This is a genomic window from Paraburkholderia sp. J41 (assembly GCF_905220235.1).
Lineage (GTDB): Bacteria > Pseudomonadota > Gammaproteobacteria > Burkholderiales > Burkholderiaceae > Paraburkholderia.
Map to the genome: position 1 here is coordinate 283,679 of NZ_CAJMZE010000001.1, position 114,712 is coordinate 398,390.

At 66.7% G+C, this 114,712-nt stretch carries 94 protein-coding genes and 1 pseudogene (1 of these 95 only partly in view); 40 read left to right on the forward strand and 55 right to left on the reverse strand.

Annotated elements, in window-relative coordinates:
• On the forward strand, positions 1-1,366 hold the 3' portion of the coding sequence (locus U5805_RS01270) for a sugar porter family MFS transporter (RefSeq protein WP_322101607.1). Its footprint begins 44 nt before the window's first position; the window shows 1,366 of its 1,410 coding nt (coding positions 45-1,410); the start codon falls outside the window, past its left edge; its stop codon occupies positions 1,364-1,366.
• Positions 1,367-1,513: 147 nt separating this feature from the next.
• On the opposite strand, the gene U5805_RS01275 is transcribed toward U5805_RS01270, so the two are convergent.
• The 4 genes from U5805_RS01275 to U5805_RS01290 all read right to left on the reverse strand — a co-directional run bounded on the left by U5805_RS01275 (position 1,514) and on the right by U5805_RS01290 (position 7,881).
• Positions 1,514-2,647, reverse strand: coding sequence for a hybrid sensor histidine kinase/response regulator (locus U5805_RS01275; protein ID WP_322101608.1), 1,134 nt, complete (start codon positions 2,645-2,647; stop codon positions 1,514-1,516).
• Between the two features lie 4 nt (positions 2,648-2,651).
• Positions 2,652-3,326 (reverse strand): chemotaxis protein CheB, encoded by a 675-nt coding sequence (locus tag U5805_RS01280; protein WP_322101609.1) that lies wholly within the window; start codon positions 3,324-3,326, stop codon positions 2,652-2,654.
• Positions 3,327-3,333: 7 nt separating this feature from the next.
• Entirely contained in the window at positions 3,334-4,146 is an 813-nt protein-coding gene (locus U5805_RS01285) for a CheR family methyltransferase (protein ID WP_322101736.1), read from the reverse strand.
• Between the two features lie 177 nt (positions 4,147-4,323).
• The gene (locus U5805_RS01290) at positions 4,324-7,881 is read right to left on the reverse strand and encodes a response regulator (RefSeq protein ID WP_322101610.1); all 3,558 of its coding nucleotides are present in this window, start codon (positions 7,879-7,881) and stop codon (positions 4,324-4,326) included.
• 313 nt (positions 7,882-8,194) lie between these two features.
• Here U5805_RS01290 and U5805_RS01295 point away from each other — a divergent pair, with 313 nt between their 5' ends.
• Entirely contained in the window at positions 8,195-8,461 is a 267-nt protein-coding gene (locus U5805_RS01295) for a hypothetical protein (RefSeq protein ID WP_322101611.1), read from the forward strand.
• A gap of 17 nt (positions 8,462-8,478) precedes the next feature.
• Here U5805_RS01295 and prpR read toward each other — a convergent pair whose 3' ends face one another.
• On the reverse strand, positions 8,479-10,641 hold the full coding sequence (gene prpR, locus U5805_RS01300) for a propionate catabolism operon regulatory protein PrpR (RefSeq protein WP_322101612.1): 2,163 nt from the start codon (positions 10,639-10,641) through the stop codon (positions 8,479-8,481).
• 178 nt (positions 10,642-10,819) lie between these two features.
• Here prpR and U5805_RS01305 point away from each other — a divergent pair, with 178 nt between their 5' ends.
• Together U5805_RS01305 and U5805_RS01310 are read left to right on the forward strand one after the other, a co-directional pair.
• Positions 10,820-11,704, forward strand: a complete 885-nt coding sequence (locus U5805_RS01305) for an oxaloacetate decarboxylase (RefSeq protein ID WP_322101613.1) — start codon at positions 10,820-10,822, stop codon at positions 11,702-11,704.
• A gap of 109 nt (positions 11,705-11,813) precedes the next feature.
• Positions 11,814-13,775: a potassium transporter Kup gene (locus U5805_RS01310; RefSeq protein WP_322101614.1), complete on the forward strand. Its 1,962-nt coding sequence runs from the start codon at positions 11,814-11,816 to the stop codon at positions 13,773-13,775.
• Positions 13,776-13,816: 41 nt separating this feature from the next.
• On the opposite strand, the gene U5805_RS01315 is transcribed toward U5805_RS01310, so the two are convergent.
• The 5 genes from U5805_RS01315 to U5805_RS01335 all read right to left on the reverse strand — a co-directional run bounded on the left by U5805_RS01315 (position 13,817) and on the right by U5805_RS01335 (position 19,499).
• Positions 13,817-14,689 (reverse strand): hypothetical protein, encoded by an 873-nt coding sequence (locus U5805_RS01315; protein WP_322101615.1) that lies wholly within the window; start codon positions 14,687-14,689, stop codon positions 13,817-13,819.
• Positions 14,682-15,464: a hypothetical protein gene (locus U5805_RS01320; protein WP_322101616.1), complete on the reverse strand. Its 783-nt coding sequence runs from the start codon at positions 15,462-15,464 to the stop codon at positions 14,682-14,684. The genes U5805_RS01315 and U5805_RS01320 overlap by 8 nt, the downstream gene beginning before the upstream one ends.
• Positions 15,465-15,530: 66 nt before the next feature.
• Positions 15,531-18,620 (reverse strand): type VI secretion system Vgr family protein, encoded by a 3,090-nt coding sequence (locus tag U5805_RS01325; RefSeq protein ID WP_322101617.1) that lies wholly within the window; start codon positions 18,618-18,620, stop codon positions 15,531-15,533.
• 10 nt (positions 18,621-18,630) lie between these two features.
• Complete coding sequence (locus U5805_RS01330; protein ID WP_322101618.1) at positions 18,631-18,885, reverse strand: PAAR domain-containing protein; 255 nt, start codon at positions 18,883-18,885, stop codon at positions 18,631-18,633.
• 347 nt (positions 18,886-19,232) lie between these two features.
• Positions 19,233-19,499, reverse strand: coding sequence for a hypothetical protein (locus U5805_RS01335; protein WP_322101619.1), 267 nt, complete (start codon positions 19,497-19,499; stop codon positions 19,233-19,235).
• Between the two features lie 289 nt (positions 19,500-19,788).
• Here U5805_RS01335 and U5805_RS01340 point away from each other — a divergent pair, with 289 nt between their 5' ends.
• The gene (locus U5805_RS01340) at positions 19,789-20,493 is read left to right on the forward strand and encodes a glycosyltransferase (protein WP_322101620.1); all 705 of its coding nucleotides are present in this window, start codon (positions 19,789-19,791) and stop codon (positions 20,491-20,493) included.
• 14 nt (positions 20,494-20,507) lie between these two features.
• On the opposite strand, the gene U5805_RS01345 is transcribed toward U5805_RS01340, so the two are convergent.
• Genes U5805_RS01345 through U5805_RS01355 form a run of 3 tightly spaced genes read right to left on the reverse strand, consistent with a single transcriptional unit; the run spans position 20,508 to position 24,531 of the window.
• On the reverse strand, positions 20,508-22,817 hold the full coding sequence (locus U5805_RS01345) for a xanthine dehydrogenase family protein molybdopterin-binding subunit (protein WP_322101621.1): 2,310 nt from the start codon (positions 22,815-22,817) through the stop codon (positions 20,508-20,510).
• Positions 22,814-23,851: a xanthine dehydrogenase family protein subunit M gene (locus U5805_RS01350; protein WP_322101622.1), complete on the reverse strand. Its 1,038-nt coding sequence runs from the start codon at positions 23,849-23,851 to the stop codon at positions 22,814-22,816. Before U5805_RS01350 ends, U5805_RS01345 begins: the two co-directional genes overlap by 4 nt.
• Complete coding sequence (locus tag U5805_RS01355) at positions 23,848-24,531, reverse strand: (2Fe-2S)-binding protein (protein ID WP_322101623.1); 684 nt, start codon at positions 24,529-24,531, stop codon at positions 23,848-23,850. The genes U5805_RS01350 and U5805_RS01355 overlap by 4 nt, the downstream gene beginning before the upstream one ends.
• Before the next feature lie 235 nt (positions 24,532-24,766).
• Between U5805_RS01355 and U5805_RS01360 the strand changes: the two genes are divergently transcribed.
• On the forward strand, positions 24,767-25,567 hold the full coding sequence (locus U5805_RS01360; protein ID WP_322101624.1) for a PIG-L deacetylase family protein: 801 nt from the start codon (positions 24,767-24,769) through the stop codon (positions 25,565-25,567).
• A gap of 137 nt (positions 25,568-25,704) precedes the next feature.
• Here the strand turns inward: U5805_RS01360 and U5805_RS01365 are convergent, their stop codons facing one another.
• The 4 genes from U5805_RS01365 to U5805_RS01380 are packed head-to-tail and all read right to left on the reverse strand — an operon-like array spanning position 25,705 to position 29,990.
• Positions 25,705-26,634, reverse strand: coding sequence for a cation diffusion facilitator family transporter (locus U5805_RS01365; RefSeq protein ID WP_322101625.1), 930 nt, complete (start codon positions 26,632-26,634; stop codon positions 25,705-25,707).
• Positions 26,635-26,653: 19 nt separating this feature from the next.
• Positions 26,654-27,271: an SAM-dependent methyltransferase gene (locus tag U5805_RS01370; RefSeq protein WP_322101626.1), complete on the reverse strand. Its 618-nt coding sequence runs from the start codon at positions 27,269-27,271 to the stop codon at positions 26,654-26,656.
• Positions 27,272-27,330: 59 nt separating this feature from the next.
• Complete coding sequence (locus tag U5805_RS01375; RefSeq protein WP_322101627.1) at positions 27,331-28,398, reverse strand: acyl-CoA dehydrogenase; 1,068 nt, start codon at positions 28,396-28,398, stop codon at positions 27,331-27,333.
• Positions 28,398-29,990 (reverse strand): FAD-dependent oxidoreductase, encoded by a 1,593-nt coding sequence (locus U5805_RS01380; RefSeq protein WP_322101628.1) that lies wholly within the window; start codon positions 29,988-29,990, stop codon positions 28,398-28,400. Before U5805_RS01380 ends, U5805_RS01375 begins: the two co-directional genes overlap by 1 nt.
• 112 nt (positions 29,991-30,102) lie before the next feature.
• Between U5805_RS01380 and katE the strand changes: the two genes are divergently transcribed.
• Both katE and U5805_RS01390 read left to right on the forward strand, forming a co-directional pair.
• Positions 30,103-32,292, forward strand: coding sequence for a catalase HPII (gene katE, locus U5805_RS01385; RefSeq protein ID WP_322101629.1), 2,190 nt, complete (start codon positions 30,103-30,105; stop codon positions 32,290-32,292).
• A 111-nt stretch (positions 32,293-32,403) separates the two neighbouring features.
• Complete coding sequence (locus U5805_RS01390; protein WP_322101630.1) at positions 32,404-33,240, forward strand: CHAD domain-containing protein; 837 nt, start codon at positions 32,404-32,406, stop codon at positions 33,238-33,240.
• Between the two features lie 158 nt (positions 33,241-33,398).
• Here the strand turns inward: U5805_RS01390 and U5805_RS01395 are convergent, their stop codons facing one another.
• The 3 genes from U5805_RS01395 to U5805_RS01405 form a co-directional block, all read right to left on the reverse strand.
• Positions 33,399-35,069, reverse strand: a complete 1,671-nt coding sequence (locus U5805_RS01395) for an efflux transporter outer membrane subunit (RefSeq protein ID WP_322101631.1) — start codon at positions 35,067-35,069, stop codon at positions 33,399-33,401.
• A 1-nt stretch (position 35,070) separates the two neighbouring features.
• The gene (locus U5805_RS01400) at positions 35,071-36,657 is read right to left on the reverse strand and encodes a DHA2 family efflux MFS transporter permease subunit (protein ID WP_322101632.1); all 1,587 of its coding nucleotides are present in this window, start codon (positions 36,655-36,657) and stop codon (positions 35,071-35,073) included.
• A 118-nt stretch (positions 36,658-36,775) separates the two neighbouring features.
• A complete protein-coding gene (locus U5805_RS01405; RefSeq protein ID WP_322101633.1) occupies positions 36,776-38,002 on the reverse strand; it encodes an HlyD family secretion protein in 1,227 nt (408 codons plus the stop codon).
• A 207-nt stretch (positions 38,003-38,209) separates the two neighbouring features.
• On the opposite strand from U5805_RS01405, the gene U5805_RS01410 reads away from it, so the two are divergent.
• Both U5805_RS01410 and U5805_RS01415 read left to right on the forward strand, forming a co-directional pair.
• Complete coding sequence (locus U5805_RS01410) at positions 38,210-38,449, forward strand: hypothetical protein (RefSeq protein ID WP_322101634.1); 240 nt, start codon at positions 38,210-38,212, stop codon at positions 38,447-38,449.
• A gap of 86 nt (positions 38,450-38,535) precedes the next feature.
• On the forward strand, positions 38,536-39,501 hold the full coding sequence (locus U5805_RS01415) for an NADP-dependent oxidoreductase (protein WP_322101635.1): 966 nt from the start codon (positions 38,536-38,538) through the stop codon (positions 39,499-39,501).
• A 237-nt stretch (positions 39,502-39,738) separates the two neighbouring features.
• On the opposite strand, the gene U5805_RS01420 is transcribed toward U5805_RS01415, so the two are convergent.
• Positions 39,739-40,458 carry an MgtC/SapB family protein gene (locus U5805_RS01420; protein ID WP_322101636.1) on the reverse strand — a complete coding sequence of 240 codons (720 nt, stop codon included), beginning with the start codon at positions 40,456-40,458 and terminating at the stop codon, positions 39,739-39,741.
• 22 nt (positions 40,459-40,480) lie between these two features.
• Positions 40,481-41,341, reverse strand: a complete 861-nt coding sequence (locus tag U5805_RS01425) for a glucose 1-dehydrogenase (RefSeq protein ID WP_322101637.1) — start codon at positions 41,339-41,341, stop codon at positions 40,481-40,483.
• Between the two features lie 196 nt (positions 41,342-41,537).
• On the opposite strand from U5805_RS01425, the gene U5805_RS01430 reads away from it, so the two are divergent.
• Positions 41,538-41,882, forward strand: coding sequence for a hypothetical protein (locus U5805_RS01430; RefSeq protein WP_322101638.1), 345 nt, complete (start codon positions 41,538-41,540; stop codon positions 41,880-41,882).
• Positions 41,883-41,977: 95 nt separating this feature from the next.
• Here U5805_RS01430 and U5805_RS01435 read toward each other — a convergent pair whose 3' ends face one another.
• Genes U5805_RS01435 through coxB form a run of 4 tightly spaced genes read right to left on the reverse strand, consistent with a single transcriptional unit; the run spans position 41,978 to position 47,454 of the window.
• Positions 41,978-43,279, reverse strand: coding sequence for a cytochrome c (locus U5805_RS01435; protein WP_322101639.1), 1,302 nt, complete (start codon positions 43,277-43,279; stop codon positions 41,978-41,980).
• A complete protein-coding gene (locus U5805_RS01440; protein WP_322101640.1) occupies positions 43,276-43,725 on the reverse strand; it encodes a hypothetical protein in 450 nt (149 codons plus the stop codon). The genes U5805_RS01435 and U5805_RS01440 overlap by 4 nt, the downstream gene beginning before the upstream one ends.
• A gap of 2 nt (positions 43,726-43,727) precedes the next feature.
• Positions 43,728-46,454: a cytochrome c oxidase subunit I gene (ctaD, locus tag U5805_RS01445; protein WP_322101641.1), complete on the reverse strand. Its 2,727-nt coding sequence runs from the start codon at positions 46,452-46,454 to the stop codon at positions 43,728-43,730.
• A 13-nt stretch (positions 46,455-46,467) separates the two neighbouring features.
• Positions 46,468-47,454: a cytochrome c oxidase subunit II gene (gene coxB / locus U5805_RS01450; RefSeq protein ID WP_415914521.1), complete on the reverse strand. Its 987-nt coding sequence runs from the start codon at positions 47,452-47,454 to the stop codon at positions 46,468-46,470.
• 414 nt (positions 47,455-47,868) lie between these two features.
• On the opposite strand from coxB, the gene U5805_RS01455 reads away from it, so the two are divergent.
• Both U5805_RS01455 and U5805_RS01460 read left to right on the forward strand, forming a co-directional pair.
• Complete coding sequence (locus U5805_RS01455; protein ID WP_322101643.1) at positions 47,869-48,414, forward strand: DUF4142 domain-containing protein; 546 nt, start codon at positions 47,869-47,871, stop codon at positions 48,412-48,414.
• A gap of 22 nt (positions 48,415-48,436) precedes the next feature.
• Positions 48,437-48,634, forward strand: a complete 198-nt coding sequence (locus U5805_RS01460) for a hypothetical protein (protein WP_322101644.1) — start codon at positions 48,437-48,439, stop codon at positions 48,632-48,634.
• A gap of 87 nt (positions 48,635-48,721) precedes the next feature.
• On the opposite strand, the gene U5805_RS01465 is transcribed toward U5805_RS01460, so the two are convergent.
• Positions 48,722-48,874, reverse strand: coding sequence for a DUF6496 domain-containing protein (locus tag U5805_RS01465; protein WP_322101645.1), 153 nt, complete (start codon positions 48,872-48,874; stop codon positions 48,722-48,724).
• Between the two features lie 174 nt (positions 48,875-49,048).
• A complete protein-coding gene (locus U5805_RS01470; protein WP_322101646.1) occupies positions 49,049-49,600 on the reverse strand; it encodes a type 1 glutamine amidotransferase domain-containing protein in 552 nt (183 codons plus the stop codon).
• 301 nt (positions 49,601-49,901) lie between these two features.
• On the opposite strand from U5805_RS01470, the gene U5805_RS01475 reads away from it, so the two are divergent.
• On the forward strand, positions 49,902-50,279 hold the full coding sequence (locus U5805_RS01475; protein WP_322101647.1) for a hypothetical protein: 378 nt from the start codon (positions 49,902-49,904) through the stop codon (positions 50,277-50,279).
• Positions 50,280-50,535: 256 nt separating this feature from the next.
• Positions 50,536-51,303: a hypothetical protein gene (locus U5805_RS01480; protein ID WP_322101648.1), complete on the forward strand. Its 768-nt coding sequence runs from the start codon at positions 50,536-50,538 to the stop codon at positions 51,301-51,303.
• 234 nt (positions 51,304-51,537) lie between these two features.
• On the opposite strand, the gene U5805_RS01485 is transcribed toward U5805_RS01480, so the two are convergent.
• Together U5805_RS01485 and U5805_RS01490 are read right to left on the reverse strand one after the other, a co-directional pair.
• Positions 51,538-52,944, reverse strand: coding sequence for a uracil-xanthine permease family protein (locus U5805_RS01485; RefSeq protein ID WP_322101649.1), 1,407 nt, complete (start codon positions 52,942-52,944; stop codon positions 51,538-51,540).
• Positions 52,945-53,199: 255 nt separating this feature from the next.
• On the reverse strand, positions 53,200-54,711 hold the full coding sequence (locus tag U5805_RS01490; RefSeq protein ID WP_322101650.1) for a CoA-acylating methylmalonate-semialdehyde dehydrogenase: 1,512 nt from the start codon (positions 54,709-54,711) through the stop codon (positions 53,200-53,202).
• 232 nt (positions 54,712-54,943) lie between these two features.
• On the opposite strand from U5805_RS01490, the gene U5805_RS01495 reads away from it, so the two are divergent.
• The gene (locus U5805_RS01495) at positions 54,944-55,885 is read left to right on the forward strand and encodes a LysR family transcriptional regulator (RefSeq protein WP_322101651.1); all 942 of its coding nucleotides are present in this window, start codon (positions 54,944-54,946) and stop codon (positions 55,883-55,885) included.
• Positions 55,886-55,972: 87 nt separating this feature from the next.
• Here the strand turns inward: U5805_RS01495 and U5805_RS01500 are convergent, their stop codons facing one another.
• The 3 genes from U5805_RS01500 to zapE form a co-directional block, all read right to left on the reverse strand.
• Positions 55,973-58,333, reverse strand: a complete 2,361-nt coding sequence (locus U5805_RS01500) for a bifunctional diguanylate cyclase/phosphodiesterase (protein WP_322101652.1) — start codon at positions 58,331-58,333, stop codon at positions 55,973-55,975.
• A gap of 233 nt (positions 58,334-58,566) precedes the next feature.
• Positions 58,567-59,979, reverse strand: coding sequence for a 3-deoxy-D-arabino-heptulosonate 7-phosphate synthase (locus U5805_RS01505; RefSeq protein WP_415914522.1), 1,413 nt, complete (start codon positions 59,977-59,979; stop codon positions 58,567-58,569).
• Positions 59,976-61,076, reverse strand: a complete 1,101-nt coding sequence (gene zapE, locus U5805_RS01510; RefSeq protein ID WP_322101653.1) for a cell division protein ZapE — start codon at positions 61,074-61,076, stop codon at positions 59,976-59,978. Before zapE ends, U5805_RS01505 begins: the two co-directional genes overlap by 4 nt.
• A 714-nt stretch (positions 61,077-61,790) precedes the next feature.
• Between zapE and U5805_RS01515 the strand changes: the two genes are divergently transcribed.
• From U5805_RS01515 to U5805_RS01530, 4 genes are all read left to right on the forward strand, one after another.
• Entirely contained in the window at positions 61,791-62,360 is a 570-nt protein-coding gene (locus U5805_RS01515; RefSeq protein WP_322101654.1) for a hypothetical protein, read from the forward strand.
• A 104-nt stretch (positions 62,361-62,464) separates the two neighbouring features.
• Positions 62,465-64,576 carry a phosphocholine-specific phospholipase C gene (locus U5805_RS01520; RefSeq protein WP_322101655.1) on the forward strand — a complete coding sequence of 704 codons (2,112 nt, stop codon included), beginning with the start codon at positions 62,465-62,467 and terminating at the stop codon, positions 64,574-64,576.
• A 61-nt stretch (positions 64,577-64,637) separates the two neighbouring features.
• Positions 64,638-64,832: a hypothetical protein gene (locus tag U5805_RS01525; protein WP_322101656.1), complete on the forward strand. Its 195-nt coding sequence runs from the start codon at positions 64,638-64,640 to the stop codon at positions 64,830-64,832.
• Positions 64,833-64,852: 20 nt separating this feature from the next.
• Positions 64,853-67,447 (forward strand): response regulator, encoded by a 2,595-nt coding sequence (locus U5805_RS01530; protein ID WP_322101657.1) that lies wholly within the window; start codon positions 64,853-64,855, stop codon positions 67,445-67,447.
• On the opposite strand, the gene U5805_RS01535 is transcribed toward U5805_RS01530, so the two are convergent.
• Both U5805_RS01535 and U5805_RS01540 read right to left on the reverse strand, forming a co-directional pair.
• A complete protein-coding gene (locus U5805_RS01535) occupies positions 67,444-68,568 on the reverse strand; it encodes a hybrid sensor histidine kinase/response regulator (protein WP_322101658.1) in 1,125 nt (374 codons plus the stop codon). The two genes, U5805_RS01530 and U5805_RS01535, sit on opposite strands and share 4 nt — an antisense overlap.
• A 78-nt stretch (positions 68,569-68,646) precedes the next feature.
• Positions 68,647-69,957, reverse strand: a complete 1,311-nt coding sequence (locus U5805_RS01540; protein WP_322101659.1) for a DUF2252 family protein — start codon at positions 69,955-69,957, stop codon at positions 68,647-68,649.
• A gap of 239 nt (positions 69,958-70,196) precedes the next feature.
• On the opposite strand from U5805_RS01540, the gene U5805_RS01545 reads away from it, so the two are divergent.
• Both U5805_RS01545 and U5805_RS01550 read left to right on the forward strand, forming a co-directional pair.
• On the forward strand, positions 70,197-71,156 hold the full coding sequence (locus tag U5805_RS01545) for a hypothetical protein (RefSeq protein ID WP_322101660.1): 960 nt from the start codon (positions 70,197-70,199) through the stop codon (positions 71,154-71,156).
• A 104-nt stretch (positions 71,157-71,260) separates the two neighbouring features.
• A complete protein-coding gene (locus U5805_RS01550) occupies positions 71,261-71,677 on the forward strand; it encodes a PPC domain-containing DNA-binding protein (protein ID WP_322101661.1) in 417 nt (138 codons plus the stop codon).
• Between the two features lie 59 nt (positions 71,678-71,736).
• Here the strand turns inward: U5805_RS01550 and pdeM are convergent, their stop codons facing one another.
• From pdeM to U5805_RS01570, 4 genes are read right to left on the reverse strand one after another with little or no spacing between them, the layout of a single operon-like run.
• Positions 71,737-72,399 (reverse strand): ligase-associated DNA damage response endonuclease PdeM, encoded by a 663-nt coding sequence (gene pdeM / locus U5805_RS01555; protein WP_322101662.1) that lies wholly within the window; start codon positions 72,397-72,399, stop codon positions 71,737-71,739.
• Positions 72,389-75,082 carry a ligase-associated DNA damage response DEXH box helicase gene (locus U5805_RS01560; RefSeq protein ID WP_322101663.1) on the reverse strand — a complete coding sequence of 898 codons (2,694 nt, stop codon included), beginning with the start codon at positions 75,080-75,082 and terminating at the stop codon, positions 72,389-72,391. The genes pdeM and U5805_RS01560 overlap by 11 nt, the downstream gene beginning before the upstream one ends.
• Entirely contained in the window at positions 75,079-76,746 is a 1,668-nt protein-coding gene (locus tag U5805_RS01565; RefSeq protein ID WP_322101664.1) for an ATP-dependent DNA ligase, read from the reverse strand. The genes U5805_RS01560 and U5805_RS01565 overlap by 4 nt, the downstream gene beginning before the upstream one ends.
• Entirely contained in the window at positions 76,743-77,936 is a 1,194-nt protein-coding gene (locus U5805_RS01570; protein ID WP_322101665.1) for a ligase-associated DNA damage response exonuclease, read from the reverse strand. Before U5805_RS01570 ends, U5805_RS01565 begins: the two co-directional genes overlap by 4 nt.
• A gap of 226 nt (positions 77,937-78,162) precedes the next feature.
• Between U5805_RS01570 and U5805_RS01575 the strand changes: the two genes are divergently transcribed.
• Both U5805_RS01575 and U5805_RS01580 read left to right on the forward strand, forming a co-directional pair.
• Positions 78,163-78,663 carry a MarR family winged helix-turn-helix transcriptional regulator gene (locus tag U5805_RS01575; protein WP_322101666.1) on the forward strand — a complete coding sequence of 167 codons (501 nt, stop codon included), beginning with the start codon at positions 78,163-78,165 and terminating at the stop codon, positions 78,661-78,663.
• A complete protein-coding gene (locus U5805_RS01580; protein ID WP_322101667.1) occupies positions 78,660-80,084 on the forward strand; it encodes a DHA2 family efflux MFS transporter permease subunit in 1,425 nt (474 codons plus the stop codon). The genes U5805_RS01575 and U5805_RS01580 overlap by 4 nt, the downstream gene beginning before the upstream one ends.
• A 78-nt stretch (positions 80,085-80,162) precedes the next feature.
• Here U5805_RS01580 and U5805_RS01585 read toward each other — a convergent pair whose 3' ends face one another.
• The gene (locus U5805_RS01585; RefSeq protein WP_322101668.1) at positions 80,163-80,414 is read right to left on the reverse strand and encodes a hypothetical protein; all 252 of its coding nucleotides are present in this window, start codon (positions 80,412-80,414) and stop codon (positions 80,163-80,165) included.
• 273 nt (positions 80,415-80,687) lie between these two features.
• Between U5805_RS01585 and U5805_RS01590 the strand changes: the two genes are divergently transcribed.
• Positions 80,688-82,625, forward strand: a complete 1,938-nt coding sequence (locus U5805_RS01590; RefSeq protein WP_322101669.1) for a putative bifunctional diguanylate cyclase/phosphodiesterase — start codon at positions 80,688-80,690, stop codon at positions 82,623-82,625.
• A gap of 82 nt (positions 82,626-82,707) precedes the next feature.
• Here the strand turns inward: U5805_RS01590 and U5805_RS01595 are convergent, their stop codons facing one another.
• From U5805_RS01595 to U5805_RS01610, 4 genes are all read right to left on the reverse strand, one after another.
• The gene (locus U5805_RS01595) at positions 82,708-83,637 is read right to left on the reverse strand and encodes a CoA ester lyase (RefSeq protein WP_322101670.1); all 930 of its coding nucleotides are present in this window, start codon (positions 83,635-83,637) and stop codon (positions 82,708-82,710) included.
• Positions 83,634-84,809 (reverse strand): CaiB/BaiF CoA-transferase family protein, encoded by a 1,176-nt coding sequence (locus U5805_RS01600; RefSeq protein ID WP_322101671.1) that lies wholly within the window; start codon positions 84,807-84,809, stop codon positions 83,634-83,636. The genes U5805_RS01595 and U5805_RS01600 overlap by 4 nt, the downstream gene beginning before the upstream one ends.
• Positions 84,810-84,896: 87 nt before the next feature.
• Complete coding sequence (locus U5805_RS01605; RefSeq protein WP_322101672.1) at positions 84,897-86,618, reverse strand: L-lactate permease; 1,722 nt, start codon at positions 86,616-86,618, stop codon at positions 84,897-84,899.
• 161 nt (positions 86,619-86,779) lie between these two features.
• A complete protein-coding gene (locus U5805_RS01610) occupies positions 86,780-87,799 on the reverse strand; it encodes a LysR substrate-binding domain-containing protein (protein WP_322101673.1) in 1,020 nt (339 codons plus the stop codon).
• Positions 87,800-88,194: 395 nt separating this feature from the next.
• On the opposite strand from U5805_RS01610, the gene U5805_RS01615 reads away from it, so the two are divergent.
• Positions 88,195-89,664 carry an alkaline phosphatase family protein gene (locus U5805_RS01615; RefSeq protein ID WP_322101674.1) on the forward strand — a complete coding sequence of 490 codons (1,470 nt, stop codon included), beginning with the start codon at positions 88,195-88,197 and terminating at the stop codon, positions 89,662-89,664.
• 370 nt (positions 89,665-90,034) lie between these two features.
• Positions 90,035-91,354: a leucine-rich repeat-containing protein kinase family protein gene (locus U5805_RS01620; RefSeq protein WP_322101675.1), complete on the forward strand. Its 1,320-nt coding sequence runs from the start codon at positions 90,035-90,037 to the stop codon at positions 91,352-91,354.
• A 180-nt stretch (positions 91,355-91,534) separates the two neighbouring features.
• On the opposite strand, the gene U5805_RS01625 is transcribed toward U5805_RS01620, so the two are convergent.
• The gene (locus U5805_RS01625; RefSeq protein WP_322101676.1) at positions 91,535-92,416 is read right to left on the reverse strand and encodes a LysR family transcriptional regulator; all 882 of its coding nucleotides are present in this window, start codon (positions 92,414-92,416) and stop codon (positions 91,535-91,537) included.
• 134 nt (positions 92,417-92,550) lie between these two features.
• On the opposite strand from U5805_RS01625, the gene U5805_RS01630 reads away from it, so the two are divergent.
• Entirely contained in the window at positions 92,551-94,140 is a 1,590-nt protein-coding gene (locus tag U5805_RS01630; RefSeq protein WP_322101677.1) for an MFS transporter, read from the forward strand.
• A gap of 591 nt (positions 94,141-94,731) precedes the next feature.
• Here U5805_RS01630 and U5805_RS01635 read toward each other — a convergent pair.
• Positions 94,732-95,709 (reverse strand): SDR family NAD(P)-dependent oxidoreductase, encoded by a 978-nt coding sequence (locus tag U5805_RS01635; protein WP_322101678.1) that lies wholly within the window; start codon positions 95,707-95,709, stop codon positions 94,732-94,734.
• A gap of 140 nt (positions 95,710-95,849) precedes the next feature.
• On the opposite strand from U5805_RS01635, the gene U5805_RS01640 reads away from it, so the two are divergent.
• Positions 95,850-96,434: a TetR/AcrR family transcriptional regulator gene (locus tag U5805_RS01640; RefSeq protein WP_322101679.1), complete on the forward strand. Its 585-nt coding sequence runs from the start codon at positions 95,850-95,852 to the stop codon at positions 96,432-96,434.
• Positions 96,435-96,466: 32 nt separating this feature from the next.
• Here the strand turns inward: U5805_RS01640 and U5805_RS01645 are convergent, their stop codons facing one another.
• The 6 genes from U5805_RS01645 to U5805_RS01670 form a co-directional block, all read right to left on the reverse strand.
• Positions 96,467-96,919 (reverse strand): ester cyclase, encoded by a 453-nt coding sequence (locus U5805_RS01645; RefSeq protein ID WP_322101680.1) that lies wholly within the window; start codon positions 96,917-96,919, stop codon positions 96,467-96,469.
• A gap of 384 nt (positions 96,920-97,303) precedes the next feature.
• The gene (locus U5805_RS01650; protein ID WP_322101681.1) at positions 97,304-98,932 is read right to left on the reverse strand and encodes a histidine ammonia-lyase; all 1,629 of its coding nucleotides are present in this window, start codon (positions 98,930-98,932) and stop codon (positions 97,304-97,306) included.
• Positions 98,933-98,983: 51 nt separating this feature from the next.
• Positions 98,984-99,775: an ABC transporter ATP-binding protein gene (locus U5805_RS01655; RefSeq protein ID WP_322101682.1), complete on the reverse strand. Its 792-nt coding sequence runs from the start codon at positions 99,773-99,775 to the stop codon at positions 98,984-98,986.
• A 25-nt stretch (positions 99,776-99,800) separates the two neighbouring features.
• Complete coding sequence (locus tag U5805_RS01660) at positions 99,801-100,547, reverse strand: ABC transporter permease subunit (protein ID WP_322101683.1); 747 nt, start codon at positions 100,545-100,547, stop codon at positions 99,801-99,803.
• A 28-nt stretch (positions 100,548-100,575) separates the two neighbouring features.
• Complete coding sequence (locus U5805_RS01665) at positions 100,576-101,298, reverse strand: ABC transporter permease subunit (protein WP_322101684.1); 723 nt, start codon at positions 101,296-101,298, stop codon at positions 100,576-100,578.
• A 99-nt stretch (positions 101,299-101,397) separates the two neighbouring features.
• The gene (locus U5805_RS01670; protein WP_322101685.1) at positions 101,398-102,252 is read right to left on the reverse strand and encodes a transporter substrate-binding domain-containing protein; all 855 of its coding nucleotides are present in this window, start codon (positions 102,250-102,252) and stop codon (positions 101,398-101,400) included.
• Positions 102,253-102,706: 454 nt separating this feature from the next.
• Between U5805_RS01670 and U5805_RS01675 the strand changes: the two genes are divergently transcribed.
• The 5 genes and pseudogenes from U5805_RS01675 to U5805_RS01695 all read left to right on the forward strand — a co-directional run.
• A complete protein-coding gene (locus tag U5805_RS01675; RefSeq protein WP_322101686.1) occupies positions 102,707-103,063 on the forward strand; it encodes a hypothetical protein in 357 nt (118 codons plus the stop codon).
• Between the two features lie 652 nt (positions 103,064-103,715).
• Positions 103,716-104,489 carry an alpha/beta hydrolase gene (locus tag U5805_RS01680; protein WP_322101687.1) on the forward strand — a complete coding sequence of 258 codons (774 nt, stop codon included), beginning with the start codon at positions 103,716-103,718 and terminating at the stop codon, positions 104,487-104,489.
• 116 nt (positions 104,490-104,605) lie between these two features.
• Positions 104,606-105,055: a hypothetical protein gene (locus tag U5805_RS01685; protein WP_322101688.1), complete on the forward strand. Its 450-nt coding sequence runs from the start codon at positions 104,606-104,608 to the stop codon at positions 105,053-105,055.
• Positions 105,056-105,257: 202 nt separating this feature from the next.
• A complete protein-coding gene (locus tag U5805_RS01690) occupies positions 105,258-105,899 on the forward strand; it encodes an H-NS family nucleoid-associated regulatory protein (RefSeq protein WP_415914516.1) in 642 nt (213 codons plus the stop codon).
• A gap of 433 nt (positions 105,900-106,332) precedes the next feature.
• Positions 106,333-106,569: pseudogene (locus U5805_RS01695) on the forward strand (GntR family transcriptional regulator); the annotation flags it as partial.
• A gap of 6 nt (positions 106,570-106,575) precedes the next feature.
• Here the strand turns inward: U5805_RS01695 and U5805_RS01700 are convergent.
• Positions 106,576-107,607, reverse strand: a complete 1,032-nt coding sequence (locus U5805_RS01700) for an AraC family transcriptional regulator (RefSeq protein WP_322101690.1) — start codon at positions 107,605-107,607, stop codon at positions 106,576-106,578.
• A gap of 142 nt (positions 107,608-107,749) precedes the next feature.
• Between U5805_RS01700 and U5805_RS01705 the strand changes: the two genes are divergently transcribed.
• From U5805_RS01705 to U5805_RS01730, 6 genes are all read left to right on the forward strand, one after another.
• On the forward strand, positions 107,750-108,703 hold the full coding sequence (locus tag U5805_RS01705; RefSeq protein WP_322101691.1) for a 3-keto-5-aminohexanoate cleavage protein: 954 nt from the start codon (positions 107,750-107,752) through the stop codon (positions 108,701-108,703).
• An 80-nt stretch (positions 108,704-108,783) separates the two neighbouring features.
• Complete coding sequence (locus U5805_RS01710) at positions 108,784-110,130, forward strand: MFS transporter (protein ID WP_322101692.1); 1,347 nt, start codon at positions 108,784-108,786, stop codon at positions 110,128-110,130.
• Positions 110,131-110,141: 11 nt separating this feature from the next.
• A complete protein-coding gene (locus U5805_RS01715; RefSeq protein WP_322101693.1) occupies positions 110,142-111,260 on the forward strand; it encodes an SMP-30/gluconolactonase/LRE family protein in 1,119 nt (372 codons plus the stop codon).
• Between the two features lie 33 nt (positions 111,261-111,293).
• A complete protein-coding gene (locus U5805_RS01720; RefSeq protein ID WP_322101694.1) occupies positions 111,294-112,085 on the forward strand; it encodes an SDR family oxidoreductase in 792 nt (263 codons plus the stop codon).
• A 16-nt stretch (positions 112,086-112,101) separates the two neighbouring features.
• Positions 112,102-112,842, forward strand: a complete 741-nt coding sequence (fabG, locus tag U5805_RS01725) for a 3-oxoacyl-[acyl-carrier-protein] reductase (RefSeq protein WP_322101695.1) — start codon at positions 112,102-112,104, stop codon at positions 112,840-112,842.
• Positions 112,843-112,914: 72 nt separating this feature from the next.
• Entirely contained in the window at positions 112,915-113,241 is a 327-nt protein-coding gene (locus U5805_RS01730) for a hypothetical protein (RefSeq protein ID WP_322101696.1), read from the forward strand.
• 51 nt (positions 113,242-113,292) lie between these two features.
• On the opposite strand, the gene U5805_RS01735 is transcribed toward U5805_RS01730, so the two are convergent.
• The gene (locus U5805_RS01735) at positions 113,293-113,598 is read right to left on the reverse strand and encodes an H-NS histone family protein (RefSeq protein ID WP_322101697.1); all 306 of its coding nucleotides are present in this window, start codon (positions 113,596-113,598) and stop codon (positions 113,293-113,295) included.
• Between the two features lie 95 nt (positions 113,599-113,693).
• Complete coding sequence (locus U5805_RS01740) at positions 113,694-114,692, reverse strand: LysR family transcriptional regulator (protein WP_322101698.1); 999 nt, start codon at positions 114,690-114,692, stop codon at positions 113,694-113,696.
• Between the last annotated feature and the right edge of the window lie 20 nt (positions 114,693-114,712).

The window sequence follows — 114,712 nt, forward strand, 5'->3', positions numbered from 1 at the left end:
CGGCAGCACGCGCGCGCGCGTATGGATGACGTGCGCGATGGGCGCGCTCGCGGGCTTGCTGTTCGGTCTCGACATCGGCGTGATCGCGGGCGCGCTGCCCTTCATCGCCAAGGACTTCCAGGTGAGCGACCGCATGCAGGAATGGATCGTCAGCTCGATGATGGTGGGCGCGGCCATCGGTGCGCTGGCCGCGGGCGGTCTGTCGTTCTGGCTCGGCCGCAAGTATTCGCTGCTGCTGGGCGCGGCGTTGTTCATCGTCGGGTCGCTGTTGTGCGCGAGCGCGCCGAACGCCGGATTCCTGATCGCCGCGCGGCTCGTGCTGGGCGTCGCCGTGGGCGTGGCCACTTTCACGGCGCCGCTTTATCTCTCCGAAATCGCGCCGGGACAGGTGCGCGGCGCGATGGTCTCCGCGTATCAGTTGATGATTACCGTGGGCATTCTCGTGGCGTTTCTCTCCGATACGGCGTTTTCCTCGGCGGGCGCGTGGCGCTGGATGCTGGGCGTGGTCGCGATTCCGGCCGGCATTTTCCTGCTCGGCGTGATCGCGCTGCCCAACAGCCCGCGCTGGCTCATGATGAAAGGCCGCAACGACGAAGCGCGCAAGGTGCTCAACAGCCTGCGCCCCGAAACCGCCGTGGTCGAGCAGGAAATGAAGGACATCTCGCGCCAGCTCGAAGTGAAGGAGCAAGGCTTTTCCCTGCTGCGCACCAACCGCGATTTCCGCCGCTCGCTCGCGCTCGGCATTGGCTTGCAGATCGTGCAGCAGCTTACCGGCATCAACGTGGTGATGTATTACGCGCCGCGCATTTTCGGGCTTGCCGGGTATAGCGGCCACGCGGCGCAGCTTTGGGGCACGGTGATCGTGGGCGTGGTGAACGTGGTGGCGACGTTTATCGCCATCGGTCTCGTCGATCGCTGGGGCCGCCGCCCGATCCTGCTCACGGGCTTCGGCGTGATGACGGTGGGCATGGGCGCGCTGGGCTGGCTGCTGCATCTGGGTATCGGCACGCATACGCAACAGATCGTGGCCGTGGCGATGCTGCTGATCTTTATCGCCGGCTTTGCGATGTCGGCGGGACCGATGATCTGGATTCTGTGCTCCGAAATCCAGCCGATCAAGGGACGCGACTTCGGCATTGCGGCATCGACGTTCACGAACTGGATCGCCAACACGGTCGTGGGCGCGACCTTCCTGACGATGCTCAACACGCTCGGCCACGCGCAGACGTTCTGGTTCTATGCGGTGCTCAACGCGCTGTTCATCGCGTTCACGTTCTTCCTCGTGCCGGAGACGCGCGGCGTGCCGCTGGAGAAGATCGAGGAAAATCTGCTGGCGGGCAAGCCGCTGCGCGAGATCGGGCGCTAGGCCGGCGCAATGAATGCGCGGAATGCGTGGGATGAGCGGGCGCAATGCCCGCTTTTCCCTCGCTTTATCCGCTTCGCTTAACGCTGTACTCAAACCCTGCGCTTCGCGCGGGCGCTCGCTGCCCGAACCTCGCGCCGCGTGCGAGGCTCACCGCCCGAGCGAACTCACCACCTCGTTTCTTCCCACGCCCGCGCGCGGCAACCGTATGGTGAACGCCGTGCCGTCGCGCTCGTTGGACGTCACGCTCACCTCGCCGCCGTGCGAACGCGCGATCAGCCGCACGATGTGCAGGCCCAGCCCCAGGCCCGAGCCTTGATGCCCCGCGCGCGTGGCGGCGCTGTAGGCGTCGAACAGAAGCGGCACGACCTCGGCGGCGATCGCGCCGCGATTCGACACGCTGATGAGCGCTTCCGAAGCCGACTCGCCGCGCACGCGCACATGCACGGGCGTGCCCGCCTCGCCGTGCGTGAGCGCGTTGCTCACGAGGTTCGAAATGGCCTGCGCGATCAGGTCGGCGTCCCAGTAGCCGGTCACGTCGCCGCTGCGCTCTAGCGTGACGCGCCCTTCCGCGTGCCGCGCCGCGAATTCGTCTATCACGCTCTGGCTCAGCGCGTCGAGCTGCACCGTCGTGCGGCGCAACGGCAGCCGCCCGCCTTGCAGGCGCGCGAGATTGAGCAACTGCTCCACCATGCGCGTCATGCGGCGCCCGCAATTCTCGATGCGGCGGCCCACGGTCACGATCTTTTCGTCGGTGGACGCGCGCATCAGATATTCCGCCGACACCATCACGGCCGAAAGCGGCGTGCGCAAGTCGTGGCTCAGCACCGCCATCAGCATTTCGTTCGCTTCGAGCATCTGGCGCGTGGCCGCGAGCTGTTCCGCGAGCTGGCGCTTCTGCATTTCGAGCTGCACGAAAATGCCGACTTTCGATTGCACGATGCGCGGCTCGATCGGCTTGTAGAGGAAGTCGACCGCGCCTGCTTCGTAGCCCTGGAAGGTGCGGATCGCGTCCTGCGAAGTGGCCGTGAGGAAGATGATGGGCACGTGCGAGGTGCGCGGGCTGCCGCGAATCAGCGAGGCCAGCTCGAAGCCGCTCATGCCCGGCATGTTGACGTCGAGCACGGCCACGGCGACTTCGTGTTCGAGCAGCAGTTCGAGCGCTTCCACGCCCGAGCGCGCGAGCAGCAGCCGCACTTCCGGCTTCGCGAGCAAGGCCGAGAGCGCCGTGAGGTTGTGTTCGATGTCGTCGACGATCAGAACATTGACGGTGGGCTGTGTCATGCGGTCAATCCCGGTCATACCTGTCATTCGTTGTCAGCCTCGGCCACGCGGCAAGGCGCGCGGCGAGGGAGGAGGGCGTCAGCGTTTCGTCCACGGCGCCCGCGGCGATGGCCGCTTCCGGCATTTGCGGCGCGACAGCGGTGCCGGGCGCCTGCGCCCACGTGGTGCCGCCCGCCGCGCGGATGGCGGCGAGGCCGCGCGTGCCGTCGTCGTTCGCGCCCGAGAGCAGCACGCCGAGCAGGCGCGGCCCGTAGACGGCGGCCGCCGATTCCATCAGCACGTCGATGGAGGGCCGCGAATAGCGCACCGGCGCCTCAATGGAAAGCGCCACGGTGGCGCCGGCGTCCACGAGCATGTGGTAGTCGGGCGGCGCGACATAGGCGCGCCCGCCCATGATGGGCTCGCCCGCGTCGGGCTCGCTCACGGGCAGCGCGCAGCGGCTGCCGAGCGCCTGCACGAGAAAGCTGGGCGAGGACGGCGGCAAATGCATGACGATGAGCAGCGCGGCGTCGAACGCGGCCGGCACCGCGGGCAGGATTTGCCCGAGCACTTCCACGCCGCCCGCCGATGCGCCGATCACCACGCAGTCGAACGGCCCGCGCGCGCGCCGTCCCGCGCCGCGCACGGCGCGCAGCGCGTCCGGCGAGACGGATGGGGGTCGAAGAGGCGTGTCGCGCATGGTCCCGTCAGCGTTTCTGATAGATGCGCTCGGCCGCGCAGAATTCGTCGAACGCTTCGTGGCGCTTCGAAAAGCGCAGGTTTTCCTTGCTGCCGAGGCCGAGAAAGCCGCGCCGCACGAGCGCGTGCTCGAACAGCCCGATCGCGCGGTCCTGCAACGGCCGGTCGAAATAGATCAGCACGTTGCGGCACGAGACCAGATGCGCTTCGAGAAACACTTCGTCGGTGGCGAGGCTGTGGTCGGCGAACACCACGCGCTCCTTCAGCGAGCTGGAGATGCGGCCGCTGCCGTAGGCCGCGTGATAGTAGTCGGAAAGCGTCCGCTTGCCGCCCGCGGCCAGGTAGTTCTGGCTGAAGCCCGCGAAGCGGTCGACCGGATAAATGCCCGACTCCGCGCGCTCCAGCGCTTCCGGGCTGATGTCGGTGGCGTAGAACAGCGTGCGCTCCGCGAGCCCTTCCTCTTCGAACAGGATCTTGAGCGACCACAGTTCCTCGCCCGTGCTGCATCCGGCCACCCACACCTTGAGCGACGGATAGGTTTGCAGCACGGGCAGCACGTTGCGGCGCAGCGCGAGGAAGTAGTCCGGGTCGCGGAACATGTCGCTCACCTGGATCGTCATGTAGCTGAACAGGCGCGAAAAGTCGTCGGTGCTGCGCAGCACGCGGTCCTGCAACTGGCTCAACGTCGCCACGCCGAAGTCCTGGCGCGCCTGTTCGAGGCGGCGGCGCAGCGAGGGCAGCGAGTAGTGCCGGAAGTCGTGCTGATACTTCAGGTAGATCGCTTCGAGCAGGAGCCGCAGCTCGATGTCGAAATCGCTCATCGTCCGGCGCGAGGCGAGCGCGGGCGTCGCGGGCGTCGCGGGCGAATCCGCCGCGAGGCCCGAAGCCGCGTTCGAGGCCGGATTTGAAGCGGGATTTGAAGCAGGATTCGGCGTATCGGTCATGAATCGCTTTCCGTTCTCAATGCCGTTCGCAATGACGCAGGCAGGCGGCGCGGCTCATTTGCGCAGCCAGACGCGGCACAGCGAGACGAGCTTGTCCACGTCGATGGGCTTGGACACGTAGTCGTCGGCGCCCGCTTCGAGGCAGCGCATGCGGTCGTCGGCCATCGCCTTCGCGGTGAGCGCGATCACGGGCAGGCGCTCGAAACGCGCGTCCTGGCGCAGCGCGCGCATCGCGGCGATGCCGTCCATCTCCGGCATCATCACGTCCATCAGCACGAGGTCGACCTTGGGCGTGACGTTGAGCAGATCGAGCGCCTCGCGGCCGTTGCGCGCGATCAGCAGCTTCGCGCCGAGCGGCTCGATCACATGCGAGAGCGCGAAGATGTTGCGCACGTCGTCCTCGGCGAGCAGCACGGTCTTGCCTTCGAACGTGTCGTCGCGCTGGCGCACGGCGCGCAGCATGCGCTGCTGCTCCGGCGCGAGCTGCGCTTCCACGCTGTGCAGGAACAGCGTCACTTCGTCGAGCAGGCGTTCGGGCGAGCGCGCGCCCTTGATGATGATCGACTTCGAATAGCGGCGCAGGCGTTGTTCGTCGTCGTCGGACAGCATGCGGCCCGTGTAGACGATCACGGGCAAGGGCGCCACGCCCGCTTCGCCCGCGAGCGTTTCGAGCAGATCGTAGCCCGTGCCGTCGGGCAGCGTGAGGTCGGTCACGATGCAGTCGAAGGCGCCTTGCGCGATTTGCGCGTGCGCGTCGGCGAGCGTGCCCACGGCAACGATCTCCACGCCGTCGCCCACCAGCAGCGCGCGAATGCTTTCGCGCATCGCCTGGTCGTCCTCGATCACGAGCACGCGCTTCACGCGCTGTTCGAGCCGCGATTCGAGGCGGCGAATCGCGGCTTCGAGCGTGCTGCGCGCCGTGGGCTTGAGCGTATAGCCGATCGCGCCGAGATGCAGCGCCTTGTCGGCGTGATCCGTGGCCGAGACGATGTGTACCGGAATATGGCGCGTGGCCGGGTCGTTCTTGAGCCATTCGAGCACGGAAAGGCCCGAGCGGTCGGGCAGGCCCACGTCGAGCAGCACGGCCACGGGCGCGGCCTCCTTCACGAGCGCGAAGCCGCTCGCGGCGTCGGTGGCGTGCAGGAAGTCGAAGTTCAGCTCGCGCACGAGGTCGCGCAGGATGGCGGCGAAGTGCAGGTCGTCCTCCACCACCAGAATCGCGCGATTGCCGTGCGTGCGGCTGTCGCGGTCGTCGTCGAGCGCCGGTTCGCGCAGCTCCTGCGCGAGCGCATTGGCGGGCGTGTTCGCGGGCGTATCGAGCAGCGCGGCGGCCGGCGTTTTTCCCGGCGGCGCGTCGCGTGTGGCCGGCGTGTCCGTGAACAGCCTGGGCTGTGCCGCCATGTGCGCGGCCACGCGCGCCGGCATCTGCGCGGCGGCGTTCTGCGCTTCGTTGCTGGCGGCCGCTTCGGTGCTGTCGAGCGGCAGCCAGAGCGTGAACACGCTGCCCGCGCCCACTTCGCTCGCCACGCCGATACGCCCGCCGAGCAGGCGCGAAAGCTCGCGCGAGATCGACAGGCCAAGACCGCTGCCGCCGTATTGACGGCTCGTCGAGCCGTCGGCTTGCTGGAACGCTTCGAAGATCATTTCCAGCTTGTCGGCCGCGATGCCGATGCCGGTGTCGCGCACGTCGAAGCGCAGCATGTTCGCGTCCACCGGCGAGATGGAGAGCGCGACTTCGCCTTCGGACGTGAACTTGAGCGCGTTCGACATGAGATTGCGCAGGATTTGCAGCACGCGCTGGCCGTCGGTCACGAGCGTGTCCGCCACGCCGGGCAGGCGGTCGATCGCGAGCGCGACGTGCTTTTCGCGCGCGAGCGGCGCGAAGGTGTCGCGCAGCGAATGCGTGATGTCGTCGAGCTTGACGGTTTCGAGCACCAGTTGCACCTGGCCCGCCTCGACCTTGGAAAGATCGAGAATGTCGTTGATGAGCGCGAGCAGATCCGTGTTCGACGCGTGGATCGTGGCCGCGTAGCGCACCTGTTCCTCGCTCAGGTTGCCCGTGCGGTTCTGTTGCAGCAGCTTCGCGAGGATCAGCGAACTGTTGAGCGGCGTGCGCAATTCGTGCGACATGTTCGCGAGGAACTCGGACTTGTAGCGGCTCGATTGCGCGAGACGCTCGGCGTTGCGCGTGAGTTCGTCCTGCGCGCGCATGAGTTCGCTCTTTTGCGTTTCCAGCCGGCGCGCGTATTCCTCGAGCTGCACGTTGGTCTGTTCGAGTTCGACCTGCTGCGCTTCGAGGCGCGCCTGCGAATCCATCAGCGCGCGGCCGCGTTCTTCCAGGCCTTCGTTCGCCACGCGCAGTTCTTCCTGCTGCACCTGCAATTCGTGGTTGAGCTGCTGCGATTCGCTGTACGACGCCTGGAGTTTCTCGCGCGCGACGGCGGCTTCGATGAGGTCGCCCATCGTCGTGGAAACGCGCGTGAGGAATTCGTTGTCGCGCGGCAGCAGTTCGCGCAGAAAGCCCAGCTCGACCACGCCGTTGACGCGGCCCGCGGTGTCGATGGGCGCGATCAGCAGCGAGGCGGGCGTGGCCGCGCCCAGCCCCGATTCGACCTTGAGGTAGCCCGCGGGCGCCTCGCGCAGTTCCATCACGCGGCGCGACGCGGCGGCCTGGCCGACCAGGGTTTCGCCGTCCTGCAACTCGGCAATGTCGTAGGCGCTTTGCGCGCCGAAGCCGAACGTGGCGATGCGGCGCAGCGCGCCCGCCTCGTGGTCGCGCACATAGAGCGTGGCCACGCTCGCGCTCAGATAGCCCGCGAGGCAGTCGAGCATGGAGCGGCCCACGTCGCCGAGCGCTTCGTGATTCATGCCGCTTTCGGCCACGAGGCGCTGGCCCGAGCGCAGCCACACCTGTTCGGCCAGCGCGTCCGATTTTTCGGCCTGGCCGCGCAGCGCTTCGTCGTAGGTGCGCGAGAGCGAGGTCATTTCGCGGCGGCCGAGCCACGCGAGCAGGCCGTTCACGATCACCGTGAGCGCGAGAAAAATGGCGACGGTGGCGATGGTGAGCTGGCGCGCGGCCGTGGTGCGTTCGAGGCGCAGGCGCGTTTCTTCGTCGAGGAAATCGGCGAATTCGGTGCGCACCGCGTTGGCGTTCGTCATGCTGCGGTCGACCTGCACCATGGCGAGCGTCATGTCGCGGTTGCGGCGGGCGACGATCGCCTCGTGCGCCAACGCGTCCCATTGGCCGACGATGGCGCGCACGCGCTTGAGCCGCTCCACTTGCGGCGGGTTGTCGGCCACGAGCGCGCTGAGGCTGTCGATCTGCGCGTCGAAGCGCGGCCGCCCGACTTCGTACTGCGCGAGCGTGCGTTCGTCGCCGTTCAGCAGAAAGCCGCGCAGGCTCGATTCGCGGTCGGCCTGCACGCGCATGAGTTCGTAGGCCTCGCCGATCACGCGCTCGGAATGCTCGGCCCAGTTCATCGTGGAGACGAGATAGGCGATCAGCGCGACGAAGGCCACGGCGGTAGCGAAGCCCGCCGCGAGCGGCAAGGCCACGTTGCGTTGAATGATGCGTTTGAAGCGTTCCTGGTCGATCGCGGTGAAAGCGGGCATTTTTTCCGAATTGGATCGTGTGATGGGCCGACAATCGGCAATGTCGACCGGTTTATCTGGGCGAAGCCGCGCTTTTAGTTGGCGATGGCGCGCTTTGCCGCTTATTTGCCGGTTTTTGCGGGCTAGATCGAAGCAAACGCAATCATACAAAAACGCGGCGCGTGCGCGAAGCGGTCATTGTGCGATGAAGCACGATCGGGCGCGGCCCGACCGCGCGCGGCGCACACCGCGTCGCGGGCGGCCGGGCACGGCGATTGCGGAAGGGCGTCGCAGCGATCCACGACGATCCGCCACACCATCAACCGGAACGACCATGTACACGACCAAGCCCTGCACCACGACGTGCGTCATCGACGGCGCGCCCGTGACCTTCACCTACTATCCCGACACCTGCGTGCTGCGCGTGTGCAATGCCGCCGGGCAATGCCTGCGCGAAGACCGTTGGGAAGCAAGCTGGGCGCAACTGCTCGCGACGATTCGCGAGATTGCCGTTGCCAGCGCCGAGGAAAACGCGGCGCAACCGGGCGCGCGCGAGCCGCAGGGCGCCAGCGCGAACGACCGCCAGGCGGTCGCGGCCTGACGCCGCGCCGCGCGCCTTCAGTCGTCTTTCATCATTCGCCAGAGCGTCGTGCGGCCGATGCCGAGCGCGCGGCTTGCCGCGGCCCGGTTGCCGCCATGCGCGGCGAGCGCGCGTTCGATGTCGGCGCGCGTGAGCGGCGCTGGCGCGTGAGGCGCGGGTTGCGCCTTGGCGGGCGGCGTTGCGGCGCCATGAACGGACGGCGTTGCGGACGGCGTTGCGCCGCCTTGGGCAAATTCGGGAAATAGCTCGGATAACGAAGGATCGGCGTTGCCGCCGCGCGAAGGATCGGCGTTGCCGCCGCGCGAAGGATCGGCGTTGCCGCCGCGGCGAGCGGCATCGGCGCCGTTATCGGCACCGGCGTTGGCATCGACTTCGGCATCGACTTCGGCATCGACTTCGGCATCGGCGGAAAGAAAGATCGCCGCGCGCGCCAGCAGATTTTCCAGTTCGCGCACGTTGCCGGGCCACGCATAGCGCGCGAGATGCGGCGCGAGCCGCGCGAGCACGCGCGCGATCGTACGCTCGTCCAGCGCGTAGCGGCCCGCCATGCGTTCGAGCAGGTGCCGCGCGAGCGCGGGCAGATCCTCGCGGCGCTCGCGCAGCGCGGGCAGCGGAATGGCCAGCAGATTGAGCCGGAAATAGAGGTCGGCGCGAAACGCACCGGCTTCGACCATCGCGCGCAAGTCGCGATGCGTGGCGGCGATCACGCGCACGTCCACGGGCGTGGCGCGGCTCGCGCCCAGCTTCATCACCTCGCGTTCCTGCAACACGCGCAGCAGACGGCTTTGCAGCGCGGGCGGCATTTCGCCGATTTCGTCGAGAAAAAGCGTGCCCGTATGCGCGTTTTCCACGAGCCCCGGCTTGCCGCCGCGCCGCGCGCCTGTGAACGCGCCTTCCTCGTGGCCGAACAGCTCGCTTTCGATCAGCCCTTCGGGCAGCGCCGCGCAGTTGAAGGCGACGAACGGATTGCCGCGCCGCCGGCTCGCGTTGTGGATGCCTTGCGCGACGAGTTCCTTGCCCGTGCCGCTTTCGCCCGTCAACAGCACGGTGGCGTCGTGCGCCGCGCTCATGGCCGCGAGCCGCCGCACGCGCGCCATCGCCGCCGAGGCGCCCACGAGGTCGTCGAGCGCATAGCGCGCCACGAGGTCGCGCGGGCGCTGCGTGGTGCGCAGCGAACGGTCGATGCGCTGTGCGACGAGCGCGTCCTGCACCGTGACCACGGTGCCCGAGCGCGCGCCTTGTTCGACGATGGGCACGCAGTTCACGATCAGCGAGCGCCCGCCGATCTGCTCGATGCGCTCCTCCGCAGCCGCTTCTTTCGCCACGCCTTCCGCCGTTCTTTCGCTTACCGCGCCGTGCGCCGCTTCGCGCAGCAGCGGCGCGAGCGCGCGTGCGAGTTGCGCGGGAATGTCGCGCGCGCGGTCGATGCCGAGCAAATCGAGCATGGCGGGATTGACGGCTTCGAGCTGGCCCGCCGCGTCGAACGCGGCCACGCCGTCGCGCAGATGCGCGACGATCGTGTTCAGGCGCACGCGCTTCGACTCCTTTTCGCGGCTCACGCGCGCGAGTTCCACCGAGCGCTCGAAGGCCTCGTGTACCGCGCCCATCGAGTAGAGAAATACGCTCTCGAGCCCCGCCGCACGCGCGAGATCGCAGGCCATGCCCGGCCCGATGATGACGCGGCAGCCCTCGTTCGCGAGCGCGGCGACGGCGGCGCGCACTTCGTCCACGGAACGGTAGGCGCGTTGCGTGAGCCGCAGGTTGAGCCACGCGCCCAGATCGGCGAGTTCGTGCGAGACGCTGTCGTGCAGGATCAGGCCGATGGGCACGCCGGGCCAGGTGGCGTTGGCATGCGTGATGGCCGCGAGCACGTCGAAGCCGTTCACCTTGACCATGACCACCGGCACGCTCAGGTTCTCGCGCAGGTACGCGCCGTTCGACCCGGCGGCGAGCACGACGTCGACGGCGCCCGCCTCGATGGACGGCTGCAATGCCGCCACGGCGTCGCCGTAACCCTCGCGCACGTAGAAGAAGCGCGCGCGGTCGGCGTAGCGCGGCGCGACGGTTTCGCAGAGCGCGCGCAACTGGCTGATGCTCACCAGCGCGATGCTCGGGCGGCCGGCGGCGGGTGAGGCGCCGGAAAGCGGCGTGGCAAGCCAGGGTGAGGAAAGCGGCGGCACGGTCGAAACCTCGGAACGGTCGGGACGTTGAAACGTTTCGTGAAACGCTCCGGCGATTTTGCCATGAAACGCTGTTTCGCATTAAACGCTTGATTCGACTGAGTTTTGCCGATTGACGCAACGATGGCATGGATCGTGCAAATACGTTCCATATCCCCAAACTTCACTGGAGCCTTTCATGACCACTTCCACCGCCGCCCGCCGCAGCGCGTTTCGCGCCAAGGTTGCCGAACGCCGCGGCCTGCTCGTGCCGGGCGCCTTCAATGCAATGAGCGCGCGCGTGATCGAGGACGCCGGCTTCGAGGCGCTGTACCTCACGGGCGCGGGCGTCACCAATATGTCGTTCGGCATGCCCGATCTGGGCTTCATCGGCCTTTCGGACGTCGCCGAACACACGGCGCGCGTGCGCGACGCCGTTGCGCTGCCGCTGATCGTCGACGCCGACACCGGCTTCGGCAACGCGCTCAACGTGCGCCACACCGTGCGCACGCTGGAGCGCAGCGGCGCCGACGCCATCCAGTTCGAGGATCAGGTGATGCCGAAAAAATGCGGCCACTTCACGAACAAGGAAGTGATCGGCCAGAGCGAAATGGTCGGCAAGATTCGCGCGGCCGTGGATGCGCGCGACGACGGCAATCTGCTCATCATGGCGCGCACCGACGCCGCCGCCGTGCACGGCATCGAGGACGCCATCGCGCGCGGCCACGCGTTCATCGAGGCGGGCGCCGACATTCTCTTTATCGAAGCGACCGAAAAACTGGAGGATATCGAGCGTTTGCCGAAGTTGATCGACGCGCCGCAGCTCATCAACATCGTGATCGGCGGAAAAACGCCGGTGCAGTCGCGCGAAACGCTCGCGGGCTATGGCTATGCGCTCGTGCTGTACGCGAATGCCGCGCTGCAAGGCGCGGTGGTGGGCATGCAGCGCGCGCTCGGCCAGTTGAGCGCGCAGGGCCGCCTCGACGAGGACGCGAATCTCGTCGCGCCGTTCGCGGAGCGTCAGCGCCTCGTGAACAAGCCGTTCTTCGACCAGCTCGACCGCGATTACGCAGCGAAGGACTGACGCGGGCGCAAGCGAGCGCCAAGGCGGCGCAAGCGTTCCGTAGCCCGACGGTACGCGGATTGCGCAACACGACGCTCTCGACGAAGCGTCGATCAAAGAGCGCGCGACCATGCTTCAGGACCGCCTTCCTTCGTCTGGCCGCGTGCGGCGCGGCCATGTCCACCGCCACGAAAAGGAGCATGCCGGGCCTGGGCCCGGCCCCGGCGCGCTCGTGCTCGGCTCGCTGGGCGTGGTGTTCGGCGACATCGGCACGAGCCCCATCTATGCGCTGCGCGAAGCGGTGCAAACGGCGCATTCCACGGCCCAGCCCATGGTGATGGGCGTGCTCTCGATGATCTTGTGGGCCGTGCTGATCGTGGTGGTGCTCAAGTACGCGTGCTTTGTCATGCGCGCCGACAATGAAGGCGAGGGCGGCATCGTCGCGCTCACCGCGCTCGTGCGCGCGGGCTACCAGCGCGCGGGACGGCACGCGCCGCCCGCGTTGCTGCTTGCCGGCCTCGTGGGCGCGGCCATGTTCTACGGCGACTCGATGATCACGCCCGCCATTTCCGTGCTCTCGGCCGTGGAAGGGCTCAAGGAAATCAGCCCGGCGTTCGACAAGGCGGTGTTGCCCGTCGCGCTCGTGATCCTGGTCGCGCTATTCGTGTTTCAGTCGCGCGGCACGGCCGTGGTGGGGCGCACCTTCGGGCCGGTCATGGCGCTGTGGTTCGTGAGCCTTGGCGCGGTGGGCGTCTATCACATCGCGCTGTATCCGGCGATTCTCGCCGCGGCTTCGCCCGTGTGGGCCGCGCGGCTCGCGCTCGCGCATCCGGCGCTCGCGTTCGGCGTGCTGGCCGCCGTGATTCTTGCGTTGACAGGCGCCGAGGCGCTTTACGCCGACATCGGCCACTTCGGCAAGCGCTCGATCCGCCTCGCGTTTTTCTGCGTGGTGCTGCCCGCCATCGTGCTCGGCTATTTCGGCCAGGCCGCGACGATCCTGTTCGATCCGCGGGGCGCGAGCCAGCCGTTCTTTCGCTCGGTCCCGCACTGGGCGCTCATTCCCGCTGTGGGCATTGCGATGCTGGCCACCGTCATCGCTTCGCAGGCCGTGATTTCCGGCGCGTTTTCGATGACGAGCCAGGCCATCGAACTCGGCTTTCTGCCGCGCATGCGCACGATCGAAACCTCGCGCGAGCGGCGTGGCCAGGTGTATGTGCCCGCCGTGAACGCGGGGTTGCTGGCGGCCGTGGTGTTTCTCGTGCTGTTCTTTCGCACCTCGGAGAAACTGACTTCGGCGTATGGGCTCGCGGTGGCGCTCACGATGCTGACCACCACGCTGCAAATGCTCGCCGTGTGCCGCCATGTGTGGGGCTGGTCGCGGCTTGCCACGGCGCTCGCGTGCGTGCCGCTGCTCGTGGTGGACGGCATGCTGCTGGCCGCGAACTTGCCGAAGATTCCGGCCGGCGGCTGGTTCCCGGTGTCGGTCGGGGCGCTGTTGTTCGTGACCATGAGCACGTGGCATCGCGGGCGGCAACTCGAGGCGCGTCATGCGCGCCATGGCCTGCCTGTGGACGCATTTCTCTACGACGTATGCAGCGCGCGCGAAGCGCCCGCCATGCGGCTCACGCGCGTGCCGGGCACGGCCGTGTACCCCGGCAGCGCGCCGGGCATGACGCCGGCCGCGCTCAAGAGCAACGTGCGCCACAATCATGTGCTGCACGAAACCGTGATCGTGTTCGCGAATGTTTCGGAGTCCGCACCGCAAGCCGACGACAAGACGCGCATCGAAACGCGCGACCTGGGCGCGGGCTGCTGGGAAGTGATCGCGCATCACGGCTTTGTCGAGCGGCCGAATTTGCCGCATCTGCTGGAGTCGTTGCAGGGCAAGCTGGGCGACTGGCAATTCGATCCCAAACGCACGACGTTTTATCTGCCGCGCGACGAAGTATTGCGCAGTCCCGCCGCGCGCGACGTGAGCGCGTGGCGTGCGCGGTTGTTCGCGTTCATGTCGTTTCACTCGGCTTCGAGCGCGGAGTATTACGGGTTGCAGCCCGAGCACGTGGTGGAGTTGGGCGTGCAAGTGGCGTTGTGAGGCAGGCCGTCGAATCGCGGCTTTGCCGCGGCGGCGCCCCTCTAACCGCCAAGCGCCATGCCGTTCCAGACGAAGCCGCGCTCGTCCTGGAGAGCGCACAGCCACATCCATTGACCCTCGATCATGGGACAAGGCGCGGTGCTTTGGTTGATCGACACCGTTCGGACGACGTCGAACTTGCGGCCTTTCTCGACCCGTAACACGTCGGTGGGGCCGTCCTTCGTCCAGCCTTCCCATATGCCCGTTTCGGGGCATATCGCGCCCGTGCATAGGTTCATGTAGCCGTATTTTTCGCGCTTGGACTCGCGTTCCTCGTCGCGTTTTTGTTTGCGCATTTCGGGTGTGAGATAGGGATACGCGCGCCGAATGTCGATTCTCCAGAATCCCGGCTTCCGGACTTCACGTTCATTGTCCGGATTATCAAAATAATATAATTCCACATCGACAGGAAATTCGGAACCAGAAATGTTTTCTGCCCGGTATCGGTATCTGTGTTCCTGCGTATTCGGTGGCAAGCCGGCGCCAATATCGTTCCCTTCGAAGCGCTTTCCTTCAGATCCAACCCAGTAACCAGATAAATTGAGCTGATTTTTAATTATATTTTGATCTATGTTCCGAACTGGAATATAAAAACCAAGACTAAATTCCAATGGAACAATTTTTACCTTTTCGCGATCTTCGGTATAGTCAAGTGGATCGTCCGTGGTCGTGATCGTTATATTGGCGGCTGGTATGGTATTGTTTTGATAATGATAGACGTTCCCAATTTGTTTGTAACGTTGATCGACAAAGGAGAGAGACCCGAGTTCGGGGTCGTTGCTTGAGAACGGAAACTCACCTCGCATTATCGTTATTGCGTGCCTCACGAGTAAAATCAGCGCGTGCTTTTGACCGTCTGCCGTGACATCATCCATTGCCGGTGACTCCGATCGTTCGGAGGGTTGATTCGTAACGGGGTGTGCATACGCCGGGATTGAGAACAGAAGCGCTATCACCATTCTCCCAATATTGGCGAACTGCGTCTTCGGTCGCATAAGCGTCTTCCTCGTGGTATTGGCTGTAATAACCAGGGTCGTAGGCCGCCATTTTTGCCACTTGCTCGGGCGACACCCCTCGTAGTTCTGATGCTTCCGATTGCGCTTCGCTCGCATCGACCTCAAGAAATGACCATTCCGGCTTGTTTCTCAGAGCGGCGATTTCCCACCAATACGCGAAGATAAATAGATGGTGGACGCCAGTCAAAACGCGATCATCGTTGGGAAAAGCCGTTTTTTTCGCGACCTCCCGAACGCTTGAGTGATACGCAAATTCTATAAATTTCTCCAGTTGGGAAAATTTCGAATAATCTGATTGGTGACTATAGTAGAGCGCGATCATCCAGAAATCTTGCTGACAATGGCGTGCCTCATGATAGATCGTCACGGCTAAATCCCGCAGCGCATCCTGGAAAACCAATTTCGCTATTTTCGCCTTGTAGGGATCATCCTTCACTTGTTCGATCGCTGCAAGTCGTTTGAATATTGCGTTAATTGCCTGCAATCGAACTCCCATGCTCCAGGACAAGCTATCGAACGAGGCAACGGTGGCATCCCCGCTCGCCGCCGCGGCCTCTACCGCCACATCCAATTTTATGGCAGGCATGGTGGTGGCCGGAATACCGAAGGCGCCGTCTCCCAATGCTTCGTACAAGGCGTTTTGGACGGCGTCAGCAATTATTTTTTCAATCTCGGAGTATGATTTGGATTTGAGATTATTCTAGTCAATTTCAGTCAGTGATTTCTTGACTTTAATTGTATATTTTTTCGCGACTGGATATTCCACGTCCGAACGACTATGAACGCTCACTGGTTGCGAATTGCCATTGCGGATATACCGATATCTCCGCAGACCGAAATTCATGGGATCACAGGTAAGGAAGTCGGGGAATTTTCCAGTCGATGTGGAATGGGTTTCCGGCGTTGAAATAGCCGTTCCGCCCGCTTGTGTCGTGCGCTTCATGGCTTGCGGCTCGGGCGGCGCAGCTTGAGATGTGTCCCGATAGATTGCCGTCTGAATTTGACCGACTACGTCCTCGAATTCGCTTTGAGACATTAACTCGATCAAGCCGAACGCTGCTGTGTTGCTTGTGATGATCGGCAGTTCGCCCAGCTCGTTGGTCACGCCCGAAAGAACTTGCCCATCGTCCAGCGTCAGTCGGAATGGTTGATTGGCAATCGCAAACCCGCCGTCGTGCTCCACAAGCACATGATGAGCAACCAGTTTCCCCGGCTGATCCTGCGTAACCGGAAAGTCGATCGGGCGCGGGTCCGGGTCGTTTGTCGCGTGGCTTGCTGCATGGGCGACGAATTCGCCGCCCGTGTGGATCGTCACCCCTTGCCCTGTGATTCGAACAACGCTGCCATTGACGTGCAGTTCGATACCTTTCGACGCGGCGAGGCGTATCCATCCCTGCGTGCTCGTGTGCGAGATATCGCCTTGCGCAAGCAGCCTCATGCCATCCAGGCGCGACTCGATATGAACGCGGCCCGAAGCAATCAGCGTCATTGCTTGCTGCACGTAGAACGCCAGCTTTGAACGCACAGAGGCGAATAGCGATTTCCCTGTTGCGATGGCGAGGTGGCCACCCGTAGTGAGCGCGATGTGATGACCGCTCGACAAGTGAGCGTTATCGGTGGCGGCCAGGTGAAGGTTCGCCGCGCTCGAAAGCGCAATGTCGGGGTTTTCAATTTCGGGGAAATCGGACGGTCCCGGGTTGGCTTTGCCGCTCAATGCGGTATTCGCATCGCGCATCGAATCCACTACGTCGCGCGCGTCGCCGCTTGCGTCCTGCGCGCCGCGCTGCTGCGCGAGCAGCGTGGCATTCTCGTGGATATCGCGCGCCTGCGTCACCAGCGCGATTGTCTCCCCCATCTCCTTGACCTTGCCCGCCGCATTGCTGCGCGCGAACGTGGTAAAAAGCAGCCCAAGCGCCGCGCGCAGCACGCCGTGCCTGTCGGTGCGAAGTTCGAAGCCTTCGCCGCGTTCGTCCTGCCGCCCCTTGTTGCCGTCGATGCGCGTGATGTAGCCCATGCTCAGGCTCGACTTGCCGTGATCGCTCGCGAGTTGAACCTGTATGCGGTCCTTCGTGTCGTCGAAGGCCAGGTGCTGCGTGCGCCAGCCGTGCAGTTCCCTGCTTCGCGTACCGGACACGGCGAGGTTACGCCCAAGTTCCCACGGCGGCAGATTGCGTGCGTTGGTCACGCTCTCGCGTATGACCGGCTGATCGGGATCGCCGCCCAGGTAATCGACATTGACTTCGTGGCCGATGCGCGGAATGAATGCCGTGCCCATTTGCGGCCCGCGCCATGACTGCGCCACACGCACCCAGATAAACGCGTTCTCGTCGTATTGACCCTCGCGGGCGGACACCAGACGGCAGCGGATACGCCCATAGGGGTCCGTAAAGATTTCCTCGCCTTCGGGGCCGCTTACGATAGCCGTTTCCGCGCCGATGCAGGGCCAGGGCGTGACGATCGGCAGACGGAAATAGCTTTCGCGCAACGGATGCAGTTCGAACGCGGTATCGACGCTGAACTGCTGGCCGGTTCCGCTCGACTGGTCGTTGGCGGTAATGGTGAGTTCGGCCTTTACGACGAGGTATTCGCGGTTCGCTTCCTTGAACGGGCAATCGGTCAGTTCGAAGATGAAACCAGGCAACAATCCGCGCAGGTGCCCGAATCCCTTTACCCGAAGTCCCTTGCATCGTTCGGACTGCATACGAACCGTCGCGGCCTGAAGCGCCTGTTCGTCCAGATCGAGCGGCCGCCCGTTGAGACCCATCGCGCCCTGCAACGGCTGGGCCGTGTTGACGGGCTCATAAAATTGCGGACCTTCGCGCGCCGTGTCGCGCGGGTTCCGGCTGGAAGCGCTGAGCGCAATCGTGCTTCGCGCCGCGCGCGGCTGCGTGTAGTCGTGGCTGACGTTCTTCGCTTCGCCGATGGTCTGACGGCTGCTGTACTCGATCCATTCGATGGTTTCTTCATCGACGCGATTCTCGCCGGGCGCATAGCGGACCGTTTCGTATGCCGGGCCGTGCCGGTGAAATCCGCCCAGGGTATCGGCGATAACAATCGCGTGGCGTTGCCCGGCGTGTTCGAACCAGTAGAAGAGGCCGGCGCGTTCGCAAAGACGCTGGAAACAGGTGAAATCGCTTTCGAAGTGCTGGCGTATCAGGTCGCGAACCGGATAATGCCGGCCGTGAATCGGCCCGGCAATGCGCCAGTCGATCGTGAACGGATAAGGCGCAAGCAGATCGCGGATGACGTCGATAACCGTGACGTTCTGCCATATCCGGTAATCCCGTCCAAGGCTCGCTTCCTTCAAGGCCGGTTCGATATCGAAGTCGTAGAGATAGGCGCGATCGTCCATACCCACAAACCGGGCGTCAGTGACCATGCCGGAAATCTCGCGCACATGAAAACCGATGTTGCCGCTACCGGTATCGCCCGGCATACCCGGCTTGAAATTCCACTTACCCGGAATGTCGATAAAAACGGTGACGGGCGTTCCCACAATCCTGTCCAGAGCCAGCGTGATCACGTCGGGATACGAAGGCACCTCGATGGCGGTGCGCGTGCGCACAGTGTACCTGTACGGCTCGCCCACGGTCTCGACGCCATTCAGCCGCAGGGCGACGATAACCGGTTCGCTCGTATCTTCCGGCTCGGCCTTCGACGTGGGAATGCGGTAATACCAGTCCTCGCGCGGGCGCAGCGGTTGCCAGCGCGGTATGGCCGGGCCGTCGATCATCAACGGGCGTTTCGGCGCGCGATAGATGCCGCGATGATTGGCGAGGTGGTTCTTCATCGCGCGGCCCTCATGCACGAACGAGCGTCGCACCGCACGCTGTTTTATCGCCGATGAACGCGACACGAACGCCGCCATGCGTGCGCGCGCCGGTCGCGACGATCGGATGCACGCCGCCGCACTTCGGACACTCGACCATGTGGCCGTCGAGCGCCACGCGAATTCCTCTGTGCGTGAGGTTGGTTGCGGCGCCGATCACGGTGCCGCCGTGATCGGTGGTGTCGCCCAGTCGCGCGACTTCGCGCTGGGTGGCTGCGTTTTTCATCGGAAGGGCCTCGAAAACGGAAAACGACGCGCATCGAGCGGCGCGATATCGCTGGTTTCTTTTTAACGCGAGCGATATTTATCTCATACGAGATAAATCCGAAACAACGCGACGTTAATGCGTATTGCGTGCGCGGCCGGCTTTCGATTGACTTAAAGCAAGGGATAAGGCGTTGCGCAATTTACGGCGCGGGTATCAGCGCGCGGATTGCGGTGAGGCGGACAAAGCGAACGAAGCGAAAAGAGCGAACAAAGCAAAAATGGCGGCGCGATGCAACTCGAATGGCGATGCGCCGATGCGTCGACTGGCCGATGTGCGGCGGCGAGACCGATGCGTTCACGATGCGGTCAACCTGCCGCACCCGTGGGCGCGGCGAAAGGCTCGGGCGCCGTTCTGGACCGCGCGTCGAGCGAGGCATCGCGCGGGAGCTTCGCTTCCTCCGGTTGACCGAGCGCATCGAGCAAGGCTTGCCAGCCGAACAGCCAGCGCATTTCCTCGAAGCATCGTCCGCCTTCGGCGCTGATGCGCACGATGTGGCTGTCGGGATAAAACGTCACGAGCGCGGGTGCGCCGCGAATGATGCAGCGCGCCTGGCGCGCTTCGGTGGTCATCATGTCTCTGCTCCCTGTCTGCACTTCTGGCGATGAACGGCGCATCCATCGCCGTGCGAAGGCCGCCGCGCGCGTTTCCCTGAGCCCGCGAAAGCGCATGACGTGTGCCCATGAAGTGTGCCCATGACGTGAGAGCGAGCCCATCGGGCCGACCTGCCGCGTGCCCGCCACCTGCCGCGCCGCATGCGTGCCGTCCCTCGCCGCCCGGCCGGGTATCGCAGTTGCGCTAGGAGCCGGATCAAACCGGCGCGCCGCGCCGGTCGAACTCCATCCTCCGGCAGAAGGATTCGCCATGATCGGTATCGTCATTCCCGCACACAACGAAGCAGCGCTGCTCGGCCCGTGTCTCGCCGCGGCCCAGGAGGCCGCGCGGCATCCGGCGCTAGGCGGCGAAACGGTGCGCCTGCTCCTCGTGCTCGATAGCTGTACCGACGGCTCCGCCGCCATCGCACGGCGCATGGAGGTGGAAACCTTGACTGTCGATGCGCGCAACGTGGGCGCGGCCCGCGCGGCGGGCGCGCGCCGTTTGCTGGAGCTGGGCGCGCGCTGGCTCGCGTTTTCCGACGCCGACAGCCGCGTTGCGCCCGACTGGCTCGCGGCGCAGCTCGCGCTCGGCGCGGACGCCGTTTGCGGCTCGGTCATGGTCGACGACTGGAGCACGCACCCGTCGCGCACGCGCGCGACTTGGCAGGCGCGCTACCGCGACGCCGACGGCCATCGGCACGTTCACGGCGCGAATCTCGGCGTGAGCGCGCAGGCTTACCGGCGCGCGGGCGGCTTCGCGCCGCTCGCGTGCGGCGAGGACGTCGCTTTGGTCGATCTGCTGAGCGCGAGCGGCGCGGTGATCGCATGGAGCGCCGCGCCGCGCGTGGTCACGAGCGCACGGACCGACGCACGCGTGCGCGGCGGTTTCGGCGATACGCTCGCGGCCTGGGCGCGCGGTGAGAACAAGGAACCGGACAAGGAACGCGACGGCGAAGCACCCGCCGTCGCCTGATCGTCGCCTGATCGTTACAGCAGCTTGTCCAGCGTGATCGGCAGGTCGCGCACGCGCTTGCCGGTGGCGTGATAGATCGCGTTCGCGACCGCGGCGGCCACGCCCACCACGCCAATCTCGCCCACGCCCTTCGCGCCCAGCGGGTTGACCACGTCGTCGTGCTCGTCCACGAACAGCACGTCGATCTCGCCGATGTCGCGATTCACGGGCACGTGATATTCCGCATAGTTGTGGTTCATGATGCGCCCGAGCGCGTGGTCGAACTGCGCCTCCTCGTGCAGCGCCATGCCGATGCCCCACACCACGCCGCCCGCGATCTGGTTCGCGGCCGTTTTCGGATTGACGATGCGCCCGGCCGCGATCGCGCTCACCACGCGCGCCACGCGCACCACGCCGAGCGTTTCGTCCACGCGCACTTCCGCGAACACGGCCGAGTGCGTCGCCATCGAAAAGCGCTTTTGCACGTCTTCGGGCTTGAGCGTGATCTCGACCTCGAGCGACTTCATGCCCGCGTCGGCGAGCAGGTCGGCCACGCGCACGCGCGGCGTTTCGTCGCGGGTCGCGCCGCTCGCGGTTGCGTCGCTGGCCGCGCCGTCGGGCGCGCGCAAGCGTATTTCGCCGTCCTCGATCACCAGCGTGTCGTAGAGCGCGCCCGGATCGCGATTCGCGAACCCGAAGCCGCCGTGCGCAACCAGAAGCTGCGCGAGCCGCGAGCGCAGTTGCGTGCATGCGGCCGAAGCCGCGCTGCCCACCGAAGCCACGGTCCACGAACCGCCTTCGATCGGCGCGTTCGGCAGCGAGGTGTCGCCCAGCGTGAAGCGCACGTCGTCGATGCGCATGTGCATGGCGTCGGCGGCAATCTGCGAAATGGCCGTATACGTGCCCGTGCCGATGTCGGCGGTCGCGCTCGCGAGTTCGAGTTCGCCGCGCGCGTTGAGCACGGCGCGCACCGTGGCCTCGTTCTGCAATGCGTCCCACACGCCGGTCGCCATGCCGTAGCCCACGAGTTCGCGGCCCTCGCGCATCGCGCGCGGCTCGGCCACGCGCGCGCCCCAGCCGAAGCGCTCCGCGCCTTGCGCATAGCAGTCGAGCAGCGCCTTGCTCGAAAACGGCAGCTTCTTGTTGGCGTCTTCGTCGGCGTAATTGCGGATGCGCAGCTCCAGCGGGTCCATGTTCAGCGCGACGGCCAGCTCGTCCATCGCGCATTCGAGCGCATAGAGCCCTTGCGCGGCGCCCGGCGCGCGCGTGTCGAGCGGCGTGTAGACGTCGAGCCGCCCGACCTTGTAGCCGAGCTGCACATTGTCGGCGCGATAAAGCTGGCCGGCCCAGTTCACCACGACATCGGTGAAATCTTCGAACTGCGAAGTTTCGCCCACGCATTCGTGGAGGATCGCATCGAGCCGGCCGTCGGCGCGCGCGCCCAGCGCCACGCGCTGCACCGAAGCCGGGCGGTGGCCGAACGTGAACATTTGCGCGCGCGTGAGCGCGACGCGCACGGGCCGCCGCAACGCGCGCGCGGCCATCATCGCGAGCGGCAGATGATATTGCGGCCGCAGGCCCGAGCCGAACGCGCCGCCCACGAACGGCGACACCACGCGCACGCGGTCCTTCGGCAAGTCGAACACCTTCATCAGGTATTGCTGCGTGTTCGTCACGCCCTGGGTTTTTTCGTAGACGGTATAGCGTCCGTCGTCGGATGGCACCACGGTGCAGCCGTGCATTTCCATCGGCTGATGGAATTCGGAGGGCGTGGAGTAGAACGCGTCGGTGCGGACCTCGGCGCGCGCGAGCGCGGCATGGGCGTCGCCGCGCGGCTCGGGCGGCGGTTCGAAGCCGCCTTTTTCCGTCGATGGCGTGACGGCGCCGGCCACCGCGCGCGCGAGATCGGTTTGATGCGGCTCGCCGCGATAGCGCATGCGCACGAGCGAAGCCGCGTAATGCGCGAGTTCCGGCGTTTGCGCGATCACGAGCGCGACCGGCTGGCCCGAGAATCGCACGCGCGCGTCGGCGAGCGGCTTGAACGGCGTGCCGCCCGGCGCGATCTGGTCCTTCCAGGCGTCGTTGTCGTCGTTGAGCGGCGGGCGGTTCTTGTGCGTGAAAACCTCCAGCACGCCGGGCACCGCGAGCGCCGCCCTGGTGTCGATGGCGACGATCTCGCCGCGCGCGATGGTTGCGTTCACAACAACGCCGTACACGAGGCCGGGCGCCTGGAATTCGGCGGCATAGCGCGCCGCGCCCGTCACCTTGCTGCGGCCGTCGACGCGCGAGAGCGGCTGGCCGATGCGCGCGCGTTCCTGCACGCCATGATCGAATGCGGTGCTCATGCGGGTTCTCCTGAGTCGTGTGCGGTGACGTTGGCCGCGTCCGCGCAATGCGGTGCGCGCGCGAGTTCGAACGCGCGCACGATCGCGCGCCGCGCCAGTTCCACCTTGAACGCGTTGCCTTCGCGCGGGTCGGCGGGCGCGAGCACGGCGTCGGCGTAACGCTCCACGGCGCGCGTGTCGTCCACCGCGCGGCCGATCAGCAGCGACTCCGCCTCGCGGTCGCGCCACGGCTTGTGCGCGACGCCGCCCAGCGCGCAGCCGAGCGCGGCAATCGCGCCGTTCTCCACGCGCAGCCCCACGGCCACGGAAACGAGCGCGAACGCATACGACTGGCGGTCGCGCAGCTTCACATAGGCGAAATTGCGCGCGTAGCCTTCGCGCGGCAACTCGACGGCGGTGATGAGTTCTTCGCCGGCGAGCGTGGTTTCGCGGTGCGGCGTGCGGCCCGGCAAACGGTGCAGGCCGTCGAACGGCAGCGTGCGCATGCCGCGCCGCCCGGCCACCGTGAGCGTCGCGTCGAGCGCTTCGAGCGCCACGCACATGTCGGACGGATGCGTGGCGATGCAATGCTCGCTCGCGCCCAGAATGGCGTGCATGCGGTTCACGCCGTCCAGCGCGGCGCAGCCGCTGCCGGGCGCGCGCTTGTTGCAGCAGGTGGCGGGATCGTAGAAGTACAGGCAGCGCGTGCGTTGCAAAAGATTGCCGCCCACGGTGGCGGCATTGCGGATTTGCGCCGATGCGCCCGCGAGCAGCGCCTGCGCGAGCAGCGGATAACGCTCGGTCACGCGCGCGTCCCACGCGAGCGCGCTGTTGGTGGCGAGCGCGCCGATGCGCAGGCCGCCGGATTCCGTCGCCTCGATCTCGCGCAGCGGCAGCCGCGAAATGTCGATGATCGCCTTCGGGCGCATGACGTTCTCGCGCATCAGATCGACGAGGTTGGTGCCGCCCGCGAGAAACTGCGCGTCGGGCGTGACGTGGTGAAGGCGCACGGCGTCGGCGACGCTTTTCGCGCGCGCATACGAAAAGCGGTTCATGGTGCGTCTCCTTGTGCGTTTTGCGCTTCGTGCGGTGCATGCGGATCTTGCGCTGCGTGCGGACCTTGCGCCTGGGGCGCTGCGTGGGGATCGTGCGAATCGTGCGGTGCGTGCGCTTCGTGCGGTGCATGCGCTGCGTGCGCCTCGTCCTCCTCGCGCGTGTCGATCCGCCGCGCGAGGCGCACGGATTCCACGGCGTTCGCGATGTTCACGTAAGCGCCGCAGCGGCACAGGTTGCCGCTCATCTGCTCGCGCACGTCGTCGCGGCATTGCGCGTGGCCTTCGGCGAGCAGTCCCACGGCGGAACAGATCTGGCCCGGCGTGCAGTAGCCGCACTGGAACGCGTCGTGGTCGACGAAAGCCTGCTGCACGGGATGCAGCGCGCCGTCCTCGGCGAGACCTTCGATGGTGGTGATCTCGTCGCCGTCGTGCGAGACCGCGAGCGCGAGGCACGCGTTGATGCGCGTGCCGTTCACGAGCACCGTGCAGGCGCCGCACTGGCCGTGATCGCAGCCCTTTTTCGTGCCGGTGAGATGCAAATGCTCGCGCAGCAGATCGAGCAGGCTTGTCCACGGCTCGACATCGAGCGCGCGGCGCTCGCCGTTGATCGTGAGTTCGACGGGTAAGGCGTCCGGCGAGCGGACCGGTATGGCGGACGACGGTTTGGTGGTCGTGTGCATGGCGTCCTCGTGGGGTGACGATGGAGTGTCGATGGAGCGCTCCGGCTCGATCCGGCTCGTGCCGGGTCGTGCCGTTCCGGCACGATTCGAGCGTCAAATCGGGTCGATCCGGAGCGCGAACGCAGCGCGCGGCTGCGCGGGTTCGAACGTAGCCCTGCGCAACGGCCTTGCCCGCTCGCGCAGAAATGCCGTTCAAGGCGCCGCTCAACGCGCCCGGCCAGGGCTGGAACGCGACTTGCTCAATCTTGCTCACGCTCACCGCCATCGGCACGCCGCCATGCTCATCGACTCGCCCATGCTCCCGCCCGCGCTTTCGCCCATGCTTTCGCCGTCGCGCAAGCTCGACGCGGCGCGCACGCTGTTCGCGATCTCGCCCCATCTCGACGACGCCGTGTTCGGTTGCGCCGCGCTGCTCGCCGCGCGGCCGGGCGCGTATGTCTGCACGGTATTCGCGGGCACGCCCGGCGAGCGGCAGGACACCGAATGGGATCGCGCGGCCGGTTACGCCGATTCGACGCACGCCATGCGCGGACGCTGGCGCGAGGACGACCGCGCGCTGGGCGTATGCCGCGCGAAGGCGCTGCGGCTCGATTTCCTCGACGGCCAGTACGGCGCGTTGCCCGCCGCCGAAACGCTCGCCGACGCGCTCTACGAAGCATTTGCCGCACATGCGGGCGACGGCGACGCGACGCTCGTCGCGCCGCTCGGCGTGCATCACCCCGACCACGTGCGCGTGGGCGAAGCGTGGGCGTTGCTGCTGCGCACGGGGCGCGTGGCGTCGTGCATCGTCTACGAGGACGCGATTCATCGCGCGGCGCGCGGCGTGGTGGAAAAGCGCCTCGGCGAACTGGACAAGGCGGGCCTGCGCATCGCGCCGCTCGACCCGACCTGGTGCCCCGAGCGCCTGACGGCGCGCGCGCTCGACATCAAACGGCGCGGCATCGTGGAATATGCGAGCCAGTTGCGCGCGTTCGGCGAGCGTATTCCCGCCGATCTCGCCAAGCCCGAGCGTTACTGGCGCGTGGAGCGCGTATAGGCGCGCGTAGGGCGCACGCCTAAGCGCACCCAGGGGCGCACATCGGCACATGCATGGGCGCACGTATAAGCGCACGTATAAGCACACCCAAGGGCGGCGCGTTTCCCTCGCGCGTTCCGGGGCGCCGCGCGCCGCCGTCAAACCGGATGTTCGCCGTGCTCGCGCAATTCGGGTTCGAAATAGATCCAGCGCGCGGCGGGAAAGTCGCGCTGCAAATCGCGTTCGATGGCGTCGATGGTGCGCACGAGCGTTTCGGCGTCGCGCGGATTCGCGAGTTCGGCCTGGATCGCCACGAGCAGGCTGTCGGACCAGCGCAGCACCACGAACGTGACGACGCGCGCGATCTCGGGCCGCGCGTCGAGCCACGCGCGCATGGCCGTGCGCACGCTCGCTCGCGCCGCCTCGCCCACGATCAGCGACTTGATCTCGCGCAGTGAGAACACGGCGGTTGCCATCATCACGCAGCCCACGCCGATGCTGCCGATCGCGTCGAAGCCCGCCCAGCCCGTGAGCGCGGCAAGCCCGGTGCCCGCGAGCGAGACCAGCACGCTCGCGAGCGCGGCCGCGTCCTCGCCGATCGACAGCATGACTTCCAGTTCGCCGGTTTCGCGAAACCAGCGCCATAAGCCGCCCGCGCGCCGCTTGCGGTCGATCGAGCGGATCGACGCGCGCAACGCGCTGCCCTCGATCGCGGCCGAAGCGAGCAGCACGGCCACCGCCACTTCGGGATGATCGAATTCGGAGCGATGCCAGAGCCGCCACGCGCCGATGCCGACCGACACCAAACCGCCGACGAGGAAGAACTGGATCGCCACGAGCATCGCGTAGAAATGCGTTTCGCGGCCGAAGCCGAGCGGGTGCTGTTCGTCGGCGTCGCCGTGCGCGGCGCGGCGGCCCGCGATCAGCAGGATCTGGTTCACGCAGTCGGCGCTCGAATGGGCGGCTTCGGCGAGCGTCGCGCCCGAGTGCGTGTACGCGGCGGCGGCGAACTTGCAGATCGTCACCACCACGTTGGAAGCCAGCGCGTAGTACACGGCGCGCGGCACCTGGCGGGCGGACGCGCGCATCGTGGCCTCGCCGCGGCGTTCAGCGCGCGCGGTCGCGGCGCGCGACGCTCAGCGGGTCGGCGCTCCAGACGTCGAGCAGGAAATCGGCGTCCTCCACATGCACGACGTCGTGCAGCGAAGCGCGTCTCGCGGCGAGCGCGAACGTTTCGCGCACTTCGGCGCTGTCGAGCATCCACGCCTCGCCGCCGTGGCGCCAGTGGCAGCAGACGAGCGTGCCGTCGGCGTCGAGCGCGTCGGCCGCGAGCGAGGCGAGCGCGGCGCAGCCCGCTTCGTCGAGGTAATACGCGAACTCGCTCACGACGATCAGATCGAAGCGGCCCGACGGCCAGTCGCCGGGCATGGCAAGCGATTCGACGCGCACGAGCGGGAACGGCGCGAGGCGCATGCGCGCGGTGTGTACGGCGCGCGGCGCGAAATCGGCGCACAGCAGCGCGTCGCAGCGCGTGGCGAGCGCGGCGGACAATTCGCCGGTCGCGCAGCCCGGCTCGAAACCGCGCCGGTAACGCACGCGCGGCAGCGAGGCGAGCAGCAAGGCGCGCTTGCGCGCTTCGTACCAGCTCGTGCGGTAGCGCCACGGGTCGGGGTCGTCGGCGAACTGGCCGTCGAAATAGTCGGCGAGCGAAGTCGGTTGATCCATGGCGTGTGCGTGGTCGGTATCGGTATAGGGCGGCGGCGAGGGCGGGGGCGGGGGCGGCGTTACAGCGACCAGTCCTCGCCGGTGCCCGCCAGTTGTTTCGCGAGCGCCGCGAGATCGCGCTCGGCGTGGCTTTGCCGCACGAACACGGGCAGGTCGGCGGCCATGCGCGCGAACGCGCGGTCGCGGCAATACGGTCCTGCGCCCAGGCCCCGCGCGCAGGCGACGAGCGTGGCGTCCACGGCGCTTTCCACGGCCGCGCGCACGCGCAGCGCGAGCGTCATGGCCGGCGCTTGCGGGCTCGCGTCGATCGTGGCGGCCGCTTCGCGCAGCAGGGCGCGCGCGGCGACCAGCGCCGCGTCGGCGGCGCCCAGGTGCGCGTGCAGATGCGGATCGTCGCGCCGTTGCGCCGCGTTGCGCAGATGCACGGCGAGCGCCGCGGCCGCGCCGTACCAGCACGCGGCAATTCCCGCGCCGCCGTGCCAGAAGCCGGCGCGATGCAGATACGCGCCGCTCGCGCCGATCAGCGTGGCATGCGCGTTCTGCACTTCCACTTCCACGCTTTGCGTGGCCGCCATGCCGACCGCCTCCCAGCCGCGCGCGGTGACGCTCACGCCGGGCTGATCGAGCGGCAGCGCGGCCAGCCAGTCGCGGCCTTCTTCGTCGACGCACGTCACCAGCGCGTGCGTGACGAACGCCGCGCCCGAGCACCACGGCTTGACGCCCGAGAGCAGCACGCGCGCGCCGTCGCGCACCGTGAAGCGCAGTTCGTGATGCGGCGAGCGGGCGGCCCAGACGGCCCATACGGGCGGCGCGGCGCTGTCCGCGCCCGCTGCGCAGGCGGCTTGCGGCACGCCGATTTCGGCGAGGATCGCGAGCGCGTCCGCGTGCGCTTCGTAAATCTTCACGAGCGAGAGATCGCGGCCGGCAAGCGCCGCGAGAAACTGCCAGCGCGCGAGCGTGTGGCCGCCGCCGGGCTGCGGCAGGGACGGGCACGCGGCAACCAGTTGGCGCGCGGCTTCGGGCAGGGCGGCTGCGTCGAGCGGAAACATCACACCTTCGAGCGACGCGCAAGGCAGCGCGGCGAGCCGCTCGGGCGCGGCCGGGTCGATCAGGAGATTGCGCGTCATCAGAACCCCAGGGTTTCGCGCGCGGCGTCGATCGACAGACGCTCGCGCATGCGTTCGGAAAGCAGCGCCATCTCGCGCCCGTAGCCGCAGGCGAGCGCCGCCAGCAAGCGGCCGTCGCGCCCGTAAAGCACGCCGAAGCGTTCGTCGCCGGGCTTGCCGCTCATCACGGGATCGTCCCAGTCCTCGGCGTGGCCGAGATAATCGACGCGCTGGCCGTAGTGCTGCGTCCAGAAGAACGGCACGTCTTCGTAGGCTTCGGCGGCGGCGGCGGTGGCGGCGTCGGCGTCCGCGCCGGCTTGGCCGGATTGTTCGCGCAGCATGTTGCGCGCCGCCACGCGCGCGTGCTGCTGCGCGACGCGCCAATGTTCGATGCGCAGCTTGCGCTCGCCCAGCGGAAACCGGGCGATGTCGCCCACGGCGTAGACGCCGGGGCACGCGCGCATCGCGGCGTCGACGCTGATGCCGCCGTCGTCGTCCAGCTCGATTCCGCCGATGAACCGCGTGGCCGGCTTCACGCCCATGCCGACGATCACGGCCTTGGCGCGCGCGGTCCAGCCGTCGTCGAGTTCGACGGTGTCCACTTCCGTCTCGCCGATGAAGCCCACGGCTTTCGCGCGCCGGAACACCACGCCGTGCGCCTCGTGCCATTCGCGAAAGAGCGCGCCCACGCGCGCGCCAAGCTGCTTTTGCAGCGGCTCGCCGCCCGGCGCGACGATGGTGACGTCCACGCCGCGCTGGCGCAGCGCGGCGGCGGTTTCGAGGCCGATGAAGCTGTCGCCGAGCATGAGCGCGTGTTCGCCCGGCGCGAGCGCCGCGAGAATCGCGCCCGCGTCGCGGACGTTGCGCAATGTGAAGATGTTGCCGAGTTCCGCGCCGGGCACGTCCGGGCGTTGCGCGACCGAGCCGCTTGCCAGCGCCACGGCGTCGAAGCTCGCCTCGCGCCCGTCGGCAAGCTCCACGCGCCTCGTGCGCGCGTCGAAGTGCCTGACCTCGGCGTGCTCGATGCGCAAGCGCGGATCGTGCGCGACGGCGTCGGGCAGGATCGGCGGAACCTCGCCGGGCTTCATTTCGCCGGCGGGCACGAATTTGCTGAGGCAGGTGCGGTCGTAGGGCGCTTCGGGTTCGGCGGCGTAGAGCGTGACCTCGCATGCCGCGTCGCCTTCGAGCAGCGTGGCCGCCACGGCCGCGCCCGCCGCGCCGCCGCCCACGATCGCGAACCTGCGCGTGGCCGCTGCGGCGCTCGCCGCCCGCGGCTTGCGCTCGGCGCGCGGGCGTTGCTGCGTTTGCAGATCGACGAGCACCGCGCCGCCTTCCACGCGCACGGGATACGAGGCGAGACCTTCGAGCGCGGGCGGTTCGAGGCGCTCGCCGTCGTCGATATCGAAGGCGGCCTTGTGCCACGGGCACACGATGCGGCCGTTGCAGAGCGCGCCTTCATCGAGATGCGCGCCCGCGTGCGGGCAATCGCCGCCGAATGCGCGCAGGCGCTCGCCGGCGTGGACGAGCACGATGGGCACGCCGTTCAGTTCGACGCGCCGCATGCCGTGCTCGGGCAATGCGGCGGCGTCCATCGCCTTGGTCCAATCCGCCATGGCGGCTCCGGATGAGGTTTGAGGTTTATCGAGGGCGCATCGGTTTGTCGCCGCGGGGTTGATCGCCGCGTGAGCGCAAGCGCCGTGCCGCAGCGGCGGGGCGCGCCGGAGCATGCGCCGCGCCGCACGGCACAACGCTTGCGCCGTGCAAGGCTCAACTCAAAACCACCGGGCGCGCCCACGCCGACCCACAAGGAGTTCACCTATGCCGAAGAACGCTCGCCCCCAAGGCACCCCGCCTTCCGCCGACGCCAAGTCGCAGAGCCTCGAACCGTTTCGCGCGCGCGCCGACGGCGAAGCGCTGCGCACCAATCAGGGCGTGAAGATCGCCGATAACCAGAACAGCCTGCGCGCCGGCCCGCGCGGCCCCTCGCTGCTCGAAGATTTCATCATGCGTGAAAAAATCACGCACTTCGATCACGAGCGCATTCCCGAGCGCATCGTGCATGCGCGCGGCTCGGCGGCGCACGGCGTGTTCAAGGTCTACGAATCGCAGTCCGAATTGACGCGCGCGGGCTTTTTGCAAGACCCCGCGAAGGAAACGCCGGTCTACGTGCGCTTTTCCACCGTGCAAGGCCCGCGCGGGTCCGCCGACACCGTGCGCGACGTGCGCGGCTTCGCCGTGAAGTTCTACACGGAAGAAGGCAACTTCGATCTCGTCGGCAACAACATGCCGGTGTTCTTCATTCAGGACGCGATCAAGTTTCCCGACTTCGTACACGCGGTGAAGCCCGAGGCGCCCAACGAAATGCCCACGGGCGCGACCGCGCACGACACGTTCTGGGATTTCGTTTCGCTCGTGCCGGAAAGCGCGCACATGGTCGTCTGGGCCATGTCCGATCGCGCGATTCCGCGCAGCCTGCGCACCATGGAAGGCTTCGGCGTTCACACGTTCCGCTTCATCAACGCGCAGGGCAAGGCGCGCTTCATCAAGTGGCACTGGCGGCCGGTGCTCGGCTCGTACTCGCTCGTGTGGGACGAGGCGCAGAAAATCTCGGGCAAGGACCCCGATTTTCATCGGCGCGACTTGTGGGAAGCGATCGAGCGCGGCGATTACCCCGAATGGGAACTGGGCGTGCAGGTGATCGAGGAAAGCGACGAACACAAGTTCGACTTCGATCTGCTCGACCCGACCAAGCTGATTCCCGAGGAACTCGTGCCGGTCAAGCTGATCGGCAAGATGACGCTCAATCGCAATCCCGACAACTTCTTCGCGGAAACCGAACAGGTCGCGTTCCACCCGGGCCACATCGTTCCCGGCATCGACTTCACGAACGACCCGCTGCTGCAAGGACGCCTGTTCTCGTACACCGACACGCAGATCAGCCGCCTGGGCGGCCCGAACTTCCACGAGTTGCCGATCAACCGGCCGGTGTGCCCGTTCCATAACAACCAGCGCGACGCGATGCACCGCCAGACCATCCACGTGGGCCAGGCGTCGTACGAGCCGAATTCGGTGGGCGGCGGCTGGCCGAAGGAAACCGATCCGGCGGACGGCGGCTTCGAAAGCTACCAGGAGAAGATGGACGGCGCGAAGATTCGCGTGCGCAGCGACTCGTTCGCCGATCACTTCTCGCAGGCGACCATGTTCTACAACAGCATGTCGGAGCCGGAGAAGGAGCACATCAAGGCCGCGTATGCGTTCGAACTCGGCAAGGTCACGCGGCCCGAGATTCGCGAGCGCGAGGTCAACGAGATTCTCGCCAATATCGACGCCGATCTCGCCGCGAGCGTGGCCGAGGCGCTCGGGTTGCCGAAGCCGAAGGCGGGCAGCAAGCCCGGCAAGCCGAAAACGGCGTCGTCGCCCGCGCTCAGCCTGCTCAATCGCGTGAAGCCCGGCATCAAGACGCGCAAGATCGCCTTGCTCACGGCGCCCGGCGCTGACGCGGCGCAACTCAAGCAGTTGCGCGACGCGTTCGCGAAGGAAGGCGCGGCGGCGCTCGTGATCGCGCCCACGCTCGCGGCAATCGGCGACATCGTGCCCGACGCGACCATCGCGGGCATGCCTTCGGTGATGTTCGACGCGGTGTTCGTGCCGGGCGGCGAGCAGGCGGCGCAAGCGCTCGCGCAGTCCGGCGACGCGCGCCACTTCGTGCTGGAAGCGTTCAAGCATCTGAAGGCGCTGGGCGCCGTGGATACGGGACGGCTCGTGTTGCAGGCCGCGCATTTGCCCGATCAGGCCGACGGTGTGTCCACCGGCGACGCGAAGGATTTGCAGCGCGTGCTGAAGGATTTCATCGACACGATGGGCCAGCACCGCGTGTGGTCGCGCGCGGCGCAGGCCGAAAGCGTGCCCGCTTGAGCGCGCCGGATCGCAACGCGCGGTGAGGGCGCGCATGGGAAGGCCGCGCGGCGAATCCGCGCGGCGCTTTCCTGCGCGCCGCCGCCGCGCTCAATCCGCCAGGAGCGAGCGATGACAAAAACAACCGACACGGGCGAGAGCGCGCAGGCGCGGTTCTCGCACTACGCGAAACCGCTCGTCGACGAGGCGCTTGCGTATGCGGCGCTCGACGAGCCCGGCGCGGACGATTTTCACAAGCTGCGCATCGCGCTGCGGCGGCTGCGCACCCTGTTGTGGGCGTGGCGGCCGCTGCTCGGGCGCGAGGCCGCCGAGCGCGAGCGCGCGTTTCTCAAGCGCTCGGCGGCGGCGGCGGGCGGCGCGCGCGACTGGGACATCGCCATCGAATTGCTCGGGGACGCGCGTCGCAAGGACGCGTCGCTCGCGGGCGAGCCGCTTTCTAGCGAGCGTCTCGAAGCCGCGCGCCGCGACGCGCGGCAACGCGCGGCCGCCACGCTTGCCGCCGCCGATCTCAAGCATGCGTTGCGCGAAATGCTGCACAACGTCAATCTCGCGCTCAATACTTCGCCGGATCGCACGAGCGTGAAGCGGCTTGCGCGCGAGCGCGTTCGCGACGCGCGGCGCAGCCTGAAAAAGCGCATGCGTCACGCGGAAAAAGCGAAGCGCGGCGAATACGCGTCGTGGCACGAAGTGCGCAAAGGCGCGAAGAAGTTGCGTTATCTGCTGGAGTTTTTCGAGCCGGAGCTGAAAGCGCGCGACGTGGACCGGCTCAAGGCGCTGAAGAAGTTGCAGACGCGCTTCGGCAAACTCAACGACGCCGTGGCCAGCGAGCAGTTGCTTGCGCAGCACCGCGAAGTCTTCGCCGACGAAGCCGGCGCCGAGGCTGCGCTCGCGGCGCTCAGGCGCGCGAGCAAGCGGCGCCGCCGCGCGGCGAGCAAGTCGCTGAGTTAAAACGCTGAGTTAAAGCACTGAGTCAAAGCACTGAGTCAAGGCATTGAGTCGAAGGCGCGGCGCTAAAAACGCCGCCGTGAAAACCTCCTGTCGCCACCACCCCGTGCAAAAGGATGCGCCGGCGCACTCGCGCCGGCGTTCCGCTGCAACTGCAACGCTCACTGCGCGGCGCTCGCGGGCGAAGGCGCCGCGGCGAGCGGCGCGGCCGTGTCGTCCCAGCCGCCGCCCAGCGCCTTGTAAAGCGAGACGAGATCCGTGCATACCTGCAACTCGCCTTGCTGCGCGTTTTGCTGCGCGCTGCTCAACTGACGCTCGGCGTCGAGCACGTCGATGAACGACACGATGCCCTTGCGATAACTGTCGCGCGCGAGATCGAACGCGCGCCGCTGCGCGGCCACGCTTTCGTCGAGCGAAACCCGTTTCGACTGGTCGGTTTGATAGACCGTGAGCGCGTTGTTCACGTCGCGCAGGGCGCCCAGCACCGTCTTGCGATAGTCGAGCGCCGCCTCCTGCTGTTGCAGCTTCGAAAGCTGGAGATTCGACACCAGCGCGCCGCCCTGGAAGATCGGCAGCGAAATGCTCGGCCCCCATGACCAGAACAGGTTGGCCCAGTGCGCGAGATCGTGCGGCGTGGTCGCGCGCGTGCCCACTTGCCCCGTGAGCGAAATGTCGGGGTAGAACTGCGCGACGGCCACGCCCACGTTGGCCGTGGCCGCGTGGAGCGCGGCTTCGGCGCGGCGAATGTCGGGGCGGCGGCGCGCGAGCGTCGCCGGCAGGCCGACCGGCACCGAAGGCGGCGTGCCCGGCAATGCGCCCGGCGGCGTGAGTTCGGCGTCGAGCGCGCCCGGCGCCTCGCCCACGAGCACCGCGAGCGCGTTGAGCGACTGCGCGATCTGTTGATCGTATTGCGGCAGCAGCGCTTCGGTTTGCGCGCGCTCGGCCTCCGAACGCTCCACGTCGAGCTGGCTCTGAAGGCCGTGCTTCGACGCATTGCGCGCGAGATCGACGGTTTCGCGCTGCTGGCGGATTATGTCGAGCGCGGTGGCGCGCAGCATCTGCGCGCCGCGCAATTGCAGATAGGTTTCGGCGACTTCGGCTTCGAGCGACACCTGCGCGTCGTGCTGCGACTCGATGGCTTCGTCGGTTTGCGCGTTCGCGGCTTCGACGGAACGCCGCACGCGCCCGAACAGGTCGATTTCCCACGAGGCGTCGAAGCCCACTTGCCACAGGTTGACGGGCGCCGTGATCTGGTCGAGCGCGTTGCGCACGCCGCTTTCGAGCGCCGGACCTTCGCCGGGCGCGAACTGGTTCACGGGCGAATTCGGCGCGCCGAGCGCGTTCACCTTGTCGTAGACGCCTTCCGATTCGAGCAGGCCCTTCGCGCCCAGTTGCTCGCGTTCGTAGCTCGCGCTCGCGCGCACGTTCGGCAGACCTTGCGCGGCGGCTTGCTGGGTTTGCGCGCGCGCCTCGGCAATGCGCACGACGGCGATCTGCAAGTCGGGATTGCCGCGCACCGCGCGGTCGATCAGCGCGTCGAGCGTGGGGTCGCGGAAATTTTTCCACCAGCGCGGGTCGGGATCGGACTGCATCGTCGGCGTGGAAGCGGCCGGTTTTTCTCCGGGCGCGTTGGCCGCGTTCGCGGCGTGCGTGGCGTTCCAGTCGGCGGGCGCGTTGGCCTCGGGCGGCTTGAAATCGGGGCCGACCGTGCATGCGGCGAGCGTGGCGGCCAAGGCGGCGGCGAGCGCGGTGGCGCGCGTGGTTGCGAGCGCCGTTGGAAGCGCGCCGGGCGCGAGGCGCAAAAAGAACGAGGAAGCCGTGCGCAGCCGCATCTCAATGCCCTCCCTGGCCGGCCGCTTTCACGGGCGAGAAGAACAGCGCGACCGGTACGAAGATCGCGCAATAGATTGCGAGCATGCCGAATACGTCGATATAGGCGAGGATGGTCGCCTGCGAAACGAAGGTCTGATAAAGATGACCGGTTGCGGTCTGCATGGCTTGCGCGAGCGGCTCGCCCGTGCTCGCCATGACGGTTTGCGCGTTGCGCATGAGCGTGTCCTGATAGTTCTGCGAAAGCGGCGACATGTGCCCGGAAAGGTGCGCCATCCACGCCTGCGAGCGTTCGCGGATCAGCGCCGTGGACACCGAAATGCCGATCGACCCCGCGACGTTGCGAAACATCGTGAAAAGCGCCGAGGCGTCGTTGTTGAGCGCGGGCGGCACGGTGAGATAGGCGAGCGTGGTGACGGGCACGAACAGGAAGCCGATGGCGATGGACTGCGCCGCGCGCATCTTCACGAGCGTGTCGTAATCGACGTCGGGCACGAGCGTGCGCGCGTAGATGAGCGCGACGGTGAGCAGGATGAAGCCCGTCATGATGAGCAGACGCGTTTGTATATGCGGCATCAACCGGCTGATGATGGGAATCTCCATCGTGATGAGCAGCGCGCCGGGCGAGAGCACGAGACCGGCAAGCGTGGCCGTGTAGCCCAACTGCTGCTGCGCGAGCTGCGGCACGATCACGGAGCTGCCGTAAAGCACGGTTGCGAACGCGAAGATCATGAGGCAGCCGAGCCCGAAATTACGGTCGCGCAAACATCGCAGATCGACGACGGGATGTTTCGCATAGAGCAGCCGGAAGGCCGCGCCCACGAGCCCGAGCGCGGAGAGCGCCGCGAACGTGACGATGAACGGCGAGTGAAACCAGTCGTCGTCCTCGCCGCGATCGAGCATCACCTGAAGGCAGCCCAGGCCGACGGCGATCAGCGCGATGCCGGGAAAGTCCACGGTGCGCCAGTTGAGCCCGCGTTGCGTTTCCTTCTTGACCCACGGCGGATCTTCCACGAGCTGCATCACGGCGAGCGTCGTCAGGATGCCCACCGGCACGTTGAGCAGAAACACCCAGCGCCACGTGAAGTTGTCGGTGATCCAGCCGCCGAGCGTGGGGCCGAGCACGGGCGCGACCACGATGGCGACGGCCGAAATGGAGAACGCGCGGCCTCGCTGGCTGGGGTCGAACGTATCGAGAATGATGGACTGCTGGTTCGGTTGCAGGCCGCCGCCGAAGAAGCCTTGCAGCAGGCGAAAGGTCACGAGCTGGCCAAGACTCGTGGCGACGCCGCAAAGAAACGAGCAGATCGTGAACGCGACGATGCACAGGAGAAAGTAGCGCTTGCGCCCGAGCACGCGGCCGAAGAACGCCGAAATGGGCAGCACGATGCCGTTGGCGACGAGATAGGACGTGAGCACCCACGTGGCCTCGTCGTAGCTCGCGGACATCGTGCCCGCGATATGCGGCAGCGCCACGTTCACGATGGTGGTGTCGAGCACCTCCATGAACGCCGCGAGCGTCACCGAAATGGCGATCAGCCACGGATTGCCCGCGGGACGCCAGTTCGACTGTTGGGATTGGCCAGGCACGTATCCTCCGTTTCCCGAATGCCGTCGGAAACGGCGGTCAAGGTCGCGCGAAAGAGAGCAAAAGCCGTTCCTTGCGCGCGCCACGGCCTGCGCGCAATCAACTGCAAACCAGTTGCAATCAGTGGCTCAGATACACCGTCGGCACCACGGAAATGCCGAGCGGCAGCGGCTGGTTGTTCGGCAAGCCGTCGTCGATCACGATCTTCACCGGCACGCGTTGCACGATCTTCACGAAATTGCCGGTGGCGTTTTCGGCGGGGAAGGCCGAGAAGCGCGAGCCGCTGCCAAGCTGCACGCTGTCCACGTGGCCATGCAGTTCGAGCTTCGGATAGGCGTCGACGCTGATCTTCACCTTGTCGCCGGGGTGCATGCGCGTGAGCTGCGATTCCTTGAAGTTCGCCGTGATCCACACCTGCGGCGTGACGATGGAAAACAGCGACGTGCCGGCTTGCAGGAAGCTGCCGAACTGCACGTTGCGGCGCGTGATCCAGCCGTCGGAAGGCGAGCGCAAATCGCACCACGCCAGATTGAGCTGCGCCGATTCCAGTTGCGCCTGCGCTTGCGCGACCTGCTCGCGGCGCGCTTCCACGGCGGCCACGGCCTGGCGAATCTGCTGCGGCACGAGGCTCGCGGTTTTCAATTGCGCCTGCGCGCTCATGACGTCGGCGTGGGAACTGCGCTGCTGCGCGTTGGCGGTATCCACGTTCTGCTGCGTCGTGGCGCGCGGATCGACGGCATGCTGGCGTTCGTAATCGGCTTGCGCCTTCGCGTAGTTGGCGTTGGCGGTTTCGATCTGCGCGCGCGCCTGCTCGTACTGCGCCGGATACTGCACGCGCGCGATGTCGAGCTGCGCCTGCGCCGAAAGCAATTGCGCTTTCGCGAGCCCGAGTTGCGCGCGCGCCTGATCGACTTGCGCCGCGTAGTCGCGCGGGTCGATCTCGAGCAGCAGGTCGCCCTTGTGGACGTAGACGTTGTCGTTGATGTTGAGCTTGGTGACGTAGCCCGACACCTTCGGCGCCATGGTGATGGCGTTGCCGTCGGTATAGGCGTCGTCGGTGCTCACCTGGTTGCGCGTGAGGAACCACCAGATCAACGCGGCAATGGCGATGACGAGCACGACCACGCCGAGGATGATCAACGGCTTCTTGCCGGGCTTCTTGCGGCCGTCCTGCTTGCCGTTCTCGTCGCCGCCCTTGTCGTCCTTGCCGTCCTTGCCGCCTTCGTCCTTGCCGTCGTTTTTATCGCCGTCCTTCGACGGTTTGGCGGCGTCGGTCTTGCGCGGCTTGCCATGATGATGGCGCGACCACGCGCCGATATCGCCCGAGGCGTCGCGCTCGTCAGCCATGCGCGGCACCTCGCTGAAGTTTCGGATCTGCGAAAAATGAAAAAGAAGTCATGCGGCGCTCGAATGAAGGCGGCTTCCTCGGAAGGCGGTGAATCGAGGCGACGATGCGGGGCATCGGCCGGAAGCGTCTTGCCGCCGGGCGGCGAAGACGGCGCGATGAGTTAGCAAGCGATGTGCCCGTTCGAGGCCCGGCAACGCGAATCGACGATGGAATCCAGCGGTGCATCGAGTCGGCAAACCGTGCCGGAATCGCGCTCGAATCTCGCCGGAATCGCGCTTGGGTTGCACCCGAATCGCACCCGAATTGCACCCGAATTTGCACCTGAACTTGCACCCGAATTTGCACCTGAAAGCACGCTGCCAGGTTCGCGGATTGCGCGCTCGCAGCATTCGACGCCGCAACGCCGGCAGCAACCTTTCACCGCTTTCCCCATGCGTGAAGGCTGACGCACGGACTCGCGCATCTGTCCGCAAGGCAGGCAGATGAACGCGCGATACCGACGCGGCTTTCAACACGCCAACAGGAGCCGACGATGGAACCCGCCGTACCGAAAACCATGCTCGCCTGGCGCGCCACCCGCTTCGGCGGACTCGACGCATTGCAACAGCAGGACATTGCCGTGCCCGAGCCCGGCGCGGACGAAGTGCTGATCGAAGTGCAAGCCGCCGGGCTCAATCCCGTCGATCTGAAAACGCTGCAAGGCCACTATCCGCTCGTCAAGCAGGACGCGCTGCCCTACACGCTCGGCCGCGACGTGGCGGGCGTGATCGTCAGGCGCGGCGCCAATGCGCAGGCGTGGCCCCAAGGCGCGCGCGTTTGCGCCTTCGTCGGCCAGGGCCAGGGCGCGCTGGCCGACTACGTGGCGGTGAGCGCGAGCGCGCTGGCGGGCGTGCCGTCGAGCTGTCCCATCGACGCCGCGGGTGCGCTGCCGCTCGCCGCGCTCACGGCGTGGCAAGGCTTGTTCGATCAGGGCAAGCTACAGTCCGGCGAGCGCGTGCTGATTCAAGGCGCGAGCGGCGGCGTGGGCCGCTTTGCCGTGGCGTTCGCGCGCCATTGCGGTGCGCACGTGCTGGTCACGGCATCGGCGCACGAACGCAGCGCGTTGACGGCGCTCGGCGCGAACGAGGTGATCGACTATCAGACGCAGCGTTTCGAGGATGTCGCGGGCGAGGTCGATCTCGTATTCGATCTGATCGGCGGCGAAACGCAGGAACGCTCGTGGAAGGTGGTGAAAAACGGCGGCGCGCTGGTGTCCACGCTGAACGAGCCTTCCCAGTCGCAAGCGGCGGAGCATGGCGCGCGCGGCGTGCGTTACACGGCGCGCCCCGATGGCGGCCAGCTCGCGCATATCGTCGAACTCGTGGAAAAGGGCGTGGTGAAGATCGAAGTGGCCGACCGCTTCGCTTTCGACGACACGCCCAAGGGTTTCGAGCGTTTGAAGGCGGGGCACGCGCACGGCAAGCTCGTGGTGCTGCGCCAGTCGAGCGGCAGCGTTTGAGCGGCGGCGCGCGGGTCTCGCGCGCCGACGGGGTCCGAACCTCGCGCTTCGCCGCAACCTCGGGCGACGCACGGGCCGTTGCAAGCGTTGCCTGTAAATGATTCACGCCGGTTGCAGCCGATTGCAGCCGGTTCCAGCCCGGTTGCAGCCGATTCCAGCCGGTTCGGCGCTGAACCGTGCGCCGGCGGCGGGCGGCGAAGCAATGCAACCCTACGCGAAACGAGCGCCGCCGAGCGTCTAACGTTCGATCGACCACGAAGCCTCGTCGTGCAGGCGCGCGACGAGCGACGACAGCGCGGCTTCCATGCCGTCGTCGCCGGGCGCGGCTTGCCAGCGGATTTCGTAGTGCGCATCGAGCCGCCGGTGCGGTGCGCTGTCGGCCGTGTGATGCGCGAGGCCGAGCGTGAGCACGCGGCAGCGCCGCCCGCGCACGGCTTCGTCGAGCAGCGCGCGGGCGTCGTCGCCGGGCGCGTGGCCGAGCGTGACGCGCGCGCGCCGGCCGCGCGGCAGGCGGTGTTCGACGAGCTTGAAGGTTTGCAGCACGACGAGCCCGAGCACCGTGCCCGCTATCGCGAGCGCGTACTGGCCGCCGCCCGCGCACAGGCCGATCACGGTGACGTACCACATGGTCGCCGCCGTGGTCACGCCTTGCACGAGACCGTCGCGGCGCAGGATCGAGCCCGCGCCGATAAAGCCCACGCCCGAAAGAATGCCCAGCGGCAAGCGCATCAAGTCGAGCGTTACGAAGGAATCCTCAGGTTTTCCGTGCTGAACCAGCAGCACGTTCACCTGAAGCATGGCGAGACACGCGGCGAGGCACACGAGCATCGTCGTGCGCAGCCCCGCCGCGTTGCCGGATTCGCCGCGATTGAGGCCGATGACCGCGCCCGCGATCAACGCCACGGCAAGCCTGAACACGAGATCGGACCAACTGACGGCAAGCGGCATCGGGCTCATGGGCGACTCTCGCGGCCAGGCGTCAGAGCAGCGGCGTGCCGCCCGTCACCGCGATCGTCGCGCCCGAGATGTAGCTCGCTTCGTCGCTCGCGAGCAGCACGTAGGCGGCCGCGAGTTCGGCCGGCTGGCCGGGACGCTGCATGGGCGTGTTCTGGCCGAATTGCGCCACGTCCTGCGCAGGCATCGTCGAAGGAATGAGCGGCGTCCAGATCGGCCCCGGCGCCACGCAATTCACGCGGATGCCGCGTTGCGCGACCAGTTGGGCGAGGCCGCCCGTGAAGTTCTGGATCGCGCCTTTCGTCGCGGCATAGGCGAGCAGCGTGGGGCGCGGTTTGTCCGCGTTGATGGACGCCGTGTTGATGATCGAACCGCCATGCGTCATGAGCGGCACCGTTTCGCGCGAAATGCGAAACATCGCGCCGATATTGGTATCGAAGGTGCGGTCCCATTCGTCGTCGCTGATGGCTTCGATCGAGTCGAAGCTCATCTGGTGCGCGGCGTTGTTCACCAGCACGTCGATGCGGCCGAAGGTTTCATGCGTCTGCTTGACGAGCTGGCGGCACCATTCGCGGCTCGTGATGTCGCCCGCGAGCAGCAGCGCGCGCTGGCCCGCTTCCTCGACCCAGCGCGCGGTTTCCTTCGCGTCGTCGTGTTCGTCGAGATAGGCGATGGCGACGTCGGCGCCTTCGCGCGCGAAAGCGATGCAGACGGCGCGGCCGATGCCGCTGTCGCCGCCCGTGACCAGCGCCACCTTGCCCTTGAGCTTGCCCGAGCCGCGATAGCTGCTTTCGCCGTGATCGGGCTGGGGATGCATCGGCGCGGTGCGGCCAGGCGTTTGATCCTGTTGCTGAACGGGCAGGGAGTCGGGGCGATCGGCGGACATGGAAAAACCTCTTGGAAAAAGCGATGACCGGACGAAAGGGCGCCGCAAGGGCCATGCCGCCTCGCGCGCGGCGCCGGGCCGATGGCGACGCAGGCGAGGCACGCCGCGTGCGGTAAGGCAGGCGTCTGCGTGGGCACGTCGCGTTCGACATAAGCCTGCCCGCGCGTTTTTCAACGCGACAATGAGGAAACCAGTCATGAAAGCACGTCAATATCTGATTCCGGCACTGACCAGTCTTATGCTCGCCGTTTCCGGCGCGGCGCTCGCCCAGGGTGCGGGCGGTGGCGCAGGCGGCGGTGCGGGTGGCGCAGGCGGTGCAGGCGGCGGCGCGGGCGGCGGCAGCAGCAGCACGGGCACCGGCACCGTGGGCGCGGGCGGCCAGGGCGGCAACGCCTATCCCGAGCAGGGCGCATCGGGCACGGGCTCGACCATGCATAAGTCCACGCATCGCTCGCACATGAAGTCGCATGCGAAAAAGCCGATGAACGACACGACCAATACCCCGGGCGCCGACGCGAGCAGCGACACCAAGGGCAACTAATTATTAGCAGCCCTGACGATGACGCGGCGAGTTCCTGCTCGCCGCGTTTTTTTTGCGCCCCGTAAGCCGCGGGCGCCGGAATTGCCGATCGCGTTCTAGCGATGAATGGCTTCGCGCAGCCGCGTGACCTCGGCGGGCGCGATCGGCGGCGCGGCATTGCCCCACGCGCCGCGCACGAAGCTCGCGACCTGGGCGATCTCGGTGTCGGTGAATTGCGCGCGAAACGCGGGCATCTTGCGCGATGTGCCGTCGCCGGGCGTCGCCGGGCTTTCGCTGCCTTCCACGATCAGCCGCAGCATGCTCGTTGCGTCGCGCGAGAGGGCGAGCGAGCTGCCCGCGAGCGGCGGCGCCTTGCCTTGCGTGCCGTTGCCGTCGGCGCCGTGGCACTTCGCGCAGAACGAGAGATACAGGCCCGCGCCGGGCCGCTCGGGCGTGCCGCCGTGCAGCGCGGCCATCGTGCCCGCGCGCGCGGCGGGCGTATCGGCGTATTGGCCGCTCGGCTCGCGTGCGGGCAGCGATTTCAGATACACGGCGATGCTGTGCAGGTCGTCGTCGCTGAGGTGCTGCGTGCTGGCGCCCACCACGGGCGCCATGGCGCCGAACGCGTACGCGCGGTCGTTGTGGCCGTCGCGCAGGAACGTGACGATTTCGTCCTCGCTCCAGCGGCCAAGGCCGCTGCCGGGGTCGCCGGTGAGATTGGGCGCGTACCAGTGATCGGTCACGCCGCCAGTGAGATAGAGCGGGCTGCGATCGGTGTAGCCCATTTCGTTGTACGCGGGTCCGCGCGGCGTGTGGCAGGCGCCGCAGTGGCCGAGCCCTTGCACGAGCCACGCGCCGCGGTTCCACTGCGCCGAGCGCGCCGGATCGGCCTCGTAGCGGCCGTGGCGCGCGAAGAAGAATCGCCAGAACGTCATGACCCAGCGCTGGTTGAACGGAAACGGCAGATGCGTTTGCGGCGCGACGTTCGGCGACGCTTGCACGCCGTACATGAAGTATTGATAAAGCGCGTTGATCTCGCTGCCGTCGAGCGCCGCGAACGACGGATAAGGCATGGCGGGATAAAGCCGCTTGCCGCCGGGCGCGACGCCGCGCTGCAACGCGGCCGCGAACTGCGCCGGCGTGTAATTGCCGATGCCGTGCTGCGGGTCGGGCGTGATGTTGCTCGCGTAAATCGGCCCGAACGGCGAGTTCACGGCGAGGCCGCCCGCGAACGGCACGCGTTGCGCCGAATCGTGGCACGAAGCGCAGTCGCCCGCCTGGGCGAGGCGTTCGCCGAGCGCGATTTGCGCGGCGTCGGGCGGCGGCCTGGTGTGCGCGAATTCGTCGTGGCGCTGACATGCCGAAAGCAGGGCGAGCGCGGCTGCGCAGAGCGCGGCGGTAACGAGGCGCGTCGTCATCGCAACGCTCCGCACAGGCGCGCGAGCGGCAGCGCAAACAGCACCGACGTCGTGAACACGAGCCCGATGGTGAACGCAATGGCGACGGCCGTGCCGCACCACGCGAGAAAGCGGAAAGTTTCGCGTTGGGGCGCGGGCAGCCTGGCGGTCTCGCGCAAGGCGCGCCGCGCGGCCAGCGCGCCGGCGAGCGCGAGCGCGAACGCCAGCGCCGAGACGGCGGCAAGCGCCCAATGCACGACGTTCCATGGCTGCGCGTTGCGTTGCGCCACGCCGCCCGCGCATGCCGTGGCGGCGAGCATCTGGCAGAGCAGCACGTGGCCCGCCCACACGAACGGCACGCCGGCCAGGCCGTACCACACGGCGGCGTGCTGCGCGAGCGAAGGTCGCGCCTGGCCGGCGGCGTGACCGGCGCGCGATGGACGGGTGGCATGAGGAGCGTGCGGCATCGCTATCGGCCTCGCATCCAGTACGGCGAAAGATACAGCACGCCGAAAATAAAGAGCCAGACGAGATCGACGAAATGCCAATACAGGCCGCCGATCGTGAGCGCCGCGTCGCGCCTGCCGTCGAAGTAGCCGCGCGCGATCCAGAACGCGAGGCACGCGAGCATCAGCACGCCCGCCATGACGTGCGCCATGTGAAAGCCGGTGATGGTGAAATAGAGCGAGCCGTAGAGATTCGACGCGATGCCGTAAGGGCGATCGTGCCATTCGAAGAACTGGATCGTCACGAACGCAATGCCGAGCACGATGCCCGCGATCATCGACCCGAATGCGGGCCACTTGCGCGCGCGCCGCACGAATCGCCCCGCGAGCCACACGAACACGCTGCTCGCGAGCAGCAGCACGGTATTGATGCCGCTGATGCCGAGCTTCGGCAAGCCCTCCGGCGGCCACGGCTGCGCGCTTTGCGAGGCAAGATAGAGATAGGAAAAGATTAGATATCCGAACAATGCGGCTTCGGTCACGACCAGGGTGAGCACGCCCCACCAGCCGCCCGCGTGCTCGCCCGCGCTGCCCACGGGCAAGGCGAGCGTTTCGTCCTCGCTTGCTCGCGCCGGTTCGCTTGCGGACTCATTCGCGGCTTTGTTCGCGGCTTTATTCGTGACTTCATTCGCGGCATTATTCGCGGCTTTATCGGTGACCTTGTTCGCAACCTCGCTGGCGGCTTCGTCCGCGGGTTGCGCCGCGAACGGCTCGCGCTGGCCCAGTGCGCGCTGCGGCCACATCCACGCCAGCAATGCGAGCGCGCACACCATGCCCGCGAGCGCCGTCAACGCCACCGAATGCAGCAGCATGCCGACGAACACGAACGTTGCCGCCACGCCCAGCACGAAGGGCGAATACGCGTCCTCGGGCATCTTGAGGATGACGTCGGGCTCGCCCGCGAGCGGCGTGACGCCAAGCGCCTCGCGCCCGCGATGCAGCAGATAGCCGGGGCGCGGCACGCCGGCGTCGGCGGCCCAGAGCGGGTCGCGCGAACGCACGCTCGGCAGGACCGCGAAGTTGTAGGGCGGCGGCGGCGACGACGTCGACCATTCGAGGCCCGCCGCATTCCACGGATTCGCGCCCGCCCGCTCGCCGCGCCGCGCGCTCACGAGCGCATTGCCGATGAACATGGCGATGCCCGCCGCGAACACGAACGCGCCCACGCTCGTGAGCAGGTTCGTCGTGTCCCAGCCCATGTGCGCCGGGTAGGTGTACACGCGGCGCGGCATGCCGAGCAGCCCGGAGATATGCATCGGAAAAAAGCCGAGATTGAAGCCGACGAACAACACCCAGAACGTCCACTTGCCGAATCGCTCGTTCATCAGGCGGCCCGTGAACTTGGGAAACCAGTAAGCAACGCCGCCCAGCACCGGAAACACGTTGATGCCGAGCAGCACGTAATGCAGGTGCGCGACCACGAAATAAGTGTCGGTGAGCTGCCAGTCGAGCGGCACGGCCGCCGTCATCACGCCCGAAACGCCGCCCACGGTGAACATCAGCACGAAGCCCGCGAAGTAGAGGAACGGCGTCTTGAATACGGGCTTGCCGGTCCAGATGGTGGCGATCCAGGCGAAGACGGCAATCGCGCTCGGCACGGAAATCAGCATGCTGGCCGCGCCGAAGAACGCCAGCGCGAGCGGCGGCAAGCCGGTCGCGAACATGTGATGAAGCCACACCTCGAAGCCGATCAGCATGGTCGCGACGGTCGAAAGCGCGACGGCCGCGTAAGCGGCGATTGGACGGCGGCAGAACGTGGGCAGCGCCTCGGAAACGATGCCCATCGCGGGCAGCACGACCACGTAGACCCATGGATGCGCAAAGATCCAGAACAGGTGTTGCCAGAGCAGCGGACGGCCGTCGGCGGTGGTGTCGAAGAAATGCGTGCCGATGTTGCGGTCGAGCCAGAGCATGAAGAACGCGAGGCTCACCGACGGCACCGCGAGCAGATTCGCAAACGACGCCGTGAGCGTGCCCCAGATGAGAATCGGCAAGCGCGCGACCGACATGCCGCTCGCGCGCATGCGCAAGAACGTGATGACGAAGTTGGCCGCGCCCACCGTCGTCGAAATGCCCAGCAGCACCATGCCGAGCGCGTAGACGTCGATATTGGGCCCGGGGTCGTAAGTCGCCGAGGAAAGCGGCACGTAGTTGAACCAGCCCGCGTCCGCGCCCTGGCCGCGCGGAAAGCTCGCATAAAGCAGAATGCCCGCGCCCAGGAACACCCAGTATGAAAGTGCGTTGAGGCGCGGAAACGCCATGTCGCGCGAGCCGAGCACGAGCGGCCACAGATAGTTCGAAAAGCCGCTCAGCACCGGCAGCGCGTAGAGGAAGATCATCGTCACGCCGTGCATCGTGAACAGTTGATCGTATTGCTGCGGCGTGAGCAGCGTTTCGTTCGGACGCGCGAGTTGCAGGCGCATGATGAGCGCTTCCACGCCGCCGAGCACGAGAAACACGAACGCGGTGATCAGATAGCGCAGGCCGATGCTTTTGTGATCGACCGTGGAGAGCCAGCCGCGCCAGCCGGGGCGCGTTTCCCAGATCGCCTCGAGGCGGCGCAGCGCGGCTTCGTCGAGCGGCGCGGTGCCGGTTTCGGGCACGCGCGACAAGCGCGCCGCGCGCGGGCGCTGCGGCACGGCTGCGCGCGCGGCGCCTTCGGCGGAAGGAGCGGCGGGGAGATCGTTCATGTCGTGGCGTTCATCATTGCAAGGTGTCCATCCATGCGCCCAGATCGCGGGCTTCGGCGGGCGTGAGCGCGATGTTCGGCATCAGCGATTCGGGCTTGATGGCTTGCGCATGCGCCACCCAGTCGAGCCGGTTCGCGGGCGTGTTGGCGAGCGTGCCGGCCGCGATCAGGCGGCGCGAGGCGAGATGCGTGAGATCGGGGCCTTGCGCGCCGTTCGACTGCGAACCGCGCACCGTGTGGCACGCGGCGCAGTGCGTCGCGAACACCTGCTCGCCGCGTTGCGCGCCGGCATTGGGCGGCGCGGCCGCCGGCTGCGCCTGCGCGCTCAGCCAGCGCGCGAAGTCGCCGGGCGATTGCGCGATCACTTCCATTGCCATGTGCGCATGCTGCGCGCCGCAAAACTGCGTGCATTGCCCGCGCCAGATGCCGGGACGGTCGGCTTGCAGCCACTGTCGATTGACCTGGCCCGGAATCGCCTGGGTCTTGCCGGCCAGCGCGGGCACCCAGAACGCATGGATCACGTCGGCGCTTTGCAGCCGCACCTGCACGGGCTCGCCGGTCGGAATGCGAATCTCGTTGGCCGTGTTGAACGGCTGGCCCGACGGCCCCGTGTACGTGACTTTCCACCACCAGTCGTAAGCGGTGACGGTGATCGTGAGCGCGGGGTCGCTGGGCGGCTCCGCGACCGCTGCGAGCACGCGCAGCATCGCCACGAGCGCGCCCAGCAGCAGCACGGTCGAAATCGCGGTTCCGATGATGACGATGCGGTTCGCGACGCCGTTTGCCGTCTCGTTCGCGCTCAGGTCGTCGCCGGAGATGTCGCGGCGCTTGCGGCGCATCGCGATCAGCAGCAAGGCCGCGATGACGATGCATACGACCACGCAAAGCGCCGTGAGCGCCCAGTCGAGCACGCGCACGGGTGCGGCGGCGGGACCGGCGCTGTGAAGGAAATAGGCGAGCGGGGTGATGTCGCCGGGTGCTTGCGCCTGCGCGAGCGGCATGCGCGCGCCCGCGAAGAATAGCGTCGACGTTACGCGCAGCGGCGCGGCAAGGAGACGAACCACGCGTGCCCTCATGAACGCAACGGCGGCGATGCCCGCAGCCGCCGCGCGCGGCACGACGCGGTAATGGGGCAGGCACGGAACATGGGGGCGGTCTCCTCGGCAGGGCGAGCGGCGTCTCGCGTTCAGCGCCGCGCATTTGCCGTGCCCGCACGAAGGCCGGCGCGGCTTGCGCCTCGCACGCACGGTCGGTGCGCGGGGATGTGCGTGCTATCTGAGTGCTATGTGCGCGGTATGTGGATTGCGCTCTCTTTTTTATGGAGCCGTACCGGTTCTTTGCGCATCGGCTGCTTGCTGCGGCGTGTTGGTCCGGTGACGCGCCGAAAACTCGCCCATCGTCACAAGGAGTCCGAAATGAAACGAATTCTCGCCGCTGCCGCCTGTTCGCTCGCGTGCGCCGCGCCGCTCTACGCGCAAGCGCAGCAAACGCAAGCCGCTTCGACCACCGCCGCCAATCCGCTGCCGGCCCCCGATCGCGACTTCGTGCAGGCCGCCTCGCAATCGTCGTCGACCGAGATCGACGCGGCCAAGCTCGCGATGAAGAACACGCAGAACAAGGACGTGCAGTCGTTCGCGCGTCACATGATGGTGGATCACATGAAGCTCACCGCGCAGCTCAAGATGGCCGCGCCGCATGGCGTGAGCGTGCCGAAGGACAACAGCGACACCTCGGTCGTGGACTCGCTGCGCCCGCTCAAGGGCAAGGACTTCGACACGGCGTATACGCAGAAGGTCGGCCTGGAAGGCCACAAGGAAGCCATTCAGGCGTTCCAGAAGGAAATCAGCGACGGTCAGAACGACAAGCTGAAGGCGGCGGCGCAGAAGGCGTTGCCGACTATCGAAAACCACTACCGCATGGCGCAGACGCTCGCGCAAAAGGTGGGCGTGCAGGCGCAGTGACACCGCATTCACGGAGAACGACATGACGCAAACCCAAACGCAGATGGAAGCTTTCCGGCGCGAAGTGCGTATCGACATCGCGCATTTCGATCTCGCGGCGATGAATGGACCGCAAACGCCGGGCGAAAACGACGAAGGCGCGCAAAGCGACAACGAGAAAGAAAAGCAGCAGGAATTGCCCGAGTTGCCGGACCCGGTGGAAGTGGGCGAGGACGGTTGATGCCGAGGTTGATGCCGAACGACGCAAAAAAGCAACGCGCCGCTGTTTGAAGCGGCGCGTTTGCTTTGCGGCCGACGATTCGGCGGATTACTTGTGGCTTTTCTTCGGGATTTTCGCTCCCGATTTGCGCGCCTGATTCAAGGCAATTGCCACGGCCTGCTTTTGCGACTTGCCTTGCTTCACTTCCGTCTTGATGTTCTTCGAGATTGCTTCGCGCGACTTTCCTTTGCTAAGCGGCATGATGGCCTCCGTTTCGAACGATTTACAAGACTTCTTCCCATGATGCGGCAACGGCGCCGCGATCAGGCGGCGGTGCCGCAGCGTGCGTGCCCGCGCGGGCACGCACTGCACGGCTGACGCTGCACGGCCGACGCTGCACGGCCGACGCTGCACGGCCGACGCTGCACGGCCGAATTACGCCGCGCGCTGCGACGAAAGCGTCGAGATCAGTTCGGCGTTGAAGGCGGGCAAGTCGTCGGGCTTGCGGCTCGTGATGAAGTTGCCGTCGTGGACCATTTCCTTATCGACCCATTGGCCGCCCGCATTGCGAATGTCGTCTTGCAGCGTGGGCCAGCTCGTCATCGTGTGACCCTTGACGATGCCCGCCGAAACCGGCAGCCAGCCGCCATGGCAAATCACGGCGATGGTTTTCTGCGCGTCGTTGGCCGCGCGCACGAACGCCTGCGCCTCGGGAATCACGCGTATGGCGTCGCCGTTCACCACGCCGCCGGGCAACACGACCGCGTCGTACTCGTCGGGGCTGGCGTCGCTGAACGTGCGGTCGACCTTGACCTTGCTGCCTTTGTCGACGTGGTTGAAGCCTTGAATCTCGCCGCCCTTCTGCGAAATCACCTCCACCTTCGCGCCCGCCTCGACGAGCGCGCGTTGCGGTTCGGTGAGTTCGGCTTCTTCGAAGCCGTCGACGGCGAGAATGGCGACCTTGCAGTTATCGAGTGTTTGACTCATGGCGATTTCCTCCGTGTTCGTGAACGTTTCGGCCCTTTCCGTACCGGTGTTTTCCGTGCCGGATCGGGCCGTGTCAAGCAGCGTTGCTTCACGGTCCACCTACCGCAAGCACGATGCCGCGCCTCGTGCGCCATGGCGTGGTTAATGAGGTCGCGATGCGTGCCCGCCGCGAAGGCACGCCGCGAGCGGCGAACAGGCCGCCATGTGTGGAACGGCGTTTGCGGAAACGTTGGCGCATAGCACGTGGCGGAACACCAGCGCCACGTTGAAGTTCCATCCACCAAGATTCAAGGAGATCGACATGAATGGATCAATGAAGCGTTTGCTGGCAGGTGTCGCGATCGCGACGTGTTCCGCAATGGCGTTCGCACAGGGCGCGGGCGGTGCGGGCGGCGGTGCCTCGGGCGGTAGCAACGGCGTGGGCGCCGGCGGCGGCACGGCCGGGGGCGCGGGCGGCGTGAATACGGCGCGCCCGGCGGCCAATCTGAACGGCGGCGCGGGCAGCCCCGACAGCGGCTACGGCTCGCCGGGCACGACCGCCATCGGCGGCGGCACGGGCACCGGCACGGGCGCCGCGCCGGCGCAGCAACGCGGCATGCGGGGCAACTCGATGTCGCCGGGCAGCAACATGAATGGCGGAATGAACGGTGGAGTGAACGGCAACAGCAATGGTCAGTAACCCTGACGATTGATTGTCTCCGCCGCCCGGCCGGTCGGCGTATCCCTGCGATACGTGACCGGCCGGTTTTGCTTTTGGCGCGTCAGCCTCACGTTATCCGCACTCGATAAACGGCGCGTGAATTCGCGCTCGCTCGACCGAGTTCTCGCGCTATGTGGCGCGCCGCACCGAACGGCGCAGATTCTTCGCTCAGTCTTTGCCAGCGGCGCACGAAAACCGTTCGCACACCCGATTACACCAACGTTCGGAGAGAGCGATGACCGTACTGAGCGACGGGATGTTGCCGATGGAGTGCGTGGCGAAGGCGCAGGATCTTTGCGATTCGATGGATAAAACAGGCTTTGGCGTGCTCCACGACGCCATCTCCGAGACCGTGCTCGCGCAGATGCGCGGCTTCGTCGCGGAGCAGATCGAGCGGCGCGGCGGCCAGTATTTCGGGCTTTCGGGCGCGCAGTGGATTAACGAAACCTGTCTGCGCCCGCTATACGAAAGCGCGGCGCTGCGCGAATTGCTCGACACGCTCTACGAAAGAAAGATGCACGCCGCCGCGCCTGCCGAGCGCATCTATCCGGTGATGCGCGCGTTGACGGGCACGCACGGCCTGCGTCACGCCAACAATTTTCACTACGATTCGTACATGCTCACGGTGCTGGTGCCGATCCTCATACCGGATGGGCCTAACGAGCCGCCGGGGCATCTCGTGATGTTCCCCAATATGCGCAATGCGCGGCGCTGGGTGGTCGTCAACATCGTCGAGAAATTGCTGGTGGAAAACGTGATGCATCGCGTATGGCGCTTGCCGTTCGTGCAGCGCCTGCTGGCCGCGAAGATCGTGCCGCTCACGCCCGGCAATCTGTACTTTTTCTGGGGCATGCGTTCGCTGCACGCGAATCAGGCGTGCTTGCCGAGCAGCGTGCGCTGCACGGTGCTGCTGCATTTCGGCGATCCGCACGAAGGCAGCAGGTTCAAGGGCATCAGCCAGCGGCTGCATGCCGTGCGCTTGCGGCGCATGGCGCGCGATTGATACGTGTCGTGCGGTTGGCTTGCGAGTGGCTTGCAAAACGCTTTCTGGTGTTTCGCGCGATACGCGTTGAGGAGGCGATTCGAGCGAAGCCCGCGCCGCGCCGCTCGCCCGAGCGCCGTATCGCTGTATCGCCCTATCGCTGTATCGCTGTATCGCTGTATCGCTCAATCGCTCAATCGCTCAATCGCTCAATCGCTCAATCGCTCAATCGCGCCAATCGCGCCAATCGGCTTATCAGCGCTTTTCCGGCAGGAACCAGTTCATCACGAGCGCGCAGATGCCGCCCGTCGCCACGCCCGATTCGAGCACGTTCTTGAGCGCGTGCGGCAGGCTGGTGAGAATTTCCGGCACTTGCGAAACGCCCAGGCCGAGCGCGAGCGACACGGCGATGACGAGCAACGCGCGACGGTCGAGGCGAGTGCCCGCGAGAATGTTGATGCCCGAAGCGGCCACCGCGCCGAACATCACCATGGCCGCGCCGCCGAGCACCGGCTCGGGCACCGCTTGCAGCACCCCGGCCACGGGCGGAAACAGGCCGAGCACCACGAGCATGCCGGCAATCCACACGCCCACGTGGCGGCTCGCAATGCCGGTGAGCTGAATCACGCCGTTGTTCTGCGCGAACACCGAACTCGGGAACGTGTTGAATGCGCCCGCGAGCAGCGAGTTCGCGCCGTTCACGAGCACGCCGCCCTTGATGCGCCGCATCCACAGCGGGCCTTCCACCGGCTGCCTGGAAATCTTGCTGGTGGCCGTCACGTCGCCAATCGCTTCGAGCGAGGTGACGAGATAGATCACGAGCATCGGCACGAACAACGGCCATGAAAAGCCGATGCCGAAGTGCAGCGGCCTGGGAATCTGGAACAGCGCGGCCTCGCGCGCGCCCGTAAAGTCGAGGCGGCCCATGGCGCCCGCCACGAGATAGCCGAGCACGAGCGCGATCACGAGCGCCGTGCTGCGCACCCACACCACGGGCACGCGATTGAGCACGATGATCGTGCCCAGCACGAGACATGAAAGCGTGAGGTTCTGCACGCTCGCGAACGTGCCCTTCGCGATCGCGCCGTAGCCGCCGCCCATGCTGACCAGGCCGACCTTGATGAGCGTGAGCCCGATCAGCAACACGACGATGCCGGTGACGAGCGGCGTGATGAGCCGCTTCACGAACGGCAGGATGCGCGATACCCCCATTTCCACGAACGAACCCGCGATCACCACGCCGAATATCGCGGCCATCACCGTTTCGACGGGCGTGCCTTGCTTCACCATCAGGCTGCCGCCCGCGATGAGCGGCCCGACGAAGTTGAAGCTCGTGCCTTGCACGATCAGCAGTCCCGCGCCGAGCGGGCCGAAGCGTTTGCACTGCAAGAAGGTTGCGATGCCGGAGATCACGAGCGACATCGAAACGATGAGCGTGGTGTCGCGGCTCGATACGCCCAGCGCCTGGCAAATCAGCAGGCCGGGCGTGACGATGGGAACGAGGATGGCCAGCAAATGCTGGAGCGCGGCGATGAAAGCGACGGCGGGCGCGGGTCGGTCGTCGGGACCGTAGACGAGATCGCGGGGAGCGTCGTGAGCGTCGTGAGCGTCGAGCGGGGCGGGGCGGTCGGTGGTGCTGGGGTCGGGAAAGGCAGGTTGCATCGGGCGCGGCGGAAGGGCGAAAACGAGGGAAAGGCGGGATTTTAGCGGAACGAAGCAGCCGCCCGTCGGAACCGGCCGCCGCGATCGGGCTTGCGGCGGCGAGTTGCGCACGAACGCACGAACGCACGAACGCACGAACGCACGAACGCACGAACGCATGAATCGCCGGCGGCGGCCTTCCCGCCGCGCCGCCTTCCTGACCGGCTTGTTTCCCGGCTTGCTCCCGTTTTTTCCCGATTCGCCCTTATTTGAGGCTCATTTCGCGACCGGCATCGTGAATTCCGCGCCTTTTTCGGTGCTTTCCGGCCAGCGCTGCATGATCGACTTCTGCTTCGTGTAGAAGCGCACGCCTTCCTCGCCGTACGCGTGCATGTCGCCGAAAAGGCTGCGTTTCCAGCCGCCGAAGCCGTGCCACGCCATCGGCACCGGAATCGGCACGTTGATGCCCACCATGCCCACTTCGATCTGGCGGCCGAACTCGCGCGCCACGTTGCCGTCGCGCGTGAAGCACGCCACGCCGTTGCCGAATTCGTGGTCGTTGATCAGTTGCACCGCTTCGGCAAAGTCCTTCGCGCGCACGCAGGCCAGCACCGGTCCGAAGATTTCTTCCTTGTAGATGCGCATTTCCGGCGTGACGTGATCGAACAGCGTGCCGCCCGTGAAGAAGCCCGCTTCGTGGCCCGGCACTTTCAGGCCGCGTCCGTCCACGACCAGTTGCGCGCCTTCTTCCACGCCCGCGGCGATATAGCCCTCGATACGTTCCAGCGCGGCTTTCGTGACGATCGGACCCATTTCCGCGTCGGCTTCCATGCCGTTCTTGACGACGAGCGCGCGGGCGCGTTCGGCCAGTTTCGGCACGATCTTTTCAGCCACGTCGCCCACGAGTACGGCCACGGAAATCGCCATGCAACGCTCGCCCGCCGAACCGTAGCCCGCGCCGATCAGCGCATCCACGGCCTGGTCGAGATCGGCGTCGGGCATCACGACCATGTGATTCTTCGCGCCGCCGAGCGCCTGCACGCGCTTGCCGTGCTTCGCGCCCGTTTCGTAGATGTAGTTGGCGATGGGCGTGGAGCCCACGAAGCTCACGGCCTTCACGTCGCGATGCGCGAGCAGGGCGTCCACCACGGTCTTGTCGCCCTGCACGACGTTGAACACGCCGTCGGGCAGGCCCGCTTGCGTCAGCAGTTTCGCCATGAACAGCGACGCCGAAGGATCGCGCTCGCTCGGCTTGAGCACGAACGTGCAACCGGCGGCCAGCGCGACCGGGAACATCCAGCACGGCACCATGCACGGAAAATTGAACGGCGTGATGCCCGCCACCACGCCAAGCGGCTGGCGCACGGTCCAGTTGTCCATGCCGGTGGAAACCTGCTCGGTGTAGTCGCCCTTGAGCAGTTGCGGAATGCCGCAGGCGAATTCGATCACGTCGATGCCGCGTGCCACTTCGCCCTGCGCGTCGGCGAACACCTTGCCGTGCTCGGCCGTGATGATGGCGGCAAGCTCGTCCTTGTGGCGGTTCATCAGTTCGAGAAAGCGCAGCATGACGCGCGCGCGGCGAATGGGCGGCGTGTCGCGCCATGCGGGAAATGCGGCCTTGGCGGCGGCGACGGCCGCGTCCACGTCGGCCGCTTCGCCCAGCACGAGGCGTCGCGCGGCGGCGCCCGTGGCCGGATTGAACACGGCCTGCGTGCGCTCGCCCGCGCCGCGCGCGGGTTTGCCGCCGATGAAGTTCACCACGTCCGCGGAATCGGTATAAGCCTGCATGTCATCTCCTCGTGAGGTTTCGCATGCCTTGCAGTGTACGAACCGCGCGCGTGGGCGCAAAGATCGCGGCGCTGAATTGATTGTTTGCCGACGTGAACAATCTGCTGCCGGTGCGATGAAAGATGCTACGATCGGCAATCCCGGCTTCATGCGATTTCATACGATTTGAAGCGGCTTCATGCGATTGAAGCGGCTTTAAACGATTTGAAACGGCTTCAGGCGAATTCCGTCGATGGACAATCAGCGAATCGAAGCGCTCTGGGCGCATTTGCACTGGCTCAACGTGCTGGCCGAACACGGCAGCTACACGGCCGCCGCCGCGCGTTTGGGCGTGAGCAAGGCGGCGATGAGCCAGCGCATCGCGGAACTGGAGCGCGTGGCGGGCGTGGCGCTCGTGCAGCGCACCACGCGCAGCGTGCGTTTCACCGAAGCGGGCAACCGGCTGGTTGCGGAAACGCGCGCGGAATTCGGCCGCATCGCCGCGAGCTTCGCGAGCGTGCGCGAAATGGCCGACGTGGCGCGCGGCACCGTGCGCGTGACCGCGCCCGTGGCGTTCGCGCGGCAGCAACTCGTGCCGCGCCTCGCGGAGTTCGCGCGCGCGAATCCCGAAGTGCGCGTGCAACTCGAACTCTCCGACCGCCTCACGTCGATCGCAAGCGAAGGCTTCGATCTTGCGATCCGCCACAGCGCGCAAGTGCCCGAAACGCACGTGGCGTGGAAGCTGTGCGACACGCGCTCGGTGATCGTCGCCACGCGCGCGTATCTCAAGCAGCGCGGCACGCCGCAAACGCCGGATGATCTCGCGCAGCACGACTGCCTGTTTTATCCGCGCACGTTGGGCCCGGCGCAATGGACGTTCGAGAAAACCTCGCGCCGAACGGAAAGCGCGCGCGTGAGCGTGACGGTGAACGGCTCGTTTTCGGCGAACAACAGCGAGGCGCTGCGCGATGCCGCGCTCGAACATCTCGGCATTGCGCTATTGCCCGATTTCAGCGCGCAGTCGGCGCTGCGCGCGAACAAGCTCGTCGTGCTGCTGCCGAACTGGCGTCCGGTGGACGCCTTTGCTTCGCAGCTTCATGTGGTGCGTCCTTACGGCGCGCAAGTGCCGCGCGCGGTGAAGCGCTTCGCGGAGTTCTTGCGTCAAGCCTTCAAGGACGGCTTTGCACTCGAATGAGCCGGCCGCGTGGCCCGGGACCGACGGCTGGCCTGTGCGAGTATTCCAAAGCGCGCGAACGGTCCGCGCTTTGACGCCCCTTCGATGTCACGCCGCCTCGGGCCACGGCAATTCCGGCGACGCCCAGTCGAGTTCGGCGGCGAGAAGCACCTGTGCGCCGTTCCTTTCCACGGCGATCGACGCAATGATGCAAAGGCTTTGCGTGAGCGGCGAAAGCATGGGACCGGAATAGACCGCGCAGCCTTGCCGGCGCGCGGCTTTCCAGAAGAACGCGCGATGGTCCCAGCGGCCGTCCAGCACGCCCGTGCCCGCCGGCCGCGCATTGGACGCCGCCGAATTCGCCGCGCCGTGCGCTTCGTAGAGCGCGGGCCGTCCCATCGGTCCGAGCGCGAACACGCGCAGGCATAACGCGCTCGCGCGCAACGGCTCCAGCGCGGCGGAGAAGGGCGCGCCCGCCTGCACCTGCTGGCCCGCTTCGGTGAGCGCGTCGAGCAAAGGCCGCATCATGAGGTCGAAGCGGCACAGGCGCACGGAGCGCGATTCGGCCGCCACGTCGAAGGCATGGTCGATGCGCGCGGGCGCGAGCGTCGTGGAATTGACCGAAGCGGCGGGGCGCCCGAGCAGAAAGCCCTGCACGACGTCGACTTTCGCTTCGACGGTAAGCACGAGTTCCTCGGTGGTTTCCACGCCTTCGACGACCACGGCGATGTCGGCCTGATGCAGCAGCGTCACGAGGTCGCGCAGCAGCGGGCGCCCCGAGCGGCGGTTGCGCGCGCGTATCAGCTCGCCGTCGAGCTTCACGAGGTCGGGCTGAATGCGCAGCAGGCGGTCGAGGTTCGAATAGCGCGCGCCGAAGTCGTCGACGGCAATGCCGAAGCCGCAGTCGCGATACCGGTTGGCCGCGAGCGAGAGCGCGTCGGGACTGGCGTCGTCGGATTCGAGCAATTCGAGCACGATGTCGCGCGGGTCCAGACCGGCTTCGGCGGCCATGCGCGCGAGTTCCAGTTCGTAGCCCTCGCGCACGAAGGTGGAAGGCAGCAGGTTGAGGAAAAGCCGCGCGCCCGCGGGCAATTGCGCGCGGGCGTTACGCAGGTGGCATGCGTGCGAAAGCACGTCGAGTTCGCCGAGTTCGGCATGCGTGAGGCCCGCGAACAACGTTGCGGGCGCAACGAGATTGCCGTGGCCGTCCTCGCCGCGCAGCAACGCCTCGATGCCCACGAGCTTTTCGCGCGGCACGCTCCAGAGCGGCTGGAAATGCGAAACCAGCGTCATGCCGCGCCAGCGCGCGCCCGGCTCCGGGGCACGCGGCGCGCGAGGCGCGGTTTCGGCCGGCGCGGCGGCATCGGCGGACGCCGTATTGCGCACGGCCACGAGCGTGCGGCCGCGCTCGAAAGCCACCTGGTTGCGCCCGGCCTGCCTTGCGCGAAAGAGCGCTTCGTCGGCGCGTTCGAGCAGCGAGGCGACGGTGTCTTGCGGCGCGAGCCGCGCCGCGCCGATACTCGCGCTCACGTAGCCGTCCGGGCGCGGGATGCGCGCGATCGCGGCGCGCAGCGCTTCGGCGAATTCGGCGGCGGACGTCAAGGCGCTTTCTTCCACCAGCACCACGAATTCCTCGCCGCCCATGCGCGCGATCAGGGCGTGTTCAGGGACGGTTTCGCCGATGGCGCCGGCCACGTTCTGCAAGGTCTTGTCGCCCGCGCCATAGCCGAATTGCTCGTTGATCGACTTGAACAGGTCGATGTCGATGAGCAGCAGCGTGAGCGCGCGTTGAGCGAGCGTGCTGCGTTCGACGAGCGCGGTGGCGGCGTCGAGAAACGCGCGGCGGTTTTTCACGCCGGTGAGCGGGTCGGTGTCGGCGCGCGAGGTGAGCTGTTGTTCGAGCTGAAAATGGCGATACCGGAAGCCGTAAAAGCCGAAATGAAACACGCAGGCCGTCGTGAACGAAATCGCCACCCAGACGAGAAAGACGGCCTGATTTTCCACGTTGCCGTGCAGGCCGATAAAAAACGGCGCAGTGGCCGCGTAGTAGCAGATCGCGCCCGTGATGAAATGCGCGGGCGTGAGCCAGAGCGGCGCGGCGCACACCATGACGGCCACCACGACCGGCAGCATCCAGGCCAGCGGGTTCGTTGTTCCCGCAACGAGCGCGTTGGCCGCCAACTGCATGACGACCACATAAGCCACGCCGATAAAGCCGAATTGCAGCGTGTCGCGCGTGCGTGGAATCGCGAGCACGAGCAGCACGAGCGCCACCAGCGCGGCCGTGCTGACGAGGAGCGGAAAGGGCGCTGCGACGAGCGTGGCGCGCGCCGCGGCGAACAGGGCATACGCGCCGAGCGAAAGCGTCATCGTGCCGAAGGAAAGCGGCCGCTGATGATCGAGCGAGCGATCGTGAAAACGTTTCCGGTCGCCTTTGGCGATCAAAAATGGCAGAACGATGGGCCGCATGCGCGCTCCGACTTTTTTGTCAGACGAAATGGGGAAATGGGGCCCAGTATAGCTTTCCGAAAGGTCGTTGGGCGAGCGCCGTCAGGGCGCGGTTGACGCGGCGGTTCCGGCCCGCGGCTTTCGGTGGCGAGGTCGAGAAAGCCGCGCACCTTCCGGATGCCGGGCAGCGAAAGCAGCAGGCGGGCGCGATGCGAGCGGCCGCAGAGCGCTGCGCGAATCATCGGCCGATGCAGCTACGCCGCGCGCGCCGCGCCGATGGCCGCGAGCAGATCGTCCGTATGGACCATCAGGCCGCGCACCTGATCCAGCAGCGGATACTGGTTCAGCACGCCCGCCCAGCGCGGCGACGCGAGCAACTCTTGCCACACGGCGTCGAGATCGCGCGCGTCGGGCTCGCGCCCGTCGGCGGCCGTGCTCGCGAACGCGAGACTCGCGGGCGCCGAAAGCAGTTGCATGCGGCTTGCCGCGCCCAGCAGACGCGGCGCGGGTTCGGCGGGCGCGTCGGAGCAATAGAGCACCGTGCCGCGCACGGCGCTTTCGTCGATGGACAACGCGTGCAGCGAAGCGCCCGCGAGGCGCACGGCGCCTTGCTGCGTTTCGAACGCATATGCGGCGTCGGGGTTCGCGTGCGCGAGCAGACGCAAGCCGCGCAGCAGGCGCGGAAAGTCCGTGGTCGCGGCGTCCACGGAAGCCTTCGCCTCCACGAGCAGGCAAACGTGCCACACGTCCTGCGCGGCCGCTGGATTCGCGGCCGGCGCGCGCCGCAGCAGCACGGCGTCCCACTCGCTTTTGGCGCGTTCGGCGCTCGCGGGAATGGACGCGGGCACGCGCATCGAGGTCACGACGCGGTAGTGCTTCTCATGATGGCCGCTGCCGCTCACGATGCCGCTCGCGCGTTCCTCGGCCTCCAGCCGCGCGGCGAGCGCTTCGAGCGCCTGCGCGGCCAGCGCCTCGACCGCCGCGCCGCGTTGTTGCGAAGCGCTGCCTTGCGCCACGGCGTCGGCGCTGCCGGGGCGCGGCCCCTGGCAGTCCCAGAGCGCTTGATATTGCTGCACGGCGGCGTCGGCGGAAAGCGCGGCAAGGCGCTCCAGATGCGCGAGCGCGGGATTGTGGACGAGCCGTTCGAGGCCGTGCCGCAAGCCGGCGTCGTTTGCGATGCGCGCGAGGTCGCGCGCCGCTTCGCGCAGTTGCGCCCAGGATGCCGATGCCGCGCTCGCATGCACGCGCGCGAGCGCCGCGCGCTGCGCCTCGTCCGCCGTGCGCGCCTGCCTGGCCGGATGCGCGATCGCGTTCACATTCGCGAAGATCGAGCGGCGATCCCGCTCCGCGTGCGCGGCAAGCGACGCGAACTCGCGCACGTGCGCCACGCGATGGCGCAGCAGCATGGCCTGAAACGCCGTATCGGTACGCAGCGCCTCGCCAATCAGCCGCGCGAGCGCATCGACGAAAACAGCCCGCAGCGCGTCGTCGGGCGTTGCGTTGCAAGCCAGCGCGCGGCGCGCTTGTTCGATCGTCAGCGCGAGCGTTGTGGCGGGCCGCGCGTCGTGGCTGGCGTCGGCTTCGGCTTCGAACGGCGGCAAGCCGTAGCGCCGCGTCACCAGGCGCAAGGTTTCGGCGAGCAAGGCGGCGGCCGGCATCGCGTTCAGTGCCTGCCGCACGATGCGTCGTGCACGTACTCGCGCGACTGCATTTCGGCGAGACGGCTCGTGGTGCGCGCCACGTCGTGCGCGCCGTGAAGTCCATCGAGCGCCGCGCGTATCCGCTGGTCGGACGCGATCACGAGGCGGCGCCGGTGTTCGTAGAGGATGTCGACGAGCCAGACGAAACGTTGCAACACGTCGCGGCGCGCGAGCCGCGCGGTGTCGAGCCGATCGACGATCACGCCCTGCCAGCGCTCGGCGATGGCCAGGTAGTCGAGGTGCGAGCGCTGCGCGCCGCACAGTGTCCCGAAATCGGCCCACAGCCAATGCTTGCCCGCCGCCGTCACGTCCAGCGAACGGTGCGCGACTTCCACCGTGGACGGATGCAACGCCGCCTGCGTCTCGTGCGCGCGATAGATCGCCCGAAGCGCCTCGCGCGTGCCGTCGAGCGGCGCGAAATAGCAGGCCGCCGCCGCATCGCCGCCGTGCGTGCCGTATGTGCCGTGTGTGTCGTGCGTGCCGTGAGTGTCGTGAGTGTCGTGTGGGCCGTGGGCACGGTGTTGCCGGTAATCGCGCGCGCCGTCGAAGGCGATCACGGCGAAATGCTGTTCGATCAACGCGATGGTCGGCTCGAAGCGCGCGTGAAACTCGGGATCGGGCAGCAGGTTTGTCGGGCTGTAATTCGACGTCAGCACGATGCGCGTGCCGCGCGCGAGCGCCGTCTCCAGAAAGCGGCCGATCAGGAACGCGTCGGCGATGTCGTGGACGTGGAATTCGTCGAAGCAGAGCAGTTCGACGCCTTCGAGCCACGCGCGCGCCACGTCGCCGAGACGGTCTTCGCTGGGCGGCGCCTGCACCACGCGGCGGTTCACGTCGCGCATGAAGGTGTGGAAATAGAGGCGGCGTTTGGCGCAGGGCGCGAGCGCGTACATCGTGTCGACCACGAGACTCTTGCCGCGGCCCGGCAGCCCGTGGCAATAGACGCCTTGCGGGCCGGCGCCGTCGAGCAGCGCGCCGAGCGCGGCAATGGCGCGCTGCTGGCTCGGGTCGGCGGCAATGCCTTTGGCGGCCAGCGCGCGGTCGATGGAGTACGAGTCGAACATGCGAAAAATTGGGAAATACGGTGCGAAATGTGGTGCGAAATACGACGCGAAATACGGCGCGAAAGGGCGGTGCGAAATGCGGTGAGCGCGGCGCGTATCGTGCCTGCCCCCGACGTGCCTGCGCCGGACGTTGGCGAACGAACGCGCCAGTGTAGCAGGGCGTGTGCGACCGGCTCTCGCGGCGCGCGGAAAGCCGGCTGTAAGCGCGCTTGAGACGCGGCGCGGACAGTTGCGCGATTTGCTGCGCGGATAATTTCACTGATAAGCGCGCGGCGATTGGCGCGACCAACGGCCAGGCGGACCGGGTGGCCAGCAGCATGGCGGATAGCGTGGCCGAGAGTGGCCGAAAGCAGCGCCGAAAGCGCAGCCGAAAGCACGGCCAAAACACGGCCAAAACACGGCCAAAACACGGCCAAAACACGGCCAAAACACGGCCAAAACACGGCCAAAGCACAGCCAAAGCACGGCCAAAGCACGGCCAAAGCACGGCCAAGCGCGGCCAAAACCACAGCCAAAACCACAGCCCGCCAAAACGCCGCGCGAACCGTCGCGAAAACGCTTCCATCGTCACAAAACTTAAAAGCGGCGCCGCTATGCTTGGCCGTCGCTTCGCCGCCGCATCGCAGCGTCTCGCGTTGCCGCGCGGCGGGCATGCTCGGGCCGCCTCCTCGAGCCGTTGTTGTGCCTCTTTCTTGTCCCTGGACGGAGACTTCGATGACGGTCGAATCCGCGCCGGCGCGTGCGCTTTTGCGCAACGCGCCGCGCAAACGTTTGGGCGCATCCCGCGCTCGCGCGCATTGGCGCGCCCTGGTCATGCTTGCCGCGAGCGCGTGCGCCGCGCTGGCCACTTGCGCAATCAGCGCGTGCGGCGATCGCGCGGGCGGCACGCGGGTGGCGCTCACCGCGAGCGCCGCGCGCGAACTTGCCGATAGCGCGGGTGCGCAGCCCGCCACGCCGCCCAGTTTCCCTTCGCCATCGCCATCGACATCGACATCGACATCGACATCGGCCGATGCGTTGGACGGCTTCGACAGCGCCGCCAACGGCGCGGACCCGGACGCAGCGATTCCTGCCGACGCAGTGCGCTCGCCTGCGAGGCCGCTTGCGTCAGCCGCGCCCAGCCTCGACGCGGGCGGCGCCTCGCCGGGCGCCGCCTCGCAAGACGCGAACGCGGATCAGGACACCCAAAGCGCACCGAACGCACCGAACGCACAAACGGCACCGAACGCACAAACGGCGCAGAACGCGCCGCTCGCACCACCCGTTTTTCACACCGCCGATTGACCCGCCGGCCGCGCGGCTTTTCCGCCCGCCGTCCGAACCTCCGCGACTCGTGGACGGCGGCGCACCGCGCGCGCTTTTCTCAACCTGAAGATGGAAACCACAACATGACTTCGAGAAGCCGCCGTGACTTTCTCCGCACCGCCGCGATGAGCGCCGGTTCGGCCACTGCGTTGACGATGCTGCCGCAAGGCATCCGCAACGCGCTCGCCATTCCGGCGAACAACCGCACGGGCAGCCTGCGCGACGTGGAGCACATCGTCATCCTCATGCAGGAAAATCGCTCGTTCGACCATTATTTCGGCACGCTGCGCGGCGTGCGCGGTTTCGGCGACACGCGTACGATCACGCTGCCCAACGGCAAGCCGGTATGGAACCAGCCCATCGCAGCGGGCGTGGGCGAAGTGCTGCCGTTCCATCCCACGGCGGCCAATCTCGGCCTGCAATTCATCCAGGACCTGCCGCACGACTGGCCGACGACGCACGCCGCCTGGAACGGCGGCCGCTACGACCAGTGGGTGCCCGCGAAAGGCACCACCACGATGGCGTACCTCACGCGCGACGACATTCCGTTCCACTACCAGCTCGCCGACGCCTTCACGATCTGCGACGCCTATCACTGCTCGACGCTGACCTCGACGGACCCGAACCGCTACTACCTGTGGACGGGCTGGGTGGGCAACGACGGCAGCGGCGGCGGCCCCGTGGTCGACAACGCGGAAGCGGGCTACGGCTGGTCCACGTATCCTGAAGTGCTGCAAAACGCGGGCATTTCGTGGAAGATCTATCAGGACGTGGGCGAAGGGCTCGACGCCAAGGGCGCGTGGGGCTGGACCGGCGACAACCCGTACATCGGCAATTACGGCGACAACTCGCTGCTCTACTTCCACCAATACCAGAACGCGCAGCCCGGCAATCCGCTCTACGACCGCGCACGCACAGGCACCAACGTGCTCGCGGGCGGCGGCTATTTCGACGTGCTGAAGCAGGACGTGCAGAACAATGCGCTGCCGCAGGTTTCGTGGATCGTGGCGCCGGAAGCGTATTCGGAGCATCCCAACTGGCCGGCGAACTACGGCGCGTGGTACGTGGATCAGGTCTTGCAGATTCTCACGTCGAACCCCGATCTCTGGAGCAAGACCGTGCTGCTCGTGAACTACGACGAGAACGACGGTTTCTTCGATCACGTCGCGCCGCCGTTTCCGCCCGCATCGAGCGCGAACGGCCTTTCCACCGTCTCCACGGCCAACGAAATCTTTCCGGGCAGCAGCGCGTATGCCGCGGGCCCCTACGGTCTCGGCCCGCGCGTGCCGATGCTGGTGGTCTCGCCGTGGTCGCGCGGCGGCTGGGTCTGCTCGCAGACGTTCGATCACACCTCGGTGATCCGCTTTATCGAAAAGCGCTTCGGCGAAGGGCGCAATCTGCAAGAGCCGAACATCACGGCATGGCGTCGCGCGGTGTGCGGCGACCTCACCGCGGCGTTCGATTTCGCCACGCCCAATGCCGCGCTGCCCGCGCTGCCTTCCACCGCGAGCTACGCGCCGCCCGACCGCGTGCGTCACCCCGACTACGTGCCGCTGCCGCCGGCCGTGGGCAGCGTGCCGAAGCAGGAAGCGGGCGTGCGTCACGCGCGGGCGCTGCCGTACGAGCTGTTCGTGCGTTTCGACGCCGGCGGCAATCACGCGGGCGGCATGCGCTTCGTGAACTCGGGCCGCGCGGGCGCGGTGTTTCTCGTCTACGCGGCCGGCAGCGCCGACGCCCCGCGCACCTATACGGTGGAAGCGGGCAAGCACTTGCAGGACACGCTCGCGATCGGCGCGAGCGGCGTCTACGACTTCAGCGTGCATGGCCCCAACGGTTTTCTGCGCCGCTTCGCGGGCACGCAAGCGAAGATGAGCTGGTTCGGCGGCAAGGACATGGCGCGCCCCGAAGTGGCCGAAAGCTACGACGTGGCCAACGGCAACCTGCAACTGCGCCTCGAAAACACGGGCAACGCGCGCTGCCAGTTCACCATCGTGAACGCCTACGATCCGTCCGCGAAAATCACGCGCGCCGTGCGCGGCGGCGACACCGAGTCGCTCTATCTCGACCTGCGCAATGCCTACGGCTGGTACGACCTGACGATCACCGTCGACAGCGACGCGACCTTCGTGCGCCGCCTCGCGGGCCACGTGGAAACGGGCCGCGCCAGCTTCAGCGATCCGGCGCTGGGTAGCTGACAGCGGCGCTTTTTGCAGCGCAAGACCACGGCCTCGCCGCGCGCGACGCCGTGGTTTTTTCATGGGCCGCGCGGCGCGCGCCGTCGCCCTGAAATTTTCGCGCGTCGCGCCGCGCGCGGGCGCAATCCACGCTACCATCGTTCCGGTTCGCGCCCTCGAAGGCTTCGGCGTCGCATCGGGCGCGGCGGCGAGCACGCGGTATGCGCATTACATTGCAATGGACGGTAACGCCGATATCAAGCAATGCCAGGAATAAAAACGGCAACGAAGGGCAATATGAACGCCACGGAAGCGGGCATGCGGTATTTGACGCAGCGCATACGCGACGCCTATCGCGTGTCCGATTACAGCGTGTTCGCCATCGGCGTGGTGGGAACCATCGGGCACCCCGTCTATTGGCTGTGGTGGACGTTCGTCGATCCGCAACCCAACGAAAATGCGCTCATGCGCCTGATCGGCACGCTCGCCTGCGGCTTGCTGCTGCTGCGCCGCCACTGGCCCGCGCGGGCCGCGCGCTATCTGCCGTGGTACTACTTCGCGACCGTCACCTACACGCTGCCGTTCTTTTTCACGTGGTATCTCGTCACCAGTCATTATTCGATGATCTGGTCGATGGCCGAAGTGGGCATGGTGTTCTTCCTGATCGCGATTTTTCCGTCGTTTATCGCGCTTGCACTCAATCTCGCGATTGGCGTGGGACTGGCCGTTCTCGCCGCATGGCTGTTCGTGCCGCACGCGTTGCTGACGAGCTGGCACCGGGTTGTTTATACGTATTTGCCCGTATTCGCGTTCGGCATCGTGGCGGGCGTGACGTTCAGCCATAGCAACCGCAAAGGCATGGCGGCGCACGCGAAAAACCAGGCGCTGGCCGCGCTCGCGGGCACCGTCGCGCACGAAATGCTGAATCCGCTCAACCGGCTGCGCTACGTGCTCGACCGCATCGAAGACGCGCTCGACGGCTTCGCCGCGTCCGGCGCCGGGCAATCCGCACAAGCCGCACAAGCCGCACAAGCCGCACAAGCCGCGCATGCCGAAAGCGTGGCTTCGCTTGCGCAGCACGTGGCGCACGGCCAGCTCGCGATCGACCGCGGGCTGCGCATCATCGCCATGACGCTCGACGAAGTGAGCGCCAAGCCGGTTCGCGCCGACACGCTCGCGTATCTGGGCGCCGCGGCCACCACGCGCAAGGCGCTCGACGAATACGGCTTCAGCGGCCGCAAGGAGCGCGGCAAGGTGCGCCTTGTCGTGCTGGAGGATTTCACCTTCAAGGTCGACGAAACGGTTTATCTGTTCACGCTGTTCAATCTCGTGCGCAATGCGTTGCAGGCGTCGGCGGGCGCGCCCAGCGCCACGCTCACGATTACGGTGGAGCGGCGCCGGGTCACGCTGCTCGACACCGGGCCGGGCTTCGAGGCCGCGCGCGCTCCGGCTGCCGGCGGCGCGAAAGCAAACGGCCGGGAAGCCGCGCCCGGCCTCGCGTACTGGCAGCGCGCGATGCACGCGTTCGGCTGCACGATCGAATGCCGCGCCGAGCCGCACAAGTACACCGAATTCACGCTGACGTTCCCGCCGGTTTCGGAACTCGAAATCGCCGATCACCGGCGTCATCTGCTCGCGCGCGCCGCGTTGTTCTTCGAAGGCAAGCGCATTCTCGTGGTCGACGACGACGCGAGCCAGCTTGCGCGCGTGCAGCTCGCGCTTTCGGCCGTGAGCGCGCAGGTGGGCGAAGCGCAAAGCGGCGCGGCGGCGCTGGCCATGTTGCACGACGGCGGGCGCTGGGACGCGGTGCTGATGGACCTGAACATGCCCGGCATGGACGGCTACGAAACCACCGAACGCCTGCGCGCCGACGAAAGCAGCCCGAACCGCAACGTGCTCGTGATCGGTCACACCGTCGAGCCGCATAACGTGGCGCATCGGCTGGCGCTGGCGGCGGGCATGGACGAATCCATCAGCAAGTCGACCAGCGCCGTGGAGTTGATGGGCGCGCTGCAAACGCTGATGGAGAACGGCGACCGCCGCAACCGCAACCAGCGCTTCGAGGGCTTCGCGGGCCGCACGATTCTGCTCGCCGACGACGAAACCTATAGCCGCATGATGGCGAAGAGTTATCTCGAACGCTGCGGCGCGAGCGTGATCGAAGCGGAGCACGGCCAGGGCGTGCTCGATCTGCTCGATACGCGGGAAGCGGCGCGCAGCGTGGACGCCATCGTCATCGACCTGAACATGCCGGGCCTCGACGGCGCGGCCACCACGGCGCGCATACGCGCGCGCGGAGGCGTTTTCGACCGCGTGCCCATCGTCGCGTTGACGGGGCAGTCGAGCAAGGAGGCGTTGCGCGCGTGTCTCGCGGCGGGCATGAACGAAGTGCTCATCAAGCCGGTGCGCGTGGGCGCGCTCTATACGTGCCTTGCGCGGCAATTCGCATTGGCCGCGGCCTCGGCGCGCGGCGAGGAGGCGCCGCGCGAGCCGGCCGCGCGCGTGGCGGAACTCGATCTCGAACCGCTCGCCGACACCGACCTGCTCGACGAAGCGCATCTCGATGAACTGGTTTCGCTCGACATGCTCGACCCCACGTTTCTCAAGGGCATCGTGCAGATTCGCTCGCTGCTGGAGCAACTGGTGACGAGCGCGCAGTCGCTCGATCTCAAGACCGCGCATTACACGCTGCACATCCTGCTCGGCATCAGCGGCAATATCGGCGCCAAGGCGCTGCACGATCATGTGCGGCTGATTTATCCGCGCGTGCTCGACGGGCAGTGGCCGCAGGAGGACGACTGGCTCGCGCACGTGGTCACGCTCGGCAACCGTTCCGCCGACGCGCTGCACCGCTATTTCGTGGCGGCCTCCGCTGCCGCCGCTGGCGACTAGCCCGCGCCTTCTTCCTTTGGCTTGCCGAAATTCATCGTCACGGTGGTGCCTTCGCCCCATGCCGAGTCGATGCGCAAACTGCCGCCCGCCGAGCGCATGATGCGGTTGCAGAAGATCATGCCCATGCCGTGACCGCCCGACTCCGCGTGCGTGGTGACCGGGTCTTGCAGCAGGCGCGCCATGATCTCGGGCGCGATGCCGGGGCCGTTGTCGCGAACGCGGATTTGCGGCTCGTTCCCGGCGATCACCTCGATTTGCAGCGCGGGCGCATGGATCGCGCCCAGCTCGCGCAACGCGTTCGAGATCAGCGAGGAGAGCACGAGCGCCACGCAATTGGGCATGGCGCGCACGACGAAATCGCCGCGCACGATCACGCTGATCCACTCGCGTTGCGCGCCCGCGAACGGATAGGTGTCGAGCAGATTCGCAATCAGCCGCGAGGCGTTGACCTCGCGGTTCGCTTCCTTCGGCGAGCCGGTCGCGCCGCTGCTCCGGTGTACCGTTTCCCAGAACGACGAAACCAGTGTGAGGCAATACTGCGCGTTGTTGAGCATGGTGGCGGCCGGGCTCGCGCTCGCGGCTTTGTCCGCGGCCGCGTTCGCTTCGCCTTCGAGCGTGCGCGCGAACAGCGCGATGGTCGCGAGCGGCGTGCTCAGCTCATGCACGAGAAACGCCAGGGTTTCGTCCATCGCCAGCAACTGCTGCCGGTGCGCGCGGCTTTCCGTGTAGCGGTCGAGCGCGAGTTGCAGCAACTCGCGCAGCGTATTGGCGCGCAGCGGCTTTTCGAGAATGCGGAACACCTCGCCCGTGTTCACCGTTTCGATCAGCATTGCCTTGTCCGCATACGCGGTCACGAGAATGCGCACGATATGCGGGTAGCGCTGCGCCGCTTCGCGCAGCAGATGGTCGCCGTTGCGGCCGGGCAGGCGGAAGTCGGTGAACAGCACGGCGATCTCGCTGCCGTGCCGTTCGAGCGTTTCGAACGCTTCTTCGGCGCTGCGCGCGTAATGCACGGTGTAGAGGCCGTGAAAAAGCCCCTGCATCGCGCGCTCGAACAGCACGCGCGATATCTCGTCGTCGTCGACGAACAATATGGCCAGCGGCGGTGGCGAAGCAGTCATTACGGTCCCGGCAAATAGGCGTCCCGTGCAGTTTACCCGCAGTGGCGCCCGCCCGTGCCGGGCCGCCGTTCGGCCGGCCTAATTGACGCCCGTTGCATAACGGCGGCAGTGTTCGAGATAGCCCGCTTCGTGGCTGCTCACGAGCTGCACGATGCTGTTCCAGAGCCACAGCGGCGCGTCGATGGTTTTCGAGCGGTTGCGGCGCAATTCGCCCAGCCATGCGCGGCGCGTGGGCGGGTCCATCTGGCGCGCGTGCGCCTTGCCCACCACGGCCGCGAGATAGAACGCCACCTCGCGCGCTTCGTGTTCGCCGATTTCGTCGATTTCGAGCTTGAGGTCTTGCGGCAGGAGTTCGCGGATCACGACGGCGCGGTCGAGCAGGCGCGCGGCCCGCATGCGTTCGCCGAGAAACGGCGAGAGATGGCGCGCGCCTTCCACCACGCGTTCCGCGTTGTCGCGCGGCATGGCGGCGTCGCCGTAGCGCGGCGCGGCCGCCTTCACGCCTTCCTTGATGTCCATGAGGCAAAGGTCGTCGCCCTCGATCACGCCGCCGTCCACGTCGAGCAGCACCGCATAACGCAGGCGTCCTAACGAACTGCATCCCTTGACCCAATAGGCGGCGTCGAGAATCTCCACTTCGCCGGTGTTCTTGCGCCCGCGCAGCCCGGCCGGCAGGCTCGCGATCGCTTCGTCGCGAAAGAGCGCGTCAATGGCTCTCGCTTCGCTGCGCGAAAGCGGCCAGAAGCGCTTGCCGAGCGGAATCGTCGGCTTGAGATCGTCGATGCGTTCCTCGGCGAGATGACGCCACGAGCGGCGCACGGCCTGCTTCATCGCGAGATGCACGGGCTCGGGACGCTCGGGCAGCGCGAACTTCGGCTGGCGCGTGGCGAACGCCGACTCGTAGCCGGCCGCGAGCGCTTCGATCATGTGTACGGTCGTGAGCCCCGCGAGCGCGGAGCCGCGCGCCGCCGTGGCGAGCGAAAGGCCGAGGCGCACGAGATCGTGCGCGGGATTGCCGATCACGGTCTGGTCCAGATCGCGGATATGGATCTCGACCTTGCCGTCCTGATTCGCGACCGGCCCGAGATTGCCGGTATGGCAGTCGCCGCAAATCCACACGGCGGGGCCTTGCGGCAGCGAATCGCCGTTGGCCTCCACGATCCATTCGTAGAACTGCGCGGTGTTGCCGCGCACGTAGGCGTGGGGCGAGCGCGCCATCTTGAGGCGCCGCTGCTCGGTGAGGATGGCCTGGCGGTCGTCGGGCTGCGGCAGGCGTTTGCCGCGTTTCGCGGGCTTTTCCTCGTGCTTTCCGGCCGGCTTTTCGCCGCGTTTTTCTCGTTTCGCGGCGACTGTGCCGGTCGCGCGCGGGCGGCGCTTGTCGTTGGCCATACACATTCCTTTGTTATGTCGATGATTCGGCTCGCATCGGCTGCGCGCGTTGGCGAACGCAAATCGCATGCCACGCGAAATGACGGCTAATTGAAAGCCTGACTTTGCGCGCGCGCAGGGTTCACGTGGTTTTCCGCAACCTCATGTAGCCTCTCGGGAACAGCCTGCACGCACGCGGGTCCACGCATCGGCGCCGCCTTTCGGCGGCACGTTCACTTTCCACACGGAGGGTACCGGCTGTGAATATCGACAACCCCAACCATGCCGACGACGCCGGCAACGACGGCACGCTGTACGTGCTTCAGGCGCGTCCTCCCGCGATCGTCGCGCTCTGGCCCGATGGCACGCACGAAGTCGTGCTCGCGAACCTCACGCGCACGCCCGACGGCATCAAGGTCGACGCTCGCAACGAGCTGATCTACTGGACCAACATGGGCACGGGCATTCATCTGGTCGATGGCGACCCGGTTTCCGGTCCGCTGCCGCCCAACGACGGCACCATCGAATGCGCGAAGCTCGACGGCAGCGGGCATCGCGTGCTCGTGGCTTCGGGCGAGGCGGGCACGCCCAAGGAAATCGTGCTCGACAAGGAAGGCGGCCACCTTTACTGGTGCGACCGCGAGGGCATGCGCGTGATGCGCGCGCGGCTCGACGGCGGCGACGTCACCGTTCTGGTGCGCACGGGCGAGTTCCCGCGCGATACCGCCGACGCCACGCGTCATTGCGTGGGCATTGTGCTCGACAAAGCCAACGGCCATCTCTACTGGACGCAGAAAGGCGCGCCCGACGCGGGCCAAGGCCGCATTTTCCGCGCGGGCATCGAGATGCCCGCCGGCGCACAGCCGCACGATCGCCCCGACGTGGAATGCCTGCTCGCCAATCTGCCCGAGCCGATCGACCTCGACATCGATCACCGCGACGGCATGCTCTACTGGACCGACCGCGGCGACGACTCGCACGACGGCAACACGCTCAATCGCGCGCGCATCACGGCGGCGGGGCTTACGGGCCACGAGGTGCTCGCGCGCGAGTTGAAGGAAGGCATCGGCGTGTCGCTCGACGCGCGCGGGCGCCGCGCGTTTGTCACCGACCTGGGCGGCAACGTGCGCGAACTCGACATCGACACGAAGGAAACCTCGCACTTCACGAGCGTCGCGCATCTCGGCCCGCTCACCGGCATTGATTTCGCCGCCACGTAGCGCTACGTGACGCGACGTAACGCTACGTAGCGCGACCTGACGCGTTTGCTTGCGCCGCCGCGCGAAAAGCGGCGGCGCGACGTTTTTATACCGGAGCGTATGCCATGCGCGTGCACCCCTTGCGTCTTTCTCCCGGCGACGACGTGCGTCACGCCGTGGTCGAAGCATTGAAGTCGTGCAACGCGAGCGCCGCGTTCGTGCTGCAAGGCATCGGCAGTCTCGGCGCGGCGCAGGTGCGCTTCGCGGGCGCCGAATTGCCCGCCGAACTGCGCGGCGACCTCGAAATCCTGACGCTCGCAGGGTCCGTTTCGCCCGACGGCGCGCATCTGCACGTGTGTGTTTCCGACGCGTGCGGTCACGTGTCGGGCGGCCATGTCGCGCCGGGCTGCATCGTTCGCACGACGGTGGAATTGCTGCTGGCGCTGCTGCCCGACCATCGCTTTTCGCGCGAGCACGATCCGCAAACCGGTTACGCGGAACTGACGATTCGGCAGGCCGGGCAACCAGACGGCGCTTCGTGACGGGCGCCTGGCGGGTAGCGGCGGGCAGCGGCGGGTAGCGGCGCGAGCCGCCGCGCGCTTCAGCGCTTGACGGGAAAGACCTTGTTTTCCGCGATCACGTACACGCTGTCGCGCGCGGCGCCGGCGCTCACTTCGAATCCGCCGGTGAACGCGCCGAACGCGGGCAGCACGCCCGCGCGGTCGCCAAACCGGAAGCACGGCAAGCGCACGCTGTCGAAGCCGCTGGCGAGCCGGAAAACCGGATGCTCGTGGCCCGCGAGCGCGTACGCGTGATCGACGTATTGAGGATGATGGCAGAGCGCCCACGGTCCGAGACGATACGGCTCGGCCACGGTATGCACGCCGAATTCGGCGGCGAGCGCGCCCGCGTGCCGGTCGTGATTGCCTTCGACGAGCAGCAGATGCAACTCGCGATGCCCCGCGCGCCAGCGGCGCAACGCATTCAGCATGTCCTGCGCATGAGATTCGCGCGCATGCAGCAAATCGCCGAGAAATACGAGGGATTGCGGCCGATGCGCGGCGATCAGCCGGTCGAGCCGCGCGAGCGTTTCGCCGGTCGAGCCGGCGGGAACCGGTATGCCGCGCGCGCGAAACACGGCGTCCTTGCCCAGATGCACGTCGGCGACGAACAGGCTTTGGCGCGCCGGGTCGTAGGCGGCACGCTCCGCGCTAAGCGTCAACGCATGACCGTTCACGTCGATGGTCAGCGAATCATCGCTCATGAGCGCCCTCGCGTTGCGCCGCTTTTTCGAGTTCCGCGAGCATGCGCTCGACGCGATCCGCGAGCTTTTCGGTGGTCACCTTTTCGCGCAGGCGCGCGACGATCAGCGGAAACGCGAACGGCGTGGGCTTTTTCGGCTGCGTGAGCACGAGCCGGCTTTCGTTCATGCGCACGAGCGCATCGCGCATGCGCTTGAGTTCGAGTTCCTGCAACATGACTTCCTGATCGGCTTGCGCGAGCAGCAGGTTCGCGCGGTCGTGCTTGCGGAACACTTCGTAAAAGAGTCCGCTGGACGCCTGCAATTGCCGCGCGCTTTTTTGCTGGCCCGGATGACCCTGAAAAACAAGCCCCGAAACGCGCGCGATCTCGCGAAAGCGCCGCGCGGCAAGTTCGGAGGCGTTGAGGCTCGCGAAGATGTCGTGTTCGAGATGGTCCGGCGAAAACAGGCCGTTTTCGATCAGCGCCTGCCAGTCGAACGGTTGCGCCGAAAGCAGCTCGAAGCCGTAGTCGTTCATGGAAATCGAGAACGTGCTGGGCCGATCGCGCGCCACGCGCCAGCCGATCAGCGCGCCGAGCCCGATATGCGCCATGCGCCCCGCGAACGGATAGCAAAAGCAGTGATAGCCCTCGCGCGTGCGCACGTTTTCCATCACCAGCACGCCTGGGCCGGGCAATGCGGACCACGCGTGCTGCAAGTCGAGCAGCGGCCTGATGGCGCGCATTTCGGGTTCGTCGTAAATGCCGTCGTTGGCGCGCGCCAGCATCACGAGCGCGGCCTCGGCCAGTTCCGACGACAACGGCATCTTGCTGCCCGCCCATTGCGGCATGGCGCCGCGCGAGGACGCGGCGCGCTTCACGTACGCGGTCATGTCGCGCACGCGCACGAGTTCGAGCGCGCGGCCGCCGAACGTGAAAACGTCGCCGGGCTTGAGCCGCGCGATGAACGACTCTTCCATCGCGCCGATCCGTCCGCCGGAGAGATAAGCCACGTTGATCGTCGCATTCGCCACGATGGTGCCGACGTTGTTGCGATGCCGCCGCACGAGGTCTTCGCGCGGCACGCGATACACGCCGTCGTCGCCGGCCACGACGCGGTGATAGTCGGGGTAGGCGCCGAGCGAGGCGCCGCCGCGTTCGACGAACGCGAGCGCCCAGTCGAATTCCGCTTGGGTGAGATCGCGATACGCATAGGCCGTGCGCACTTCGGCGTAGATGTCGCGGGGCGTGAAGCCGCCGCCGATCGCCACGGTCACGAGATGCTGAACGAGCACGTCGAGCGGCTTGAGCGGCATGTCGCGGCCTTCGATGCGCTGCGCGCCGATCGCGTAGCGCGCGGCCGCCGCCTCGACGAGTTCGAGCGCGTGCGTGGGCACGATGGTGACGCGCGAGATGCGTCCCGGTGCGTGGCCCGAGCGGCCCGCGCGCTGCATCAGGCGCGCGACGCCTTTGGGCGAGCCGATCTGGAACACGCGATCCACGGGCAGGAAATCGACGCCTAGATCGAGGCTCGAGGTACACACGACGGCCTTGAGCTTGCCGTTCTTCAGGCCGAGTTCGACCCAGTCGCGCACTTCCTTGTCGAGCGAGCCGTGATGCAGTGCGATCAGTCCCGCCCATTCGGGCCGCAATTCGAGCAGCGCGCGATACCAGATTTCCGATTGCGAGCGCGTGTTGGTGAAAACGAGCGAACTGCGCGCGGCGTCGATCTCGTCGGCGACCGCGCCCACCTGGCGTGTGCCGAGGTGCCCGCCCCACGGAAAGCGCTCGATTTTCTCGGGAATGAGCGTGTCGACGACGAGCGTTTTGGGTTGCGCGCCGCGCACCACCACGCGCGGCGTGCGCACGCAATGCAGCAGCGCGTCGTGCGCGAGCGCGAGATTGCCGAGCGTCGCCGAAAGCCCCCACACTTGCAGGCCGGGGCGCCAGCTTGCGAGCCGCGCGAGCGCGAGCTGCGTTTGCGTGCCGCGCTTGTTGCCGAGCAGCTCGTGCCATTCGTCGATCACCACGAGCCGCAGTTGCGCGAGTTCCTCGCGCGCATTCGTGCGCGTGAGCATCAGCGAAAGGCTTTCGGGCGTGGTGACGAGCGCCGAGGGCATGCGCCGGCTCTGGCGCGCGCGTTCGGCCGAGGAGGTGTCGCCCGTGCGCAAGCCCACGCTCCACGGCACGTTGAGCGCTTCCACGGCTTGCTGCAAGGCGCGCGCGCTGTCGGCGGCGAGCGCGCGCATCGGCGTGATCCAGAGCACGGTGAGCGGCGCGGGGAGCGTGGCCTTGCGCGACGCGGACGGCGTGCCGGCATATGCCGCGAGCGCGCCGAGCCATACGGCCCACGTCTTGCCCGCGCCCGTGGTGGCGTGCAAAAGCCCGCTCGCGCCGCGCGCGATTTCGCGCCATACGTCGCGCTGGAATGCGAAGGGCTGCCAGCCGCGCGCGGCAAACCAGCGGTCGATGCGCGCTTCGATGGGCGTGGCGGCTTCGGCCGGATCGTAGTGAAACGGCGCGGGCTTGAAGGTTTCCGCGATGGCGTCGAGCTTCGCCTGCGCGGCGCGGGTGCGGGGCACGCGGCGCGGGCGCGGCTTGCGCGACGGCCTCGTGCCGGAGGATCCGGCATCCGGACGATCGGGCGACGCGCCTTCGCCGATGTCGTCGCGATTGTCGGAAGCCCGGGAGTCGTTGGAATGGCTCATGCCCGCGCCTCGTCGAGAAAGCCCTTGAGCATGTCGAGCGTGTCGGCGTCGTCGATCGTCTTGTCGGTGCGCCAGCGCAGCATGCGCGGAAAACGCACCGCGATGCCCGACTTGTGGCGCGGGCTGGCCTGAATGCCTTCGAAGCCGATCTCGAATACGAGCGTGGGCGTCACGCTGCGCACCGGGCCGAATTTTTCGACCGTGGTTTTACGCACGATGGCGTCCACCTTGCGCATCTCCTCGTCGGTCAGTCCCGAATAGGCCTTCGCAAAGGGCACGAGCGTGCGCGCGCCGTCCACGTCGTCCCACACGGCGAAGGTGAAGTCGGTGTAGAGACTCGCGCGGCGGCCGTGGCCGCGTTGCGCGTAGAGCAGCACCGCGTCGATCGCATACGGGTCGATCTTCCACTTCCACCACGTGCCCGACGCTTTGGTGCGCCCCACGCCGTACATCGACGCGCGCTCCTTGAGCATGAGCCCTTCCACGCCGCGCGCGCGGCTTTCCTCGCGCAACGCGGCCAACGCGGGCCAGTCGTGCGCGGCGACGAGCGGCGAGACGCGCAGCAAGTCCACCGCGAGCGTTTGCGAAAGCGTCCGCGCGAGCGCGTCCAGACGCGCGCGCCGGTCGGCCAGCGGCTGCGTGCGCAAGTCGCGGCCGTTTTCTTCGAGCAAATCGTAGGCGAGCAGCGCGGCCGGCGAATCGGCGAGCACTTTTTTCGTCAGCGATTTGCGCGTGATGCGCGGTTGCAGGCGCGCGAACGGCAAGGGCGCGCTCGCGCCCGATTCCCACGCGAGGATTTCGCCGTCGATCACGGTGCCGTCGGGCAATGCCGCGCCGAGCGAGGCGAGTTCGGGAAAGCGCTCGGTCACGAGGTCCTCGCCGCGCGACCAGATCCAGACGCGGCCCGCGCGCTTGACGAGCTGCGCGCGTATGCCGTCCCATTTCCATTCGGCGAGCCAGTCGGAGACCGCGCCGAGCGTTTCGGGATCGGCCTGGAGCGGGTGCGCGAGAAAGAACGGATACGGCAAGCCGATGTCGCTTTCGTGCGGCGTTTCGATGTCGTCGCCTTCGGCCGCGGGCGCGATCAGCCGGAGATAGCGCGCGGCGCTGGGCGCCTGGCGCGAGTCGGTCCAGCCGACCATGCGTTGCGCGATGCGCTTGTGATCGACGTCGGCCACGCGGGCGAGCGCGCGCACCACGAGTTGCCGCGACACGCCCACGCGAAAGCCGCCGCCGATGAGCTTGGTGAGCAGAAAACGCTCGCTCCAGTTCAGTTCGTCCCAGTAGCCGGTCAGGCGTTCGCGCAGTTCCGGCGGCGCGAGCCCGCGCAAGGTCAGCACGCGTTGCTCGATCCATTGCGCGAGGCCGAGTTCCGATTCGCGCGTGGCGGGCGGCAGCACGTGCGCGATGGTTTCGGCGAGATCGCCCACGGCCTGATACGACTCTTCGAACAGCCATTCGGGCAGGCGCGCCCGCTCGCGCGCGCATTCGACCATCACGCGCGTGGGCACCGACTGGCGCGGCTTGCCGCCCGCGAGAAAGTACGACGCCCACGCGGCGTCCTCGGGTTCGGCCGCCGAGAAGTACGTGACCAGCGCTTCGAGCTTGTCGTTGGTGGAGGTCGTGGCGTCCAGCGCCGCGTAGAGCGCCGCGAAGCGTTTCATCGCGGCGCGCTCGCGGAAGGCGGAGCGGTTTCGGGTCCGGCTTGCGCTTCCGATGGCGTTTCCGATTGCGCTTCCGATTGCATTTCCGATTGCATTTCCGATTGCGCGCTCGCCGGCGCTCCCGTCTGCGCTTCGGCCGGCCTTTGTTCATGCGCTGCGATGTCGCCGTCGCCCGCGTTGTCGGCTTCGATCGCATCGTCGCCGTACTCGGTCGTGAAGGCGCTCGCGTCGAGCCCCTGTTCGCCGAGCCAGCGCACCATCGGCTCGATCTGGCCGTGCGTGACGATCACGCGTTGCGCGCCGGTCGCGCCGATGGCGTATTGCAGGCCGGGCCAGTCCGCATGATCGGACAGCACGAAGCCGCGGTCCACGCCGCGCCGGCGCCGCGTGCCGCGCAAGCGCATCCAGCCCGAGGCGAACGCGTCGCGATAGTCGCCGAAGCGCCGCATCCATGCGCTGCCTTGCGCGGAGGGCGGCGCGACGATCAGCGCGCCCTGGAACGCGGCCTTGTCGCGCGCGGCGATCTCGCTGACGAGCCGCGTGGCGGGCAAGTCGACGCCGGCTTCGCGGTAGGCGCGGTTGAGCGGCTCGACGGCGCCGTGGCAGAAGATCGGGCCGATGCCGCGATCCACGCTCGCCAGCACGCGCTGCGCCTTGCCGAACGAATAGCAGAACAGCACGGAGGCGTGCCCTTCGGCGGCATTGTGGCGCCACCACGCGTCGATGCTCTCGAAGACCGTGTGCGGCGGCTCCCAGCGATAGATCGGCAGGCCGAACGTGGATTCGGTGATGAAGGTGTCGCAACGCACGGGCTCGAACGGCGCGCAGGTCGGGTCGGGTTCCACCTTGTAGTCGCCCGACGCGACCCATACGCGGCCGCCGTGTTCGAGCCGCACTTGCGCCGAGCCGAGCACGTGGCCGGCGGGATGCAGCGAGAGGCGTACGCCGTTGATGTCGATGCGCTCGCCATAGGGCAGTCCTTGCACGTCGATGCCGGGCAGGCGCGAGCGCAGCACGCCAAGGCTCGCCTGCGTCGCGAGATAGCGCGCGTGGCCGAAGCGCGCGTGGTCGGCGTGCGCGTGCGTGATGACGGCGCGCTCGACGGGCCGCCACGGATCGATATAGAAGCCGCCGGGCGGGCAGTACAGGCCCTCGGGACGGGCGACGATCAGGTCGGAGGAAGCATCCACGCGTTCGGTGTATCGGCGGAAACAGGTCGGATCTAGCGTGGTAGCGAAAGTCGTTCCCGGCCCGCGCGGTGGCGGGATTGCATTTGCGCATGACGCGCCGCCCGGCGTCGGCAATGCGCCGGGAACGCCTTCGCGGCACGGCTTCACGGATTGCTTCGATACGTGCGCCTGGGAAATTCAACAGGTTAACTTGCAAGTCAATCTGTCGTGATCTATGCTGCGGGCCATGACACGCGCCCATCCTCCCGTCGAAACCGTCGTTGCCGACCTCATGCTGGCGGTCGGCCAGCTCGTGCGCCGCCTGCGCTCCGAAGCTCATCCCGGCGATCTCAATCTTTCGCAGTCCAGCGCGCTCGCGCGCCTCGAACGCGAAGGCCCGATGACCACGGCCGACCTCGCGCGCGCCGAGGCCATGAAGCCGCAGTCGATGAAGGCGATACTCGCGACGCTCGAGGAGGAAGGCTGCGTCGAGCGCCGGCCGCATCCCACCGACGGCCGGCAGATCCTGTTCGTGCCCACGGCAAAAGGGCTCGAGGAACGCAGCCGCACGCGGGCGGCCAAGCGCGCCTGGCTCGTCGGCCATCTCGCGCAATTCGACGAAGGCGAGATTCGCGCGCTCGCCGCCGCGCTGCCCATCATCCGCCGCCTGGGCGAAACGGCCGAGCCGCCCGCCGCTCGTCCCGACGCATCCGCCGCCGCCGATGCGCCGCCCGGGAGCCGCGCATGAGCGCGAGCGAGGCCACGTCGCTCGATAGCTCGATCTGGAAGATCACGGCCGTCGCGGTGCTCGGTTCGTTGCTCGCGCAACTGGACGCGACCATCGTCAACGTCTCGCTGTCCAGCCTCGCGCAAGACCTGCATTCGACGCTGTCCACGATCCAGTGGGTCACGAGTGGCTACCTGCTCGCGCTCACGTTCGTGTTGCCGCTGAACGGCTGGCTCATCGACCGTATCGGCGGAAAAGCGCTGTATTTAGGGTGTTTTGCGCTGTTCACGCTGAGTTCCGCGCTGTGCGGTCTCGCGTGGTCGGCCAGCTCGCTGATCGGCTTCCGGCTCTTGCAGGGCGTGAGCGGCGGCCTGCTCGCACCGATGGCGCAGATGATGATGAAGCGCGCGGCGGGCAGCCAGTTCACGCGCGTCGCGGGTTATGCGGCGTTTCCGGTGCTGCTCGGGCCGTTGCTCGGCCCCGTGATCGCGGGCGCGATCCTGCATTACGCCTCGTGGCGCTGGCTGTTTCTCGTGAATCTGCCGATCGGCGTGCTCGCGCTCGTGCTGGCGTTCCTGTTTCTCCCCGACGACAGCGAGGAGCGCCGGTCGCGCCAGCTCGACTGGCTCGGCCTCTTGCTGCTTTCGCCGGGACTCGCGCTCGTGCTGGCGGGCGCGGAGCGCATCGGCCAGCCTTTGGGTTGGGCGGCCGCGGCGGCGGGCGCCGCGCTGCTCGCGGTGTTCGTCGTCGTCGAAAAAGGCCGCGCGGGGCGCGCGTTGATCGACCTGCACCAGTTTCGCAGCCGCGCGTTCAGCGTGGCCGCCGTGGCGCAGTTTCTTTCGAACGGGGTGATGTTCGCGGGCCAAATGCTGATTCCGCTCTTTCTGATCCAGGCGTGCGGCCGCTCGCCCGCGACGATGGGCTGGATGCTCGCACCGCTCGGGCTCGGCATGATGGTCACGTTCCCTTCGTTGGGATTCCTGACGAACCGGTTCGGCTCGCGCAACGTGGCGGTGGGCGGCGCCGTGCTGGCGCTGGCTGCCACGCTCGCGCTCGTGTGGCTCGCGCAGCGCGGGCTCACGCTGTTGGTGCTCGCGCCCGCGCTTTTCCTGCGCGGCATGGGGCAGGGCGCCGTGGGCTTGCCGGCGATTTCGGTGGCATACGCGTCGGTCGAGCGCCGCGATTTGCCGATGGCCACCACGACGCTCAATATCGCGCAACGCCTGGGCGGCCCCACGCTCACGACGCTGTGCGCCGTCTTTCTCGCGTGGAGGCTCGGCCCGCACGCCGTGACGTGGGGCGTGAACGCCTGGTCCGCCGCGTTCGTGCTGCTCGCCGCGCTGCATGCGCTGACGGCGCTCGCGGCGCTGGGGCTGCCCGCCGAACGGTCCGCGCAAAAGGGCGAGCGCGGGGCGAGCGCGCGTGAGCATTTGACGCGCTGAGCCGGGCGTCGTCCAACGCCGTGAGAGGCCGTCGAACGCCGCGCGCACGGCCAACCCGCGTATCACGCGGCTCGCGCATCAGTTCGAATGCTGCGCGCCCGTGTCTTCGGCGGCATTCGCGCGCGGCGCGGAGCCGGAGCCGCCTTGCTTCGCCCCCGAGCCTTTCCCGCTCTTGCGCGCGGACTTGCCGCTCGACGGCGCGGCCGTGCTCGAAGCGGGCGTCGCGCTTTGCTGGCCGTAGGGCGCGGGACCGGTGCCTTGCGCCCAGGCGGGCGCGCAGACGAGCGCCGCGCCGATGGCGGCCGTCGTCCAGAGTATGCGTGCGTTCATCATGCCTCCCGCAGTTCGCGCAGATGGGTTGCGCTCCTCCCGCAACACGCGTGCCGCCGCGCCGGAAAAGAGGCTTTCGCGCGACGAAACGTAAGTTTTACCGAGGCGTGCGCGGCACGGCGGGCATAACTGCCGCGGCAGGCGTCCCTGTTTTCCCTACCCTCAAGCTTCGCAGGCGTGCGCCGTTATATCGACGATATGCACTTCCACTGGCCAGCCGCACGGTTGCCCAGACTTTGGCGGCCCCACGCCGCCCTGTGAGCCAAGTTCTGGATGCGGTCCCTTCTGCGTTACCTGATTCCGAAATCCCTGCAAACCGTCCTCGCGAAAGAGGAGGACGCGGCGTTGCTGCTTGCGCGCTCGCGCATCTTCACGTACCAGTTGCCGATGATGTACACGCTGTTGCTCGTCAACACTTGGGGCCTCGTGTTCGCGCATCTGCACGATCTGCCGGTCGGGCTCGGCCTGATCTTTCCGCTCGCGCTGAGCGGCGTGTGCCTGCTGCGCATGGCGCTGTGGCTGCGCCTGCGCGGCCGCGCGCTGACGCTCGAGATCGCGCGCAAGGCGCTGCGGCGCACGAACGTGCTCGCCGTGGTGCTCGCCGCGTGTTTCAGCGCGTGGGCGATTGCGCTGCTGCCGCACGGCGGCGCGAACCTGCGCTTTCACGTGGCGTTCTACATGGCGATCACGGCCATCGGCATCATTTTCTGCCTGATTCATCTGCTCGCGGCCGCCGTGGCGGTGACGATCATCGTCGACGGCGCGTTCGTCTTTACCTTCATGCGTTCGGGCAACGTGACGTTCGAGGCCATCGCGATCGACGCCGCGCTCGTGTCCATCTCCATGCTCGCGGTGTTCTTTCGGCACTACGAACATTTTCGCGAACTCGTGCGCGCGCAGGGCGAGAACTACCGGCTCGCGAATCTCGACAGCCTCACCTCGCTGCCGAACCGGCGCGCGTTCTTCTCGTTCCTCGACATTGCCTACGACACGGCCAAGGCGCACGGGCAGAACCTCGCCATCGGCATTATCGACCTCGACGGCTTCAAGCCGGTCAACGACCTGCACGGCCACGCGTTCGGCGACTCGGTGCTACAGGAAGTGGGCAAGCGGCTCAACCAGTTCGCCGCGCAGGGCACGGCGGTGGCGCGTCTTGGCGGCGACGAATTCGCGATCGTGGTGGACGACGATTGCCGCGAGGCGCGTCTGCGTGAACTGGGCCGTGCGGTGTGCGCGGAACTCGCGCGCCCCATCGTGGCGGGCGAACTGGCGATACGCGTGGGCGCGACCGTCGGGTTCGCGATTTTTTCGGCGCATTCGGCCAATGCGCGCGCGTTGTTCGAACACGCCGATTACGCGCTCTACCAGGGCAAGCGCCGCTCGCGCGGCTCGGTGGTGATTTTCTCGGAGGCGCACAAGGACGCGATCACGCGCGGCGGACGCGTCGCGCAGGCGCTGCAATCGGCCGACCTCGACAGCGAGATCAGCGTGGCGTATCAGCCCATTTTTTCGGTGGCGCGGCGCCACACGACCGGATTCGAAGCGCTCGCGCGCTGGAACAGCGGCGCGCTCGGCACGGTGTCGCCCGCCGAATTCATTCCCACGGCCGAACGTATCGGCTTCATCAACGAACTCACGCTCATTTTGCTGCGCAAGGCCTTGCGCGACGCGCGGAACTGGCCCGCGCATCTGCGGCTTTCGTTCAATCTTTCGGCGCACGATCTGGCTTCCGAAGAGGTGGTGAATGCGATTGGCGAGATCATCGAAACGAGCGGGTTCGATCCGCAACGGCTCGACTTCGAGATGACCGAAACCGCGATGATCCAGGACTTCGAGCAGGTGCAGATCGCCACGCGCGCGTTGCGTGCGCTCGGTTGCGGTATTTCGCTCGACGACTTCGGCACCGGCTATTCGAGCATGTCGTATCTGTGCCAGTTGCCGGTCACGCGCATCAAGATCGACCGGGCGTTCACGAAGCAGGTGTGCGAGAACGCGACGGCGCTTTCCGTGGTGCGCACGCTGCTCACGCTGAGCCGCCAGATGTCGCTCGAATGCGTGGTGGAAGGCGTCGAAAACGCCGACGAAATGACCTGCGTGGCGTCGCTGGGCGCGGACCTGATTCAAGGCTTTTATCGCTCGCGCCCGCTCGATGCGCAGGCGCTGCGCATCTATCTGGAAGGCGAGAACGATCCCGCGCCGCTCTGCGCGTGAGGGCGCGGATCGTGCCGATTGCGCGGATTGCGCGGATTGTGGCGATTGTTCCGATCGTGCCGATTGCACCGAGCGTGGCGCGTTACCTGCCGGCCATCGCGAGCACGCGCTCGGCCATGCGGATGTTCGCGTAATCGACCAGCTTGCCGTCGAGCGAAACCGCCGCGAGCCCGGCCGCCTGCGCGGCTTCGAGCGCCTCGATGGTGCGGTGCGCGTCGCGGATCTCGGCTTCGGTGGGAGAGAACGCGGCGCAGGTGGGCGCGATCTGGTCGGGGTGAATCACCTGCTTGCCGTCGAAGCCCATCGCGGCCGCCTTGAGCGCCCACGCGCGCGTGAGCACGAGGTCGCGGAACGCGCCGCACGGCCCGTCGATGGCGCGCAGGCCGAAGGCGCGCGCGGCCACGAGCAGGCGCATCATCGGATAGGTCCACAAGTCCAGCGCCGTGGTGCTGTAGCTGCCCGCCTCGTTTTTCAGCGTGAGCGCGTAGCCCGGATGCGTGCCGCCGATCTCGACGTTGCGCGCGCCGATCGACGCCGAAAAATCGCCCACGCCGAAATGCAGCGACACGAGCCGCCCGCTCGCGCCCGCGATGGCGTCCACGTCGACGAGGCCGCGCGCCGTTTCGATCAGCGCTTCGATGGCGATCTCGCGCGCGCCGAGCAAACGCTCCACGTCATGCACGGTCGCGACGCTTTCCACCTTCGGCACGAGCACGGCGTCAAGCCGCCGCGCCTCGCGCGCGAGCGTTTGCACTTCGTGCGCGGCCACGCCTTGCGCCGAGGAATTGATGCGCACGGCCACCCACTTCGCGCCCCAGTCGAGTTCGTTCAGCGCCTGCACGGCGCAGGCGAGCGCTTCGGCTTTCTTGTCGAGCGGCACGGCGTCCTCGAGGTCGATGAACACCGCATCCGCCGCACTGGCCGCCGCCGATTGCAGCATCTTCATGCGATGGCCGGGCACCGCGAGCACGGTGCGGGTGATGCGCGCGACAGGTGTGTTCAGCGTGTTCATGCTGCGCTCCCTTGGGTGTCTTTTTTGGCGGCGAGTTCGGCCATGATTGATTCGGTATGCTGACCAACGGCGGGCACCGCGCCCATCACCGGTTCGATGCCCGCGATGGTCACGGCGGGCAGGAACATGTCCATCGCGCCGCGTTCGGTTGCCACGCTGCGATAGCGCCGGCGTTCGACGAGCTGCGGGTGCGCGAGCAACGCGTCCACGTCGTTCATCTTGCCGTTCGCGATGGCCGCGCGGTCGAGGCGGGCGAGCACTTCGTCGCTGCTCCACGCGGCGAAGCGTTCGGTGATGGTGCGTTCGAGCGCGTCGCGGTTGGCAAGGCGCAGCGAGTTGCTCGCGTAGCGCGCGTCGGTGGCGAGGCCCGCGTCGCCGAGCACCGTCGCGCAGAAGCTTTGCCATTCGCGCTCGTTCTGGATGCCGAAGAATACGGTCTTGCCGTCGCCGGTCGCGAACGGGCCGTACGGCGCGATGGTCGCGTGGCGCGCGCCGCTGCGCGGCACCGGTTCGCCGCGGCCGCGCGTGTAGTAGGCGGGATAGCTCATCCATTCGGTGAGCGCGTCGAACAGCGAGACTTCGAACGCCATGCCGCGCCCCGTGCGCGCGCGCTGGTGCAGGCCCATGAGAATGCCGTTGAGCGCATACATGCCCGTGGCGATATCGGCAATGGCGATCCCGCATTTCGAGGGCGTATCTTCCGTGCCGTTGATCGAGAGGAAGCCGGTTTCGCACTGCACGAGCAGGTCGTAGGCTTTTTTCTCGCTGTACGGGCCGCCGCTGCCGTAGCCCGAGATATCGCAGGCGATCAGACGCGGAAAGCGTTCGACGAGCGATTTTGCGTCGAGTCCCTGGCGCTTCGCCGCGCCCGGCGCGAGATTCTGGATGAACACGTCGGCGTTCGCGAGCAAGGCTTCGAGCGTGTCCTGGCCGTGCGCGTCCTTGATGTCGAGCGCGAGGCTTTCCTTCGAGCGGTTGGTCCAGACGAACTGGCTCGATAAGCCGTCCATCGCCGTGTCGTAGCCGCGCGCGAAGTCGCCGGCGCCGGGGCGCTCGATCTTGACGACGCGCGCGCCCCAGTCGGCGAGATGACGGCTCGCGAGCGGCGCGGCGATGGCCTGTTCGATCGACACGACGGTGATGTCGGAAAGCGGGAGAGCGGAGTTTTGCATGGCGTGGAAAGTCCTTGTGATTGCAGGCGGCGCGGGGCGCTCAGGGCATGCTCGGTGCGCCGCTCAGTGTGCCGCTCGGTGTGCTGCTCAAGGCACCATCCAGCCGAGCAGCGGCGTGGATTGCGCCCACACGAGCAGGCTGAGCGCGGCGATCATCAGCACGGTCCAGCCCGCGACGCGCCGGAACAGCACGCCTTCGCGGCCGATCATGCCCACCGCGACCGCGCCCACGGCGAGGTTTTGCGGCGAGATTGCCTTGCCCACCACGCCGCCCGAGGTATTGGCGGCCGTGAGGAGAATGTCGGAGAGGCCCGTATGGTGCGCCGTGGTGAGTTGCAGCATGCCGAAGAGGGCATTGGCCGAGGTGTCCGAGCCCGTGAGCGCGGTGGCGAACCAGCCGAGCACCGGCGAAACCGGCGCGAACGCGGCTCCCGCGCGCGCGGCCCAGATGCCGAGCGTCACGATCTGGCCCGAGAGATTCATGATGTACGCCACGCCCACCACGCAGCACACGGTGAACACGGCCCAGCGCAATTCGTGCAGGTTTTTCGCGTAGGCGCGCGCGGCCGTGCGCGCGTCGAGCTTGAGCAGCGGCACGGAAAGCACGCCCGCGATCAGCACGATCGAGCCTGCGGAAAGCAGCCATTCGAACTTGGCGTTGACGGCGGAAACGCTCGCGCCTCGCGGGTCGACCACGTGCAGGCCGGGCCACGCGAAGCTCGACGTGAGCGCGCCCATCGCATGGGCAACGAAGCCGATCTGCGTGGCCGCGACGACCAGAATCACGGCGGCGTAGGGCGCGAGCGCACGCAGAACGTCGGCGCGCGAATCGCGCTTCGCTTCGGCGGCGCTGCCGCGCGGCGCGTGCTGCGCGACGCGCGGGAAGGCGTTGCCGCCCGTCATCGGCATCGGCATGGCCAGCGCGCCGCCTTGCACGGGCGCGGGGGCGCTGCGCGCGAGCGTGCCGTGCGCGGCGTTCAGGTCGGTGCGCAGCACGCCCGGCGTCCACACGCGCAGGAACGCGATGGAAGCGCCCGCGCAGAACAGCGCCGCGACGATATCGACGAGTTCCACCGGCAGCAGCATCGACCCGGCGAACTGCGCGAACGCGAAGGCGAGACCCGCGACGGCGGCGAGCGGCCAGACTTCCTTCGCGCCGCGCCGGCCGTCGAGGATGAACACGAGCATCAGCGGAATGAACAGCGAAAGCAGCGGCGCCTGGCGGCCGACCATCACGCTGATCTCATGCACGGGCAGGCGCGTGATCTTGGCGAGCACGGTGATCGGCAGGCCGAGCGCGCCGAACGCGACCGGGCTCGTGTCGGCGAGCAGGCAGACCGTGGCGGCCTTGAGCGGCTCCACGCCCAGCGAAATGAGCAGCACCGCGCAGATCGCGACGGGCGCGCCGCCGCCCGCGAGCGCTTCGAGCAGCGCGCCGAAGCAGAACGCGATCAGCACCGCCTGCACGCGCTGGTCGGGGCTTACGCGGGCGAGTGCGCGGCGCAGCACGTCGGCGTGGCCGCTCGCTTGGGTGAGCTTGAACAGCCAGATGGCGTTGATGCCGATCCAGATGATCGGGAAAAAGCCGACGGCGGCGCCTTCGAGCGCGCCGCTCACGACCTGGCTGGCCGGCATGCCGTAGACGAGCGCGGCAACGATCATCGAAACCACGAGCGAGGCGAGCGCCGCCCAGCGCGCCGGCAGGCGCAAGACGCCGAGCAGCACGAACAGCGTGAGCAGGGGAAGCGCCGCGAACGCGGCGGACGCGGCGATGGAATGCGCGACGGGGTCGAATAGCTGGGCGTACATGTGTCTCCTTCGAGCGCCTTGCTGGCGCTTTCGTTATTCCGCACTTCGGTGAGCACTTCAGGAGAACACAGCGTAGCGGCGTTGGCGCACCGCGTGAAATACCGATTGGGGCTACCGGGTATCGGCGTGGCCTATACCCTTCGGGAGCGCGGCGCGACGCTTCACACCCGCGAATCGTCTTGCGCGCGCAGCGGCGGCGCGCCGGCGCGCCGGCCTTCGCCGCCGCTGCCGCCTTCGCCTTGGCTTTGCCCTTGTCTTTGTCCTTCGCGGCGCTGCACCACGCCCGACCACACGCCGCTCTCGACCAGTTCCGCCACGCGTTCCACCACCGCGCGCTGGATCGCGAGCGAGGCCGCGCTGGTGGGCAGCGCCGTGGGCACGCACAGCGCCACGGTGCGCGAAATCTCGGGCTCGACGAGGCGGTGGATCAACTGCCGGTCGGCGGCCTCGCCGAAGGCGTCGGAGGAAACGATGGTCACGCCGCCGCCGCGCCGCGCGATGGCGAGCATGGTGGGCAGCGAGTCGATGTCGGCGACGACTTCCGGCTCCACGCCTTCCCGCGCGAACGCCCGCTCGATCAGCAGACGCAGCCCGTTGCCCGGCCCCGGCAGCACGAGCGGCACGCCCGCGAGACGGCGCAGCGGCACGTCCGCGCCCGGCTCGATGCCCTCCAGCGCGCCGAACGCGTACAGGTTTTCCTCGAACAGCGGCTGCACGGAAACGCCGCGCGTTTCCGTCTCGCGAAACAGGATCGCCATGTCGAGCCGGCCGTTGGCGAGAAGTTCGGCGAGATAGCCGCTCATGCCTTCGACGATATGCAGGCGAATGCCGGGGTAACGCCGCCGCACGTACTCGTAGAGCGGCAGCGCGAACACCACGGCCACGCTGGTCGGCAGGCCGATCGCCACTTGCCCCGACTCCGTGCCGCTCACCTGCACGGCAAGGGGAATCTGCGCCATCTGCCGCAGCACGTCGCGCGCGCGCAGATAAAGCGCGCGCCCGGCCTCCGTGGGTTTCACGCCCTGGTGGCTGCGTACCAGCAGTTGCGTCCTGAGTTCGGTTTCGAGGCCCGCGACCTGCTGGCTGAGCGAGGGCTGCGCGACGCAAAGGCGCTCGGCGGCTTTGGAGAGGCTGCCCGCGTCCACGATGGCGACGAAGTATTTGAGCTGGCGGAAGTCCATAGGCGCAGCTTATCGCATCGGCGGGCGTGCGCGCCTGGCTTCGCGCATCCGGCTTTTACGGCCGCATCGTCGGCACGCGGCCGGCGTGCGACGTACGCGCAACGTATGCACAACCGGCGCACAACCGGCGCACAACGTACGCGCAACCGGCGCACAACCGGCGCTTTTGCCGCCGCCGGTGAACGTCCAGCGAACGAACGCGGCGGCGCGCTGCTATGCTGGGCCCCGGTTCGCCGTTCGTACGCGAACATTCGACATTCCCCGCGACTCATCCGCAAGCGCGGCCCGCCCCGCAAGGCGCGGCACGCCGCAATCGAGCCATCGGACCACGAAGCAGCCAGCAGCCATCAGCCATCAAAAGGCAACGTCAAAAGGCAACTTCAGGAGGCAAGGTCATGGACGATGGACACCACGGAGCGCGTTACTTCGACCGCCGCCGCTTTCTCGCGGGCATGGCGGCGGTGGCGGGCGGCGTCGCGCTTTCGGGTTGCGGCGGCGGCGATTCCGGCGACGACGGCGGCCAGCCCGCACCGCAGGTGGGCGACGTGCCCGCGCCCGGCGGCGCCGACCGCTACGCGCTGCCGCGCCCCGCGTTGCCCGACCCGGCAACTTGCGGCATCGACCATATCGTGCTCGTGACGATGGAAAACCGTTCGTTCGATCACTTCCTGAGCTGGGTGCCGGGCGCCGAGGGCATGCCCGCGAACCAGCAGTTCGCGGATGCATTCGGCGCGAGCCATGCGCCGTTCCCGCTCGCGGCCAACGCCGCTTACGGCTACCAGGCGTGCGGTTTCGCCGATCCCGACCACAGCTACGCGGGCGGGCGCACACAACTCGCCGCGGGCGCGATGAACGGCTTTCTGCAAACCGCCGACACGAACCAGACCTCGGGCGATCTGCTGCCCATCGGCTATTACACCGCGAGCGACGTGGCGTTTTTCCAGGCGGCGGCGGCCCACTACACCATCGGCGACTACTACTTCTGCGGCGCGCTCACGAGCACGTTCCCGAACCGCATCTACCTGCACAGCGGCGCGCTGGACCGGCTCGGCGACACGCTCGACAACTGCTCGCTGCCGACGATCTGGGACAACCTGAGCGCGGCCAACGTCGGTTGCAATTACTACTATCACGACGCGCCGTTCACGGCGCTCTACGGCACGCGTTACCTCGGCATTTCGCATTTGTTTTCCGATTTCCTCTCGCGCGCGGCGGCGGGCACGCTGCCGCCGTTCTGCATGGTCGATCCGGCGTTCGCGGGCGAGGAAGCAGGCGTGTCCTCCGACGACCATCCGCATGCCGACATCCGCAACGGCGAGGCGTTTCTCGCGCAGGTCTACGAAGCGCTGCGCACGAGCCCGACCTGGGGCAGCACGCTGCTGATCGTGGTGTACGACGAGTGGGGCGGATTTCTCGAGCACGTCGTGCCGCCCACGCGGCCGGTGAGCAAGCGCGAATACGCGCTGGGCAACGACGGCAAGCTCGGCTTTCGCGTGCCGCTCGCGCTGCTCGGGCCGCGCGTGCGTGCGGGCGCGGTGACGCGATATCCGTTCGACCCGAGTTCGATTCACGCGCTGTTGCAGTGGCGCTTCGGCCTTGCGCCGCTCGGCGTGCGCGGCAGCGACTCGGCGACCGTCAATCTCGCCTGCGCACTCGATTTCAGCGACGCGCCGCGCACCGACGCGCCCGCGTTCACCGTCGCGCAGGGACCGTTCGGCGGCCTTTGCGCGGGCGCGGCGGCGCCGGCGGCGTCGAGTTCGGTATCGGCGATCGACCAGGCGCAGACGGTCGTCAACCCGAATGCCGACCGGTTTGCGGATTTGCGCGCGAAGGCGGCGGCAATGGGCTTCCAGACGGGGACGTGAGGGTTGGGGGACGTGAAGATTGGGGGCGTGAGGATTTCGCTCGCTTTGGATGACCGGGCGGCGCGGCGGCCGGTCGGTTGCAGTCGGATCGCAACTAACTGCCGGTTCGGGCTGGCCTCTGCCGACGCTGTGCGGCGATAAAGCGCGTGGAGCGGCGGGTTGGCTTCGCGTTGGTCCGCGACCGGACGCCAATACCGAGTCCGGTGTGAAAACCGATCCACCACCGATTCACCACCGACCGCCACCGACCGCCACCGATCCACCAACGATCCACCAACGATCCACCATCGACCGGCACCGCTCGAAACCGATGCCGTTAAAATCTCCTCATCCGGCGCTTGCGCCGCTCCAGAAACCAGCCAGCTTCAGCGTGACCACCGCTACCCTCGACCAACTACGCGCCGGCCAACTGGCGGGCGCCGCCCAACTCAAGCTCGCTTGCGGCCTGAGCGAATTTCCGCGCGAGATTTTCGATCTCGCCGACACGCTCGAAGTCCTCGACCTTTCCGGCAACGCGCTCACGTCGTTGCCCGACGACTTCGCGCGGCTGCACAAGCTGCGCATTCTGTTCGCGTCAAATAATCCGTTCACCGAACTGCCCGCCGTGCTCGGCGACTGCCCGGCGCTTTCGATGGTCGGCTTCAAGGCGAACCGCATTCGTCACGTAACGGCGGCATCGTTGCCGCGCGCGCTGCGCTGGCTGATTCTCACCGATAACGCCGTCGAAACCCTGCCGCCCGAAATCGGCGCGCGCCCGCAGTTGCAAAAGCTGATGCTCGCAGGCAACCGGCTGCGCACGTTGCCCGCGACGATGGCCGCCTGCACGCAACTCGAACTGCTGCGCATTTCGGCGAACCAGCTCGAAGGCTTGCCCGGCTGGCTGCTGCAATTGCCGCGGCTCGCGTGGCTCGCCTATGCGGGCAATCCGTTCAACGCGCAACGCGAGCGCGCCGCGCAGGACGGCGCCGGCGTGCCCGAGATCGACTGGCACACGCTCGCGCTCGGGCAGACGCTGGGCGAGGGCGCGTCGGGCGTGATCCATCGCGCGACGCGTCTGCTGCGCGACGGTCATCCCGCCGAAGCGGTTGCCGTGAAGCTTTTCAAGGGCGCGGTGACGAGCGACGGTGTGCCCGACCTCGAAATGGCGGCGTGCCTGCAAGCGGGGCGGCACCCGAATCTGATTCCCGTGCTCGGCAAGATCGCCGGGCATCCGCTCGACGAACACGGCCTCGTCATGGCGCTGATCGATCCGGCGTTCGGGAATCTCGCGGGACCGCCCAGTCTCGCTTCGTGTACGCGCGACGTGTATGCGCCAGACCAGCGTTTCGACGCGTCGGTCGCGCTGCGCATCGCGCGCGGCATGGCTTCGGCGGCGCAGCATTTGCACGCGCGCGGGATCATGCACGGCGATCTTTACGCGCACAACATCCTGCACGACGGCGCGGGTCACGCGTTGCTGGGCGACTTCGGCGCGGCGTCGTTTCATGACGCGAGCGATTCGGCCACGGCGCGCGCGTTCGAGCGGATCGAAGTGCGCGCGTTCGGCTGCTTGCTCGAAGAGTTGGCGGCGCGCACCGTAGGCGCCGGCGCGGCGATGCAGGGGCTCGTCGGCGAATGTCTGAGCGAAGCCATCGAGCAACGGCCGACGTTCGAGACGATCGTCAGCCGTCTCGATGCGATGCGCGCCTGAGCGCCGGTGAGCGCGCCGGCCGCTCCGTTCGAGCGCCGCGCCCGACGACCCGGCCGAAACTCCGGTCGTGTCGTCGAACAACGCCTGGACGCGGAGCGCGAGCCTTGCGCCTTGAACAATAGTTCGGATTGCTAACGATAAGGCGTGCGCGCGCTGTTAGCCCGCTTTTCAGCCGCTTTTTTAGCCCGTTTTTTCCCCGCGCGCATATTGCAGAAACGCGCGTACCGCGCGCGAATTTTCGTGGCGCCGGTGCAGCAAGGCGATTTCCGAGGCGATCGGCTTGCCGGTCAGCGGCCGATAGACCACGCCCGGCAGCGTGATGCACGCGCACACCGAGCCGGGCACGACGGCCACCGTGCCGTCGAGCGACACGCTGGCCATCACGGCGATCAGCGGGCCGGGCCGTTTGCCTGCCGGCGCCGGAAAACGCCCGCGCCGCGCGACTTCCAGCGTGCCGAAATCCTGCTCGGGCACGGCAAAGCGCGCGTGACGCAACTGCGGCGGCGCAATGGCGTCGAGCGCCGCCAGCGGCGAATCGGCGGGCACCGCCACCACGAATTCGTCGCGATGCACGCCAGTCGCCTGAAGCCCCTCGGGAAATGCCATCGGCGGCCGGATATAGGCGACATCGAGTTGCCGGTCGGCGATTGCCGCGGGAATCTCTTCCATCGGCACTTCGTTCAACGTCACCTCGATGCGTGCATGCAATTCGCGAAACCGCATGAGTGTTTTACGCATCACGCCCGCATACACCGCCGAAGCGACATAACCGATGCGAATGCGCCCCAGTTGACCGCGCTCCGCGAGCAGGCCGTTTTCGCGCGCGGCGTCGAGCTGCGCGAGCACGGCGGCCGCGCCCGGCAAATACGCTTCGCCGGCGCTCGTGAGCGAAACGCTGCGGCGCGTGCGATGAAAGAGCCGGAACTTGAGCAGTTGTTCGGCGTCGCGAATCTGCTTGGTGAGAGAAGGCGGCGCAATGCCGAGTTCTTCGGCGGCGCGCGCGAAATGCAGATGGCGCGCCACGGCAAGGATGCAGCGCAGGTGTCGAAGTTCGAGTTGCATGGCGTGGTGTATTCATCGGCGAATGAATACACATGATTCTATCGGCTATCGATTCTTAACACGTCACGCATTAGCATCGCGCTTGTCATGCAGGCTTGTCATGCAATTTTTCTCGTGATTCCAGGGAACGCGTTATGGGGAAGGGAAGCAACGAGGCGCGGTTCGAAGGCGCGATCGCCGCCGTGCCGCCGCTTGAAACCGACCGGTTCGCCGCGCGCCGCTCGGCGGGCTTTCTGCTCGCCACCGCATCGGCCACCTGTGCGCTGATCTCGCTCGACACCAATATCGTCGCGGTGTCGCTGCCGTCGATCGCGCGCTCGTTTCATGCGGGCTTCGCAGAAGTGGAGTGGGTCGTGAGCGCGTACATGGTGTCGTTCGCCTCGTGTCTGCTGCCGATGGGCGGCCTGGCCGACCGTTACGGCCGCAAGAAGATGCTCGTGCTCGGCCTGCTCGTGTTCGCGCTCGCTTCGTTGGGCTGCGGGCTTGCGCCGAGCGTCGCGGTTCTCAACGTTTCGCGCGCATTCAAGGGCGTGGGCGCGGCGATGCTGCTGACCGCCGCGCTCGCCGCCATCGCGCACGCGTTTCCGGGGCCGCGCGAGCGGGCGCGCGCGTGGGCGATCTGGGGCATGACGATGGGTATCGCCACGACGGTCGCGCCGCTCGTGGGCGGCGTGATCACGCAATGGATCGGCTGGCGCTGGATCTTCCTGCTCAATCTGCCGGTGTGCGCGGCGCTGGTGTTTTGCGCGCGGCGCGCCGTTGGCGAATCGCGCAATCCGCATGCGCAACGTGTCGATTTCGCGGGCAGTTTGCTGTTCGGCGTGGGACTCGCGTGCGGCATCTGGGCGTTGATCGGCGCGCAAAGCGATGGCTGGCAAAGCGCCGCGACGATCGCGCGTTTCGCGGCGTGCGCCGTGCTGATCGCGTGCTTCGTGGCGGTGGAGAAGCGGCTCGCGCATGCGGTGATCGACTTGTCGCTGTTCTCGCAGGCGCGCTTCGTGGCCGCCGTGCTCGGCATGTTCGGTTACGCGGCGTGCGCGCAGGTCATGATGACGTTCCTGCCGCTTTATTTGCAGAATGCGTTCGAGTGGTCGCCGGTTCTCGCCGGCATCGGCATGTTGCCTTTCGCGCTGTCGATGATCGTCGGGCCGTATCTCGGCGCGCGTCTCGCTAGACGCTTGAGCGGGGCGACGTCGACGCTTTCCGCGGGTCTGTGCCTCGTCGGGCTCGGCAATCTGTTGACGGCGGCCGTGGCGCCCGCGGGCGAATACGGCTGGGTCGCGCTCGGGATGATCGTCACCGGGCTGGGCGCGGGCGTGCTCAACGGCGACACGCAAAAGGCGATCATGGCGTGCGTTCCCACGCATCGCACCGGCATGGCTTCGGGCATCAGCACAACTACGCGTTTCACGGCGATCGTCACTTCGGTGGGCGTGCTGGGCGCGGTGCTCGCCGCCCGCACGCAGGCGGCGCTCGATGCTTCGGCGGCCTGTCGCGGTGCGGGGCGCGCGTGCGTGGACGCATCGTTCATGTCGAACCTGCTCGCAGGCGATTTCGCCCATGCGCTCGCGCGCGTTGCGCCGAACGTGCGCGACGCCATGGCCACGGCCGCGCCCGCGAGTTTCGCGAGCGGTTTTGCGGCGGCGCTGGCCGTGGCGGGTGCGCTGGCCGTGGCCGTCGCGCTCGCGATCTGGCTGCTCGCGGGGCGGCGCGGCGAGGCATGAAGCGTCGTGGATGCCTTGCAGGCCCCGCGCGCATCGGGATTCGCGTTCGAATCGGCGAATGAAGCGGCAGAACGAGGCCGCAGAACTGAGCCGCAGAACGAAGCCGCGAGCGAGGCCGCAGAACGAAGTCGCAGAGCGAAGTCGCAGAGCGAAGTCGCAGAACGAAGTCGCAAAACGAGGCCGCAGAGCGAAGTCGCAGAACGAAGCCTCGAATGAAGCCGCAAAACGAAGCGGCGAATGAGGCCGCAGAACGAAGTCGCAAACGAAGCCGCAAAACGAAGCGGCGAACGAAGCGGCGAGCGAGGCGGCGAATGAAGCGGCAGAACGAAGCCGCAGAGCGAAGCGGCAGAGCGAAGTCGCAGAGCGAAGTCGCAAAACGAAGTCGCAAAACGAAGTCGCAAAACGAAGTCGCAAAACGAAGTCGCAAAACGAAGCCGCGAATGAAGCCGCAAAACGAGGCCGCAAAACGAAGTCGCAGAACGAAGCGGCGAACGAAGCCATGAACGAAGCCCTGAAGCCGCGCAGCCACCGCGTACTAATGCGCGTATCGACGCCCGTCGCTTGCCGCTCCCGCTCCCGCCGCCGCCGCGTTTAGAACGACTCGCCGACTAGCGCCTCGCTCTGGCGCCACAGCGCGCGGGCGTTCTCGGGATCGAGCGCGTAGTGCCGCACGCCTTCGCTCACGGGCGTGATCGTCACGTCGTCGGCAACGACTTCGCTCGTGTGGCAGTTCTCGCAATAGCGGCCGCCCACCTCATCGGCTTGCGCGACCACGGCCGCCCACACGGAAGTCGCCGCGCCCTGGGGCACGCTCTTGAACTCGAACGGCGGCTTGCCTTCCTCGGCAAGCTGGCGGTTGATCTGCTCCAGAAAACCCGTGAGCTGCGATTCGTCCATGTGACGCGCGAGTTCCGTGTTGATGCCGCCAGGATGCACGGCGGCGGCGCGCAAGCCGCGCGCGCGATGACGCTCGTCGAACGCCACGGCGAACAGGATGTTCGCCGTTTTCGAGCGGCCGTAGGCGACGAACGGGTCGTAAGGCGTGCGCTCGAAGCCGGGATCGTCGAGATCGACGTTCGCGAAACGATGCCCCGACGACGCGAGCATCACCACGCGGCCGCCGTCGCGAATCTGCTTTTCGATGCGGTTCACGAGCACGAAATGCCCGAGGTGATTGGTGCCGAATTGCGTTTCGAAACCGTCGGCGGTCTTGCCCTGCGGCGTGGCCATCACGCCCGCGTTCGCGATCACCACGTCGAACGGCTGGCCGGCGGCCACGAGCGCGTCGGCGCAGGCGCGCACGCTGGCGAGATTCGCGAGATCGAGTTCGACCAGTTCGATACTGCCGCCCGCCGCTTGCGCCTCGCGCCGCGCGGCCTCCGTGGCGCGCCGCGCCTTGTCCAGATCGCGCGCCGCGCCGACCACCTGCGCGCCGCGCGCCGCGAGCGCGCGCGCCGTTTCCACGCCGAGTCCCGCCGAAACGCCCGTGACGAAAATACGCTTGCCATGCAGGTCGATGCCCGCGAGCACCTCGTCCGTGGTGGTTTTTGCACCGAAGTTCTGCGCCATGTTCGCTTCTCCTTCCGCAATAATGTGAAGTCTTTTATCATCAAAAGACGAAACGGAGATATCCTCCGCTTTGTGAATATACTAAACGGAGAGAATCTCCGCTTGCAAGCCGCATTTGCAAGTTTCGATTGCACCTGACGATGTCCAAGACCGAATCGACGCCAAAAGAACGGAAGCCGCGCGCCGACGCGCAGCGCAATCGCGAGCGCATTCTCGAAGAAGCGAAAAAGGCGTTCACGCGCGTGGGAGGCGAGATCAGCCTGGATGAAGTGGCGCGCCTCGCGGGCGTGGGGCCGGGCACGCTGTACCGGCATTTCCCGACCCGCGAGGCGCTGCTCGAAGGCGTGTACACGGCCGAAGTCGAAAAGCTCGCGCGCGAGGCGCGCCAGCTCGCGCAAACGCTGCCGCCCGGGGAGGCGCTGCGCGCGTGGATGCTGCTATTCGTCGATTACATCGCCACCAAGAAGATCATCGCGCCCGCGTTGAATTCGATCGTGGGCGGCGCGACGCCGGTGTTCGAGGCGTCGGGCGCGCTCATCAAGGGCGCGATTCAGGCGCTGGTGACGCGCGCGATCGAAAACGGCGACATGCGCGCGGACCTCGATCCGCTCGATCTGCTGCGCGCGCTCGTGGGGGTGTCGAACGTGGCGTCGGCGCCGGAGTGGCAGGACAGCGCGCGCCGGCTCGTCGACATCCTGCTGCTCGGCTCGAAGCCGCAAGCGTAGCGCCGCGCGTCGAGCGGGCGCCGCGCTCGGGCTTAGCGTTGCGCGCCCGGGAATTCGCCGATTTGCTGGAACACGGAAAGCCAGTCTTCGAGATGCCACGTTTTCGCGATCAAGCCGTCGCGCAGTTCGTGGAACGAGTGAATCGCGAAACGCACGGGTTTCGCGCTGCCCGCGATGCCGAACAGTTGGCCCTCTTGCGTGCCGCTCACCTGCGCGCGCACGCCCACTTTTTGCGCGTTCGCGACCACGTCGAGAATCTCGATGCGGATGTCGGGGAACGCCTCGCTCATGCGAACGAAAATGGCGGCCATTTGCTCGGCGCCATGCGCTGCGCTGTTGGGCGCGAGCGTGGGAATGTACTGCCAGTCCTCGGTGACGGCCTTGCGCAGCAGCGCGACGTCGCGCTGCTCGAAGGCGTGATAGAACGCGCGAATGACTTCGGGCGCTTCGGGCTCACGGTTGCTGCGATCGTCGATGCGGGACACGTCCACCTCCGTTGCGGGCGTTGAGATTGATCGGGCTTCGTTCGTTGCGATGATTCGCCGATCATACGCGCAAGCGGTGGAGGGGCCGCCCATTGCGGCGCGTTAGCCTTCCTGCCGCTCAACGGCAGGGCGAGCGCGGCAGAGACGGCGAGAGGATCGCGCTCGCGAAATGCAGTTCCGCCGGGTGGCCGCCGGTCCGGCTTTTGAGCCGGCCGATCATGACCGCGGCACGACCGGCGCGACCGGCACGACCGGCACGACGCGCGGCTTGGGGCACAGTCGCGTCGGGCCGGCCAATGCGCGGTTTATCGCCAATGCGCGGCTATCGTGCGCGGGCTTTCGCGGTGTATCCGCGCGCCGAGCCAGGCTGGCGAAGAAGCCCCCTCACGTCCCCACCACCCCCGGCATCGCGTCATTCGCCGACGCCGTCTGCGTATGGGCAAACGCCACCGGCTCGACAGGCGTCCAGCCGTCCGGCGACGAAGGCGTGAGCGGCGCCAGCGGCGTTCGATGCGCGTCCGGCAGCGGCGGCGGTCCGCCGTCGGCGATCATGCGAAAGGCCCGGCTCATGTCGTCGGCGAGCGGGCGGTCGTCGCGATACGGCGGCAGCGCGGCGCGCACCTTTGCGTAGAGCGCTTCGGTGTAAGGCGCGCGCGCGGCCGTGACCGGTTGCAGATCGTAGGCCTGCGCGGCCGCGAGCAACTCGATGCCGAAAATGCGGCTGCTGTTCTCGATCACCGCGAGCGCCTTGAGCGCGGCCGGCGTGGCGTGGCACAGGTGATCTTCCTGTAGGCCCGAGGTCACGCCGCCGTCGAGGCTCGCGGGCGCGGCTTCGCGGCGGTTCTGCGCGACCAGCGCGGCCGCCGTGTACTGCGCGATCATGAAGCCCGAACGCGTGCCGCTCGCTTCGGCGAGGAACGCGGGCAGGCCGCTCACGAGCGGGTTGACGAGACGGTCGAGGCGGCGCTCGGCCATCGCCGCGACCTGCGCGACAGCGGCCGCGAGCGCGTCCATCGCCAGCGCGATCGACGCGCCCACGGCGTGCGCCTGCGAGAACACACGCGGCGCGTCGGGCGTGCCCGCGACGATCGGGTTGTCGGTGGTGGAAGCCAGTTCGCGGTTCACCACTTCGGCGGTGGCCGCGAGCACGTCGCGCGCCGCGCCGTGTACGTGCGGAATCGTGCGCATGCTGAGCGGGTCCTGCGTGCGCCGCCCGAGCGCGGCCGCGAGCAGGCCGCTGCCTTCGAGCGCCGCGCGCATGCGCGAACCCACGAGCGCCAGCCCCGGCGAAACGCGATACGCAAGCGACGCCGCGTCGAACGCCGCCATCTGCCCGCCGAGATTCTCGAAGCTCATCGCGGCGACGGCGTCGGCCCAGTCGAGCAGCCAGTGCGCGCGCTGGAGCGCGAGCGCCGCGAGCCCCGTCACGCACGGCGTGCCGTTCACGAGGCTCAACCCTTCCTTCGCTTCGAGCGAAAGCGGCGCGAAGCCGAGCCGGTGCAGCGCCTGCGCGCCGCTCACGCGCTCGCCGCGCCAGCGCGCGTGGCCCGCGCCCACGCACACGAGCGCGATGTGCGCCATGTGGCTCAAATAGCCGACGGAGCCGAGCGAAGGCACTTCCGGCAAACAGTCGGCTTCGAGCAGCGCGACGAGCCGCTCGACCACCTCCACGCGCACGCCCGAATGGCCGTGCGCATAGTTGTTGACGGCGGCGGCCATGATCGCGCGCGTTTCCTGCGCGCCGAGCGGCGCGCCCACGCCCACCGCATGGCTCATCAGAATGTTGTGCGACAGATCGTGCTGTTCGGCCTGCGAAACCACCACGTCGCACAACGCGCCCACGCCCGTGTTGACCCCGTACGCGCGAATGCCGCGCGCGTTGATCTGCTCGACGAGCGCGCGCGCCGCGCCGATGCGCTCGCGCGCGTCGGCGGCCAGTGCGAGCGGAGCGCCGGCCGCGACGGCGCAGATGTCGCGCCAGTCGAGCGGGCGCGCGGAACGGATGACTGACATGGCGAATCCCTGCAATGAATCCAATGAAGCTTCCGGCGCATCAACCGGCGGTCAATGCGCGTTGCGGTCCTGGTGGCTCGATACGAACTGGCGGAAGCGCTCCGTCTTGTTGTCGCCGAACACTGCTTCGGGCGTGCCGTCCGAATCGACCTGACCTTGATGCAGGAACATCACGCGATTCGACACGTGCTTCGCGAAGCCCATCTCGTGCGTGACCACGAGCATCGTGCGGCCTTCGTCGGCGAGCGCGCGCATCACGCGCAGCACTTCGCCCACGAGTTCGGGGTCGAGCGCCGAGGTGGGTTCGTCGAACAGCATCACCTTCGGATGCATGGCGAGCGCGCGCGCGATAGCCACGCGCTGCTGCTGGCCGCCCGAAAGATGCGCGGGATAATGGCCGCGCTTTTCGGCGAGGCCGACCTTGGCGAGCAGCGCCTCGGCTTCCTCGATGCTTTCCGCGCGGCTGCGCTTTTGCACGCGCATCGGGCCTTCGATGAGATTTTCGAGCACCGTCATGTGCGACCACAGATTGAAGTTCTGAAACACCATGCCGAGCTGCGAGCGCACGCGGTCGACCTGGCGGCGGTCCTCGGGCTGCATCTTGCCGTCGCGGCGGCGCTTCATCCTGAGCGTTTCGCCCGCGAGCGCGACTTCGCCGTCGTCGGGCATTTCGAGCAGGTTCAGGCAGCGCAGGAAGGTGCTCTTGCCCGAGCCGCTCGCGCCCAGAATCGAAATCACGTCGCCTTCGTGCGCGTCGAGCGAAATGCCCTTGAGGACGTGATGCTCGCCGAACGACTTGTGGATGTTCCTCACGGAGAGGGCGACCGGTGCGACTGCGTTCATACGTTTCTCCGAAAATTGAGGGCGGTCACGGCGCGACGCGCTGCGTTTCCAGCGCCGGGGCCGGACGCGGCGCGGCGGCGGGCGCGGCGCGCAGGTGACGCGACAGGCGCCGCTCGACGAGGCCGATCACGCGCACCACGATGAAGTTGAGGCACAGATAAATCAGCGCGGCGCAAATGAACACTTCCGTCGTCCGATAGGTCTGCTGAATGATTTGCTGTGCGACGCCGGTGACTTCCCACACGGTGACGAGACTCGCGAGCGCCGTGGATTTCACGAGCAGCACGGCTTCCGTCGAATAGGCGGGCAAGCATTGGCGCAGCGCGATCGGACCGATCACGCGGCGCAGCAGCGAAAAGCCCGAAAGGCCGATCGCGTAGCCCGCTTCGATCTGCCCGACCGGCACGGCCATCAAGCCGCCGCGAATGATTTCGGCCGTGTAGCCCGCCGTGCACAGCGCGAGCGACAGCACGGCGCACACATACGGCTCGCGCAGCACGGGCCAGAGAAAGCTTTCGCGGATCACGCCGAACTGCCCGAGCCCGTAGTAGACGAGAAACATCTGGATGAGCAGCGGCGAGCCGCGAAACACGAGAATGTAAGCGCGCGCGAAGCGGTTGGGCAGCCAGTGCGGCGAGACGCGCAGCGTGACGATCACGAGCGAGAGCAGGCCGCCGATCACGAGCGAGGCGAAAAACAGGCCGAGCGTCGTGGGCACCGCGGCAACGAGCTGGCGCGTCGTATCGAGAAGGAAATCGAAGTCGATATGCATGGTGAGGCCGCCTTGCCGGAATGGCGTGTCAGTTGCGTGCGAAATTGCGCTTGAACGAGCGGCCGACGACGGCCTCCGCCCGGCCGAACACGCGGTTCGACACGCCCGTCATGGCGAGATAGAGCAGGCCGCCCACCACGAAGAAGAGGAAGTAGTCGTGCGTCGATCCGGCGGCCACCTGGCTTGCCCGCAGCAATTCGGCGAGACCGGTGACGGAGATCAGCGCGGAGTCCTTGAGGCTCAACTGCCACACGTTGCCGATGCCGGGCAGGGCGAAGCGCAGCACTTGCGGGATGAGAATGCGGCGCGCCATCACGAGCGTGGGCATGCCGATCGCGCGCGCGGCTTCGAGCTCGCCGCGCGAAACCGCGATCACGGCCGCGCGATACACCTCGGCCTGATACGCGCCGGAAATCATGCCGACCGCGAACGCGCCGATCACGAACGGCGGCACGCCGATAAAGCCGTCGGCGCCGAACCATTGGCCGATGGAGGAAACCAGCGTCGAGCCGCCGAAATAGAACAGATAGATCACGAGCAGTTCGGGCACGCCGCGAAATACCGTGGTGTAGATGTCGCCGATCACGCGCAGCGTGCGAAAGCGCGAGAGCTTCGCCGCCGCGACGAGCGCGCCGAACACCGCGCCGATCGCGAGCGCGGCGATCGTCAGCGCGACCGTCATGAGCGCGCCGAGGAGCAGCACGCCGCCCCAGCCGTTCGCGCCGAATCCGAGCATTTGCAATAGAGCCATTACGCCACCTCTTGAAGCCAGGGTTGGCGCGGCACCGGCGGGTCATGCCGATGCCGCGCGCTCACGCGTGCCGTGGTGTCCGGCACCGTGCATGCGCGCTCAGTGCGCGGGCGTCACGTCGGTCTTGAACCACTTTTCGGAGAGCTTCTTCACGGTGCCGTCGGCGATGGCGGCCGTGATCGCCGCGTCGAACTTCGCCTTGAGCGCCGTGTCCTGCTTGCGAAACGCGAGGCCTTCGCCCGGACCCCAGATCGGGCCGCCGATCAGCGGGCCGGCCGTGACGGTGGGCGTGGCGTCTTTCTTGTCGGCGTTGGCGGCGTAGTAGGTCACGTCGTCGAACGAAGCGTCGATGCGGCCGTTCGAGAGGTCGAGGTCGCGCTGCGGCGAGGTCTTGTAGACGCGAATCGACGCCACGTCCTTGAAGTTTTCGTTGATGAAGCGCGTATAGACCGTGCCCGACTGAATGCCGATGGTCTTGCCCTTGAGCGCGGTGCGCAGCGCCTGCACGGCGGGCGCGTTCGTCTTGTCGTCGTTGCCGAGCGTGAGCGGCGGCGTCGCGGCGCTCGATTTCGGCAGGATCTTGGTGTCGGTCACGGCGAAGGTCGCGGGCGTGGACGCATACGGCTTCGAAAGCGCGAGAATCTTCTCGCGCTCGGGCGTGATCGAAATCGCATCCATCAGGACATCGAATTTTCCGGCTTGCAGGCCCGGAATCATGCCGTCCCAATCCTGCGCGACGAAGTTGCACTTGAGTTGCGCGCGCGCGCAAAGATTCTCCGCGAGTTCCGGCTCGAAGCCGCCCAGCTTGCCGCCGGGCAGCGTGAGGTTCCAGGGCGCGTAGCCGCCTTCGAACGCGATGGTCACGTCCTTCGCCTGCGCGACGCCGCCGCACAGCGCGGCGCCGATAGCGGCGCCCAAAAGCCCTCTAGCCAACTTGCTGTACTTCGCCCGCATGACGACACTCCTGTAATTGAACCGGACTAAATTTGACGGAACGGCGCAGATGACTGGCGCCTTGCAGCTTGTCTAGACAAGATACGCAATCGACACGAATAAAGGAAGCGAGTCAAAAAGAAAACATGCGGTCTTCGGGTAAATCCCAGGCGGCGGAGCGGTGTTTTTTACGAACGACTTTCGGCATGCGTGGGCGCGTTCGCAGACAGGCGCGCTTTCGATCCGGCGATGTGCTCGCTCCCACACGGCCGACGGTGCCGATTCGTCATGCTGTGGAACGGCGCGTCGGTTGCCGGAGCACGCCGCGCCGGTTTGCGCTACCTTTGACAACCGCTGCTTGCCGCGCGCGATTTTGGCCTTACATAGCGTAACCGGCGGAACTAAACGACGAGGCGCGCAACAGAGTCAAATCCGTCGCGGACATCAGCGAGATGCAATTTAGGGACGTTACACGATGAAACTCGAATTCACCGACGCAACGAGCGCGAGGCCGGAATTGCTGTGCTTCATGGTGGCGATTGCCGCCGGTTCGTATGCGCTTACGCAGGAATGGCGCGTCGATCATGTGGTCGACTGCACGCACCGCTGGCTGAACAAGGGCGGCGTGACGATGCATTGGCTCGACCGCGTGCGGCTGGGCCAGCTTGCGCTGAAGATCGCGAAGAACGATTTGCTCGACGCGGGCGTTGCCGTGCGTCTCTCCAGCGTTTCCGTCCTTTTTACCGACGACATGGAACTGAACGAGTCGTCCACGATGGTCCAGCGCATGATGGTGCTGTGCCAGGAAGCGCTGCAAGGCGCGACGGCTTGAACGGTGCGCCCGCCGCATGCGGGCCGCCTCGATCGGCTCGACTTGTCGCCTCGAAAATTTACCGGTAGTAGATTGCAGCGGCTCCGGATGCGCGATCGTCTAGCCGCTTGCCGGGCGTGGGCGCCGCGCGCTTGTTGTCCATGCTTGTAGCCCACGCTTGTAGCCCGCCATCGTGTCCGTGCGCGGACAGATCGCACCAGGCACGCGCATCCATCGCGGCGCGTATTCCACGCAAACTCATCGACCCGAGCCATTTCCCGCTGGCGCGCGCTGTGGCGGCGCCAGGTCCAAACGCTCGCTCGCCTGCCTTCATTCGCGAAACCACGTCGTACACATAACCAGCCGCGCAATGGCGAGCGCATCGCGTTCGCCATTCTCGGCGCTTTCGTGTCGCGCGCCACCGCCGATATCGGCAAATTACCAGGGATGACTAACTAAAAAACAAGGAAAGGCCAAACGATCACCCGACGATATTGGCGGATGCAACCGGATGCAACCGGATGCAACCGGTTACGTACATCGCTTTCCGGGTTCTTTCGGACTCGTTTCAAGCATTGCGAAAATTCTTTGGAATAACCCGTATTTCCCCGTGTTAGTGCCTGTGACGCGCGATCTTGCGCGATTCGACATGTTTCGCTACCAGGAGATTGAAATGGCATTCCGTTTGCCCGCCAAGGCATTGCTCGCGCTCTCGATCGCACTCGCAGGCCACGCCGCGTGGGCCGATTCCGCACTCGGCGCGCCCGTGAAAAACGTGGTGCTCGTGCATGGACTGTACGCCGACGGATCGAGTTGGGAGAAAGTCATTCCGCTGTTGCAGGCAAAAGGATTGCATGTGACTTCGGTGCAGAATCCGACCACGTCGCTCGACGCGGACGTCGACGCCGTGAAGCGCGCGCTCGCGCAGCAAGACGGCCCGACGCTGCTCGTCGCGCACTCGTACGGCGGCATGGTCATCTCGCAGGCCGGCGACGATCCCAAGGTTTCGGGCCTCGTTTATATCGCGGCGCGCGCGCCCGACGCGGGCGAGGATTACCCCGCGCTCACGCATAAATTTCCCGCCGCGCCTGCTTCGGCCGGGCTGCAATGGTCGGGCGACTACGCGAAGCTTTCCGAATCCGCTTTCGTGAAGGACTTCGCGGGCGACTTGCCCGCGGCGCAGGCCGAAGCGTATTTCGCCGTTCAGCAACCGATGGGCCGCGCGATCACCATGGCGAAAACGACGGTGGCCGCCTGGCACGACAAGCCCACCTGGTACGCGGTGTCCACGCAAGATCGCACCATCAACCCCGATCTCGAACGCTTCATGGCGCAGCGCATGAAAGCGCATACGGTGGAAATCGACTCGAGCCACGTGTCGCTGCTTTCGCATCCGCAGCAAGTCGCCGATCTGATTCTGGAAGCGGCGGGACAGCCCGGACAATGACGGCGCCGCGCGAATCGACCGGTTTGCGCGCAAAGAGTCAAAGAAAATGAAAAGCCTCGAAAATTTTTCGAGGCTTTTTTGCATTCATTGACCAGGACGACGAATGCGATTCCGGTGTGAACTTCGCCGATCCCGAGCGTTCGCGACTCATGTACGATGCGAGAAGGGAACGCGAGAAGGAACGCAAGAAGGAACGCGGCGCGCGGCAAGCGGTGTGCAACGACAAGGGAGCACTTATGGATTCGTCAGGCCGTGGGTCGATCGACGCCACAACCGAAGCGCTGGCAACGTTATCGGAATATCTGGAGCGCTCGCTCGATGCGGGCGCGAGTTTGATCCTGGTGCGCTCGCGCAGCGAGAAAAGCGACGTCTATCTCGGCGACGCGAGCGAAGCGCAAACTGACTGGCGGCGTTGCGGCGTGATTCAGAATGCGATGGTCGGAAAGATTCTGGAAGCAACGAACTCGGGCTTCAACGAGCTGACTATCGGCAACCAGACTTATCGGTTTAATCGTTCGTTTACTCAGGTTGCAGATCATGGCGCAGTGGTTTTTTCGCCTTCTTAAGGGCGAAAAAACCACATTTCATCTCTCGATGTGGCATAGTGCGTCAAATTAACTGACTTCCTGAACAGGGAATAACAAAGGAATCTACAGGAATATGGCGACGCTCGAATCGATACAGGCAAAAATCGCAAAGCTTCAGGCTCAAGCTGAAACCCTGGCGGCGACGAAATCGACTGCCGTACTCGAAAAAATTCGCGACCTCATGCATAAGCACGGGCTGACGCTCGGCGATATCGAAGCGCATGTCGGCAAGCGTCGTGGCCGCAAACCCGGCTCGGCCGCGGCGAAAAAGAGCGGCCCGGCGGCAAAGTACCAGGACCCGAAATCGGGCGCAACGTGGTCGGGTTATGGCCGCGCGCCGGGCTGGATCGCCGGCGCGAAAGACCGCACGAAGTTTCTGATCGACGGCGGTGCAAAGACCGTTGCGCCGGTCAAGAAAGCGGCGGCGAAGAAGGCCGGCAACTATGCACGCGGCCCGCAGCCGGCGCTGTATCGCGATCCGGCAAGCGGCGCGACGTGGAGCGGCCGTGGCCCGGCGCCCGCATGGCTGGCCGGCGCGAAGGACCGCACGAAATTCCTGATCGCCAAGCCCGAAGGCGCTGCGGCAAAAACGGCCAACGCGGCTGCGCCCGCGAAGAAGGCGGCGGCGCAAAAGACGGTTGCCGGGAAAGTCGCGAAGAAAACCACGGCAAAGAAGGCCGTTGCGAAGAAGGCTGTTGCGAAGAAAGCGGCGGCGAGGAAGGCTCCGGTAGCGAAAAAGGCAGCCGTCAATGCCGCGCCGGCAACGGTGGGCAACGCGGCGCCGGCCGGTGCCGAAACGGGCGCTGCCACGCCGGCTGCCTAAGTTCACTGCGATTTAATCGCGGCTTCATCAAAGCCGCTTACGCGCCTCATTCGTGAAAATGGATGAGGCGCGCGTCGTTTTTATTCGGGTTTTCTGCAAGGCAGAAACGTTCGTTTTCTAACTGACACGTTTGAACTTGCTCGGTCCCCGGTGGTTTTATATTTCGTATCGTTCGCTCATTGGCGCAGGCAAGCGCAGATAAATCAGCGCAATGGCAATGCATGCCGGCGGATCGGAATGAGCGCGACGAGTTGTTATATAAATCGCCGAGATCGTTCCATTGAAGGCGATGGCGCACCCACCGCTAATGCGATGCGGCGACGCTTGCCCCACGATGTCTGCATTAGCGCGCAGACCGCGATTCTCGACCGCACAACGATCGCCAGAGCGGCGACTTAAACGGCGCGCTCGCACGGCGCGTCGTTGCGAGAAACACGACGAAGTGACCGAGCGCATACGCATCGTGCGGCGGCCGACTTCCTGAAACCGCATCGCACCAGTACGATTTACGACGAGCACGCGAAGCTATTGAATCCGATCGAGCGAAAGAAGCTTGCCGAAGCCGGCATTCTGCTGCGCGCGCACATTACGCAGCGCAAGCTCGAAGTGCGCAAGATCACGCTGTCCATGCATCGCCGACGCGCGCGGCACGAAGCTGGCTTTCGTGAGCGGAAACTCACTCCTCGTCGCGAATCTCGCCGGGCCCTTTGCCCGTCCATCGCTTGAGCGCGCGGCGGAAATTCGCCGTGTCGCTGAAACCGACCAGCATGGCCACGTCGTCGGTGCTGAGCCGGGTCGTGCGCAAATATTCGGTGGCGAGCGAGCAGCGCACGTCGTCGACGATGGCGACAAACGACGTGCCTTCCGATTCCAGACGCCGCCGCAAGGTGCGGCTCGTCATCTTCAAGGCTTCGGCGACCGTTTCCATGCTGGGAAATTCTCCGGGTTTGCGCATCAGCACCTGATACACCTCGCCCGAAACCCCCGACGACGTTTTTGCCTGGCCGATGAGCCGGTCGCAGGTTTCCTGCAACAGCGCGGCGGAGTGACGATGCGCGAGATAAGGCTTGATTTCGAGGATCGCGCTGTCGTAAATGAGCTGGCATTCGTCGGCGCCGAATTCGCACGGGCAGCCCAGATACCGCGGATAAACGGCCGCATGCGCCGGCTCGGGATACGAGAAGCGCGCGAGGATCGGCGGGCAGCTTCGGCCCGCCACGTCCTGCAAATGCGTGACGTGCTGCGTGTACTGCTGCTCGAGCAAAAACTGCTGGACGTCGTGCGAAAAAATGGACGAAAACGCGTCGGGGAACGTCCAGACGGAAGTCTCCGGATATTCGTGCCATTCGATCGTGAGGGTCGGCGTGGCGAGCCGATGATATTTCACGCCGAGCCGGAAATAATCGCGCAGCGAAAGACACGACATCAGCGCATAACCATACATGCCGTAAGCGGCCAGATGAAGGCGCGCGCCCGTCTTGAACGGCGTGGCGGGGTCGCGCGACAGGCGCACGGCGTTGCCGCACACGGCCGCGTATTGCCGCACGGAAGTGAGCGCGGCGGCGTCGTAAATCTCGTCGGGCGCCACGCCGCTGCCCTTCAGGCTCACCTCCGGCGCAATGCCTTGCTCGGCCAGCACTTCGACCAGTGCCGCGATTTTGTAAGGCGCGTAAATGCGCTCGTTCAAGAGCGGAAATTTCGACGACACGGCGGTTCCTTTCGGTGTCCTCCGGGGACACCAGCTTGTCCGAAAAAGACCTTACGCACGAAATCGTATCTCACTACTATTCCGGTAACAAGAGACGGGTCCGCACGGCACGCGCGCGGACCGCCAATTTCCGGAGACAGGTATGCCCATTCCCGCGCAATCGCGTTCGAGCAACAAGGTCATCATCACGTGCGCGGTGACCGGATCGGCGCATGTGCCCTCGATGTCGGAGTATTTGCCGCTCACGCCCGAGGACATCAAAACGCAGGCGCTCGAAGCCGCCGAGGCCGGCGCCGCCATTCTTCATCTGCATGCGCGCGACCCGCGCGACGGCCGCCCCACGCCCGCGCCCGAGGTGTTCCGCCAGTTCGTGCCGGCCATTGCCGCGCAAACCGACGCGGTCATCAACATCTCCACGGGCGGCAGCACGCGCATGTCGCTCGACGACCGGCTCGCTTACGCGCGCGTGGCGAAGCCCGAGATGTGCTCGCTCAACATGGGCTCGATGAATTTTTCGCTGCATCCCGTCGCGGCCAAAATGACTTCATGGCGATTCGACTGGGAGAAGGACTACGTGGAAGGCATGGAGGACATGATCTTTCGTAATACCTTTCGCGACATCAAAAATATTCTCACCGAGTTTCGCGAGCACGGCACGCGCTTCGAATTCGAGTGCTACGACGTGGGGCATTTGCATAGCCTCGCGCATTTCGTCGATATCGGCCTTGTCGAGCCGCCGTTCTTCATTCAGTCGGTCGTGGGCATTCTGGGCGGCATTGGCGCGGACCCGGAAAATCTCGCCGTGATGCGCGCGACGGCGGACCGCCTGTTCGGCCGCGAAAACTACCATTTTTCCGTGCTGGGCGCGGGGCGCCACCAGATGTCGCTCGTCACGATGGGCGCGATCCTGGGCGGCAACGTGCGCGTCGGTCTGGAAGACAGCGTGTACCTCTCCAAAGGCGTGAAAGCGAAATCGAACGCGGAGCAGGTGCGAAAGATTCGCCGCATTCTGGAGGAGCTTTCGTTTGAAATCGCCACGCCGGCCGAAGCGCGCGCGATGCTGGGATTGAAAGGGCGCGACAACGTTTCGCTCTAACGCAGGGTTTTTTCCCGTGGCGCTGCACGCAGCGCATAGCCACATAACAACGACAAGCGGGAATATTTCTGGAGACACCCATGACTGCCGCTACTGTTGATTCAAGCCTCGGAGAGACGCACTGGCTCGCCACGCGCAAGGCGATGGCGAGGCTGCTGCCCTTGATGTGCGCCATTTACTTCATGTCGTTCATCGACCGTACCAACGTCGCGCTTGCCAAGACCGCGCTCGCCGCCGATCTGGGCATCAGCGCGGCGGCGTACGGTTTGGGCGCGGGCATTTTCTTTATCGGCTACGCGCTGCTCGAAGTGCCGAGCAATCTGGCCGCGCACCGCTTCGGGCCGCGCGGCTGGATCGCGCGCATTGCCGTGACGTGGGGCGCGTTGTCGACGGCCATGATGTTCGTGCAAGGGCCGTGGTCGTTCTACGTGCTGCGCGTGCTGCTCGGCATTGCCGAAGCCGGGCTGTTTCCCGCGCTGATGTACATGGTGACGCTGTGGTTCGCGCCGAAGGACCGGCCCGTTGCCGTCGGCTGGATTTATACGGCGCCTTCGCTTGCGCTCATTATCGGCAATCCGCTTGGCGCGGCGCTGATGCAGCTCGGCGGAACGGGCGGCCTGCACGGCTGGCAGTGGATGTTTCTGCTCGAAGGCGTACCGACGATTCTGGTGGGCATCGTGCTGTATTTCACCTTGCCGAACCGGCCTTCCGAAGTCCGATGGCTGTCCGCGCAGGAAGCGCAGGCGCTGGAAACGCATGCGGTGATCGACACGCACGGTCATGCGGAACTCACTTCGGCGGACTGGGTGGCCGCGCTCAAGCGCCCGACCACGATCCTCATTGCGCTGATCTACTTTCTCAATCAAGTGGCGTTCGTCGGGCTGTATTTCTTCACGCCGTCGATCGTCGCGCAGATGCACGTGAGTTCGCCGTTGCTCGTGGGCGTATTGTCGAGCAGTGTCGGCATCGGCTTTCTCGTGGGCGTGTTGACGCTGCCGCGCATTCATCGCCGCGTGCGCAACGAATGCGGCTTTCTCGGCGTGTTGACGGCGGGCGTGGTGGTCAGCGCGTGCGCGTTTATCGTCACGCACAATCAGGCCGCGCAGATTGTGTTGCTCGGCATCACGGGCTTCTTCGCGGGCGGCATCCTGCCTTCGTACTGGGCCGTGGCGATGAAGCGCCTGCAAGGCGTGCAGGCCGCCGCGGGCCTCGCGTTCATCAATACGGTGGGCCTCCTGGGCGGCTTTGTCGGACCTTACCTCTTCGGGCTTGCCGAGACGATGACCGGCAGAAGCGACGCCGGGTTCAACGTGGTCGTGGCGGCTTCGGTGCTGGGGCTCGTGCTGGTGCCGCTGCTAGCGAAGGCCATTCAGGTCGCCGAACGCCCCGCCGTGGCCGCGAATGCCGCCGGCATGAACGCGCGGTAGAGAGGCGATGAATGAATCCCATCGAACATTTCACGCTCGACCCGAGGACGATCCGCACGGTCGGTAAGAACCTGCAACGCCCCGAGTGTTTGCTGGCGCGGCGCGACGGGTCGCTGATCGTGGCGGACGCGCGCGGCGGCGTCATGCGGATCGACGCAACGGGCGCACAAACGCTCGTCTTGCCGAAGCAGTCGGGGGATGGCGCGAGTGCCGCGGCTGCAAACGACGGACCCAAAAACGACGGACCCAAAAACGGCGGACCCGAAGACGACGGACCGGAGGGCGACGGACCCAAAAACGACGCGCCGGCGAGCGACGGCCTCACGAGCGGCTCGCTGCCGAACGGCCTCGCGCTCGATGCGCACGGCAACGTGATTGTCGCGAACATCGGCACGGACCGCGTGGAGCTTCTCACGCGCGCGGGCGAATTGCGCGTGTTGCTCGACGCGATCGACGGCAAGCCGCTGGGCAAGGTCAATTTCGTCTTGAGAGACAGCAAGGATCGTCTCTGGATCACGGTTTCCACGCGCGTGAATCCGTGGCCGAATGCGATTCGCTCGACGCTGGCCGACGGCTATATCGTGCTCATCGACGCGCGCGGCGCGCGTATCGTCGCGGACGGCCTGGCGTTCGCCAACGAATTGCGCTTCGACGCGCAAGAAAGGTTTCTGTACGTGGCCGAAACCACGGCGAAGCGCGTCAGCCGCTTTCGCGTGAAGGACAGCGGCGAACTTGGCCCGCGCGAGACCTACGGCCCGAGTCAGTTGGGCGCGGGCCTGATCGACGGATTCGCATTCGACGCCTACGGCAACCTGTGGTGCGCGATGATCTTCGCGGACCGGCTCGTGGCCATCGCCCCGAACGGCGATCTCCACACGCTCATGGACGACGGCGACAAAGCCGCGACGGCGCGCTTCGAAGCGGCGTTCGCGACCGGCGAGATCGTTCCCATGCCGGTGATCGAACAAACGGGCGGCACGATCGCGCCGTGGATCACCAGCGTGACCTTTGGCGGCCCCGACCTCAAAACCGTTTATCTCGGCTCGCTCAAAGGGAGTACGATTCCGTGTTTCGATGCGCCCGTTGCGGGCTTGCCCATGATTCACTGGCAGGACGCCGCCCGGGATTAATCAGGATGACAAAACAATTGGCCGGTGCTACCCATGAACACTTTTGAACTGCTGAAACCCCGCCCCGGTTTGCGCGTGCTCGTCTCGGGCGCGGCCGCGGGGATTGGCGCCGCGATTGCCGACGCTTTCGTGCAAGCCGATGCGCAGGTGTATATCTGCGACGTGAATCAGGCGGCGATCGACCAGGCCGTGGCGCGCAATCCCCGGTTGCACGCGGGCGTGGCCGATGTCGGTCAGCGCGAGCAGGTCGACCGCGTGATCGACGACGCGCTCGCGAAGCTGGGCGGCCTGGACATTCTCGTCAACAACGCGGGCATTGCCGGTCCCACGGGCGAAGTCGAGTCGATGGAGCCGGACGACTGGGAGCGCACCATCGCGACCAATCTGAACAGCCAATATTACTTCTTGCGCCGCGCCGTGCCGGCGCTCAAGGCAAGCTCGGACTGCGCGGGCATCATCGCCATGTCGTCGGTGGCGGGGCGGCTGGGCTACGCGTTTCGCACGCCGTACGCAGCGACCAAATGGGCGATTGTGGGGCTCGTGAAGTCGCTGGCCGTCGAACTGGGGCCGAGCAATATTCGCGTCAACGCCATTTTGCCCGGCGTCGTGCAGGGCGAGCGCATGGACCGCGTGATCGCGGCGCGCGCGCAATCGACCGGCGTGACCTTCGACGCCATGAAGGATGACTACCTCAAGAAGATTTCGCTGCGCCGCATGGTCACCGTGGACGACATCGCGGCCATGGCGCTATTTCTCGCCTCGCCTGCGGGCATGAACATCTCGGGACAAGCCATCAGCGTCGATGGCAATGTCGAGTACCTCTAACGAAAAAAACATTGCAATGAGATTAAAAGGGAAAGTGGCGATCGTTACGGGCGCGGGCCAGGGCATCGGCGCCGCCACCGCATTGAAATTCGCGCGCGAGGGCGCCGTTGTCGCGGTGTGCGATCTCAACGGAAGCGCGGTGACGTCGGTTGTTTCGGCGTGTCGCGAGGCGGGGGCGGCGGCGATGGGCTTCACGCTCGATATCGCGGATCGCGCGGCCGTCGACGCCGTGGTCGAATCGGTGCTGGCGCAGTTCGAACGTATCGACGTGCTCGTGAACAACGCGGGCATCACGCGCGACGCGCGCTTGCAGAAGATGACGCTGGAGCAGTTCGATCAGGTCATCGACGTGAATCTGCGCGGCGTTTTTCACGCTACGCAGGCCGTGGCCGACTGCATGGTGAGGCAGGAGGCCGGCGTGATTCTCAACGCGAGTTCGGTGGTCGGCCTCTACGGCAATTTCGGCCAGACCAACTATGCAGCGGCGAAGTTCGGCGTGATCGGCTTCACCAAGACGTGGAGCCGCGAGCTGGGTCCGAAGGGCATACGCGTCAACGCCGTTGCGCCGGGCTTTATCGACACGCCGATTCTTTCGACCGTGCCCGACGAGGTGATCGAAAAAATGCGCAGCCAGGTGCCGTTGCGCCGCCTGGGCACGCCTGAGGAAATCGCCAATATCTACGCGTTTCTCGCCAGCGACGAGGCGAGTTATATCAACGGCGCGGTGATCGAGGCTTCGGGCGGCATGACGCTTTAGGCCGCCTTCGGCTTCGCTTTCGACGAATTGCATCGCACACCTGAGTTTTTCAAGCGCTTTGTCGAGCGATACATGCTGTATCAGGTGCAGGGCGACGCGGCGGCGCTCGCGCACACGAAGGCTTCGGCGTTCCCGGACGAGCATTTCCAGCGCGAATGGGCCGGGCTGAACGCCGCCGGTCAGGCCGTGGTCGCGATGCTCGCGCGCGGCGAAACCGACATGCACGGCGCGGCGGGGCTGAAACGGTTGAGCGAATTGACGGGCAAGAGCGCCACCAAGAACACGGCGGCGCAGGCGCTGCGCCGCCTTCACCAGAAGAATCTGGTCACGCGGCTTGCGATGGGCGACTATCGCATCGAGGACGAAGCGTTCGCCGAATGGGTGCGCCGCCGTCCATGAGCGCCGCACGCGCCCTGTTGAATGCGGCGAGTTTTGCTTGCCGCGCGGCGCTCAAGCGTCGATCAGGAATTTCGAGCGGTCCGGCTCGTCCTTGATCCAGTTCGGCGGTTTGCCGCGCCCGGACCACTCGCTGCCGGAAACCGGGTCGCGATATTTGGCGGGCGCTTTCGTTTTGGCCGCTTGCGCCGACTGCTGCGCCTGGGCGATCGGGCCGCGAATCTCGTCGAAAGCGATGCGGTGCAGCTTCATCTTTCGGACGATTTCGTCCAGCACATTGAGCCGCTCTTCCTTGAACGCGGCCTCGAGTTGCGTTTCGAGTTGCTGCCGCTGGGCAAGAAGTTCCTTGAGGTCGGACATCGTTTGGCAGGGTAGTTGAAGAATTCCCGCCGATTTTAACCCGTTCGCGGCCGCGCGCTCGCGAATCGGCCCGCCTTTGCCGCGCTGCGGCGAATTCAGGCCGCGCGCACGTGGCTCGGCACGACGCTGAGCCCGTTGAGCGGCGTGAGGTGCGGATCGAAATAGCTGGCGGCGCTCATGCCCGGAATGTACTGGTCGGAAATGTAGGCGCGGCAGCGCTGCATGAACACCTGCGCGAGCCGCGGGCGCCTGGCGGGCGCGTAGGTCGCGAGCCCCAGCAGCATCGGACGATGTTCGCCCGCGAGGCGCAGGCGGGTGAAACGCTTGCCGTCCAGCGACTGGTTCGACTTCGGCCGCACGTTGAACAGCGCATAGCCGATGCCGTTGCTCACCAGCGAGCGCACGACGTCCTCCGAGCGCGAGCGCGCCACGATCTGCGGCTCCACGCCGGCTTGCGCGAACAGCGAAAGAAAATAGTCGCGGCTCATCGGCAGATCGAGCAGCACCATGGGTTGCGGCGCGAGTTCGCCCAGCGTGACCGCGCTTTGCTGCGCAAGCGGATTCAGCTCGCTCACGAGTACATGCGGCGGAAGCTGGCACAGCACTTCGAATTCCACTTCCTCGCTCAGTTCGAGATCGTAAGTGATGGCCACGTCGATCTCGCCGTTATGGAGCTTGTCGATCAATTCGCGCTGGTCGCCTTCCACCAGTTGCACGTCGATCTTGTTGAACGCCCGCTTGAAACCGAAGATGACCTCGGGCGCGATCATCGGCGTGAGCGACTGGAAACAGCCCACGCGCAGCACGCCTTGCATGGCCTCGCTCGAATCGGACGCAATTTCATAAAGCCGCGACGCGCGTTCGAGAAGTTGTTCGCACTCCTGCATGACTTGCGCGCCCACGGGCGTCAGCGTCATGCCTTTCGACGGATGGCGGATGAACAACTGAACGCCGAGTTCCGTTTCCATGTGAGCGATGGCGGCGGAGATCGACGGGGCGGAAATATGAATGTGGCTGGACGCGATGGCGATACTTCCGTACCGGGCGGCGGCGAGGAAGTATTCCATTTGACGCAGGGAAATGCGATTCAGCATGAGTGGGGCAGGATAAAACG

What these genes read in the sequence shown, in the direction of transcription:
- U5805_RS01430 (WP_322101638.1), top strand. Translation starts at nt 41,538, where the DNA reads ATGAAAGCACGTCAATATCTGATTCCGGCACTGACCAGTCTTATGCTC.
- U5805_RS01390 (WP_322101630.1), top strand. Translation starts at nt 32,404, where the DNA reads ATGACAAAAACAACCGACACGGGCGAGAGCGCGCAGGCGCGGTTCTCG.
- U5805_RS01650 (WP_322101681.1), bottom strand. Translation starts at nt 98,932, where the DNA reads ATGTCAGTCATCCGTTCCGCGCGCCCGCTCGACTGGCGCGACATCTGC.
- U5805_RS01575 (WP_322101666.1), top strand. Translation starts at nt 78,163, where the DNA reads ATGACACGCGCCCATCCTCCCGTCGAAACCGTCGTTGCCGACCTCATG.
- U5805_RS01375 (WP_322101627.1), bottom strand. Translation starts at nt 28,398, where the DNA reads ATGACGCGCAATCTCCTGATCGACCCGGCCGCGCCCGAGCGGCTCGCC.
- U5805_RS01405 (WP_322101633.1), bottom strand. Translation starts at nt 38,002, where the DNA reads ATGGCTGACGAGCGCGACGCCTCGGGCGATATCGGCGCGTGGTCGCGC.
- fabG (WP_322101695.1), top strand. Translation starts at nt 112,102, where the DNA reads ATGAGATTAAAAGGGAAAGTGGCGATCGTTACGGGCGCGGGCCAGGGC.
- U5805_RS01485 (WP_322101649.1), bottom strand. Translation starts at nt 52,944, where the DNA reads ATGCAACCTGCCTTTCCCGACCCCAGCACCACCGACCGCCCCGCCCCG.
- U5805_RS01480 (WP_322101648.1), top strand. Translation starts at nt 50,536, where the DNA reads ATGACCGTACTGAGCGACGGGATGTTGCCGATGGAGTGCGTGGCGAAG.
- U5805_RS01630 (WP_322101677.1), top strand. Translation starts at nt 92,551, where the DNA reads ATGGGGAAGGGAAGCAACGAGGCGCGGTTCGAAGGCGCGATCGCCGCC.
- U5805_RS01470 (WP_322101646.1), bottom strand. Translation starts at nt 49,600, where the DNA reads ATGAGTCAAACACTCGATAACTGCAAGGTCGCCATTCTCGCCGTCGAC.
- U5805_RS01440 (WP_322101640.1), bottom strand. Translation starts at nt 43,725, where the DNA reads ATGCCGCACGCTCCTCATGCCACCCGTCCATCGCGCGCCGGTCACGCC.
- ctaD (WP_322101641.1), bottom strand. Translation starts at nt 46,454, where the DNA reads ATGAACGATCTCCCCGCCGCTCCTTCCGCCGAAGGCGCCGCGCGCGCA.
- U5805_RS01605 (WP_322101672.1), bottom strand. Translation starts at nt 86,618, where the DNA reads ATGTACGCCCAGCTATTCGACCCCGTCGCGCATTCCATCGCCGCGTCC.
- U5805_RS01290 (WP_322101610.1), bottom strand. Translation starts at nt 7,881, where the DNA reads ATGCCCGCTTTCACCGCGATCGACCAGGAACGCTTCAAACGCATCATT.
- U5805_RS01560 (WP_322101663.1), bottom strand. Translation starts at nt 75,082, where the DNA reads ATGAGCCATTCCAACGACTCCCGGGCTTCCGACAATCGCGACGACATC.
- U5805_RS01465 (WP_322101645.1), bottom strand. Translation starts at nt 48,874, where the DNA reads ATGCCGCTTAGCAAAGGAAAGTCGCGCGAAGCAATCTCGAAGAACATC.
- U5805_RS01675 (WP_322101686.1), top strand. Translation starts at nt 102,707, where the DNA reads ATGAAACTCGAATTCACCGACGCAACGAGCGCGAGGCCGGAATTGCTG.
- U5805_RS01640 (WP_322101679.1), top strand. Translation starts at nt 95,850, where the DNA reads ATGTCCAAGACCGAATCGACGCCAAAAGAACGGAAGCCGCGCGCCGAC.
- U5805_RS01580 (WP_322101667.1), top strand. Translation starts at nt 78,660, where the DNA reads ATGAGCGCGAGCGAGGCCACGTCGCTCGATAGCTCGATCTGGAAGATC.
- zapE (WP_322101653.1), bottom strand. Translation starts at nt 61,076, where the DNA reads ATGTTCGACTCGTACTCCATCGACCGCGCGCTGGCCGCCAAAGGCATT.
- U5805_RS01380 (WP_322101628.1), bottom strand. Translation starts at nt 29,990, where the DNA reads ATGGCGGATTGGACCAAGGCGATGGACGCCGCCGCATTGCCCGAGCAC.
- U5805_RS01305 (WP_322101613.1), top strand. Translation starts at nt 10,820, where the DNA reads ATGACCACTTCCACCGCCGCCCGCCGCAGCGCGTTTCGCGCCAAGGTT.
- U5805_RS01410 (WP_322101634.1), top strand. Translation starts at nt 38,210, where the DNA reads ATGGAATCCAGCGGTGCATCGAGTCGGCAAACCGTGCCGGAATCGCGC.
- U5805_RS01615 (WP_322101674.1), top strand. Translation starts at nt 88,195, where the DNA reads ATGGACGATGGACACCACGGAGCGCGTTACTTCGACCGCCGCCGCTTT.
- U5805_RS01325 (WP_322101617.1), bottom strand. Translation starts at nt 18,620, where the DNA reads ATGAAGAACCACCTCGCCAATCATCGCGGCATCTATCGCGCGCCGAAA.
- U5805_RS01535 (WP_322101658.1), bottom strand. Translation starts at nt 68,568, where the DNA reads ATGACTGCTTCGCCACCGCCGCTGGCCATATTGTTCGTCGACGACGAC.
- U5805_RS01330 (WP_322101618.1), bottom strand. Translation starts at nt 18,885, where the DNA reads ATGAAAAACGCAGCCACCCAGCGCGAAGTCGCGCGACTGGGCGACACC.
- U5805_RS01275 (WP_322101608.1), bottom strand. Translation starts at nt 2,647, where the DNA reads ATGACACAGCCCACCGTCAATGTTCTGATCGTCGACGACATCGAACAC.
- U5805_RS01660 (WP_322101683.1), bottom strand. Translation starts at nt 100,547, where the DNA reads ATGCATATCGACTTCGATTTCCTTCTCGATACGACGCGCCAGCTCGTT.
- U5805_RS01355 (WP_322101623.1), bottom strand. Translation starts at nt 24,531, where the DNA reads ATGCACACGACCACCAAACCGTCGTCCGCCATACCGGTCCGCTCGCCG.
- U5805_RS01280 (WP_322101609.1), bottom strand. Translation starts at nt 3,326, where the DNA reads ATGCGCGACACGCCTCTTCGACCCCCATCCGTCTCGCCGGACGCGCTG.
- U5805_RS01370 (WP_322101626.1), bottom strand. Translation starts at nt 27,271, where the DNA reads ATGGATCAACCGACTTCGCTCGCCGACTATTTCGACGGCCAGTTCGCC.
- U5805_RS01335 (WP_322101619.1), bottom strand. Translation starts at nt 19,499, where the DNA reads ATGATGACCACCGAAGCGCGCCAGGCGCGCTGCATCATTCGCGGCGCA.
- U5805_RS01425 (WP_322101637.1), bottom strand. Translation starts at nt 41,341, where the DNA reads ATGTCCGCCGATCGCCCCGACTCCCTGCCCGTTCAGCAACAGGATCAA.
- U5805_RS01420 (WP_322101636.1), bottom strand. Translation starts at nt 40,458, where the DNA reads ATGAGCCCGATGCCGCTTGCCGTCAGTTGGTCCGATCTCGTGTTCAGG.
- U5805_RS01705 (WP_322101691.1), top strand. Translation starts at nt 107,750, where the DNA reads ATGCCCATTCCCGCGCAATCGCGTTCGAGCAACAAGGTCATCATCACG.
- coxB (WP_415914521.1), bottom strand. Translation starts at nt 47,454, where the DNA reads ATGCCGCTCGCGCAGGCGCAAGCACCCGGCGACATCACCCCGCTCGCC.
- U5805_RS01350 (WP_322101622.1), bottom strand. Translation starts at nt 23,851, where the DNA reads ATGAACCGCTTTTCGTATGCGCGCGCGAAAAGCGTCGCCGACGCCGTG.
- U5805_RS01460 (WP_322101644.1), top strand. Translation starts at nt 48,437, where the DNA reads ATGACGCAAACCCAAACGCAGATGGAAGCTTTCCGGCGCGAAGTGCGT.
- U5805_RS01730 (WP_322101696.1), top strand. Translation starts at nt 112,915, where the DNA reads ATGCTGTATCAGGTGCAGGGCGACGCGGCGGCGCTCGCGCACACGAAG.
- U5805_RS01500 (WP_322101652.1), bottom strand. Translation starts at nt 58,333, where the DNA reads ATGCGGCCCATCGTTCTGCCATTTTTGATCGCCAAAGGCGACCGGAAA.
- U5805_RS01635 (WP_322101678.1), bottom strand. Translation starts at nt 95,709, where the DNA reads ATGGCGCAGAACTTCGGTGCAAAAACCACCACGGACGAGGTGCTCGCG.
- U5805_RS01610 (WP_322101673.1), bottom strand. Translation starts at nt 87,799, where the DNA reads ATGGACTTCCGCCAGCTCAAATACTTCGTCGCCATCGTGGACGCGGGC.
- U5805_RS01735 (WP_322101697.1), bottom strand. Translation starts at nt 113,598, where the DNA reads ATGTCCGACCTCAAGGAACTTCTTGCCCAGCGGCAGCAACTCGAAACG.
- U5805_RS01670 (WP_322101685.1), bottom strand. Translation starts at nt 102,252, where the DNA reads ATGCGGGCGAAGTACAGCAAGTTGGCTAGAGGGCTTTTGGGCGCCGCT.
- U5805_RS01625 (WP_322101676.1), bottom strand. Translation starts at nt 92,416, where the DNA reads ATGCAACTCGAACTTCGACACCTGCGCTGCATCCTTGCCGTGGCGCGC.
- U5805_RS01540 (WP_322101659.1), bottom strand. Translation starts at nt 69,957, where the DNA reads ATGGCCAACGACAAGCGCCGCCCGCGCGCGACCGGCACAGTCGCCGCG.
- U5805_RS01455 (WP_322101643.1), top strand. Translation starts at nt 47,869, where the DNA reads ATGAAACGAATTCTCGCCGCTGCCGCCTGTTCGCTCGCGTGCGCCGCG.
- U5805_RS01475 (WP_322101647.1), top strand. Translation starts at nt 49,902, where the DNA reads ATGAATGGATCAATGAAGCGTTTGCTGGCAGGTGTCGCGATCGCGACG.
- U5805_RS01590 (WP_322101669.1), top strand. Translation starts at nt 80,688, where the DNA reads ATGCGGTCCCTTCTGCGTTACCTGATTCCGAAATCCCTGCAAACCGTC.
- U5805_RS01285 (WP_322101736.1), bottom strand. Translation starts at nt 4,146, where the DNA reads ATGAGCGATTTCGACATCGAGCTGCGGCTCCTGCTCGAAGCGATCTAC.
- U5805_RS01565 (WP_322101664.1), bottom strand. Translation starts at nt 76,746, where the DNA reads ATGAAACGCTTCGCGGCGCTCTACGCGGCGCTGGACGCCACGACCTCC.
- U5805_RS01315 (WP_322101615.1), bottom strand. Translation starts at nt 14,689, where the DNA reads ATGGATGATGTCACGGCAGACGGTCAAAAGCACGCGCTGATTTTACTC.
- U5805_RS01530 (WP_322101657.1), top strand. Translation starts at nt 64,853, where the DNA reads ATGAACGCCACGGAAGCGGGCATGCGGTATTTGACGCAGCGCATACGC.
- U5805_RS01310 (WP_322101614.1), top strand. Translation starts at nt 11,814, where the DNA reads ATGCTTCAGGACCGCCTTCCTTCGTCTGGCCGCGTGCGGCGCGGCCAT.
- U5805_RS01550 (WP_322101661.1), top strand. Translation starts at nt 71,261, where the DNA reads ATGCGCGTGCACCCCTTGCGTCTTTCTCCCGGCGACGACGTGCGTCAC.
- U5805_RS01515 (WP_322101654.1), top strand. Translation starts at nt 61,791, where the DNA reads ATGACGGTCGAATCCGCGCCGGCGCGTGCGCTTTTGCGCAACGCGCCG.
- U5805_RS01490 (WP_322101650.1), bottom strand. Translation starts at nt 54,711, where the DNA reads ATGCAGGCTTATACCGATTCCGCGGACGTGGTGAACTTCATCGGCGGC.
- U5805_RS01710 (WP_322101692.1), top strand. Translation starts at nt 108,784, where the DNA reads ATGACTGCCGCTACTGTTGATTCAAGCCTCGGAGAGACGCACTGGCTC.
- U5805_RS01435 (WP_322101639.1), bottom strand. Translation starts at nt 43,279, where the DNA reads ATGACGACGCGCCTCGTTACCGCCGCGCTCTGCGCAGCCGCGCTCGCC.
- U5805_RS01495 (WP_322101651.1), top strand. Translation starts at nt 54,944, where the DNA reads ATGGACAATCAGCGAATCGAAGCGCTCTGGGCGCATTTGCACTGGCTC.
- U5805_RS01665 (WP_322101684.1), bottom strand. Translation starts at nt 101,298, where the DNA reads ATGGCTCTATTGCAAATGCTCGGATTCGGCGCGAACGGCTGGGGCGGC.
- U5805_RS01345 (WP_322101621.1), bottom strand. Translation starts at nt 22,817, where the DNA reads ATGAGCACCGCATTCGATCATGGCGTGCAGGAACGCGCGCGCATCGGC.
- U5805_RS01365 (WP_322101625.1), bottom strand. Translation starts at nt 26,634, where the DNA reads ATGCGCGCGTCCGCCCGCCAGGTGCCGCGCGCCGTGTACTACGCGCTG.
- katE (WP_322101629.1), top strand. Translation starts at nt 30,103, where the DNA reads ATGCGCCGCGCCGCACGGCACAACGCTTGCGCCGTGCAAGGCTCAACT.
- pdeM (WP_322101662.1), bottom strand. Translation starts at nt 72,399, where the DNA reads ATGAGCGATGATTCGCTGACCATCGACGTGAACGGTCATGCGTTGACG.
- U5805_RS01600 (WP_322101671.1), bottom strand. Translation starts at nt 84,809, where the DNA reads ATGCAAAACTCCGCTCTCCCGCTTTCCGACATCACCGTCGTGTCGATC.
- U5805_RS01680 (WP_322101687.1), top strand. Translation starts at nt 103,716, where the DNA reads ATGGCATTCCGTTTGCCCGCCAAGGCATTGCTCGCGCTCTCGATCGCA.
- U5805_RS01715 (WP_322101693.1), top strand. Translation starts at nt 110,142, where the DNA reads ATGAATCCCATCGAACATTTCACGCTCGACCCGAGGACGATCCGCACG.
- U5805_RS01520 (WP_322101655.1), top strand. Translation starts at nt 62,465, where the DNA reads ATGACTTCGAGAAGCCGCCGTGACTTTCTCCGCACCGCCGCGATGAGC.
- U5805_RS01740 (WP_322101698.1), bottom strand. Translation starts at nt 114,692, where the DNA reads ATGCTGAATCGCATTTCCCTGCGTCAAATGGAATACTTCCTCGCCGCC.
- U5805_RS01340 (WP_322101620.1), top strand. Translation starts at nt 19,789, where the DNA reads ATGATCGGTATCGTCATTCCCGCACACAACGAAGCAGCGCTGCTCGGC.
- U5805_RS01690 (WP_415914516.1), top strand. Translation starts at nt 105,258, where the DNA reads ATGCATAAGCACGGGCTGACGCTCGGCGATATCGAAGCGCATGTCGGC.
- U5805_RS01720 (WP_322101694.1), top strand. Translation starts at nt 111,294, where the DNA reads ATGAACACTTTTGAACTGCTGAAACCCCGCCCCGGTTTGCGCGTGCTC.
- U5805_RS01595 (WP_322101670.1), bottom strand. Translation starts at nt 83,637, where the DNA reads ATGAACACGCTGAACACACCTGTCGCGCGCATCACCCGCACCGTGCTC.
- U5805_RS01415 (WP_322101635.1), top strand. Translation starts at nt 38,536, where the DNA reads ATGGAACCCGCCGTACCGAAAACCATGCTCGCCTGGCGCGCCACCCGC.
- U5805_RS01295 (WP_322101611.1), top strand. Translation starts at nt 8,195, where the DNA reads ATGTACACGACCAAGCCCTGCACCACGACGTGCGTCATCGACGGCGCG.
- U5805_RS01655 (WP_322101682.1), bottom strand. Translation starts at nt 99,775, where the DNA reads ATGAACGCAGTCGCACCGGTCGCCCTCTCCGTGAGGAACATCCACAAG.
- U5805_RS01585 (WP_322101668.1), bottom strand. Translation starts at nt 80,414, where the DNA reads ATGAACGCACGCATACTCTGGACGACGGCCGCCATCGGCGCGGCGCTC.
- U5805_RS01395 (WP_322101631.1), bottom strand. Translation starts at nt 35,069, where the DNA reads ATGCGGCTGCGCACGGCTTCCTCGTTCTTTTTGCGCCTCGCGCCCGGC.
- U5805_RS01525 (WP_322101656.1), top strand. Translation starts at nt 64,638, where the DNA reads ATGGGCCGCGCGGCGCGCGCCGTCGCCCTGAAATTTTCGCGCGTCGCG.